The sequence below is a fragment of the Arthrobacter yangruifuii genome (assembly GCF_009192775.1).
GTDB classification, from domain to species: Bacteria; Actinomycetota; Actinomycetes; order Actinomycetales; family Micrococcaceae; genus Arthrobacter_B; species Arthrobacter_B yangruifuii.
Window position 1 is genome coordinate 1 of the sequence record NZ_VTFX01000004.1, and the last position, 115,343, is coordinate 115,343.

The 115,343-nt window shown below is 66.4% G+C and carries 102 protein-coding genes and 1 tRNA gene (1 of these 103 running past the window's edge); 33 read left to right on the plus strand and 70 right to left on the minus strand.

Annotated features, from left to right (window positions below; all coding sequences use genetic code 11):
• Positions 1–86: 86 nt before the first annotated feature.
• The 18 genes from GD627_RS07970 to GD627_RS08055 all read right to left on the minus strand — a co-directional run bounded on the left by GD627_RS07970 (position 87) and on the right by GD627_RS08055 (position 20,682).
• The gene (locus tag GD627_RS07970; RefSeq protein ID WP_152272077.1) at positions 87–815 is read right to left on the minus strand and encodes a polyprenol monophosphomannose synthase; all 729 of its coding nucleotides are present in this window, start codon (positions 813–815) and stop codon (positions 87–89) included.
• A gap of 494 nt (positions 816–1,309) precedes the next feature.
• Complete coding sequence (locus GD627_RS07975) at positions 1,310–2,956, minus strand: amidohydrolase (RefSeq protein WP_246165391.1); 1,647 nt, start codon at positions 2,954–2,956, stop codon at positions 1,310–1,312.
• A gap of 47 nt (positions 2,957–3,003) precedes the next feature.
• Positions 3,004–5,865 carry a DEAD/DEAH box helicase gene (locus tag GD627_RS07980; RefSeq protein ID WP_152272078.1) on the minus strand — a complete coding sequence of 954 codons (2,862 nt, stop codon included), beginning with the start codon at positions 5,863–5,865 and terminating at the stop codon, positions 3,004–3,006.
• Between the two features lie 73 nt (positions 5,866–5,938).
• A complete protein-coding gene (tatC, locus tag GD627_RS07985) occupies positions 5,939–6,766 on the minus strand; it encodes a twin-arginine translocase subunit TatC (protein ID WP_146361948.1) in 828 nt (275 codons plus the stop codon).
• 5 nt (positions 6,767–6,771) lie between these two features.
• On the minus strand, positions 6,772–7,080 hold the full coding sequence (tatA, locus tag GD627_RS07990; RefSeq protein ID WP_152272079.1) for a Sec-independent protein translocase subunit TatA: 309 nt from the start codon (positions 7,078–7,080) through the stop codon (positions 6,772–6,774).
• 32 nt (positions 7,081–7,112) lie between these two features.
• Positions 7,113–7,448: a hypothetical protein gene (locus GD627_RS07995; RefSeq protein ID WP_146361950.1), complete on the minus strand. Its 336-nt coding sequence runs from the start codon at positions 7,446–7,448 to the stop codon at positions 7,113–7,115.
• Positions 7,449–7,503: 55 nt separating this feature from the next.
• Positions 7,504–9,477, minus strand: a complete 1,974-nt coding sequence (locus tag GD627_RS08000; protein WP_152272080.1) for a helix-turn-helix transcriptional regulator — start codon at positions 9,475–9,477, stop codon at positions 7,504–7,506.
• A gap of 96 nt (positions 9,478–9,573) precedes the next feature.
• Positions 9,574–9,969: an FKBP-type peptidyl-prolyl cis-trans isomerase gene (locus GD627_RS08005; RefSeq protein ID WP_146361952.1), complete on the minus strand. Its 396-nt coding sequence runs from the start codon at positions 9,967–9,969 to the stop codon at positions 9,574–9,576.
• Positions 9,970–10,009: 40 nt separating this feature from the next.
• Entirely contained in the window at positions 10,010–10,900 is an 891-nt protein-coding gene (locus GD627_RS08010) for an FKBP-type peptidyl-prolyl cis-trans isomerase (protein WP_152272081.1), read from the minus strand.
• 145 nt (positions 10,901–11,045) lie between these two features.
• A complete protein-coding gene (pafA, locus tag GD627_RS08015) occupies positions 11,046–12,407 on the minus strand; it encodes a Pup--protein ligase (RefSeq protein ID WP_152272082.1) in 1,362 nt (453 codons plus the stop codon).
• The gene (gene prcA / locus GD627_RS08020; protein ID WP_146361955.1) at positions 12,407–13,141 is read right to left on the minus strand and encodes a proteasome subunit alpha; all 735 of its coding nucleotides are present in this window, start codon (positions 13,139–13,141) and stop codon (positions 12,407–12,409) included. Before prcA ends, pafA begins: the two co-directional genes overlap by 1 nt.
• 2 nt (positions 13,142–13,143) lie before the next feature.
• A complete protein-coding gene (gene prcB, locus GD627_RS08025; protein ID WP_152272083.1) occupies positions 13,144–13,968 on the minus strand; it encodes a proteasome subunit beta in 825 nt (274 codons plus the stop codon).
• A gap of 3 nt (positions 13,969–13,971) precedes the next feature.
• On the minus strand, positions 13,972–14,172 hold the full coding sequence (locus GD627_RS08030) for a ubiquitin-like protein Pup (RefSeq protein ID WP_152272084.1): 201 nt from the start codon (positions 14,170–14,172) through the stop codon (positions 13,972–13,974).
• A 40-nt stretch (positions 14,173–14,212) separates the two neighbouring features.
• The gene (gene dop / locus GD627_RS08035) at positions 14,213–15,808 is read right to left on the minus strand and encodes a depupylase/deamidase Dop (RefSeq protein ID WP_152272495.1); all 1,596 of its coding nucleotides are present in this window, start codon (positions 15,806–15,808) and stop codon (positions 14,213–14,215) included.
• Positions 15,809–15,822: 14 nt separating this feature from the next.
• The gene (gene arc / locus GD627_RS08040) at positions 15,823–17,571 is read right to left on the minus strand and encodes a proteasome ATPase (RefSeq protein ID WP_146361958.1); all 1,749 of its coding nucleotides are present in this window, start codon (positions 17,569–17,571) and stop codon (positions 15,823–15,825) included.
• A 103-nt stretch (positions 17,572–17,674) separates the two neighbouring features.
• Positions 17,675–18,730 (minus strand): tRNA (adenine-N1)-methyltransferase, encoded by a 1,056-nt coding sequence (locus GD627_RS08045; protein ID WP_146361959.1) that lies wholly within the window; start codon positions 18,728–18,730, stop codon positions 17,675–17,677.
• Between the two features lie 75 nt (positions 18,731–18,805).
• A complete protein-coding gene (locus GD627_RS08050) occupies positions 18,806–19,957 on the minus strand; it encodes a site-2 protease family protein (RefSeq protein WP_152272085.1) in 1,152 nt (383 codons plus the stop codon).
• On the minus strand, positions 19,954–20,682 hold the full coding sequence (locus GD627_RS08055) for an HAD family hydrolase (RefSeq protein ID WP_152272086.1): 729 nt from the start codon (positions 20,680–20,682) through the stop codon (positions 19,954–19,956). Before GD627_RS08055 ends, GD627_RS08050 begins: the two co-directional genes overlap by 4 nt.
• A gap of 104 nt (positions 20,683–20,786) precedes the next feature.
• Here GD627_RS08055 and GD627_RS08060 point away from each other — a divergent pair, with 104 nt between their 5' ends.
• Positions 20,787–21,671 (plus strand): PAC2 family protein, encoded by an 885-nt coding sequence (locus tag GD627_RS08060; RefSeq protein WP_246165392.1) that lies wholly within the window; start codon positions 20,787–20,789, stop codon positions 21,669–21,671.
• Positions 21,672–21,675: 4 nt separating this feature from the next.
• Here the strand turns inward: GD627_RS08060 and mshC are convergent, their stop codons facing one another.
• The 3 genes from mshC to GD627_RS08075 form a co-directional block, all read right to left on the minus strand.
• A complete protein-coding gene (mshC, locus tag GD627_RS08065) occupies positions 21,676–22,956 on the minus strand; it encodes a cysteine--1-D-myo-inosityl 2-amino-2-deoxy-alpha-D-glucopyranoside ligase (protein WP_152272087.1) in 1,281 nt (426 codons plus the stop codon).
• Positions 22,957–22,978: 22 nt separating this feature from the next.
• Entirely contained in the window at positions 22,979–23,803 is an 825-nt protein-coding gene (locus tag GD627_RS08070) for an undecaprenyl-diphosphate phosphatase (protein ID WP_152272088.1), read from the minus strand.
• A gap of 94 nt (positions 23,804–23,897) precedes the next feature.
• Complete coding sequence (locus tag GD627_RS08075) at positions 23,898–24,218, minus strand: hypothetical protein (RefSeq protein ID WP_246165393.1); 321 nt, start codon at positions 24,216–24,218, stop codon at positions 23,898–23,900.
• Positions 24,219–24,259: 41 nt separating this feature from the next.
• On the opposite strand from GD627_RS08075, the gene GD627_RS08080 reads away from it, so the two are divergent.
• The gene (locus GD627_RS08080; protein ID WP_146361964.1) at positions 24,260–24,493 is read left to right on the plus strand and encodes a DUF5703 family protein; all 234 of its coding nucleotides are present in this window, start codon (positions 24,260–24,262) and stop codon (positions 24,491–24,493) included.
• Here GD627_RS08080 and GD627_RS08085 read toward each other — a convergent pair.
• Both GD627_RS08085 and GD627_RS08090 read right to left on the minus strand, forming a co-directional pair.
• On the minus strand, positions 24,490–25,656 hold the full coding sequence (locus tag GD627_RS08085) for an acyl-CoA dehydrogenase family protein (protein ID WP_246165394.1): 1,167 nt from the start codon (positions 25,654–25,656) through the stop codon (positions 24,490–24,492). The genes GD627_RS08080 and GD627_RS08085 overlap by 4 nt on opposite strands.
• Before the next feature lie 37 nt (positions 25,657–25,693).
• Entirely contained in the window at positions 25,694–27,016 is a 1,323-nt protein-coding gene (locus tag GD627_RS08090) for a M20/M25/M40 family metallo-hydrolase (RefSeq protein WP_146361965.1), read from the minus strand.
• Positions 27,017–27,208: 192 nt separating this feature from the next.
• Here GD627_RS08090 and GD627_RS08095 point away from each other — a divergent pair.
• From GD627_RS08095 to GD627_RS08110, 4 genes are all read left to right on the plus strand, one after another.
• Positions 27,209–27,291 (plus strand) — tRNA-Leu (locus GD627_RS08095).
• Between the two features lie 112 nt (positions 27,292–27,403).
• A complete protein-coding gene (locus GD627_RS08100; RefSeq protein WP_152272089.1) occupies positions 27,404–28,702 on the plus strand; it encodes a hemolysin family protein in 1,299 nt (432 codons plus the stop codon).
• An 80-nt stretch (positions 28,703–28,782) separates the two neighbouring features.
• The gene (locus GD627_RS08105) at positions 28,783–30,180 is read left to right on the plus strand and encodes an APC family permease (protein WP_246165395.1); all 1,398 of its coding nucleotides are present in this window, start codon (positions 28,783–28,785) and stop codon (positions 30,178–30,180) included.
• Between the two features lie 37 nt (positions 30,181–30,217).
• Entirely contained in the window at positions 30,218–30,610 is a 393-nt protein-coding gene (locus GD627_RS08110) for a universal stress protein (RefSeq protein ID WP_152272090.1), read from the plus strand.
• A 3-nt stretch (positions 30,611–30,613) separates the two neighbouring features.
• On the opposite strand, the gene GD627_RS08115 is transcribed toward GD627_RS08110, so the two are convergent.
• The 5 genes from GD627_RS08115 to GD627_RS08135 all read right to left on the minus strand — a co-directional run bounded on the left by GD627_RS08115 (position 30,614) and on the right by GD627_RS08135 (position 35,934).
• Positions 30,614–30,952 (minus strand): YciI family protein, encoded by a 339-nt coding sequence (locus GD627_RS08115; protein ID WP_152272091.1) that lies wholly within the window; start codon positions 30,950–30,952, stop codon positions 30,614–30,616.
• Between the two features lie 51 nt (positions 30,953–31,003).
• The gene (locus GD627_RS08120; protein ID WP_152272092.1) at positions 31,004–32,221 is read right to left on the minus strand and encodes a kynureninase; all 1,218 of its coding nucleotides are present in this window, start codon (positions 32,219–32,221) and stop codon (positions 31,004–31,006) included.
• Positions 32,222–32,303: 82 nt separating this feature from the next.
• Positions 32,304–33,257 carry a MaoC/PaaZ C-terminal domain-containing protein gene (locus tag GD627_RS08125; RefSeq protein ID WP_152272093.1) on the minus strand — a complete coding sequence of 318 codons (954 nt, stop codon included), beginning with the start codon at positions 33,255–33,257 and terminating at the stop codon, positions 32,304–32,306.
• Positions 33,254–34,594, minus strand: coding sequence for a 3-oxoacyl-ACP reductase (locus GD627_RS08130; RefSeq protein ID WP_152272094.1), 1,341 nt, complete (start codon positions 34,592–34,594; stop codon positions 33,254–33,256). Before GD627_RS08130 ends, GD627_RS08125 begins: the two co-directional genes overlap by 4 nt.
• Before the next feature lie 2 nt (positions 34,595–34,596).
• A complete protein-coding gene (locus GD627_RS08135; RefSeq protein ID WP_152272095.1) occupies positions 34,597–35,934 on the minus strand; it encodes an acetyl-CoA C-acetyltransferase in 1,338 nt (445 codons plus the stop codon).
• An 80-nt stretch (positions 35,935–36,014) separates the two neighbouring features.
• Between GD627_RS08135 and GD627_RS08140 the strand changes: the two genes are divergently transcribed.
• Both GD627_RS08140 and GD627_RS08145 read left to right on the plus strand, forming a co-directional pair.
• Positions 36,015–36,749, plus strand: a complete 735-nt coding sequence (locus GD627_RS08140; protein ID WP_246165396.1) for a TetR/AcrR family transcriptional regulator — start codon at positions 36,015–36,017, stop codon at positions 36,747–36,749.
• Positions 36,746–38,857 (plus strand): acyl-CoA dehydrogenase family protein, encoded by a 2,112-nt coding sequence (locus tag GD627_RS08145; RefSeq protein WP_152272096.1) that lies wholly within the window; start codon positions 36,746–36,748, stop codon positions 38,855–38,857. Before GD627_RS08140 ends, GD627_RS08145 begins: the two co-directional genes overlap by 4 nt.
• Before the next feature lie 85 nt (positions 38,858–38,942).
• On the opposite strand, the gene glgA is transcribed toward GD627_RS08145, so the two are convergent.
• Entirely contained in the window at positions 38,943–40,136 is a 1,194-nt protein-coding gene (gene glgA, locus GD627_RS08150; RefSeq protein ID WP_152272097.1) for a glycogen synthase, read from the minus strand.
• 79 nt (positions 40,137–40,215) lie between these two features.
• On the opposite strand from glgA, the gene glgC reads away from it, so the two are divergent.
• On the plus strand, positions 40,216–41,460 hold the full coding sequence (glgC, locus tag GD627_RS08155; RefSeq protein ID WP_152272098.1) for a glucose-1-phosphate adenylyltransferase: 1,245 nt from the start codon (positions 40,216–40,218) through the stop codon (positions 41,458–41,460).
• A gap of 159 nt (positions 41,461–41,619) precedes the next feature.
• A complete protein-coding gene (locus GD627_RS08160; RefSeq protein ID WP_152272099.1) occupies positions 41,620–43,056 on the plus strand; it encodes an SDR family oxidoreductase in 1,437 nt (478 codons plus the stop codon).
• On the opposite strand, the gene GD627_RS08165 is transcribed toward GD627_RS08160, so the two are convergent.
• A complete protein-coding gene (locus GD627_RS08165; protein ID WP_152272100.1) occupies positions 43,035–45,866 on the minus strand; it encodes a cation-translocating P-type ATPase in 2,832 nt (943 codons plus the stop codon). The genes GD627_RS08160 and GD627_RS08165 overlap by 22 nt on opposite strands.
• 264 nt (positions 45,867–46,130) lie before the next feature.
• On the opposite strand from GD627_RS08165, the gene GD627_RS08170 reads away from it, so the two are divergent.
• Entirely contained in the window at positions 46,131–47,279 is a 1,149-nt protein-coding gene (locus GD627_RS08170) for a YeiH family protein (RefSeq protein ID WP_343032387.1), read from the plus strand.
• A gap of 71 nt (positions 47,280–47,350) precedes the next feature.
• Positions 47,351–49,960, plus strand: a complete 2,610-nt coding sequence (gene pepN / locus GD627_RS08175) for an aminopeptidase N (RefSeq protein ID WP_152272101.1) — start codon at positions 47,351–47,353, stop codon at positions 49,958–49,960.
• Between the two features lie 72 nt (positions 49,961–50,032).
• Here pepN and GD627_RS08180 read toward each other — a convergent pair whose 3' ends face one another.
• From GD627_RS08180 to GD627_RS08205, 6 genes are all read right to left on the minus strand, one after another.
• Positions 50,033–50,371 carry a cupin domain-containing protein gene (locus GD627_RS08180; RefSeq protein ID WP_146361980.1) on the minus strand — a complete coding sequence of 113 codons (339 nt, stop codon included), beginning with the start codon at positions 50,369–50,371 and terminating at the stop codon, positions 50,033–50,035.
• Between the two features lie 60 nt (positions 50,372–50,431).
• Positions 50,432–51,508 (minus strand): lipoate-protein ligase LplAB, encoded by a 1,077-nt coding sequence (gene lplAB / locus GD627_RS08185; protein WP_152272102.1) that lies wholly within the window; start codon positions 51,506–51,508, stop codon positions 50,432–50,434.
• A gap of 116 nt (positions 51,509–51,624) precedes the next feature.
• On the minus strand, positions 51,625–51,882 hold the full coding sequence (locus GD627_RS08190; RefSeq protein WP_146361982.1) for a type B 50S ribosomal protein L31: 258 nt from the start codon (positions 51,880–51,882) through the stop codon (positions 51,625–51,627).
• A gap of 153 nt (positions 51,883–52,035) precedes the next feature.
• Complete coding sequence (locus GD627_RS08195) at positions 52,036–52,686, minus strand: hypothetical protein (RefSeq protein WP_152272103.1); 651 nt, start codon at positions 52,684–52,686, stop codon at positions 52,036–52,038.
• Positions 52,687–53,073: 387 nt separating this feature from the next.
• Entirely contained in the window at positions 53,074–53,877 is an 804-nt protein-coding gene (locus GD627_RS08200) for a TrmH family RNA methyltransferase (protein WP_152272104.1), read from the minus strand.
• A gap of 15 nt (positions 53,878–53,892) precedes the next feature.
• Entirely contained in the window at positions 53,893–54,681 is a 789-nt protein-coding gene (locus GD627_RS08205; protein WP_146361985.1) for an ABC transporter ATP-binding protein, read from the minus strand.
• A gap of 140 nt (positions 54,682–54,821) precedes the next feature.
• Between GD627_RS08205 and serB the strand changes: the two genes are divergently transcribed.
• Complete coding sequence (serB, locus tag GD627_RS08210) at positions 54,822–55,727, plus strand: phosphoserine phosphatase SerB (RefSeq protein WP_152272105.1); 906 nt, start codon at positions 54,822–54,824, stop codon at positions 55,725–55,727.
• Here serB and GD627_RS08215 read toward each other — a convergent pair.
• Both GD627_RS08215 and GD627_RS08220 read right to left on the minus strand, forming a co-directional pair.
• Positions 55,724–56,500: an SDR family oxidoreductase gene (locus tag GD627_RS08215; RefSeq protein WP_152272106.1), complete on the minus strand. Its 777-nt coding sequence runs from the start codon at positions 56,498–56,500 to the stop codon at positions 55,724–55,726. The two genes, serB and GD627_RS08215, sit on opposite strands and share 4 nt — an antisense overlap.
• Positions 56,501–56,620: 120 nt before the next feature.
• A complete protein-coding gene (locus GD627_RS08220; RefSeq protein ID WP_146361988.1) occupies positions 56,621–57,349 on the minus strand; it encodes a beta-ketoacyl-ACP reductase in 729 nt (242 codons plus the stop codon).
• Positions 57,350–57,485: 136 nt separating this feature from the next.
• Here GD627_RS08220 and GD627_RS08225 point away from each other — a divergent pair, with 136 nt between their 5' ends.
• From GD627_RS08225 to GD627_RS08235, 3 genes are read left to right on the plus strand one after another with little or no spacing between them, the layout of a single operon-like run.
• Positions 57,486–57,911, plus strand: a complete 426-nt coding sequence (locus GD627_RS08225; RefSeq protein ID WP_152272107.1) for a DUF3099 domain-containing protein — start codon at positions 57,486–57,488, stop codon at positions 57,909–57,911.
• 9 nt (positions 57,912–57,920) lie between these two features.
• Positions 57,921–58,175 carry a hypothetical protein gene (locus GD627_RS08230; protein WP_152272108.1) on the plus strand — a complete coding sequence of 85 codons (255 nt, stop codon included), beginning with the start codon at positions 57,921–57,923 and terminating at the stop codon, positions 58,173–58,175.
• Positions 58,176–59,048 carry an SURF1 family cytochrome oxidase biogenesis protein gene (locus GD627_RS08235; protein WP_152272109.1) on the plus strand — a complete coding sequence of 291 codons (873 nt, stop codon included), beginning with the start codon at positions 58,176–58,178 and terminating at the stop codon, positions 59,046–59,048.
• 111 nt (positions 59,049–59,159) lie between these two features.
• Here the strand turns inward: GD627_RS08235 and GD627_RS08240 are convergent, their stop codons facing one another.
• Positions 59,160–60,758 (minus strand): ABC-F family ATP-binding cassette domain-containing protein, encoded by a 1,599-nt coding sequence (locus GD627_RS08240; RefSeq protein WP_152272110.1) that lies wholly within the window; start codon positions 60,756–60,758, stop codon positions 59,160–59,162.
• Between the two features lie 251 nt (positions 60,759–61,009).
• Here GD627_RS08240 and GD627_RS08245 point away from each other — a divergent pair, with 251 nt between their 5' ends.
• From GD627_RS08245 to ypfJ, 4 genes are read left to right on the plus strand one after another with little or no spacing between them, the layout of a single operon-like run.
• A complete protein-coding gene (locus GD627_RS08245; RefSeq protein ID WP_152272111.1) occupies positions 61,010–61,741 on the plus strand; it encodes a biotin transporter BioY in 732 nt (243 codons plus the stop codon).
• Positions 61,741–62,442: an energy-coupling factor ABC transporter ATP-binding protein gene (locus GD627_RS08250; RefSeq protein ID WP_152272112.1), complete on the plus strand. Its 702-nt coding sequence runs from the start codon at positions 61,741–61,743 to the stop codon at positions 62,440–62,442. The genes GD627_RS08245 and GD627_RS08250 overlap by 1 nt, the downstream gene beginning before the upstream one ends.
• Positions 62,439–63,092, plus strand: a complete 654-nt coding sequence (locus tag GD627_RS08255) for an energy-coupling factor transporter transmembrane component T family protein (protein WP_194266006.1) — start codon at positions 62,439–62,441, stop codon at positions 63,090–63,092. Before GD627_RS08250 ends, GD627_RS08255 begins: the two co-directional genes overlap by 4 nt.
• A gap of 46 nt (positions 63,093–63,138) precedes the next feature.
• Positions 63,139–64,041, plus strand: a complete 903-nt coding sequence (ypfJ, locus tag GD627_RS08260) for a KPN_02809 family neutral zinc metallopeptidase (RefSeq protein ID WP_152272113.1) — start codon at positions 63,139–63,141, stop codon at positions 64,039–64,041.
• A gap of 303 nt (positions 64,042–64,344) precedes the next feature.
• Here ypfJ and GD627_RS08265 read toward each other — a convergent pair whose 3' ends face one another.
• The 9 genes from GD627_RS08265 to GD627_RS08305 form a co-directional block, all read right to left on the minus strand.
• A complete protein-coding gene (locus GD627_RS08265; RefSeq protein WP_152272114.1) occupies positions 64,345–66,219 on the minus strand; it encodes an HNH endonuclease signature motif containing protein in 1,875 nt (624 codons plus the stop codon).
• 149 nt (positions 66,220–66,368) lie between these two features.
• The gene (locus tag GD627_RS08270) at positions 66,369–66,935 is read right to left on the minus strand and encodes an RNA 2'-phosphotransferase (protein WP_194266007.1); all 567 of its coding nucleotides are present in this window, start codon (positions 66,933–66,935) and stop codon (positions 66,369–66,371) included.
• Positions 66,936–67,037: 102 nt separating this feature from the next.
• A complete protein-coding gene (locus GD627_RS08275; protein ID WP_246165397.1) occupies positions 67,038–67,628 on the minus strand; it encodes an HAD family hydrolase in 591 nt (196 codons plus the stop codon).
• Between the two features lie 22 nt (positions 67,629–67,650).
• Positions 67,651–68,058: a hypothetical protein gene (locus tag GD627_RS08280; RefSeq protein WP_152272117.1), complete on the minus strand. Its 408-nt coding sequence runs from the start codon at positions 68,056–68,058 to the stop codon at positions 67,651–67,653.
• Positions 68,059–68,150: 92 nt separating this feature from the next.
• Positions 68,151–68,480, minus strand: a complete 330-nt coding sequence (locus tag GD627_RS08285; RefSeq protein WP_146362000.1) for a metal-sulfur cluster assembly factor — start codon at positions 68,478–68,480, stop codon at positions 68,151–68,153.
• A gap of 23 nt (positions 68,481–68,503) precedes the next feature.
• A complete protein-coding gene (sufC, locus tag GD627_RS08290) occupies positions 68,504–69,274 on the minus strand; it encodes a Fe-S cluster assembly ATPase SufC (protein WP_146362001.1) in 771 nt (256 codons plus the stop codon).
• A 108-nt stretch (positions 69,275–69,382) separates the two neighbouring features.
• Entirely contained in the window at positions 69,383–70,717 is a 1,335-nt protein-coding gene (gene sufD, locus GD627_RS08295) for a Fe-S cluster assembly protein SufD (protein ID WP_152272118.1), read from the minus strand.
• A complete protein-coding gene (gene sufB / locus GD627_RS08300; RefSeq protein WP_146362003.1) occupies positions 70,717–72,192 on the minus strand; it encodes a Fe-S cluster assembly protein SufB in 1,476 nt (491 codons plus the stop codon). Before sufB ends, sufD begins: the two co-directional genes overlap by 1 nt.
• Positions 72,192–72,983, minus strand: coding sequence for a helix-turn-helix transcriptional regulator (locus GD627_RS08305; protein ID WP_425481903.1), 792 nt, complete (start codon positions 72,981–72,983; stop codon positions 72,192–72,194). Before GD627_RS08305 ends, sufB begins: the two co-directional genes overlap by 1 nt.
• A gap of 107 nt (positions 72,984–73,090) precedes the next feature.
• Here GD627_RS08305 and GD627_RS08310 point away from each other — a divergent pair, with 107 nt between their 5' ends.
• The 3 genes from GD627_RS08310 to GD627_RS08320 are packed head-to-tail and all read left to right on the plus strand — an operon-like array spanning position 73,091 to position 75,821.
• Positions 73,091–74,059, plus strand: a complete 969-nt coding sequence (locus tag GD627_RS08310) for an ABC transporter ATP-binding protein (RefSeq protein ID WP_152272119.1) — start codon at positions 73,091–73,093, stop codon at positions 74,057–74,059.
• Positions 74,056–74,799 (plus strand): ABC transporter permease, encoded by a 744-nt coding sequence (locus GD627_RS08315; RefSeq protein WP_425481904.1) that lies wholly within the window; start codon positions 74,056–74,058, stop codon positions 74,797–74,799. Before GD627_RS08310 ends, GD627_RS08315 begins: the two co-directional genes overlap by 4 nt.
• 5 nt (positions 74,800–74,804) lie before the next feature.
• Positions 74,805–75,821, plus strand: coding sequence for a COX15/CtaA family protein (locus GD627_RS08320; protein ID WP_246165398.1), 1,017 nt, complete (start codon positions 74,805–74,807; stop codon positions 75,819–75,821).
• 544 nt (positions 75,822–76,365) lie between these two features.
• Here GD627_RS08320 and GD627_RS08325 read toward each other — a convergent pair.
• Positions 76,366–77,262 (minus strand): heme o synthase, encoded by an 897-nt coding sequence (locus GD627_RS08325; protein ID WP_146362412.1) that lies wholly within the window; start codon positions 77,260–77,262, stop codon positions 76,366–76,368.
• A 476-nt stretch (positions 77,263–77,738) separates the two neighbouring features.
• Between GD627_RS08325 and tkt the strand changes: the two genes are divergently transcribed.
• From tkt to pgl, 6 genes are read left to right on the plus strand one after another with little or no spacing between them, the layout of a single operon-like run.
• Positions 77,739–79,928, plus strand: coding sequence for a transketolase (tkt, locus tag GD627_RS08330; protein WP_152272121.1), 2,190 nt, complete (start codon positions 77,739–77,741; stop codon positions 79,926–79,928).
• Between the two features lie 26 nt (positions 79,929–79,954).
• The gene (tal, locus tag GD627_RS08335; RefSeq protein WP_146362008.1) at positions 79,955–81,070 is read left to right on the plus strand and encodes a transaldolase; all 1,116 of its coding nucleotides are present in this window, start codon (positions 79,955–79,957) and stop codon (positions 81,068–81,070) included.
• A 5-nt stretch (positions 81,071–81,075) separates the two neighbouring features.
• Positions 81,076–82,704, plus strand: coding sequence for a glucose-6-phosphate isomerase (locus GD627_RS08340; RefSeq protein ID WP_152272122.1), 1,629 nt, complete (start codon positions 81,076–81,078; stop codon positions 82,702–82,704).
• Positions 82,705–84,249 (plus strand): glucose-6-phosphate dehydrogenase, encoded by a 1,545-nt coding sequence (gene zwf, locus GD627_RS08345; RefSeq protein WP_152272123.1) that lies wholly within the window; start codon positions 82,705–82,707, stop codon positions 84,247–84,249.
• The gene (locus GD627_RS08350; RefSeq protein ID WP_152272124.1) at positions 84,246–85,181 is read left to right on the plus strand and encodes a glucose-6-phosphate dehydrogenase assembly protein OpcA; all 936 of its coding nucleotides are present in this window, start codon (positions 84,246–84,248) and stop codon (positions 85,179–85,181) included. The genes zwf and GD627_RS08350 overlap by 4 nt, the downstream gene beginning before the upstream one ends.
• On the plus strand, positions 85,178–85,999 hold the full coding sequence (gene pgl, locus GD627_RS08355) for a 6-phosphogluconolactonase (protein WP_152272125.1): 822 nt from the start codon (positions 85,178–85,180) through the stop codon (positions 85,997–85,999). Before GD627_RS08350 ends, pgl begins: the two co-directional genes overlap by 4 nt.
• 86 nt (positions 86,000–86,085) lie before the next feature.
• Here the strand turns inward: pgl and secG are convergent, their stop codons facing one another.
• From secG to GD627_RS08435, 16 genes are all read right to left on the minus strand, one after another.
• Positions 86,086–86,337, minus strand: coding sequence for a preprotein translocase subunit SecG (gene secG / locus GD627_RS08360; RefSeq protein WP_146362013.1), 252 nt, complete (start codon positions 86,335–86,337; stop codon positions 86,086–86,088).
• A 60-nt stretch (positions 86,338–86,397) separates the two neighbouring features.
• Positions 86,398–87,213, minus strand: coding sequence for a triose-phosphate isomerase (tpiA, locus tag GD627_RS08365; protein ID WP_152272126.1), 816 nt, complete (start codon positions 87,211–87,213; stop codon positions 86,398–86,400).
• 102 nt (positions 87,214–87,315) lie between these two features.
• On the minus strand, positions 87,316–88,542 hold the full coding sequence (locus tag GD627_RS08370; RefSeq protein WP_152272127.1) for a phosphoglycerate kinase: 1,227 nt from the start codon (positions 88,540–88,542) through the stop codon (positions 87,316–87,318).
• Positions 88,543–88,566: 24 nt separating this feature from the next.
• Positions 88,567–89,571, minus strand: coding sequence for a type I glyceraldehyde-3-phosphate dehydrogenase (gene gap / locus GD627_RS08375; RefSeq protein WP_146362016.1), 1,005 nt, complete (start codon positions 89,569–89,571; stop codon positions 88,567–88,569).
• Between the two features lie 239 nt (positions 89,572–89,810).
• Positions 89,811–90,437, minus strand: a complete 627-nt coding sequence (locus GD627_RS08380) for a superoxide dismutase (protein WP_146362017.1) — start codon at positions 90,435–90,437, stop codon at positions 89,811–89,813.
• 105 nt (positions 90,438–90,542) lie between these two features.
• Positions 90,543–91,523, minus strand: a complete 981-nt coding sequence (whiA, locus tag GD627_RS08385) for a DNA-binding protein WhiA (RefSeq protein ID WP_146362018.1) — start codon at positions 91,521–91,523, stop codon at positions 90,543–90,545.
• 10 nt (positions 91,524–91,533) lie between these two features.
• Positions 91,534–92,553, minus strand: coding sequence for a gluconeogenesis factor YvcK family protein (locus GD627_RS08390; RefSeq protein WP_152272128.1), 1,020 nt, complete (start codon positions 92,551–92,553; stop codon positions 91,534–91,536).
• On the minus strand, positions 92,553–93,452 hold the full coding sequence (gene rapZ, locus GD627_RS08395; protein ID WP_152272129.1) for an RNase adapter RapZ: 900 nt from the start codon (positions 93,450–93,452) through the stop codon (positions 92,553–92,555). The genes GD627_RS08390 and rapZ overlap by 1 nt, the downstream gene beginning before the upstream one ends.
• An 80-nt stretch (positions 93,453–93,532) precedes the next feature.
• The gene (gene uvrC, locus GD627_RS08400) at positions 93,533–95,539 is read right to left on the minus strand and encodes an excinuclease ABC subunit UvrC (protein WP_152272130.1); all 2,007 of its coding nucleotides are present in this window, start codon (positions 95,537–95,539) and stop codon (positions 93,533–93,535) included.
• Positions 95,540–95,657: 118 nt separating this feature from the next.
• A complete protein-coding gene (locus GD627_RS08405) occupies positions 95,658–96,326 on the minus strand; it encodes a lysophospholipid acyltransferase family protein (protein ID WP_152272131.1) in 669 nt (222 codons plus the stop codon).
• Positions 96,313–97,011, minus strand: a complete 699-nt coding sequence (locus GD627_RS08410; RefSeq protein ID WP_246165399.1) for an HAD hydrolase-like protein — start codon at positions 97,009–97,011, stop codon at positions 96,313–96,315. The genes GD627_RS08405 and GD627_RS08410 overlap by 14 nt, the downstream gene beginning before the upstream one ends.
• Positions 97,012–97,213: 202 nt before the next feature.
• Positions 97,214–100,117 carry an excinuclease ABC subunit UvrA gene (gene uvrA, locus GD627_RS08415; RefSeq protein ID WP_246165400.1) on the minus strand — a complete coding sequence of 968 codons (2,904 nt, stop codon included), beginning with the start codon at positions 100,115–100,117 and terminating at the stop codon, positions 97,214–97,216.
• Between the two features lie 97 nt (positions 100,118–100,214).
• Complete coding sequence (locus GD627_RS08420) at positions 100,215–100,964, minus strand: hypothetical protein (RefSeq protein ID WP_152272132.1); 750 nt, start codon at positions 100,962–100,964, stop codon at positions 100,215–100,217.
• Between the two features lie 130 nt (positions 100,965–101,094).
• Complete coding sequence (locus tag GD627_RS08425) at positions 101,095–101,511, minus strand: GntR family transcriptional regulator (RefSeq protein ID WP_152272133.1); 417 nt, start codon at positions 101,509–101,511, stop codon at positions 101,095–101,097.
• Between the two features lie 9 nt (positions 101,512–101,520).
• Positions 101,521–103,485: an ABC transporter ATP-binding protein gene (locus GD627_RS08430; protein WP_152272134.1), complete on the minus strand. Its 1,965-nt coding sequence runs from the start codon at positions 103,483–103,485 to the stop codon at positions 101,521–101,523.
• Entirely contained in the window at positions 103,482–105,215 is a 1,734-nt protein-coding gene (locus GD627_RS08435) for an ABC transporter ATP-binding protein (RefSeq protein WP_146362026.1), read from the minus strand. Before GD627_RS08435 ends, GD627_RS08430 begins: the two co-directional genes overlap by 4 nt.
• Positions 105,216–105,288: 73 nt before the next feature.
• Between GD627_RS08435 and GD627_RS08440 the strand changes: the two genes are divergently transcribed.
• Positions 105,289–105,927 carry an MBL fold metallo-hydrolase gene (locus GD627_RS08440; protein WP_152272135.1) on the plus strand — a complete coding sequence of 213 codons (639 nt, stop codon included), beginning with the start codon at positions 105,289–105,291 and terminating at the stop codon, positions 105,925–105,927.
• A 58-nt stretch (positions 105,928–105,985) separates the two neighbouring features.
• On the opposite strand, the gene GD627_RS08445 is transcribed toward GD627_RS08440, so the two are convergent.
• Positions 105,986–106,765: a trans-aconitate 2-methyltransferase gene (locus tag GD627_RS08445; protein ID WP_152272136.1), complete on the minus strand. Its 780-nt coding sequence runs from the start codon at positions 106,763–106,765 to the stop codon at positions 105,986–105,988.
• Positions 106,766–106,833: 68 nt separating this feature from the next.
• On the opposite strand from GD627_RS08445, the gene GD627_RS08450 reads away from it, so the two are divergent.
• From GD627_RS08450 to GD627_RS08460, 3 genes are read left to right on the plus strand one after another with little or no spacing between them, the layout of a single operon-like run.
• The gene (locus GD627_RS08450) at positions 106,834–109,374 is read left to right on the plus strand and encodes a DEAD/DEAH box helicase (RefSeq protein WP_152272137.1); all 2,541 of its coding nucleotides are present in this window, start codon (positions 106,834–106,836) and stop codon (positions 109,372–109,374) included.
• Between the two features lie 10 nt (positions 109,375–109,384).
• A complete protein-coding gene (locus tag GD627_RS08455; protein WP_152272138.1) occupies positions 109,385–109,876 on the plus strand; it encodes a GNAT family N-acetyltransferase in 492 nt (163 codons plus the stop codon).
• Positions 109,877–109,926: 50 nt separating this feature from the next.
• Entirely contained in the window at positions 109,927–111,192 is a 1,266-nt protein-coding gene (locus GD627_RS08460) for an alpha/beta fold hydrolase (protein WP_152272500.1), read from the plus strand.
• 121 nt (positions 111,193–111,313) lie between these two features.
• Here the strand turns inward: GD627_RS08460 and GD627_RS08465 are convergent, their stop codons facing one another.
• The 4 genes from GD627_RS08465 to uvrB all read right to left on the minus strand — a co-directional run.
• Positions 111,314–111,499 (minus strand): hypothetical protein, encoded by a 186-nt coding sequence (locus tag GD627_RS08465; protein WP_146362032.1) that lies wholly within the window; start codon positions 111,497–111,499, stop codon positions 111,314–111,316.
• Entirely contained in the window at positions 111,462–111,932 is a 471-nt protein-coding gene (locus tag GD627_RS08470) for a hypothetical protein (RefSeq protein ID WP_152272139.1), read from the minus strand. Before GD627_RS08470 ends, GD627_RS08465 begins: the two co-directional genes overlap by 38 nt.
• A gap of 139 nt (positions 111,933–112,071) precedes the next feature.
• On the minus strand, positions 112,072–113,193 hold the full coding sequence (locus tag GD627_RS08475; RefSeq protein WP_146362034.1) for an NDMA-dependent alcohol dehydrogenase: 1,122 nt from the start codon (positions 113,191–113,193) through the stop codon (positions 112,072–112,074).
• Positions 113,194–113,309: 116 nt separating this feature from the next.
• Positions 113,310–115,343, minus strand: the 3' portion of a protein-coding gene (gene uvrB / locus GD627_RS08480) for an excinuclease ABC subunit UvrB (protein WP_146362035.1). The gene runs 45 nt beyond the window's last position; the window shows 2,034 of its 2,079 coding nt (coding positions 46–2,079); the start codon falls outside the window, past its right edge — the gene reads right to left on this strand; the stop codon is at positions 113,310–113,312.

A 115,343-nucleotide genomic window follows, 5' to 3' on the forward strand; every position in this document is an offset into this window, starting at 1 on the left:
CCCCCCCCCCCCCCCCCCCCCCACTGATCCATCCACGGGGGGGGGCCGGCCCCACCCCCCCCCCCCCCCGCTCTTTTGCTTTTAACTCAGCCGCGTCCGGTGAGCTTCTGCCAGCGGGCGGTCAGCCCCCAGCGGGTCACATTGGCCATGGCCTCGACCACAATGTTGCCGCTCATCTTCGAGTCACCCAGCTCGCGCTCCACGAAGGTAATCGGGACCTCCGTGATGGACAGGCCCATGCGTGCCACACGGAACGTCATGTCCACCTGGAAGCCGTAGCCCACGGATTCGACCGCGGAGAGGTCCAGCCGTTCCAGGGTGCCGCGGCGGAAGGCCCGGTAGCCGGCGGTGATGTCGCGGACCGGGATGCCCAGCATGAACCGCGAGTACGTGCTTCCTCCGCGGGACAGCAGCTTGCGGTGAAGCGGCCAGTTGACCACCGATCCGCCCTTTACCCAGCGGGAACCGATGACGAGGTCCGCGCCGGCCTTAGAGGCCTCCAGAAGGCGCGGCAGTTCCTCCGGCCGGTGCGAGCCGTCGGCATCCATTTCGACCAGGATGTCGTAGCCGCGTTCCAGGCCCCACCGGAAGCCGGCGATGTAGGCTGCGCCGAGCCCTTCCTTGCCCTTGCGGTGCAGCACATGCACCTGCGGGTCCTTGGCAGCGATTTCATCCGCGTAGGCGCCGGTGCCGTCCGGGCTGTTATCGTCCGCAATCAATACATCCGAATCGGGAACTGCGTTCCGCAGCCGCTTCAGCGTAATGGGGAGCGACTCGATCTCGTTGTATGTGGGGATGATGGTCAGGACACGCACTGGGTAAGCCTTTCAGCGGACGCACGCCGCGGTGTTCGGAGCCGGTAAGGGTTACTCCTCCGGCAGACTATCCAGTATATGGGAGTATGCGGCGCGTCAGGTCGGGTGCTGGAGCCCCGGACAGCACAACCGGGCGGATGCAGCCGTCTTCGGGCCAGTTCCGGCGGATGCCGGCCCTGTTTTCTACTGACGGTTGAACCCACCCGGTTGGGTGATGCTGGACCCGGTCACCGGCTCGGCGGAGCATTTTCCTCCGGTGCGCGCGGTGCGGGCCATGGCAGTAAGGATCCGGCGGAAAGGCGTCCGGGGCGCCGCTCCGAAAAAGATCCAGAACGGTGCCCGGCACGCCTCAGGAAGCCGGTCCCGACCACGATCCTCATAGCCTACGTGCTGGCAAGCACATGTCAATAAGGCCGCTGACTAGGACCTTTGCACGTTCCTGCAGGTCAGACGCCGTGCCCGCAAACGCCGGAACGGGCAGGTAGTTCCACGGTTCACACCAGGTCCGGAGCACGGTAGAGCTCCCGGCCGTTGTGGACCGTCTGCAGGCAGCGCGGCTCGTCCCCGTTGTCCAGTGCAGGCAGCAGCGGGGTTCCCGCGCGCGGATCCGTGCTCCACGCGGATACATTGGCATCCGGTGTCTGAACCATCAGCTCCTGTACCTCCCAGAGGGCGAAGGACGCAGGAGCGCCGGCCGCCAGCTGGCCGAGCATGAAGTTGCCCTCTCCCGCGGCACGCCAGCCTGCCCGGGTGTGGCCGATAAACGCAGCCCGGGCCGAGACCCGCTCCTTCGGGTTGGAATGGGACACGGCGGCCCGGACCCCGGCCCACGGGTCAAGCGGCAGGACGGGAGTATCGGAACCCAGCGCGACGGGCACACCGGCGGAGAGCAGCGAGGCCATACGGTTCATGGTCTGCCGCCGGTCCCCGAGACGCTGTTCGTAAAGCCCGCCGGGATGGCCCCAGGCAGCATCGAACCCGGGCTGCAGGCTGACGGTGACGCCAAAACGCAGCAGCTCAGCGATGGCGGCGTCATCGATCATCTCCGCATGCTCCAACCGGTGATGCGCAGCCCGGACAGCTGCCTCCCCCACGGCGTCCGCAGCCAGACGGAGCCCGGCCAGTGCGGTGTCCATCCCGGCGTCACCGATAACGTGGAAGCCGCCTTGGAGTCCGGCCCTGGTCATCAGTTCGAGATGGCGGCCGACCTGTTCGGCGCTCAGGTACGCGGTGCCTGCAGTGTCGGGACGGTCGGTGTACGCCTCGCGCAGCGCAGCCGTCCGTGCCCCGATGGAACCGTCGATGTTCAGGTCGCCGGCCAGACCCAGCAGCCGGCCTTCGAACAGTTCCAGGAGGCCGGTGACTTCGGCCTCGGTTTCCACCAGTTGGCCCCAGTACGGCAGGACCTGCGGCAGCGGACCGTCACTCAGTGGTCCGTCCAGTCCCAGCAGCCGGCGAAGGTCCTCGGGCGGGGCGATGTGGGGTGCGGCCATCTCGGCCACAGCCACCACGCCGCGGGAAGCGGCATGCTTCAGGGCTGCCAGCTGGAATGCTCCGCGTTGGTCCGGGTCCGCGTCCCGCGCTACGGTGCGGGCGGCGTCGTGTGCGGCCCGGACAACGAAGCCGTTGTCCCAGCCGTCATATTCCTGCAGCCGCAGTTCAGCCGCCAGCGTGCCGGATACGGCGGCGCAGTGCACATCGGAGCGGGATAGGTAGACGGGCCGGTTGCCGGACGCAGCGTCGAGCTCGGCAGCGGTGGGGACACGCCGTTCCGGCCAGCGCGACTCGTCCCAGTTGGTACCCAGGATCAGGCCCGAGGTCTCCGCGGCATAGTCCGAGACCTGGTCCAGGAGGTCGGCCAGGGAGGTGCAGCCGCTCAGGTCCAGGGTGACCAGGGACATGCCCAGTTCGGTGGTGTGGACGTGGGAGTCCACGAAGCCGGGCGCAACCAGCGCTCCGTGCAGGTCCACTACGTCCATCCTGCTGTCCTGGATGGACGTGGCGGCCTGCTCGGAGCCGACCCAGGCGACGGTGTCGCCGTCGACCAGCATGGCCGTTGCAAAGGGATCGCCGGCGCTGTATACCGAACCGTTGCGGTAGAGCGTCAGGGTGCTGGCGCTCTGGATGGGACTGCCGTTCAAGGACTCACCTGTTTTCTGTAGCACGTTGATGATGGCGGCGGCCGGGGTCAGTCGCCGACGTTGGAGTAGGCGACGACGCCGCGCCGCACCAGGGAAATAGCGTCCAGGAAGCGGCGGCGCATACCCGCCGGCAGATCCGGAACCTTGGCCAGCTGGTCCAGCAGGTCGATCACCTGTTTGGCCCACCGGACAAAGTCCCCGGCCGCCAGTTCGGTGCCGTTCAGGGCCACCTGCAGATGCTTGCCCTTGACCCACTTGTACATGGGCCAGACCAGTCCCAGCTCAGGTTCACCGGTCAGCGGCAGCCGGGACGTCTCTTCCAGATCCGTGAGTTCGGACCATTGGCGGATGACGGTATCCACGGCGGATTCCAGCGAAATACTGGGCATCTTGGGCCGCAGCCCCCGCTCCTCACGCTTGGCCTGGTAGACCAGGGCTGTGGCCAGGCAGGCCAGTTCGGCGGGGTCAAGGTCATCGAAGGCGCCGTGTTCCAGCGAGAGGGCCACGAGCAGGTCCTTTTCACCGTAAATGCGCCGCAGTTTCTGTCCGGCGGGGGTCACGCTGTGGATACCGGGATCCTCCGGGTCGATGTAGCCGTACCTGGCCAGCACGTCGCAGACCCGGTCGAAGGTCTTGGCGATGGTGTTGGTGCGGCCCCGGATCTGGCCCACCAGGTTGTCGGTTTCCCGGCGCAGCTTCCACCAGCGCTCGGCCCAGCGTGCATGGTCTTCCCGGTCGCTGCACCCGTGGCACGGGTGGGCACGCATTTTCCGGCGCAGTTCGGCGATGGCCTTCTCCTGCCGCTCCGTACCCGCGGTATGCATGGCATTGGCGCGGGCCGCCGCCGGCCGGGGCGGGCGGTGCTCATGCAGCGCGTTCCGGAGCGAGGAGGACAGATCCCGCCGGTCCTTGGGTGAGCGGGAGTTGAAGGACTTCGGGATGCGGATGTGTGAGACCGGTTCCAGGGCATCGTCGAGGTCGGCGGCACTGAGACGGCGGATCTGTTTATCCTCCGTCAGGATTGCAGGCCGCACCTCGCGGGCTGACGCATCCACGTCCAGCACAACGGCGTGGCCGGCATTCCGGCCGCCGGGAAGGTACACGATGTCGCCGGGACGCAGGTTCTCCAGCGACGCGGCCGCAGCGCTGCGCCGGTTCCGCGCCTTGGTCTTGGACGCGGTGTTTTCCAGGTCCGAAAGCTGCCGGCGGAGGGCAGCGTACTCGTTGAAATCCCCCAAATGGCAGGTCATGGCTTTTTCGTAGCCGGCCAGCGACTCTTCGCGGGACCGCACCTGCTTGGCCAGGCCCACGACGGACCGGTCCGCCTGGAACTGCGCGAAGGAAGACTCAAGGATTCCGCGGGCCCGTTCCCGGCCGAACTGGGCCATCAGGTTGATGCTCATGTTGTAGGTGGGCCGGAAGCTGGAGTTCAGCGGATAGGTCCGGCGCGAGGCCAGGCCGGCCACGGCCGCCGGATCGGTGCCGGGCTGCCAGAGGACGACGGCGTGGCCTTCGACGTCGATCCCGCGGCGTCCGGCGCGGCCGGTCAGCTGGGTGTACTCCCCGGCGGTGATGTCCACATGGGCTTCACCGTTGAACTTGTCCAGTTTCTCCAGCACCACCGAGCGGGCCGGCATATTGATGCCGAGGGCCAGGGTTTCGGTGGCAAAAACGGCACGGACGAGCCCGGCGGCAAACAGGCGTTCCACTACTTCCTTGAAGGTGGGGAGCATGCCGGCGTGGTGTGCGGCGAAACCCCGGACCAGGCCCTCCCGCCACGTCCAGAAACCGAGTACCTCCAGGTCATCCTCCGGGATGTCCTGGGTGGCTTCGTCAACGACGCGGGCAATTTCCCGGCGTTCATCTTCATCCGTAAGCCATATCCCGGACTCGACACACTGGCGTACGGCTCCTTCACAGCCGTTCCGGGAGAAGATGAACGTGATGGCGGGCAGCAGGCCGTTGCGGTCCAGCTGGGCGATGACCTGCGGGCGGGAGGCCCGCTGGATGCGGGTGATCGGCGGTCCGCCGTGTCCGCTGCCGTGTCCCCCGCCGGAACGTCCGCCGCGGGAATCCCGTCGTCCGCCGCGGGAGGAGCCGCGCGGCCCGCCCCAGTGGCTGCGCTGATTGACGCGGGACTCGGCGCGTGCCAGTTCCATCAGTTCGGGGTTGACCCGGTAGCGCTCCTTGATGCCCGGCTGCTCGCCGGCGGCCTCGTCGAAGGACACATCGGATTCAAACAGGTCAAAGATGTCCCGCCCCACCATGACGTGCTGCCAGAGCGGGACGGGCCGGTGCTCGGAAACCACCACGTCGGTGTCGCCGCGCACGGTATCCAGCCAGGCTCCGAATTCCTCGGCATTGGAGACCGTGGCGCTGAGCGAAACCACCAGCACGTCGGAAGGCAGGTGGATGATCACTTCCTCCCATACGGCCCCGCGGAACCTGTCCGCCAGGTAGTGCACCTCGTCCATGACCACGTAGCCGAGGTCAATGAGGGTCTCCGAGTTGGAGTACAGCATGTTCCGCAGCACCTCGGTGGTCATCACGACGACGTCGGCGTCCGGGTTGATGCTGGTATCACCGGTCAGCAGGCCCACCCGGTCGCTGCCGTAGGTTGCTGCCAGTTCGCTGTACTTCTGGTTGCTCAGGGCCTTGATGGGTGTGGTGTAGAACGCCTTCAGACCCCGCTGCAGGGCCAGGTACACGGCAAACTCCCCCACCACCGTTTTACCGGCCCCCGTGGGGGCGGCGACGAGGACGCCGCGGCCGGACTCGAGGGAGCGGCAGGCTTCGGACTGGAACGGGTCCAGGTCAAATCCCAGCGACTGCTCGAAAACGCCCAGGCGGGTCCTGGCATGTTCGGAACGTTGTTTGGCGGCAAGGTACCGCTCCGAAGGAGAAGTCATAAACCCAGCCTATGCGCTGCGCCGGGCCCCGCATGCCACAATCACCGGTGGGCGAACGGCGTGCAGGGGCACCCTAGAGCTTGTCGACGGGGGTGGCCGTGTCGGCGTCGGCCTCCACGGCGGCTTCACGGGCAGCCTGCCTCCGGACGCGGCGCCGGTCATTGATCAGGCAGATGCCCACCGCGAGGGCGAACAGCGCCAGCAGCGGTGCCGCCAGGTAGAACATGCTCAGGGCGTCTGCGCCGGGAGCGGCCATGGCGGCAAAGAGGCAGATCAGGAACACCGTGATGCGCCAGTACTTGATGATGGTCCGGCCGCTCAGCAGCCCGGCCAGGTTCAGCCCGACCAGGAAGACGGGGATGAGGAAGGCAACACCGAAGGCCAGCATCAGCCGCAGCACAAAGGCAAGGTAGACCGAGGCGGTGATGACGTTGGAGCCGCCTTCGGGCGTGAACTCGGTCAGGACCCGGACAGCGTTGGGCAGGATCAGCCAGGCCAGGTAGACACCGCCGATGAACAGCGGTACCGCGGCGGACAGGAAGCCCAGTGCGGCCCGCCGCTCCTTGCGCTTCAGGCCGGGCGTGACGAACGCCCACGCCTGGTAAAGCCAGACCGGGCTGGAGACCAGCAGTCCGATGAAGAGCGAGACCTGGATCATCTGGTCGAAGGGAGTTGCTACTCCCTCGAAGTTGATGGTGGTGAACCGGCCGTCGCTGTTGCCCGCGTCGATCAGCGGCTTGGTGAGCGCGTCAAAGACGGGCAGGTACAGGAAGAACCCGCCAACGGTGCCCAGGACAACGGCGATTCCGGATTTGAAGAGCCGGTTGCGGAACTCCCGCAGGTGCTCTTTAAGGGCCATCCGCCCTTCGGGGTTGGATTTGCGCCCTTTACTCAGCGCCACGGCTGCTAGCGGCGTGTTGGCGGGTTACCCGCAGAATCCGACGGTCCGCTCGGGGTGCCGGACGGCGGGTTCTGCCCGGGGAAGAAGGTCTGCTCTGCCGCCGCGGGACGCGGTTCGGGATTCACGACGCGTCCTTCCACCGGATCACCTGCGGCGGGTTTGGAAGGGTCTTCGTCCTTCATCTGGCGTACCTCGGACTTGAAGATCCGAAGGGACTGTCCCAGGCTCCTTGCCAGCCCCGGGAGCTTGGGAGCGCCGAAGAGCAGAACAGCCAGTACAACAATGACGATAATCTGCCAGCCTTCAAGCCTCATGGCGGTGTCCTTTCGTTGGAGAATATTCTATGTCAGAGTTCCGGGAAATCCCGCCACGCGCGCGGCTGGCCTTTGGCCATGCGGCGTTCGACACGACGGTGCCGACGGGCTTCGCTGCGGGCCGCCTTACCGGCGTCGTAGGCCTTCCGGGCCTCGGCCGGCTCCGTGAAGATGTCCGCGGGGACGTCCTCGACGATGCTGGACGGAACGGTGTCCGGAGTGCGGAGGGACAGCTTGGCCGAAGCAGCTTCGAATTCCCGGAGGATACCGAGGAACCGCTTAAACAGCCGGTAGCCGATCAGGGCGTAGAAACCCGCGGCGCCTGCCGCGAGGGCAAGCCAAATCAGTATCCAGGACCACCAAGGCATACTCCCAGCATAGTGGAGACTGCCTGCCCGCTCGGACCGGCGGTGCCGGAGGCGCTTATGCGGACGGGTAGTTGGCGGCCGCCTCCTGCAGCCACGCCAGGGTGGCCCGGCGCAGCTCCGCGGGCTCGGCGACGGCGGCCGTTCCGCCGAGCCGGGCCGTGAACGCAGGAATCCAGCCGGCATCGGAGGTGCGCAGTTCCACCGCTGTGCGTCCGTCCGGCAGCGCCGCCCGCCGCTCGGCGTCGTACGCCTCGGCAACCCAGAGTGCGGCCGGCGCCAGGACCAGCGTCACCCGCTGGTCCAGCGGACCGGGCGTGAACAGGCTGGCCGGGAACGCTGCCCCGGGCTCCGGAGCGTGGGTGAGTGCAGGCCCGGCGTCCCGCACGCCGTGGATGCGGTCAACGCGGAAATTCCGGGGTGCTTCCGCCCGGTGGCACCACGCTTCCAGGTACCAGGTGTTGTCCACGGAGAAGAGCCTTCGCGGGTCCACGGTGCGGCGGGTGACCTCGTCGCGGCGCGGCACCAGGTAGCGCAGCTCAAGCTGGCGTGCACCGCTGATCGCCTGCTGCAGTTCGGCCAGGACGGTGCCGCCGGCGGTATCGTCCAGCCGTGCCGCGACGGCGGTTCCGACGCCGCCGGCCTCCCCTGCGGCCTCGGTCAGCTTCTCCAGGGCACTGGCTACGGCAGCGGTGGCGCCGATGCCCGGAAGCGCTGCCAACGTGTCCAATCCCACGATCAGGGCGGCCGCTTCATCCATGCCGAACCGCACCGGTTCGGAGAGGTCCTCGGCGTTGTCGATATAGATCCGGTCGTCGTCAAAACTGACGTCCATCAGTCCGTTGGGGTAATGCCGCGGCCCGCTGACGAACAGCAGGTCCAGATCCTTGGCGAGCTGTTCCTTGCTCACGCCGAACGCGGCGGCCGTTTCGTTCATATCCGCACCCTGGTCCGCCAGCACATACGGCACCAAGTCCAGCAGGCGCGTGAGGTGGTCCTGGGCGCCTGCGGACGCCGGCCGGCGTGCCGGAGCCGCGGCGTCCGCCAGTTCGAAGTCCGGCAGCGGCAGGCTCTGCGCTGCCAGGGCGCGGGTAAGGGCCGTGTGGACGGCCGTCACGTAGTCGGGCGGCGAGACAGCCACAGCGGCGGCGCCCAGTGCAGCCGTGTCGGCGGCCAGGGCGTCCAGGTCACGGACCCGCAGATGCAGCCGGTCCCGGAATGCATCAAGGGCCTCAACGGACTCCGCCTGCAGGCGCAGGGCCGCCCCGGCATCCGTGTGCACATCCACCACTGCCGGCTGCGGGGCGTAGACGTCATCCAGGGACGCCAATGAGGTATCAATGTCAAAATCCGCCGGCACGGTGTAGGTGCCCGGGCGCAGCCGGACCGGGGGCTCCATGCGGGAAAGCCGGAAAATCCGCTCTGCTGCGCGGTCCAGGTCATAGCCCACCAGGTACCAGTGGCCGAAACGGCTGCCCATCCCCCAGGGCTGGACCCGGCGGACCGACGGTGCGGCCGCGCCCGGCGGCCGGTAACCGAAGGTCAGCGGCGTGCGGGTGGTGGCGGCGCGCCAGACCTCGTCGAAATGCGGATCATTGGTGCGGATGCTGGGCTGCAGGGGCATGGCGCCGGCGTCCCCGGGCAGCACGCCCCGGGCGTGGAGTTTGCGCAGGGCCCGGGCCGCGGCGGATCCCAGCGAGGCCTGGTCCCACATCCGGGCCGCCAGGGTCAGGACGGCGGATTCCTCCGGCGTGAACCGCACCCCCGGGAGCCGGTAGGCGTCCTGCCGGATGCGGTAGCGCTGGGTGGTGCTGTCCTCGAACATCGCCTCTTCGGTGTAGGACTCCACCGGAATCCCCTGCTCGCGCAGGAACGCCTTGTCCCGGTCGAAGAGTTTCTCCCGGGCATCGGCGGTGGCGGCTTCCCCGTACAGTTCAATCTCATCGAACAGCTCGTGCTTGGTGAAGCCCCGGCGTGTGGAGAGCAGCGCAATGACCAGATTCAGCAGGCGTTCGGTTCTCTTGGCGGACACGGGAGCTAATCTACCTTCCTTCCGGGCGGCTGCATGCGAAAGGGGCGGGGCCGCCGTCGTTATGACAGCGGCCCCGCCCCTTTCAGGCGGTGCGGATCAGCGGACGCCCAGCAGGTCCACGACGAAGATCAGGGACTCTCCCGGAGCCACGGCGGAACCGGCGCCGCGGTCGCCGTAGGCCATGGCGGAGGGGATTTCCAGCCGGCGGCGGCCGCCGACCTTCATGCCCAGCAGGCCCTGGTCCCAGCCCTGGATGACCTGGCCGACGCCGACGCGGAAGTCCAGCGGGGTGCCGCGGTTCCAGGACGCGTCGAACTCCTCGCCGGTGGAGAAGGCTACGCCCACGTAGTGGGTGGACACGGTGTCTCCGGCCTTGACCTCCTGGCCGTCACCGACCACGAGGTCCTCAATAACGAGCTCGGTGGGGGCATCGTGGGCCGGGAAATCGATTTCCGGCTTCTGGCGGTCGTATTCGCGCTTTCCGAATGACATGGGACTCCTTTGTTTTGGGACTGCGTGCAATCCTATCGGGTTACTTGGCCTCAAGGATGTCGACCACGAACACCAGGGTTTCGTTCTGGAGTTCGTTGCCTTCGCTCGCACCGTAGGCAGTGGCGGGCGGGGCCACGATCAGGACCTGCGAACCGACCTTCTTGCCTGCCAGTCCGTCGGTCCAGGCGGAAATGACCTGGTCCAGACCGAAGGTGGAGGGAGCGTTGCGCTCCCAGCTGGAGTCAAACACGGTCCCGTCGGACCACTTGACGCCGTGGTACTGCACCGTGACAGTGTCATCGGCCTCCACAACGGCGCCGTCACCGGTCTTGAGCTCCTGCGACACGAGTTCGGTAGGTGCATCCGTCTTCGGAACCGTGATGGTCGGCTTTCCGTTGTCGTCCAGTTCCACGGTGGGCAGACCGTCGACCGGCGCCACATCCGAGCCCCAGGCACGCTTTGGAATGTCACGGGCATCGGTGAGCGTGAAGATGACGAACTGCGCCTCGGTGCCTGCCTCCTCGTCGCCGGGGATGTAGTAGGCGAAGTCGGAGCCGACCGGCGCGCCCTTCAGGGCGCTGTACATCTGCTCGTTGCCCTGCTTGAGGGCGTCATCGAGGGCAATGTCTTCCGCTGCTTCAGCCGTGTAGGATTCCTGGCCGGCCTCTCCGCTCTCGGGATCAACCATCATGAGTCGGATCGACGCCGTCTGGCCTTCGGCCAGTTCGTTGCCGTCGCCGTCGTTGACCCGGGTCAGGGTGGGTTCATCGGCGCTGAGCGGCTCGTCGAATTCGACCTTCGGGGCGGTGCCGTCCTCTCCGCGTTCAATCTTCACGGAGGAGAGCGGACCGCCGCCCTCCGTGCTGTCGCCGCCGGAACAGGCGGTCAAAAACAGCAGGAAAGGCAGGAGAATGGCTAGTACTTTACGCACAGTACTTCTTTCAGTGGTGGACAGGTGAGCACAGCGGCCAATGGGCGGATGCCCGTATACCGGGCAGCTCAACGCCGCACGGCCGCAACCGCCCTAGAATAGCCGGTCCGGCTGAACGAAACCTAGGTGAGGGGTGCGGCAGGGCTCAAAGGGTGGACAGCAGCGCCTCCACGCGCTCGTCGACGGACGCGAAGGGATCTTTGCACAGCACCGTCTGCTGGGCCCGGTCATTGAGCTTCAAATGCACCCAGTCCACGGTGAAGTCACGATTGGCAGCCTTGGCGCGGCGGACAAAGTCTCCGCGCAGTTTGGCCCGGGTGGTCTGCGGCGGCTGGTCGACGGCTTCCTTGATGTCGCGGTCCTCCACCACGCGGGCCGTTTCCCCGCGGGCCTGCAGCAGGTAGAACAGGCCGCGCTGCCGGGAAATGTCGTGGTAGGTCAGGTCCACCTGGGCCAGCTTCGGCGCGGACATTTCCAGGCCGTGCCGCTCACCGACGCGGTCCACCAGTTTCTTTTTGATCGCCCAGTCGATCTCCGTGTCGATGCCCGAGTGGTCGCCGGACTCAATGGCGTCCAGGGTCCGTGTCCACAGGTCGAGGACCCGCCCGACGTGCCGGTTATGCTCGCCGTTCGCGGCAACGAAATCCTGCACGCGGTCCAGGTAGATCCGCTGCAGGTCCAGCGGAGTCATGGTGGACCCGTTGGCCAGCTTCAGCGGCTGCCGTCCCGAGAGGTCGTGGGAGGTTTCCCGGATACTCCGGATCGGGTTCTCGAGGCGCAGGTCCCGCATCAGGACGCCGGCCTCGATCATCCGCAGCATGAGGTCCACGGACCCGGCCTTCAGGAGCATGGTGGTCTCGGACATGTTTGAATCGCCGGCAATGACGTGCAGCCGGCGGTAATGTTCGGCGTCGGCGTGCGGCTCATCGCGGGTGTTGATGATGGGACGGGACCGTGTGGTGGCCGAGGACACCCCTTCCCAGATGTGGTCCGCCCGCTGCGAGAACGCGAAGAGGGAACCGGACTGGGTCTTGAGCACCTTGCCCGCTCCGACCAGCAGCTGGCGCGTGACGAGGAAAGGAATCAGGATGTCCGCCAGACGGGAGAATTCGAGCCGCCGCGGGATGAGGTAGTTTTCGTGGCTGCCGTAGGAGTTTCCGGCGGAATCGGTGTTGTTCTTGAACAGATAGACGCTGCCGTTGAAGCCCTCCGCCTTGAGCCGGTCCTCCGCCTCCTCCACCAGGTCCTGGAGGATCAGTTCGCCGGCGCGGTCATGCGCCACCAGCTGTGCCAGATCGTCACACTCGGCGGTGGCGTATTCGGGGTGGGAGCCCACATCGAGGTACAGGCGCGAGCCGTTGGTGAGGAAAACATTGGATGACCGGCCCCAGCTGACCACTTTGCGGAACAGGTAGCGGGCTACCTCCTCCGGGGAAAGGGGACGTGAGTCGGGTCCGGAGTAGGCGATGCCGAATTCGGTCTCCACTCCGTAGATCCTGCGGTCCATCAGTCTCCTTCCGCGCCGGACAACAGACGGTCCAGCTCTACGGTGTTTATCCTGCGGAACGCGCGCACGGTGCCGCGTGTGGACAACGGATCCCGGTCGAGGACGGCGACCTCCAGCAGACCGGCGCCCAGTGCTTCCCGCGCATTGCCGGAGCCATCGGCTGACCGGGTGGCGGACAGTGCCTTCACGGCAGTCCTGATGGCTGAAGCGAAATCCGCGTCCTGGTTCCAGGTCCGGCTGAGGGCTTCATTGACCGTTTCGGCCTGCCCGCCCATCACCGTGTAGTTGCTTTCATCCGCGATGGAGCCGTCAAAGTTCAGCCGGTACAGATGGTCCGAGTAGGGTTCCTCCCCCACCTCGGCCACGGCCAGCTCGACCTCGAACGGTTTGCCTTCGGTGGTGAACACCGAGCCGAGGCTCTGTGCATAGACGCTGGCCAGTCCCCGCGCGGAAACGTCCTCGCGCGAATACGAGTAGCCGCGCACGTCGGCAAACCGGATACCCGCCTGGCGCAGGGACTCGAACTCGTTGTACTTCCCGACGGCGGCGAAACCGATCCGGTCGTAGATTTCGCTGAGCTTGTGGAGGGACGGCGAGGGATTCTCCGCCACCAGGGCAATGCCTTCGCGGCAGGTCAGGACCACCACCGAACGTCCCCTGGCAATGCCTTTCCGGGCGAAGTCCGCCCGGTCCTTCATCAGCTGTTCGGGCGAGACGTAGAACTGCTGTGTCACGGCTACGCCTCCAGTCCGGCGGCGGTGCGCCTTGAGATGAGGTCACGGGACAGCTGCTGCAGCTCCCGCTCGGGGATCTCCCGGTTGCCTGCGCTGTTGACGACGTAGACCACCGGCCAGAGCCGGCGCACCATGTCCGGACCGCCGGTGGCGGAGTCGTCGTCGGCGGCGTCATAGAGGGCCTCCACGGCCACCCGGACCGCGTCCTCCTCATCCAGGTTCGGCTGCCAGAGTTTTTTCAGGGCGCCGCGCGCAAAGACCGAACCGGAGCCGACGCTGTGGTGCTCGTACTCCTCGTACCGGCCGCCGGTGACGTCGTAGGAAAAGAGCCGCCCTGCCCTGTGCTGGGTATCAAACCCGGCGAACAGCGGCACCACGGCCAGCCCCTGGAGTGCGAGGGGCAGGTTCGAGCGCACCATGGCCGCGAGCCGGTTGGACTTCCCGTCCAGGCTCATGGGCGTTCCTTCGATTTTCTCGTAGTGCTCCAGTTCCACCTGGAACAGCCGGATCATATCCAGCGCGAGCCCGGCCGTCCCGGCGATTCCCAGCACGGAGTAGTTATCCGCCGGGAAGACCTTCTTGATGTGCCGGCTGGCAATCATGTTGCCCATGGTTGCCCGCCGGTCCCCCGCCATCAGCACTCCACCGGCGTAGGTGAGGGAAACAATGGTGGTGGCCTGAGGCGCCAGCTCCGCCGCGGAACCGTGCGACGACGGCCCCAGGGAGCGGGAGGAGGGAAGCAGTTCCGGGCGGTGCCGGGTCAAATGGTCGGTAAAGGAGGAAGTCGGAGCTTGGTGAACGGAGTCGGCGGGGTCCCGGGGGGCCATCCGTTACTGTCCGCCCTTTTGGATGAAGCCGCGGACGAACTCTTCGGCGTTGCTCTCCAGCACGCCGTCGATCTCGTCCAGCAGATCGTCCACGCCTTCGGTTTCGGCGGAGGCCTCCGCTTCGGCTGCGGGGGACTGGACGGCCCCGGTTTCCTCTTCTTCAACTGGTTGTGTTCCGGTGGTTTTGCGGTCCTGGGTTGCCATGATGCCTAGCCCTTTCTTGCCCGGGGGTTGAATCCTAGTCCTATGGTGCCACGGAGGCATCGGAACCGGTCAGGAGCCTGGTGACAAAATCCTCCGCATCGGCCGATGCATTGAAAAGTTCCTCAGTCAGGGCCCGGGTTCCCCGAAGCGGTTCCCGGGTGGGGATCCGCTGGAGCCGCCGCCGGGAGGGAAGTTCGAAGATGATCGAATCCCAGCTCGCACCGATGACTTCCTTCGGGAACCGGGTGAGGCAGTTTCCGCGAAAGTAGGCCCGGGTGTCGTCGGGAGGAGAGGAAACGGCACGGGCAATCTCCTCGTCGGCCAGCACCCGTTCCATCTGCCCCCGGGCCGCCAGCCGGTAATACAGGCCCTTCTCCGGCCGCATGTCCGAGTACTGCAGGTCCACCAGATGCAGCCGTGCGTCGGACCAGGCCAGCCCGTCGCGTTCGCGGTAGGCCTGCAGCAGTTTCAGCTTCGCCACCCAGTCCACGGAAGCGGCTGCCTCCAGCGGATCCCGCTTCAGGGTGCCCAGCAGGGAGGACCAGCGGGCAAGGATGTCTTCGGTGTCGGCATCCGTTCCTCCGCCGGCCCGGGAGTACGCCGCAGCGGCCTCGCAGTACATCTCCTGGAGATCCAGGCCCGTGACCATCCTGCCGTCCGTCAGTTCCACCAGCTGTCCCAGGGAGGGGTCATGGCTGATGGCCTGCAGTGCGCCCACCGGGTCCCGGAGTTCGAGGGCGGGGGCGCGGCCGGCTTCAATCATGGACAGCACCAGCGACGTGGTGCCCACCTTCAACAGGGCGGAGACCTCACTGAGGTTGGCGTCGCCGATGATCACGTGCAGGCGCCGGTATTTTTCCGCCACTGCATGCGGTTCATCCCGGGTGTTAATGATCGGCCGGCGGATGGTGGTTTCCAGGCCCACCTCCGTTTCGAAGAAGTCCGCCCGCTGGCTGAGCTGGAAGCCCTGGCGCTGGTTGCTGGTGCCGATACCCACCCTGCCGGACCCGACGATGACCTGCCTGGACACAAAGAACGGCACGAGACCGGATGCCAGCGCCCCGAACGGAACGCTGCGGGGCACGAGGTAATTCTCATGGGACCCGTAGGAGGCACCCTTGTTGTCGGTGTTGTTTTTGTACAGGTTCACCGGCGCGAACCCGGGCATCCGGGCAATGTGCCGCATGGCGGCCAGCACCACGGCATCCCCCGCCTTGTCCCACAGCACCGCGTCCCGCGGACGCGTCACCTCCGGCGAGGAATACTCGGGATGCGCGTGGTCAACATACAGGCGCGCGCCGTTGCCCAGGACCATGTTCATGAGCACCGGGTTTTCCTGCAGCTGCTCCCCGTAGAGGGCGGCGGGGCCGCCGCCCTCCATGGCGATCTGCTCGGCATCCAGCACCGGCGGTTCGTCCGTGAGGGAGGTGGGGTCCGCCGCGGCGCGGGGCACCGCAAAACCGCGGGCATCGTTCAGCGGAGCCTCGTCGGTGTAATCCCAGCGGGTCCCCGTCAGGTTGCCCGCCCCCGCCCGCAGGGTGGCCGCATAGGCGTTGACGATCTGGCTGGACAGGACGGTGGCGTTGGCGGACGGCAGGGACGGAGCCAGCACGCCGTACTCGGTTTCCGTCCCCATGACACGGCGGACGGTCACAGATACTGTCCCGGGTTGGCAGCGGTTTCGATGGTCCGGCCCGGTTCCTGGCCGGCCTTGCCCTGGACGATGGTGCGGATGTAGGTGATCCGCTCGCCCTTCTTCCCCGAGATCCGGGCCCAGTCATCCGGGTTGGTGGTGTTGGGCATGTCCTCGTGCTCACGGAACTCGTCCACCACGGCGCGCATCAGGTGTTCAATGCGCAGGCCGCGCTGGTGCAGCTGCAGCAGGTCCTTGATGGCGTACTTCTTGGCCCGGTCCACCACGTTCTGGATGACCGCACCGGAGTTGAAATCCTTGAAGTACAGCATCTCGGTGTCGCCGTTGGCGTAGGTAACCTCGAGGTATTCGTTGGCCTTGTCCTCGGCGTACATCTTTTCCACCGTGCGGCGGACCATGTCATTGACGGTTTCCGCCGGGTCGTAGCCGTGTTCGGCCAGGTCTTCCCGGTGCAGCGGCAGGTCCGGGGTGAGGTACTTGGCGAAGATTTCCGCCGCCCCTTCGGCGTCCGGCCGCTGGATCTTGATCTTCACGTCCAGGCGTCCGGGCCGCAGGATGGCCGGATCGATCATGTCCTCGCGGTTGGAGGCGCCGATGACAATCACGTTCTCCAGCTTCTCCACGCCGTCTATCTCGCTGAGCAGCTGGGGAACAATGGTGGTTTCGACGTCGGAGGACACCCCGGTGCCGCGGGTGCGGAACAATGAGTCCATTTCGTCGAAGAACACCACCACCGGGCTGCCGTCGGAGGCCTTCTCTCGGGCGCGGCCGAAGATCAGCCGGATGTGGCGTTCGGTCTCTCCCACGTACTTGTCCAGCAGCTCCGGGCCTTTGATGTTCAGGAAGTAGCTGCGTGCACCCAGGGTGCCGGTCTGCTCCATGACGCGTGCCGCCAGCGCGTGTGCCACGGCCTTGGCAATCAGCGTCTTGCCGCAGCCGGGAGGGCCGTACAGGAGGATTCCCTTGGGCGGCTTCAGCCCGTGTTCGCGGTACAGGTCAGGATGCATAAACGGGAGTTCGACGGCGTCGCGGATCTGTTCGATCTGGGGGCCGAGTCCGCCGATGTCCGCGTAGGAAATGTCCGGGACCTCTTCGAGGACCAGGTTCTCCACTTCGCTGCGCGGTATTTTCTCCAGCGCGTACCCGATGCGGGTGTCCACGGTGAGGGCGTCCCCCACCCGGACCTTGTCCAGGCTCAGCGGGCCGTTGAGCCGGACCACGCGCTCGTCGTCTGCCCGGCCGATCACCAGCACCCGGTCCGGGTCCAGGAGTTCCTTCACCGTGAACAGCTCCCCGGCGCGTTCGAAGCCGAGGGCGGCGATGACGGTGAGGGATTCATTCAGCAGCACCTCCTGGCCGGGGACGATCTGTCCCAGGTCCAGGAGGGGCGACACCGCCACGCGGAGCTTGCGGCCGGACTGGATGATGTCCAGGCTTTCCTGCACGGCTGCGATGGTGGTGACGCCCGGCTCGGCCTCGCGGCGCTGGTTCACACCGATGACGGTGCCGAAGCTGAACGGAGTGGCGCCCTCGTTCTCCAAGGCGTCCTTCAACCGGATGATTTCGGCTTTCGCCGTTTCCAGCATGGTGACGAGCCGGGCGTTGTGGTGCGTCAGGGCAGCAAGCTGCCGGTCCAGATTCCGAAGTTTGTCCCGCAGGACGTTGAGTTGGCGTGCCTCGGTTGCTGCTGCGGACGCGGGACGGGACCCTCCGGTCCCGGTTCCGACGTTTTCAGGTTCAGCCATGATACCGACCGCCTTCACGTAGGTCTGGGTCTGTCCAATGACAGTACCCCGGGCCTGCGGAAGATACACCGGCTATGGCGTCTTGTGTTTCAGCAGTTACCCGTTATGGGGTGTCGGTCTCCTGCTGGAATTTTTCGGCGTTCTCGAGGGCTCCGCGCTGGACGGTGGAACTGGCATCGCGGGCTGCCCGGCGCAGTTTGTGGGCGGAGACTTCCCGTTCCCCCACTGCTGCCGGGGTCCACGCGTTGAGGTCCTCTTCGCTGAAGTTGGTCTTCGAGGCACGGCGCTTGGCTACCAGTCCGGTGGCCCCCTCCGCCAGCCGCCGGGCGGTCAGGAGGAAGCCTGTGTGCGCCACCATGCGGTGGTCCGGACGGACGGCCAGGCCCTCGAGATGCCACCCCCGGACGAGGGACTCCCAGCCGTCGGGCTCGGTGAAACGCCCGTCGGCGCGGATGGCTTCCGCGGTACGGGAGAGCTGGGTGACGGTGGCCACGTAGGAAATCCAGACGCCGCCCGGGGCCAGCACGGTGGCTACGGCGTCGGTGCACTCCCACGGTGCAAGCATGTCCAGGACTACGCGGTCCACGCTGCCCGGCTCCTGGTTCTTCACCACTTCATCCTGGAAATCCCCGAGGGTGATGTCCCAGGCGGGGTGCGGTCCGCCGAAGAAGGTCTCCACGTTGCCGCGGGCGATCTGCGCGAATTCCTCACGGCGTTCGTAGGAGTGCAGGCTGCCGGAATCGCCGACGGCGCGCAGCAGCGAAATACTCAGGGCGCCGGAGCCGACGCCGGCCTCCACCACGCGGGCGCCCGGGTAGATGTCCGCCATGGTCACGATCTGGGCCGCGTCCTTGGGATAGACGACGGCGGCGCCGCGCGGCATCGAGAGGACAAAATCGGAGAGCAGCGGGCGCAGGATCTGGTATTGGTGACCGGCGGTGTTGGAAACCACGGAGCCTTCGGGCAGCCCGATGACGGAGTCATGCTGCAGGTATCCGCGGTGGGTGTGGAAGGCGCCGCCCTCCGTGAGCGTGATGGTGTTGCGCCGGCCCTTCTCATCGGTCAGCTGGACCCGTTCCCCGGGGCGCAGCGGTCCCCTGCGGATCTCGGCGCCGTGGGGTGCAGCAGTGGCAGGCTGCGCCTGGTTTTCGGAGTTCATGGTGTTCCTTTGGTTCTCTTACGGGGTCATGGTGGCCGGCGTGTGGATACCGGCGGGCAGTAAAAAGACGGGGTGTCAGCGCCGCGGGCGGACGGGTTTCCCGGTGACGGCGGCGACGACGGCGGCCTGGCGCAGCAGGCCGGTCACCGTTCCGTCACTGTTGATCACGGCGTATTCGCTGCCCTGCAGTTTCGCCAGGTAGGAAACCAGTTCCTGGCCGGCGGCGACTTCGGGGACGTACGCCCCGGGTGCCAGCGGGCGGGCCACCGCGCTGACGGGGACCTGGTCGGCCTGCTCCGGCGGGACGGAGGCCAGGGCGCTGCGGTCCACGACGGCTTCCGGCTGGCCGGTGGGTGCGGTGAGGATCAGGGCGGCGTTTGGATGCTCGCGGACCAACCGGAGCGCCTGGCCGACGGGTGCGCCGGCGGGCAGGGACAGGGCCGGTTCCATCAGGGTGCCGGCACTGACCTGGGGCAGCCGCAGGCGAACCCGTGCGTTCGTGACGGCAGCCCCCGCCCCCATCCAGAGGAAACCGCACACCAGGGCGGTCAGCAGGACCAGGCTCAGGGAGGGCGCGCCGCCCCGCAGGTAGGGCGGGATAAAGACGGCGGCCAGGATCAGGACCGCAATGAGGCGTCCGGCCCAGCCGGCAGCGACGGTGCCGCGTTCCTGCGATCCGGTGACTTTCCAGACCGCGCTTTCCACAATGCGTCCGCCGTCCAGGGGAAGCCCGGGCAGGACGTTGAAAATGCCGATCAGCAGATTGGCGGACACGAAGATGAAAGTGACCAGCCAGGCCACGCCGTCCCGGGAGAGAAGCTGCAGGACGCCGAATCCGGCTGCAGCGAGCAGGAAGTTGGCTGCCGGGCCGGCCAGGGCCACCAGCAGGGACCGTCCCGGCGTGGAGCGCAGGTCACCGAACTGGGTGTGCCCGCCCCACAGGGTGAGGACGATCTTCGAGGTAGGCCAGCGGTACGCCCTGGCAGTCAGTGCGTGAGCTGCCTCGTGCGCCAGGACCGAGAGCAGCAGCAGGATTGCGTATCCCAGGGCTACGGCATAGGCGCCGGCACCGAGGCGGGGGAAAGCATCGCGCACCTGCGGTCCGAAGACCGCCACGATCAGCGCCGCGATGAGGAACCACGAGTAGGCCAGGATGACGGGTACGCCGGCAATGCTGCCCAGCGGAATGCCTTCCCGGCGTTGCGTACCGGGCCCGGTGCTGCTCACCTGGCGGACTCCAGGACGGAGCCGGGCAGCAGCCCGCACAGGTGGTCCACCCCGCGTCCGGCCAGGGAATCCCATTCGTGCCGGAAGACTCCCGGGGGAAGCGCCACAAAGTTCGGTACCGTCAGGGTTACCAGGCCGGCTGCCTGGGCGGAGGTGGCACCGGGCAGGGAATCTTCAATGGCGACCACCCGGGCCTTGTCCAGCCCCGGAACGGTACCTTTCAAGGTGTCGAAGGCCAGCTGATAGGGCTCGGGGTCCGGCTTTCCCCTGCCGACCATATCTCCGGTCACTACTACCCCGAAGGTTCCGGCGGGCAGGGCGCGGAGGATTTCCTGTGCCAGTACCTGCTCGGACATGGTGACCAGGGCGCAGGGGATGCCGGCGGACTGCAGCTCGGTCAGGAGTTCCCGTGCCCCCGGCCGCCAGGGCACCTCGCGGCGCACCTGCGCTGCCACCTGCCCGATCAGCCGGTCGATGATCTCCCGGATGCCCAGGGGGACGCCGGCCTGCTGGAGCATCCCGGCACTGACTTCCAGCGCCTGGCCGACCATGGCTTCGGCCTGGGCATCCGACCAGTCGACGCCGAAAGCCGCGGTGAGTTCCTTCTCAGCGGCAATCCAGTACGGCTCGGTGTCCACGATAGTGCCGTCCATATCCCAGAAAACCGCCTGCAGTGCTGCGTCGGGTTGGCTGCGGGCGGAATCGTCTGTGGTGAGGAGGGGCATGTCCCCAGTCTACGTGGCGGTACGGAGCCGGTGTTTCTTTTGCTCTCCGCGAAGGTCCGTGGCACGGTCCTGACACGCGGGCGGACGGGGCATAGTGTGAAGTGGTGAGCAATACCGACGGCTTTGAAGCCACAGGCCTCCAGGATTTTTTCGGCGACGAGACGTCCTCCGAACGCGTCACGGTGATGCTGGCCGCGTTCGAAGGGTGGAACGATGCGGGCGAAGCCGCCTCCGACGCCCTGAAATTTCTCAGCAGGCACTGGGATACCGAAAGATACGCCAGTATCGACGCCGATGAGTACTACGACTTCCAGTTCACCCGGCCGACCATCAGGCGCACGGCCACCGGCGGACACCGGATCAAGTGGCCCACCACGCGGATCTCCCGTGCCGAGGTGCCGGACAGTAACCTGGACGTCATCCTGGTGACGGGGGTCGAGCCCTCGTACAAGTGGCGCGCCTATACGGCTGAACTGATTGCCCTGGCCAAGGAACTGGACGTGGACTGCATTGTCCTGGCCGGCGCCCTGCTAGCCGACGTTCCGCACTCGCGCCCCATTCCCGTGAGCGCGTCCTGTGAGGAAGCCGACCTGCAGAACAGCCTGGCCCTCGAGCCGTCCTCCTATGAGGGGCCGATCGGCATTGTGGGCGTGGTGTCCGAAATGGCTGCCCTGGCCGACATTCCGTCCATCTCGCTCTGGGCTGCCGTGCCGCACTATGTGGGGCAGGCGCCGTCGCCCAAGGCGCAGCTTGCCCTCTTGAACCGCATCGAGGAACTGCTGCAGGCTCCCCTGGATACGCACCCGGTGACCGAAGAGGCCGAAGCCTGGGAACGGGGCGTGGATGAGCTGGCCACGGAGGATCCGGAGGTGGCCGCCTACGTCCGCCAGCTCGAAGAGGCGAAGGACACGGCCGAGCTGCCCGAGGCCAGCGGGGAATCCATTGCCCGCGAGTTTGAACGCTATCTGAAGCGGCGCCGCAGGGACTGAGTTCCTAGAGCTGGACTCCGAGCAGCGCATTCAGCGCGGAACAGACGAGTTCGGCTCCGGCCTGGGTGCCCGGCTGCCCGCCGGCCGCTGCGGCGTCCGCCCAGGCATCAACAGCCCGCAGCGCGGCGGGTGCATCCAGATCATCAGCCAGCGCGGCACGGATGGAGCGCAGGAGAGCTTCGGCGGCGTCGTCACCGGTGAACTGCAGGGCCTTCCGCCACGCCACGAGGCGTGCTTCGGCTCCCCGCAGCTGGTCAGTGGTCCAGAACCAGTCGGTGCGGTAGTGGTGGGAGAGCAGCACCAGGCGGATGGCTGCCGGTTCCACTCCCTCGCTGCGGAGCCGGGACACCAGGACCAGGTTCCCCAGCGACTTGCTCATTTTCTCTCCGTCGAGCCCCACCATGCCGGCATGGGCGTAATGCGAGGCCAGGGGCGTGCCCTCGCAGGCGAAGGCATGTCCGGCACTCATTTCGTGGTGCGGGAAGACCAGGTCCGAGCCGCCGGCCTGCACGGTAAACGGGCGGGGCAGGAAACGCTGGGCAATGACTGAACACTCAATATGCCAGCCGGGGCGTCCGGTGCCGAGCCGGCCGCCGTCCCAGGACGGTTCGCCGGTACGGGCCACCCGCCACAGCAGCGGGTCCAGCGCATTCCGCTTGCCGGGGCGCTGCGGGTCTCCCCCGCGTTCGGCGAAGACCGGCAGCATCTGCTCACGGGTCAGGTGCGAGACCTGCCCCAGCCACCAGGCGCCGGGATCGCCGTCCGCCAGCCGGGAGGCGGCGTCCACGTCGAAGTAGAGGTCGCCGTCGGGCTCACCCGCGGTACCCGGGACCCGGTAGGCCAGTCCGCGGTCCAGGAGCTCCTCAACGGCCGGGACGATCCACTCCACGGCCTCAACAGCACCGATGTAGTGGTCCGGGGCGAGGACGTTCAGGGCTTCCATATCCTCACGGAAAAGCTGGGTCTGCTCGGAGGCGAGTTCGCGCCAGTCGGCGCCGGTGGCATTGGCGCGCTCCAGCAGCGGATCATCGACGTCGGTGACGTTCTGGACGTACCGCACCGTGTGTCCGGCGTCGCGCCACTGGCGGTTGAGCAGGTCGAAGGCCACGTACGTGGCGGCATGCCCCATGTGCGTGGCGTCGTAGGGGGTGATCCCGCAGACGTACATGCTCGCTTCGCCGGCGGGCCGGATGGCAACCTGCGCCTGCGCGGCGGTGTCATAGAGCCGGACATCGTCCGACGTGCCGGGCAGGGAGGGCAGGGATGAGGATTTCCAGGCAATCACTCTTCCACTCTAACGGGCACGGCTAGGCGGTGAGGACGCCGAAGCCCAGCAGGAGGTAGATGCACAGGCCCAGGAGGATGCGGTACCAGACAAAGAGGCTGTAGCTGCGGGTCGAAACGTAGCGCAGGAACCAGCCGATGATGACGAAGCCCACAACGAAGGCAACCACCGTAGCGGCGCCGGTCTGCAGGCCGGTGTACGGCATCGGCTCGTCCAGTGACTTCACCAGCTGGAACAGGCCGCTGCCGAAGACGGCGGGAATGGCGAGCAGGAAGGCGTAGCGCGCGGCTGCCTCGCGGGTGTAGCCCATCAGCAGCCCGGCGGTGATGGTGCCGCCGGAGCGGGAGACGCCGGGGATCAGTGCCAGGGCCTGGGCGAAGCCGTACAGGATGCCGTGCTTATAGGTGAGCTGGTCCAGGCTGCGCTGCTGGCGGCCGAAGGCGTCGGCCACCGCGAGGATGATGCCGAAGACGATCAGCATGGTGGCGACGATCCACAGGCTGCGGAAGGTGCTTTCGATCTGGTCCTGGAACAGGAGGCCAAGCACCACGATGGGAAGGCTGCCGATGATGATCAGCCAGCCCATGCGGGCATCCGGATCGCTGCGCGGTACGCGGCCGAAGAGGGAGCCGAACCAGGACCGGATGATCCGGACAATGTCCTTCCGGAAATACACCGCGACAGCGGTTTCCGTGCCCAGCTGGGTGATGGCCGTAAAAGCCGCCCCCGGATCCTGGGCGCCGGGCAGCAGTTCCCCCACAATGCGCAGGTGGGCGCTGGAGGAGATGGGCAGGAACTCTGTCAGGCCCTGGATCAGGCCAAGGAAGATCGCTTCAAACCAATTCACACCTAAGACTCTAATTGACAGCAGGGACACAGCCGTCCACCGGCGGGTCCGGCCGCCGGCCGCGGGCTTCCGCCCGGAGATGCGTCAATAGGTGCTACCGGTTGGCCGAACGGCCCAGCGGGCTGCCGCCGTCCTGGTCCGGGATGGCATCCGGACCGTCCGCCGGGATGCCGTCAGCGTCATCCGCGCCCTCGTAATCCTCGTCGTCCTCATCGTCCTCGTAGATTTCCAGCGGCGTTACCTCGCCGTAGGCGTCGTAGAGGACTTCCTCATAGACTTCGAAGGCATCCGCGATGGCAAGATACGCACTTTCCACCACCGGATCCTTCTCGCCGCGGCGGGCGGCCGCAGCCGCCAGATGCTCTTCAAGGGCGGCGACGAGGGACTGGAGCGCGATGCGCGGATCTATGCTCATGCCCTAGACGTTATCGGTAAAGTAGGGAAAATTGGAGGGAAATGCGCGAACAAATTCTTGCACCTGATGTCTCCCGCCGGCGCGAAAACTCCCGGGACTATGAGTACCTGGTGGTGTCGGTGGATCCCCACGAATCCCTGCCGGACGCCAGGCGGCGCCTGGTGGAGCACGCCGAATACGGCAAATGGGAACTGCACCGCAGCCGGATCTACAGCGGCGGCGGCCGGCGGTTCTGGCTGCGCCGCAGGGTCCTGCGCGTGCAGCGCACCACCTAGCCCTGCTCCACCGGTCCCAGGACCGCGTTGGCCACGGACCCGTGCACCGAATCCTCGCTTGAGGGGTGGAACATGCCGGCGAGGACGTCGCGGTAGAGCCGTTCCAATTCCGATCCCCGGAAGTAGCTGCGGCCGCCGGCAACCCGGACCGCGGTTTCCACCACACCGCGGGCCGTTTCGGTGCTGCGGTATTTGAGGCCGGAAAGCAGCGGGAACCAGTAACTGCCGTGGTCCGCGCCCTCTTCCAGGTCCCGCGCCACGGCTTCCAGCTGAAGGTGGACGCCGTCCACGCGCAGCGCGGCATCGGCTATCTTCCAGCGGGTGGCGGGGTCCGAGGATGCCCGAACCCCGTCGGTCGACGTCCGTCCCCGTGCGGCCTCCGCCGCCAGTTCCACGGCCCGGTCCGCCAGGCCCGTATAGACCGCGGACAGCAGGGTCTCGAACAGGGCGAAAATCCCGAAGACAAAGGGATCCTGATGCGGTCCCACCGGCGTCGCCCGGACCATCCGGGATGCCGGCACCTCTGCCTTGTCCAGGCGTGTGGTGCAGGACTGGCTGGCACGCATGCCCATGGTGTTCCAGTCGTCGGCGATGGTGATGCCGCCGGTTCCCCGGTCGGCGAACCCGAAGACCAGCCGCGGCTCCGAAGGATCGGAGGAGTCCTTGCCGAAGATGCCCAGCCGGGTCCACGCCGGGGACAGGCTGGTGAAGATCTTGGTGCCGGTGAAGGCATAGCCCCCTCCGCCCGTCGGCTGCGCCGCGGTGTGCGAATCGAACAGCACGGCCGGGTTCCCGGGTTCGGAGATCCCGAAGGCAAACAGCTCCCCCGCCGCTGCCTCGCGCAGGACGAAGTCCAGCGAGTTATCCCCGCGCAGGGCCAGCAGATGGGCCACACCGCACCAGACCAGGTGCATGTTGACGGCGAGGGCCGTTGCCGGAGCGGCGGAGGCCAGCCGCCGCTGGCAGACGACGACGCCGGGAATGTCCAGCCCTGCGCCGCCCTCGGCCGCGGGAGTGAACAAGGCCAGGTAGCCGGCTGCGCGCAGGTCTTCCAGATCTTCGGTGAAGAAGCTGTTGGACTCGTCGTAGCCGGCAGCGCGGGAGCGCAGCCGCTCCAGCAGGTCCGGACTCAGGATGTCGCTGGGGATGTCAGTGGCAGGCACGGCGGGTTCCCTTCGGCGGGGCTGCAGGGGCAGTCGGTCAGTAGTCGGTCAGGAGGCGGGACAGCACCCGGGTGCCGAACTTCAGGGAGTCCACCGGCACGCGCTCGTCCACACCGTGGAACATGCCGGTGAAGTCCAGGTCCTCGGGCAGGCGCAGCGGGGCGAAACCGTAGCCGGTGATGCCCAGCCGGCTCAGGGACTTATTGTCGGTGCCGCCGGAGAGCGTGTACGGCAGTACCGGCGCCCCCGGGTCCTCCGCCTGCAGTGCGGAGATCATGGAATCAACGAGATTGCCCTTGAACGGCACCTCGAGGGACACGTCCCGGTGTTCGTAGCTGATGTCGATGCCTTCACCCGCCAGTTCCCGGATCGTGGCCAGCACCTGCTCTTCCTGGCCCGGCAGGGTCCGGGCATCGATCAGGGCCTCGGCGGTGCCGGGGATAACGTTGTGCTTATAGCCGGCCTTCAGCACCGTGGGGTTGGCGGTGTTCTGCAGGGTGGCACCCACAAAACGGGCCACAGTGCCCAGTTCGGCGAGGATCCGGTCCGGGTTGTCCGGATCGAACTCGACGCCGGTCAGCTCGGTGACACCGTCCAGGAAGGCGCGTGTGGTGTCCGTCAGCTCAATGGGCCAGGGGTGCGCGCCGATAGTGGCGACGGCGCGGGCCAGGCGGGTGACGGCGTTGTCGGTGTTGATCTGCGAGCCGTGCCCGGCCCGGCCGTGTGCCACCAGGCGCAGCCAGGAGATGCCCTTCTCCGCCGTCTGCAGAAGGTACGTTCGTTTCCCGCCGATGGTTGCCGAGAAGCCGCCCACCTCCGAGATGGCCTCCGTGGCGCCGTCGAAGAGCTCGGGGCGGTTCTCCACGGCCCAGCGGGCACCATAGTCGCCGCCGGCTTCTTCATCTGCGAAGAACGCAAAAACAATGTCCCGGCGCGGCCGGGTTCCGGTGGCCGCCATGGAGCGCATCACGGAAAGGATCATGGCGTCCATGTCCTTCATGTCCACGGCTCCGCGGCCCCAGATCAGCCCGTCCCGCTCCTCGGCGCTGAACGGGTCCACCGTCCAGTCCTCTTTCTGGGCCGGCACCACATCCAGGTGCCCGTGGACCACGAGGGCGGGAAGGGAGGAATCGGTGCCCTCCATCCGGGTCACCACGGAGGCGCGTCCGGGAGCGGACTCGAAGAGATCGGCGGTCAGGCCGGCCTCCTCGATCAGTCCGGCGGTGTATTCGGCGGCCGCCCGCTCCCCCGGCCCGGAGTTGTCACCGAAGTTGGAGGTGTCGAAGCGGATGAGCTCCCGGCAGATCCGGGCGACCTCGTCTTCGGCGCGGGGCTGCTCGGCAGGGACGTCTGTAGGCATGGTTTCTCCTTCGGTGAACTGTGCAGCCAGCTTAGCCAGCGCGGTGCCATGATGGGCCGCATTTCGGCGCCGGGGCGGGGCAACCCGGCCCCGGCTTGGGCCGATTCGTGCTTCGCGCCTAAACCGTGTTAGAGTTTTTCCCGTTGCTTCCACAGGTTTTGAACAACAGGAAAGCCTGTGGAGATCACCCAAGCGCGGGTGGCGGAATGGCAGACGCGCTAGCTTGAGGTGCTAGTCCTCTAACGAGGGTGGGGGTTCAAGTCCCCCTCCGCGCACAGCGAAGTCCTCCTGGAATCACCGGATTCCGGGAGGACTTTTTTGTTATCTCAGACAGCCCGGTGTGATCTTTACCTCACATGGCGTGCAGGGCTTCGGTACTCTCGCACCATGGACGGCAGCGGCGTCTTCAATCTCCTGCTCGTGGTGTTCTTCATCCTGCTCGGCGGACTCTTCGCCGGAGCGGAAATGGCGCTGGTGTCCCTGCGCGAGAGCCAGATCACCGCCCTGGAGCGCAGTGGGAAGCAGGGCAGGCGCACGGCCCGCCTGGCACGCAACCCGAACCTGTTCCTGGCGGCGATCCAGATCGGCGTCACCCTCACCGGTTTCTTCTCGGCCGCCTACGGCGCCTCGGCCCTGGCTCCGGCGGTTGTGCCGCTGCTGCGGCAGTGGGGGCTGTCCGTATCCGCCGCGGACGCGGCAGCGTTTATTCTGCTGACCCTTGCCATCGCCTATCTGTCCCTGGTGTTTTCGGAACTGGTGCCCAAACGCCTGGCCATGCAGAATGCGGTGCTCTACGCCCGGCTCCTCTCCCCCGCCCTGAACCTTTTTGCGGTGGTGATGCGCCCCGTCATCGCGCTCCTGTCCTTCTCGACGGACACGGTGGTGCGTCTGCTGGGCGGCAATCCGGGGGTAAAGACCGTGCCGGTGAGCAGCCAGGAGCTCCGGGACATGGTTGCTGCCAGCCCCATGCTGGCGGAGGACAGCCGGCGCATCCTCTCCGATGTCTTCGGGGCAGGCACGAGGCTGGTGCAGGAGGTCATGCGGCCCCGCACCGAGGTGGTGTTCCTCCGGGCGGAGCTTCCGCTGGAAGAAGCCCGGCGCCGGGTACGGCATCAGCCCTATTCCCGGTATCCGGTGACCGGTGCCTCCGTGGATGACATTGTCGGGTTCATCCATGTGCGGGATCTGATGCCGGACCCGGACGCCCCGGACCCGGATTCCCGCAGGGTGGCCGACATCCTGCGCCCGATCCTGTTCCTGCCGGGGACCGCCGCCGTCCTGCCGGCACTGGGCCGCATGCGCGGCGGACACAGCCACATCGCGGTGGTGGCGGATGAATACGGGGGCACTGACGGCATCGTGACACTGGAAGACCTGGTGGAGGAGCTTGTCGGTGAAATCTACGACGAGTATGACACCGGGCGGGATCCGGAAGACCGCTACCGCAGGGAAAAAGGGCAGCTGGTGGTGGACGGCGCACTGATCCTGCAGGAATTCCACCGGCTGACCGGTTTCGCCCTCCCCGAGGGCCAGTATGAAACGGTTGCCGGGTACATCCTGGACCGGCTGGGGCGGATGGCCCGGCCCGGCGACACGGTGCAGGCCCCGGGGTGCAGGCTGGAGGTCCTGGGCGTGCGCCGCCGGCGGATCGGAGCGGTTCGGGTGATTCCGGAGATACCTGTGTAAGGCCCCCATTGCCAGATCCGCCGCATACCGCGCAGAATACCGTCCAATGCGGCATCCCCTGAACGGCCGGAAGGACAGCGATGGCTGATACCAAGACGGGCCAGACCGAACTCAAGCGGGTCATGGGCACCAAGCTGCTTTTGCTGTTTATCGTCGGCGACATCCTGGGCACGGGCGTGTACGCCCTGACCGGTCAGGTGGCCGGAGAAATCGGAGGCGCCGCCTGGGCGCCCATCCTGCTGGCCTTCGCGGTGGCAACCATCACCGCGCTTTCGTATCTGGAACTGGTGACCAAGTATCCGCAGGCCGCCGGTGCCGCGCTCTACACGCACAAGGCCTTCGGAATCCACTTCCTGACCTTTCTGGTGACCTTCGCGGTGCTCTGCTCGGGAATCACGTCTGCCTCGACCGCCTCCAAATTCCTTGCCGAGAACTTCATTGTCGGGTTCCACCTCGAGTGGGGACAGACCGGCGTCACCTGGATCGCGGTGATCTTCATGCTGCTGCTGGCAGCAGTCAATCTCCGGGGTGCGGCCGAAAGCGTCAAGTTCAATATTGTGCTGACCGCCATCGAACTGACGGGCCTGTTGATCGTGATCCTCATCGGGTTCTGGGCCATGGGCCAGGGCAACGCTGACTTCTCCCGGGTGGTGGTCTTTGAAACCGAAACCGGCAAAAGCGTGTTCCTCGCCCTGACCGGAGCCACGTCCCTGGCGTTCTTTTCCATGGTCGGCTTCGAGGACTCGGTGAACATGGCGGAGGAAACCCACGACCCGGTCCGGATTTTCCCGAAGGTGATGCTCACGGGGCTGAGCATTACGGTTACGGTCTATCTGCTGGTGTCCATTGCCGCGGTTGCCGTGGTGCCGGTGGGACAGCTGTCTGAATCCAGCACCCCGCTGCTCGAGGTGGTCCGTGCAGGTGCCCCCAACCTGCCGGTGGACACGATTTATCCGTTCCTGTCCATCTTTGCCGTCGCCAACACTGCCTTGATCAACATGCTGATGGCCAGCCGGCTGCTTTACGGCATGGCGAAGCAGGATGTCCTGCCCCGCGGGCTGTCGGCGGTCCTGCCTGGACGCCGCACCCCCTGGGCGTCCATCGCCTTTACGACGCTGATCGCGGTGGGGCTGATCATTGTGGTCACCAATTTCATGGGCAAGGGCACGGTGACCGCCCTGGGCGGGACCACCGCATTGCTGCTGCTTGCCGTCTTCACCGTGGTCAATATTGCCTGTATTGTCCTGCGCCGGACCCCGTCCGAGCGTGCACATTTCCACTCCCCCAAGGTGATGCCTTTCATCGGCGCCCTCACCTGCGCCTTCCTGCTCGGTCCGTGGGCGCAGGATCCGGTTGAGTACCGGATTGCCGGGCTGCTGCTGCTGCTCGGGCTGGCCCTCTGGGTGCTGACCTGGATATGGAACCGGGCAGTGAAGGCACGCAGGACCCGTTTCACCGATCCCACCCAGCTGAGCTGAGCGAGCCAGCGGTCAAGCAGCCAGGAAGAAGGCAACCATGAGCGTCGTCGTCGGATACGTGCCCACTCCGGAGGGGGAAGCAGCGCTCCGCGCCGGAGTCCGCGCAGCCGGGGACCTGTCCGCCGAACTGGTGGTGGTCAACGTGGAGAGCACCCGCAAACAGCGCCCGGCGGAGGAGAGCGGTACCCTCCCCGCACTGAACCGCATCCTGGAGGAGAGCAGGGTGTCCCATCTCCTGGTGCATCCGGTCGGTGATTTCGATGCGTCCGAGGAAATCCTGAAGGCGGTGGAAGAACACAGCGCCCGGCTGGTGGTCCTGGGACTCCGGCACCGGACACCGGTGGGGAAGCTTTTTTTGGGCAGTACCGCCCAGCGCGTGCTGCTGGAGGCTGCGTGCCCCGTCCTGGCGGTCAAAGCCGGCCAGGCCTGAGGCCTAGCTCTCCGGATCAAACATGAACTCGCGGAGCTCCTGCGCACAACGGCAGGACACCGCGATCTTCCGGGCCCACTCCACTGCCTCCTCACGGGTCGGGAGGTCCAGCACAGTGAAGCCGCCCTTGAGGTGGCTGCCGGGATAGAGCCCGGGGTTCACGGATCCATCGGCGGAGACAAGCACGGGATCCACCTTTTCCTCGATCCCACCGCCGAAGATATACACACCGGCAGCCTTTGCCTCCCTGATGACGGCGCGCGAATCGGCTGCCACAACGGGAAACTCCTCGTCGGTGAGCACCATGGCTTCGCTGGGAAAGGAGATGAGGTATTTGGTCATGCCCAAGGGTGGCCCGCAGCCGGCCGGACGGCAACGGGTAACCGTGTGCCTCTAGAGCTCGCCCAGGATTGCTTCGATCCCGGTGAAGGTTTCCACGAAGGACGTGGACAGCGGCGACAGGCCCAGCCGGATGCCGTCCGGGTTCCGGTAGTCCGGGATGATGCCCCGTTCCCAGAGCGCGGCCGTGGCGGCCTGGAACTTCGGGTGGTCGATGGTGATGTGGCTGCCGCGGCGGTCCGGATCGCGCGGCGAGGCCAGCACGACGCCGTGCGGCGCCAGCAGTGCGTCGACGGCAGTGACGGCATAGTCCGTGAGTGCCTGCGACTTTGTGCGGACGGCATCCATGCCTGCCTCACGGATCAGGGCAATCATGTCCCGCATGGCGAGCATGCCCAGGATGGGAGGGGTGCCTGAGACCAGGCGCCGGATGCCTTCGGCCGGAACATAGCCCTGTTCCATGCCGAACGGATTGCGGGAGCCGAGCCAGCCCTGGATGGGCTGGGAAAAGTCCGCCTGGTGGCGGGCGGCCACATAGGCCCAGGCCGGGGCGCCCGGGCCGCCGTTGAGGTACTTGTAGCTGCAGCCCACGGCGTAGTCCGTTCCCTCCGCATCCAGCTGCGCGGGTACGGCCCCCGCGGAGTGGCACAGGTCCCACAGGACCAGGCCGCCGGCGTCATGCACCACTGTGTTGATAGCCGCGGCATCGGCGAGGTAGCCGGAGCGGTAGGCTACGTGGCTGAACACGGCCAGAGCCGTCTGCGGCCCGACGGCGTCCGCCACCGCCTCGGCGGTCACTCCGCCGGCGTAATCGGCGGCTACCCAGCGCAGGGTCAGCCCGCATTCGCGGGCCACACCTTCCAGGACGTACCGGTCGGTGGGGAAATTGTCCGCGTCGAGCAGGATCTCGCTGCGGCCCGGGCGGGCGGCCACAGCTGCCCGTGCCAGCTTGTACAGCAGCACGGTGGTGGAATCCGCCACGATGCACTGCCCGGCGGCGGCACCGAGGGCCACCTCGCCGAGTTCGTCGCCGATGCGGCCGGGCAGGTCGAGCCACTCTTCATCCCAGCCGCGGATCAGTCGTCCGCCCCACTGGCCGGCGACAAAATCCTGCAGGTTTTCGGCAGTGGCCCGGAGCGGGCGGCCCAGCGAATTTCCGTCCAGATACGCCCTCACTCCCTCCGCCGGCAGGAACCTGTCCCGATAGCCGGCGAGGGAATCGGCGGCGTCCAGTTCCTTGGCGGCCACGAGCAGGCCGGGAGCATCAATCATGAGGGAACTTTAGCAGCAGGCACGCAGAAGCCCGTCCGCTTCCGGTGCTGCCGGAGGCGGGCGGGCTGCGGCGAGGATGTGCTCAAGCCTGCGCTGCGGCGCTGAAACCGGAAGAGCCTGCCGCGGAATCCAGCGGCGTCACCGAACCGGTGAAGTGCCGGCGGTGGGAGCGGGGGTTCCAGCCCGTGAAGGTGGCACCGGCCCAGCCGCCCGATGCCTCATTGTCGTCCGTGATTGCCACGGCAACGGTGGCCGGGAGGAACACCGGTGACTCGAAGTCGATGCTCCACCGGAACGGCCCCTCGTGGGACTGCACCGCATCGGCAACCACCCGCGAGGCAAGGTACATGCCGTGGGCCAGCGACTGCTTCATGCCCAGCGCCTTCGCCGACAAGCGGCTGAGGTGGATGGGGTTGAAGTCACCGGAGACCCGGGCGTAGCTGCGTCCGGCGTCTGACCCCAGGCGCCAGAGCGCCGTCGGCAGCGGCGGAACGAACTCCGCCCGCACCGCTGACTTCTCCGGGCGGTCGATCTTCGGCAGGAAAACACCCTTGGCCAGATAGGTGGAGCGGCCGCGCCAGACAGTCTCCGGCCCGCCGTCCGCCTCGACCGTGACTTCGGCGACCAGCTCCACCTGGGTGCCCGCACGGTGGCCTCCGAGGTTCTCCGCCCAGGCGGTCACCGTCAGGGGTTCCCCGTAATGAATGGGCCGCAGATGCTGCACTTCGTTGCGCAGGTGCACCATCCCCAGCAGCGGCAGCGGGAAGTCCTCGCGGGCCATCAGGCTCATGGCCACCGGGAACGCAAAGGTATGCACGTATCCGGTGGGCAGGTAATCCGTGGCGCTGTGCAGGACCAGGTGCTGGAACTCGGTGAGCCGGGCCAGGTCCACCGAGGCTCCGCGCACCACGTGCCGGTCCGCGGGAAGCGCGCCGGTGGTCTTCGACGGCGACAGGCGCGACTTCGCCGCGCTGCCGAGCGCGCCCGCGTAGAGCCGGCCGAGGGCCGGGATCTCGCTCAGCTGGGTATCTGTCATGCGCCGACCATGTTCTGCCCGCAGACGCGCACTACCTGGCCGTTGACGCCGGCAGCGGCGTCGGAGGCCAGGAAGGAAATGGTCTCCGCGACGTCGATAGGCAGTCCGCCCTGCTGCAGGCTGGACAGCCGGCGTGCCACCTGACGGGTAAGCGCGGGGATCGCGGCCGTCATGTCGGTTTCGATGAAACCGGGTGCAACGGCGTTGATGGAGCCGCCGCGCGGTGCCAGCAGCGGCGCGGTGGCGCGGACCATGCCGATCACGCCGCCCTTGGAGGCTGCGTAGTTGGTCTGGCCGCGGTTGCCGGCAATGCCGCTGGTGGAGGCCAGCGAGACAATCCGCCCTTCGGGGCTGAAGCCGCCGGAGGCCAGGAAGGTTTCGTTCATCCGCAGCTGCGAGGCAATGTTCACGGCAATGACCGAGCCCCAGCGGGCCTCATCCATGTTGGCCAGCAGCTTGTCCCGGGTGATGCCGGCGTTGTGGATCACGATGTCCAGGTGCCCGTAGCGTTCAACGGCGTGGGTAAGGATGCGGTCCGCTGCGTCTTCGCGGGTGATGTCGACCTGCAGTGCGGTCCCGGAGATTTCGTTGGCCACCTTCGCCAGCTGCTCGCCGGCGGCGGGGACGTCCACCACAATGACGGACGCGCCGTCGCGGTGCAGCACGCGGGCAATAGCGGCGCCGATGCCGCGGGCGGCACCGGTCACCACGGCAACCTTGCCGGCCAGCGGCGCGTTCCAGTCGGCCGGAAGCTCGCCGGCGTCGGAACCCACGGTGATGAACTGGCCGCTGACATAGGCGCTCTTGCCCGAGAGGAGGAACCGCAGGGCGGCGGCCACCGAGGGGGCTGAGGCCTTCACACCGTTGGCCAGCACAATGCCGTTGGCGGTGGCCCCGCCGCGCAGTTCGTGTGCAATGGAACGCAGTGTGCCGTCAATGCCCTGGCGGGCCGCCGCGGCGGCCGGATCCTGTGCCTCGGCCGCGGGCCGGGACACGGTGATCACCCGTCCGCCGGGGGCAAGGTCCCGCAGCGCTGCACCGGCGGCCAGGGTCGGTTCGCCGAGGTCCCCGGGTGCCGCAGCGTCGTCGAGCACAATCAGGATGGCACCGAGCTTCTCCTTCGGGGTGGCGTGCCGGCGTACGTCCTGGTCCCAAGAGAGCAGCAGCTGCGACAGGTCATCAGCGGTTTCGCCCTTGCCCAGGACCAGCACCGGTCCCGGCACGAGCGGCTTGGCGGGGTCGAAGCGGCGCAGGATGGCCGGCCGGGGCAGGCCGAGCTTCTTGGACAGCTCCTTGGTGAAGCCGCTGTTGACGAGGTTCAAATAGGTATCACTCATGGTTAGCGCGCCTCCAGGATCGCGACGAGGCCCTGTCCGCCGGCAGCGCAGATGGAGATCAGGCCGCGGCCCGACCCCTTTTCATGCAGCATCTTGGCCAGTGAGGCGACGATGCGTCCGCCGGTGGCCGCGAACGGGTGCCCGGCGGCCAGCGAGGAGCCGTTGACGTTGAGCTTGCTGCGGTCAATGCTGCCCAGCGGTGCCTCCAGCCCCAGCCGGGTGCGGCAGAATTCTTCGTCCTCCCAGGCAGCCAGGGTGGAGAGGACGGTTCCGGCAAAGGCCTCGTGGATTTCGAAGAAGTCGAAGTCGTCGAAGGTCAGGTTGTGACGGGCCAGCAGGCGCGGTACGGCGAAGGCCGGGGCCATGAGCAGGCCGTCCTTGCCGTGCACGAAGTCGACGGCGCCGGCTTCGGCGTCCACGATGTTGGCCAGCATCGGCAGGTCGTGTTCGCGGGCGTAGTCCTCCGAACCGAGCAGGACCACGGAGGCACCGTCGGTCAGCGGCGTGGAATTGCCGGCGGTCATGGTGGCGGCATCGCCCAGGGACTTACCGAAGGCAGGCTTGAGCTTAGCCAGCTTTTCCATGGTGGTGTCCGGGCGCAGGTTGGCGTCCCGGGCCAGGCCGCGGTAGGGGGTGACCAGGTCATCGAAGAAGCCGCGGTCATAGGCGGCGGCCATGTTGCGGTGGCTGTTGAAGGCCAGCTCGTCCTGGGCTTCGCGGGTGATCTTCCACTGTGCGGTGGTCAGGGCCTGGTGCTCACCCATGGAAAGCCCGGTGCGCGGCTCGCCGGTGGACGGTGCGTTCGGGGAAAGGTCCTTGGGGCGGATCTTCGCGACGGCGGCCAGTTTCTGCTTGGTGGTGCGGGCGCGGGAGAGGTCCAGCAGTGCACGCCGGAGGCCTTCGCTGACGGCGATGGGAGCGTCCGACGCGGAGTCGACACCGCCGGCAATGGCGGATTCCAGCTGTCCCAGCTTGATCTTGTTGGCCAGGCCGACCACGGTCTCAAGCCCGGTGGCGCAGGCCTGCTGAACGTCGTAGGCCGGGGTTTCCGGCGACAGTGCCGATCCCAGGACAGCCTCGCGGGTCAGGTTGAAGTCCCGGGAGTGCTTCAGGACGGCGCCGCCGGCCACTTCGCCGATACGCTCGCCCTGCAGGCCGAAGCGGGCAATCAGCCCGTCAAGGGCGGCCGTGAGCATGTCCTGGTTGGAGCTGTAGGTGTATTTGCCGCCCGAGCGGGCGAAGGGAATGCGGTTTCCGCCGATCACCACCGCCTTGCGCACGGAAGAGCCGGCGACGTTGTTCGTGGGGGTAGCTCGTGCTGATTCAGGCTGTGCAGCCATTCGTCGTTCTCCTTGGGAGTCCGTGGGGTTTGGTGTGACGTCAGTTACTGTTACCCAGCGTACCTGATACGCTCAGTATCGTGAACATCGCACTTGAGGATCCTTCCGGGCCGCCACCGGCTGCCGACGGCCGAGCGCTTCGCTGGGAAGCGCACCGCGCCGAGCGCCGTCGCACCCTGATCAAGACCGCGCGCCGGGCCGTCCATACTTTGGGCTGCGCAGCGTCGATGGAGGAGATAGCGGCCGCCTCCGGCACCTCCAAGTCCGTGTTCTACCGCTACTTCGGGGACAAGGCGGGCCTGCAGAAGGCCATGGGGGAAATGGCCGTGGCCCGGATGCAGGAAAAGATCATCGAGGCGGGACGCACTGCCGCCTCCGCCCGGTCCGGTCTGCGGGCCATGGTCTCGGCCTACCTGCAGATGGCCGAGACCTCCCCCAACGTCTACCTGTTCGTGACCGGCCAGCTTGGCGACGGCGGGCCGGGACAGATCGATACGGCCCTGTCCTCGTTCTTCGAAACGATCACGGCAATGATGGACGCCGCCATCGGGGAGTATCTGGCCGGCCGGGAGATGCCTCCGGAGGCCAGCGCCACCGCACACTACTGGCCTACGGCTGCCCTGGGAATGATCCGGGCCGCCGGAGAGCGCTGGATCGCCGCTCCCGGCGGACCCGGGAAACCAACCGAAGAACAAATGACCGACCAGCTGACCGCCTGGCTTTTTGACGGCATCGGCTATGACCGGGGCCCCGGCCCCGACTCCACGGATTTTCCATCTGCTCCCTCCACCGACCACGAGAAGGAAACGCAATGACGCAAACGCTTTCAACCACCGAACGCCAGCTTCCGGCGAGCACCACCATCCGCGACAACGACGCCGCCGTAGTGGACGTCGAGGCGCTGGGCCGCGTCCTGCTTGGCAAATGGGCCGAGAAGCGGCTGGCGGCGCGCAGAATCGCGGGCATGGAAGCCATGCAGACCCCCGCGGGCCTGACGCACACCGAGCACCGCGAACGGGTCATGGACCAGCTGAAAATCCTGGTGGAGAGCAAATCCGTCCACGGCGCCTTCCCCAAGTACGTGGGCGGCGAGGACAACCACGGCGGCAACGTCGCGGGCTTCACGGAGCTGGTAGTGGCCGATCCGTCCCTGCAGATCAAGGCCGGCGTCCAGTGGGGCCTCTTCGGCTCCGCAGTGATGCACCTGGGCAACCGGGAACACCATGAAAAATGGCTGCCGGGCATCATGAGCCTCGAGGTGCCGGGCTGCTTCGCGATGACCGAAACCGGACACGGATCCGACGTCGCCAGCATCGCCACCACTGCCGAGTATGACGCGGCCACCGAAGAGTTCATCATCAACACCCCCTTCCGGGCCGCCTGGAAGGACTACATCGGCAACGGTGCCGTCAACGGCAAGGCCGCTGTCGTCTTCGCCCACCTCATCACCCGCGGGGTGGATCACGGTGTCCACGCGTTCTACGTTGAACTGCGCGACGACAACGGGTTCCTACCGGGCATCGGCGGCGAGGACGACGGCGTCAAGGGCGGTCTGAACGGCATCGACAACGGGCGCCTGCACTTCTCCGGCGTGCGTATCCCCCGCACCAACCTGCTGAACAAGTACGGCGACGTGGCCGCGGACGGCACCTACACCTCGGAGATCAGCAGCCCCGGCCGCCGCTTCTTCACCATGATCGGCACCCTGGTGCAGGGCCGCGTCTCGCTCGACGGCGCGGCCGTGGCTGCGAGCAAGCTCGCGCTGAAGACGGCCATCCAGTACGGCACCGAACGCCGCCAGTTCAACGGGGCCTCGGACATCAAGGAAGAGGTGCTGATGGACTACCAGCAGCACCAGCGCCGCCTGCTGCCCCTGCTGGCCACCACCTTTGCCGCCTCCTTTGCCCACGAGGAACTGCTGCAGAAGTTCGACGACGTCTTCTCCGGTGCGCATGACACCGATGCGGACCGCCAGGACCTGGAAACCCTCGCCGCAGGCCTGAAGTCCCTGTCCACCTGGCACGCCCTGGACACGCTGCAGGAATGCCGCGAAGCCACCGGCGGCGCCGGGTTCCTGGCCGAGAACCGGCTCACCGCCCTGCGTGCGGACCTGGATGTGTACGCCACCTTCGAGGGTGACAACACGGTGCTGCTGCAGCTCGTGGCCAAGCGGCTGTTGGCTGACTACGCCAAGGAATTCGCCGGTGCGGACTTCGGCGTCCTCGCCCGCTACGTGGTGGGGCAGGCCACGGATGTGACGCTGCACCGCACCGGCCTGCGCCGGATTGCACAGTCCGTCCGTGACTCCGGATCCGAAAAGAAGTCCGCCATTGCCCTGCGCGATCCCCGGACCCAGCATGACCTGCTGGCGGACCGGGTTGCCACCATGGTGGCCGAGGTGGCAACAGCGCTGAAGGAAGCCCGCGGACTGCCCAAGGACAAGGGTGCCGCGGTGTTCAACGACAACCAGCACGCCCTGATCGAAGCCGCCCGGGCGCATGCCGAACTGCTGCAGTGGGAGGCCTTCACGCGGGGCCTGGACCGGATGGAGGACGCCGGCACCCGCCAGGTGATGACCTGGGTCCGCGACCTGTTCGGCCTGTGCCTGATCGAGAAGAACCTCGGCTGGTACCTCATGAACGGCCGTCTCTCGGCCCAGCGCGCCCGCACCCTGGGGCCGTACATCAACCGCCTGCTGGCCAAGCTGCGCCCGCACGCCCTGGACCTGGTGGACTCGTTCGGCTACGGCCAGGAACACCTGCGCGCGAAGATCGCCTCCGGTGCGGAGAAGGCGCGCCAGGACGAGGCCATGGAGTACCAGCGGCTGCTGCGCGCCAGCGGGGCCGCTCCCGTGGACGAGAAGATCCTCATCGCCCGTGAGAAGGCCGCCAAGAAGACGGCTAAGAAGTCCGGCCGGAAGTAGGCCCCAAAGCCATACGCGCGAAGAAGGCGCTGCCGCGTCACCGCGGCAGCGCCTTCTTCCATGTCCGGTCCGGTGTGGTGTGGTCCTAGAGCACCGACCGGTAGACGTCCAGGGTTGCGCCGGCAATGGATTCCCAGGAGAACTGCTCGGTAACCCGGATGCGGCCGGCCTCGCCCATCTGCCGGGCCAGGACCGGATCCGTGACCACCGTGGTCAGGGCCGCGGCGAAGTCCTGGACGAACTTCTCCGGGTCCAGCGGGGTGCCGGTGCCGTCAGTGACCTGCTCGATGGGCACCAGCAGGCCGGTGACGCCGGTGTCCACCACTTCCGGGATACCGCCGGTGGCACTGGCGACGACGGCGGTGCCGCAGGCCATAGCCTCAAGGTTCACGATGCCCAACGGTTCGTAGACCGACGGGCAGGCGAAGACGGTCGCGATGGAAAGGATCTTGATCAGCTCGGCGCGCGGCAGCATGCGTTCGATGACGACGACGCCGGTGCGGGTACGCCGCAGCTCCTCGATCAGGACGGCGGTTTCGGCCGCCAGCTCGGGCGTGTCCGCCGCGCCCAGGCACAGGACCAACTGGACCTCCGGCGGCAGCAGGGCCGCGGCCCGGAGCAGGTACGGCACTCCCTTCTGGCGGGTGTTCCGGCCGACGAAGACCACGCTGGGACGGTCCGGGTCTATGCCGAAGGCACGGACACCCTCGGCATCGGCATCGGGCTGCCACTGCTGCACATCGATGCCGTTGTGGACCACCTTGACCTTGGCCGGGTCCACTTCCGGGTAGCTGCGCAGGATATCCCGGCGCATGCCCTCGGAGACAGCGATGATTGCGGCGGCCGCCTCGTAGGCGGTTTTCTCCACCCAGGAGGAGACGGCGTATCCGCCGCCCAGCTGCTCCGCCTTCCACGGGCGCAGCGGCTCCAGGCTGTGGGCGCTGAGCACGTGCGGAACCCCGTGCAGCAGCGAGCCCAGGTGACCGGCCATGTTGGCGTACCAGGTATGCGAATGGATCAGGTCCGCTCCCGCCAGTCCACCCAGGATTTCCAGGTCGGTTCCGAGGGTCTGCACCGCGGGATTCGCGGATTCCAGTTCCGCCGGCACCGCATAGGCCTTGACTTTGGCTCCGTGGAAATCTTCGGGGCGCGGGGCTCCGAAGCAATGCACATGGAGATCAACTTCTCCGGCCAGAACACGGCTGAGCTCGGCTACGTGAACGCCTGCTCCTCCGTAGATTTCCGGCGGGAATTCCTTCGACACAATATCTACTCTCACTAAACCAACGTAGTGCACCGGGCAACCTGTGATCTAGTGTGAAGTCAGCAGTCTTATTTTTTGGAAGAGGTTCAAGACAATGGCGCCTAAGAAGGTCCTGGCAGTAGTTCTCGCAGGCGGCGAGGGAAAACGGCTAATGCCACTCACAGCAGATCGGGCTAAACCGGCTGTTCCGTTCGCAGGGCGTTACCGCCTCATCGACTTCGCACTATCCAACCTGGTGAACTCCGGGTACCTGCAGATTGTGGTCCTGACGCAGTACAAGTCCCACAGCCTGGATCGGCATATCTCGGAGACCTGGCGGCTTTCCACCCAGCTCCAGAACTACGTGGCCTCGGTGCCCGCCCAGCAGCGAGTGGGCAAGAGCTGGTTCCTCGGCAGCGCGAACGCCATCTACCAGTCCATGAACCTGATCGACGACGCCCAGCCGGACATCGTGGTTGTCATCGGTGCGGATCACGTGTACCGCATGGACTTCTCCCAGATGGTCGAGGCGCACATCGCCTCCGGCGCGTCGGTGAGCGTAGCCGCAGTGCGGCAGCCGCTGCACCTGGCGGACCAGTTCGGCGTGATCGAAACCGATCCCCAGAACCCGGAGCGCATTGCTGCGTTTGTGGAAAAGCCGGAAACCACCCCGGGCCTGGCCGATGATCCGCACAGCTTCCTGGCCTCCATGGGCAACTACGTCTTCAACACCGATGCCCTGGTCTCGGCGCTGCAGGCGGACGCTGAACGCCTGATCACCAAGCACGACATGGGCGGGGACATCATCCCGTACTTCGTGGAACGCGGCGATGCGGCCGTCTACGACTTCACCCGGAACATCATTCCCGGCGCCACCGGCAGCGACCACCAGTACTGGCGCGACGTCGGCACCCTGGATTCCTATTACGACGCCAACATGGACCTGATCTCCCCCCTGCCGGCGTTCAATCTCTACAACCTGCAGTGGCCCATCTACACGCGGCAGAGCATCTCCCCGCCCGCCAAGTTTGTCCGCAGCGCCTCCGAGCAGGCCGGCACCGCGTTCGACTCGATCGTCTCCGACGGCACCGTCATCTCCGGCGGCAAGGTGACCCGCTCCGTGCTGGCACAGGACGTTTTCGTGGCGTCCAACGCGGAGGTGACCGATTCGGTGCTCATGGACAAGGTGCACGTGGGTGAGGGTGCAGTGGTCCGCCGGGCCATCATCGACAAGAACGTGCGCATCCCCGCCGGCGCCACCGTGGGCGTGGACCGGGAGCTGGACCGCAGCCGCGGCTTCACCATCACCGAGTCCGGGCTGACCGTGCTCAGCAAGGGCCAGCGCATCCCGGAGAACTAGACCGGGACTAAACGTTCAGCGGCAGGGGCACGGGTGTGAGATATCCCGGTGCCCCTGCCTCTGGTACCGGCGCGGGCTGGCTTCTCCGGTATCCTCGTAGAGCGCACACGGTGCGCCTGCACTGTGGATCCTCCGGTGCCGATGAGCGTAAAGGCCCACATGAGCACCCCTGAACTAAGCACGGAAGAAATCCAGACCGCCCTGAAGGTCCTGGCTTCCATCCATGTCCTGGATGAAGAAAACCCCGACTACGTCGCGGTCCGGCGGGCCACCGCCAAGATGTTCAAGTCCGTGAAGAAGCACCGGAAGAACGAAAAACGCTCGGCAGTCGCCGAGGCGGACCGCGCCGTCGTCGCCCTCACCGCCACCGGCGCCTCGGACCGTATTGACGATGAAACCCGCGGCGCGCAGCTCACCAGCGCCGCCCACGGCCCTTCCGCCGGAACCCTGCTGAAGCCCCGCAACTGCTACATCTGCAAGCAGCCCTACACCGTGGTGGATGCCTTCTACCACCAGCTCTGCCCGGAATGCGCTGCCTTCAGCCACACCAAGCGCGACGCCCGGACGGACCTGACCGGCAAGCGGGCACTGCTGACCGGCGGCCGGGCGAAGATCGGGATGTACATTGCCCTGCGGCTGCTGCGCGACGGCGCGCACACCACCATCACCACCCGGTTCCCCAAGGATGCCGCCCGCCGTTTCGCCGCCATGGAGGATTCCGGCGACTGGTTGCACCGCCTGCGCATTGTCGGCATCGACCTGCGTGATCCTGCCCAGGTGATTTCCCTGGCCGATTCCGTTGCCGAGGCCGGTCCGCTGGACATCCTGATCAACAATGCGGCGCAGACCGTGCGGCGGTCCAAAAACGCCTACCGGCCGCTGACCGACGCCGAGCTGGCGCCGCTGCCCGATGGTCCCATGCCGGAGCTGGTCACCTTCGGCCACACCTATGACGCGCACCCCACCGCGCTGGCCGGCTCGGTTGCCGCGCATCCGGTCCTGGCGGCCGACGCCGTGACCTCCCTGGCACTGACCGCCGGATCCTCGTCGCTGGCCCGGATGGAAGCCGGCACCGCGATCGACGCCGGCGGGCTGGTGCCGGACACGGCTCCGATCAACAGCTGGACGCAGGTGGTGGACCAGGTGGATCCGCTGGAAATGCTGGAAGTGCAGCTGTGCAACGTCACGGCACCGTTCCTGCTGGTCAACCGGCTCCGGCCCGCCATGGCGGCCTCTTCGGCGCGGCGGAAGTACATCGTGAATGTCTCCGCCATGGAGGGCCAGTTCTCCCGCCGCTACAAGGGGCCGGGCCATCCACACACCAACATGGCGAAGGCGTCCCTGAACATGCTCACCCGCACCAGCGCCGAGGAAATGCTGGAAACGGACGGGATCCTGATGACGGCCGTGGACACCGGCTGGATCACGGACGAGCGTCCGCATCCCACCAAGGTGCGCCTGGCGGAGGAAGGATTCCACGCCCCGCTGGACCTGGTGGACGGCGCGGCGCGTGTCTATGACCCGATTGTGATGGGCGAAACGGGTGAGGACCAGTACGGCGTCTTCCTCAAGGACTACAAGCCCTCCCCCTGGTGAGCTGCTGAGGCCCGGCTGACGCGGGCCTCACCCGTGGCGGCTGCGTTGCCCGTGTCTGCGCGGCGGCGGCGTGCGGCAAGCCGCTGCACGGCCTTGCCGAGCTCGGAAGCCACCACCACCGTGGCGCCCACCGCAATACAGAGGAACCACTGCGGGGAGGTCAGCGGCACGGTGTCGAAAATGTCCCCGAAGATGCTCAGCTGCACCACCAGGACCTGCAGCACCACCACCGCGATCAGCGACACCCAGATGGCACGGTTGGTGAAGGTCAGCAGCGTGAAGACGCTGCCGGTCTCCGAACGGACATTGAGCAGGTTGAACACCTGGTAGAACACAAACGTCGTAAACGCCATGGTGGTGGCAAACTCCGTGCTGCCGGCGCTTTCGGGGAACCACCGCGGCGCATTCACCAGCACCGTGCAGGTGCCGACCGCCATCACGATCCCCAGCACGGCCAGCACCGCAATCCGCCGCCCCGTGAGCAGGGGCTCGCCGACCGGCCGGGGCGGCCGCTTCATCACTTCCGGGTCCGTCCGGTCCACGCCGAGGGCCAGGGCCGGCGGGCCGTCCATAATGATGTTCACCCACAGAATCTGCAGTGCGGTGAAGGGTGCCCCGCCTGCAAAACCGAAGGCCGCCGCCGCCAGGAAGATCAGCACGAATCCCCAGGCCGTGGTCAGCTGGAACCGGACGAACTTCAGGATGTTGTCATAAATGCCGCGGCCCTCCCGGACGGCGGCCACGATGGTGGCGAAGTTGTCATCCGTGAGGATCATCTTCGCCGCACCCTTGGAGACGTCGGTGCCGGTGATGCCCATGGCAATGCCGATGTCCGCACGTTTCAGCGCCGGAGCGTCATTCACGCCGTCGCCGGTCATGGCCACAACATAACCGTCCGCCTGCAGTGCCTTAACGAACCGGATCTTATGCTCAGGGGAAACCCGGGCCAGCACCCCCAGATGCGGTGCTTCGTTCCGCAGCTCGCGGTCATCCATGGCATCCAGGGCCGTGCCCGCCGCCGCCCGCCCCTCGATCCCCAGGTCCCGGGCAATCGCGGACGCGGTGACCAGATGGTCACCGGTAATCATGTGCACGCTGATCCCGGCGGCCCGTGCGGAGGCGACGGCCTCGCCGGCCTCCTGCCGGGGCGGGTCCAGAATCCCGACGACGGCGTACAGCACGAGGTTCGAGGCCTCGGCGAAGAGCGCTTCCGGGCTGGAGGGCAGCTGCGCATCCAGGAGCCGCCCCGCCACCGCCATGGTCCGGAGGCCGGCGTTGGCCAGGGACTCCACATCACGGGAAATGCGGGCGCGCTCCTCCGCGTCCAGCGGCACCGGGCCGTCCGGAGTCTGCAGGAACGCGCTCCGGTCCAGGACGACGCCGGGCGCGCCCTTGACGTTGCAGGTGACGGAGGTGCCGGCGTCGTCCGAACGGTTGAAGGTGGCCATGAATTTGTAGTCGGAATCGAACGGCACTTCCGCGAGGCGCCGGTGCGTGGACCGGGCGCCGGCCACATCGATGCCGCCCTTTTCGGCCAACACCACCAGGGCCCCTTCGGTCGGATCGCCGGTGAGCCGGCCGTCCTCTACGGAGGCGTCGTTGCACAGCGCCATGGCCAGGAACGCTTCGGAGGGCATCGGGGCGGACTGTCCGTCCGGGCTGAGGATCTTCCCGTCGGTGGAATAGCCGTTCCCGGTCACCCGGAAGCGGCGGCCCGACGGCGAATACAGCCGGCGCACCGTCATTTGGTTGAGCGTGAGCGTGCCGGTCTTGTCCGTGCAGATCTGCGACGTGCTGCCCAGGGTTTCCACGGCGGCCAGCTGCTTGATGATCGCGCCGCGGGCGGCGAGCCGGGACGCACCCATGGCCAGGGTAAAGGCAACCACGGCGGTCAGGCCCTCCGGGATGGTGGCCACGGCCAGGGACACTGCGGTGAGGAACAGGTCCTCCCAGCTGTCCCCGCGCAGCAGCCCCAGCACGAAGACGACGGCGACGACGGCGAAGGCGATATAGGTCAGGACCCGGGCCAGCTGGTCGATGCTGCGCTGGAGGGTGGTTTTTTCCTCCATGGTGCTGCCCAGCAGGTGGGCGATGGTGCCGATCTGCGTGTTCATGCCGGTACCGGTCACCAGCAGGACGGCGCGGCCCCGGGTGACGTCGGTGTCCATAAACAGCAGGTTGGTACGGTCAGCGACCGGCAGCTGCGGATCGGACAGCGGGGCAAGGACCTTGTTGGTGGGCTTGGACTCGCCGGTGAGTGCCGCCTCGGCCACCTGCAGGCGCACGGCTTCAACCAGCCGCCCGTCCGCCGGCACGCTGTCCCCTGCCTCCAGGAGGACGACGTCGCCGGGCACCAGCTCAGCCCGCTCCACCGTGGCGGTGCTGCCGGAGCGCAGCACCCTGCAGTTAGCCGCCGAAGCGCTGCGCAGGGCCTCCAGGCTGTTCTCGGCCCGCTGCTCCTGCACATAGTTCAGTGCAGTGTTAAGGATGATGACCAGCAGGATCACCACCGGGGTCTCCCATTCCCGGGACACGACGGCGCTCACCACTGCGGCAATAATCAGGACAATGGTCAGCCGGTCCGAGAGCAGCCGGAGGATACGGCGCCAGGCCGGTATTTTCGGAGCTTCGGCAAGCAGATTAGGGCCGTAGCGTTCCCGGCGAGCCCGGACCTCGCCGGCGTCAAGTCCGGCGGCGGGATCGGTTCCCAGTGCCGCGGCAACCTCGGCGGCGGGGAATAACCAGGGGGATTCGATGATCTGCTGCGCCGGGGCGCCGTCAATGCCCTGGCCGTTGTTGTGCGAACTCATGTCGCTTCCCCCGGGTGGCTTGAGGATGGTGTCCCCATCGTAGCAACGCAGGGACGGCGGCCAGTATGGCGCGCACCGTTTGGCGGCACCGAACGGTGCAGCTGCCTCTGTGGAGGTGTGTCGAACAGCGCGCCGGCGGGGTGCGTCGAACATTGCGCCGGTGGGGTGCGTCGAACAGTGCGCCGGCGGGTGGTGCACGGGGCAGGCACCGCCGGTATTCCGGGGTGCTTTGGAGAAGCGTGCGGACTACGGCAGGCTGGAGACGTGCCCGCCTCCCCCGCTTCGCCCGACCCTTCTTCCTCCTCCAACACTTCATCCCCTGCGACGGCCTCCTCCGCGTCTTCCTCCACCGCCCCCTCATTCCCTGCTCCCTCCTCCACCGCGTCTTCCTCCCCCGCGCCGGCCTTTGGGGCCCGCATACGCGCTGCTGTTCCGGGTCTGCTGGCCGCCGCGGCCGCCGTCGCCTTGTCCTACCTGCTGCATCGGCTCCTGCCGGCGGTCCCCGTCCTGACCGCGGCGGTGGTCCTGGGCCTCCTGGCCGCCAACCTGCCCGGTGCTGCGGCCCGGGCAGCGGGTTCCTGGAAACCCGGGCTCGCCCTGGCCGCACGAAAGCTCCTGCGCCTCGGAATTGTCCTGCTGGGGCTGAAGGTTTCCCTGGTGGACATCGCTGACCTGGGATGGTCCGCACTGGTGCTGATTGTGGCCCTGGTGCTGGCGGCCTTCGCCGGCACCTACGGCATCTGCCGGCTGTTCCGCCTGCCCGGCGACGAGCCGGTGCTGATTGCGGCGGGGTTCTCCATCTGCGGGGTGTCCGCCATCGGGGCGATGGCAGCCGTCCGCAGGACGCGCACCGAAGACACGGTGGTACCGATTGCCCTGGTGACGCTCTGCGGCACCCTGGCCATTGCCGCGCTTCCGGCGGCCGGTGGGCTCCTGAACCTGCCGCCCGGGGTTTTCGGTTCCTGGGCCGGAGCTTCGGTACACGACGTCGGGCAGGTGGTGGCCACGGCGCAGACCGCAGGCACCGCGGCGCTGGCCGCCGCCGTCGTCGTCAAGCTGGCCCGCGTGGTGCTCCTGGCACCGATGACCGCGGCAGCCGGGCTGCTCGCCCGCCGCGCCGATGCGGCACAGGGTCCGGGAGCAGGCAAGCGGCCGCCCCTGGTTCCCCTGTTTGTCCTGGGTTTCCTTGCCCTGATCCTGGTGCGCACCTGGGGCGTGCTGCCCGAGGCAGTGCTGGACGCCGCAGCGGTACTGCAGGAGCTGCTCTTCGCGGCCGCACTGTTCGCGCTGGGTGCGGGGGTCCGGGTCCGTGCGCTCTTTGCCTCCGGCGTCCGCGCCGTCGCGGCCGCGTTGGCCTCATGGGTGCTCATCTCCGGGCTGGGGCTCGCCGTGGCTGTGCTGCTGGCCGGATAACGGCAGTGGCCCGGCGGGCCTGCTTGCGTCACGGGCAACGCCGGCTCCCGAAGAAGTGATTGAATGAACAGGTGCCTAACCAGAACCTGAGCCGTGACGAAGCCGCTCTGCGGTCCCACCTGCTGTCCGTAACCTCCTACGATGTCCAACTGGACCTGGGGAACGCCGAGGATCCCGAGGCCGCCGGCTTCCGGTCCCGCAGCACCATTACCTTCAGCTGCTCGGAGCCCGGCGCGGCAACGTTCCTGGACTTCATTCATGGCGGGGTGTCCTCCGTAGTCCTGAACGGCACCGAGCTGGATCCGGCGGAGGCCGTCGATTCCTCCCGGATCCACCTGTCAGGCCTGCAGGCGCAGAACACGGTGACCGTGGACGGTATTGCCCTGTACAGCCGCAGCGGTGAAGGCCTGCACCGGTTCCTGGATCCCGCGGACGGCCGCACCTACCTGTACACGCAGTACGAGCCCGCCGATGCGCGCCGTGTTTTCGCGGACTTTGAACAGCCGGACCTGAAAGCTGCCTTCCGCTTCACCGCGACGGCACCGAGTGGCTGGGAAGTTGCTTCCAACGGCGTTGAAACGCAGCGGACCCCGCTGGGCGACGGGACGCTCAGCCGGTGGGAATTCGCCCCCACGCAGCGCATTTCCACCTATATCACCACCGTGCTGGCCGGCCCCTACCACCGGGCCGACGACGAGTGGTCCCGCCGGCTCGCGGACGGTACGGACCTGCGGGTCCCCCTGGCCGCCTACTGCCGCACTTCGCTGGCCGAGTACTTCGACCCGGAAAACATCTTCGCTGTGACCAAGCGCGGACTGGACTACTTCCATGAGCTCTTCGACTACCCGTACCCCTTCGGGAAATACGACTCCGCCTTTGTACCCGAGTACAACCTGGGTGCCATGGAGAACCCCGGGCTGGTGACGTTCACGGAGGCATACGTCTTCCGGTCGCGGGCCACCGAGGCACAGTACGAGGCCCGGGCAAACACCATCCTGCACGAAATGGCGCACATGTGGTTCGGGGACCTGGTCACCATGAAGTGGTGGGATGACCTGTGGCTGAAGGAATCCTTCGCGGATTACATGGGCGCCCTGGCAGTGGACCGTGCCACGGAGTTCACCAATTCCTGGGTCAGCTTCGCCAACCGGCGCAAGGCCTGGGCCTACGTCCAGGACCAGCTGCCCACCACGCACCCGATTGTTGCCGATATTCCGAACCTGGAGGCGGCGAAGCAGAACTTCGACGGCATCACCTACGCCAAGGGTGCCTCCGTCCTCAAGCAGCTCGTGGCCTATGTCGGGTTTGATACCTTCATCGAAGCGGCCCGGGGATACTTCCGCGAGCATGCCTTCGGCAATACCACCCTCGCGGATCTTCTTACCGCCCTTGAGACGGCGTCCGGCCGGGACATGGCATTGTGGTCCGGCCGGTGGCTGCAGACCGCCGGCGTTCCGGTCCTGGTTCCGGAGACGGAAACCGACGACGCCGGTGCCTACACCTCCGTGGTCATCCGGCAGAACGCCCCGGATCCGGTCAGCGGAGAACAGGTTCCCCGGCCGCACCGGCTCCGCATCGGGCTCTATGATTTCGATGCCGCCGGCGCCCTGTCCCGCATCGACAGCGTGGAACTGGATGTTGCCGGTTCCCGCACCGAGGTGCCCGAACTGATCGGCAGGCAGCGTCCGACCCTGCTGCTGCTGAACGACGAGGACCTGACCTACGCCAAGATACGTTTCGACGACGTGTCGCTGGCGACGCTGCTCGAGTCGCTTCACCTTGTGGCCGATCCCCTCGCCCGGGCCATCGCCCTGTCCGCTCTGTGGAACAGCGTCCGCGACGGCATCCTGAGTGCCAAGGACTACGTGCGGCTGGTCCAGCGGGTCGCGCCGGCCGAAAGCGGTGCCGGGGTGCTGCAGGTGCTGCTGGACAATGCCCTCAGCGCCATCGAGTACTACGCCCCGGCTTCGCGGCGGGATGCCCTGCGCGAGGAGTTCTACGCCGGTATCACCGAGCAGCTGAAGGCAGCAGCCCCGGGCAGCGACCGGCAGGTCATCTGGGCACGCGCGGCAGCCGGCGCAGGGCGCCGCAGCAGCACCCATAACGAGCTGCTCCGCGGACTGCTTGACGGCAGCGCCGGCATCCAGGGCCTAACCGTGGATTCGGACCTGCGCTGGCGCCTGTGGGTGGCGTTGGCGGCCAGAGGATCCGCTACCCGTGCCGAGCTGGATGCCGAGCTGGAACGGGACACCACGGCGTCGGGACGGGTGGGCCACACCACCGCTGCCGCAGCGTTCCCCAATCCGGAGGTCAAGGCAGCAGCCTGGCAGGCAGCAGTCCATTCGGACGGCCTTTCCAACGAGCTGCTTTCGGCCACCATCCACGGTTTCAACCTGGGCAGCCACGAGCTGCTGGACGGATATGTGGAGGACTACTTTACGTCCCTCACCGAGGTCTGGGCCGGGCGCAGCATCGAGCTGGCCTCACGGGTGGTCGGCGGTCTCTATCCGGGACACCAGGATGCAGCCGAGCACCTGGCTCCGGCGGATCATCCCGTGGTGCAGAAGTCGGTGGAATGGCTGGAGCTGCACCCCGATGCTCCGGCTGCGCTGCGGCGGATCATCATTGAGCAGCAGGACCAGCTGCTTCGGTCCCTGCGCGTGCAGGCAGCGGCACTGTAAAACCCGGGCAGGCACCCGGTGCGTGGCGCCGGCTGCCTGCCGGGGTCAGTTCCGGCTCAGGCCAGGTTCTGCTCAGGCCAGCTGCGGCTTGGCCACGGTGAGGAGGATGGCCGAGTCTTCCAGCGCTTCCACGGAGTGGCGGGCCTGCGGAACAATCAGGAGATCCCCTGCGGAGCCGTCCCAGGTGTTGCCTTCCGCGGACAGGGCGACTCTGCCCTTCAGGACGAAGACGGTGGCTTCCCCCGGGTTCTCATGCTCATCCAGAACAAACCCGGCGCGGAGGGCGATCACGGTCTGCCGCAGGATGTGTTCGTGTCCGCCGTAGACGGTGGAGGCGCTGCGTCCGCTGGCGGCCTTCCGTGAGGTTTCCAGGTGTTGGCGGGCAAGGGCGGTCAGCGACTTTTTCTCCATCTGCGCAGTCTAGGCCTACGGACCGCCGCCGGGGTAGCGCGGCGGTCCCCCGCCGCGGGACTACGGTACGCGGTTAAGCCATTCCGCCGTATCGAACTTTTCGGCGACCTTCTCCTCCGCGCGGGCCAGCTCCTCGTCGCTGATTCCGGCCGTTACGGCGCCGTACCGCGTGGCGAAGGTATCCATCATGGTGGCGATGATGTCCTCGCGCGAGAGCCCGGTCTGCCGCTTGAGCGGGTCCACCCGCTTCTTGGCACTGGTGGTGCCCTTATCCGAGAGCTTCTCCTTGCCGATCCGCAGCACCTCCACCATCTTGTCCGCGTCGATGTCATAGGACATGGTCACGTGATGGAGCATCCCGCCGCTGCTGAACCGCTTCTGGGCGGCGCCGCCGATCTTGCCCTGGTCGGTGGCCATGTCATTGAGCGGGACGTACCAGGCGGAAATGCCGAGTTTCTTCAGGGACTCCATCACCCAGGCATCCAGGAAGGGATAGGAATCCGCGAAGCTCAAACCGTCCACGAGGGACTGGGGCAGGTACAGCGAGTAGGTGATGGCATTGCCGTGTTCCATGAACATGGCTCCGCCCCCGGTGATGCGCCGGACCACGGTCACTCCGTGCCGTTCGGCTCCGTCCGGGTCCACTTCGTTCTTCAGCGACTGGAAGCTGCCGATCACCACGGACGGCGTCTCCCATTCCCAGAACCGCAGCGTCGGATTGCGCTGGCCGGTGCCGACTTCCTCGGCCAGGACCTCGTCCATCGCCACGTGCATGTGCGTGGAAAGCGGGGTGGGAGGGATGATCTCCCACTGGTGGTCCCCCCAGCCGGTGGCCTTGCCCAGGGCACGGCGCACGGCGGTGGCTACAGCCTCGGGCGAGAAGCCGAAGAGCACGGCGTCGGGGGCCAGCCCGGAACGCACCGCAGCAGCGATGTCACCGAACGTCGTCTCGGAGGGCAGTCCTTCGAGGGCGGCATTGATGTCCCCGAGCGCTTCATCCGGCTCCAGGAAGAAGTCGCCGCCGAGGGAAACGCCGGCCAGCCGGCCGTCACGGACCTCCAGATCCACAACCACCAGTTTGCCGCCGGGAACTTTGTATTCACCGTGCCGGCGTCCGCCGTGTTCTGCGCTTGTCATCAAGACTCCTCTGCTGGATCCGGTGCCGGGACCGTACGGCCCCCCTTATAGGGAAAGGCCCGCCGGGCTGATGCCGGCGGACCTTTCTCCAAATACTGCTGTGTATGCCGAACTGGCTACTTCTTGGCGCCGAAGCCCTTGAAGCGGGCGTTGAAGCGCTCCACGCGGCCGGCGGAGTCCATGATGCGCTGCTTGCCCGTGTAGAACGGGTGCGATGCGGAGGAGATTTCCACCTCGATGAGCGGGTAGGTGTTTCCGTCTTCCCACTCGATCGTCTTGGAGGACGTGGCGGTGGAGGCCGTCAGGAAAGCGGTGTCGGACGCGAGATCGCGGAAGACAACCGGAGCATACTTGGGGTGGATATCAGACTTCACAGTTTTACCTTCTTTTGGTGCCTGGATTTTGCCAGGCACAGTGTGGTTGAAAGCTTTATCGGCCGTAGATTCGGCCAGCAACCAATACTAGCGCATTTAGCCATCCGGCGGGAAACAGCCCGGCGCGCGTTTTGCGGGCCGGGACAACGGGTTTCACGGCAGGGCCCGGGCACCCCACTGCGCGTTGACCGCGGTGATGGTCGAAACGATCCCCTGGTTCAACCCGGAGATTTCGATCCGGACGGGCCGGTAGTAGTCATCAAGCCAGAGCGAGAATGACCCGGCCGGAAGCACGGCGGAGGAGTCTGTTTCCTGCGGGCCTTCGGACCCGTCTGCCGTGGTGTCGAAGTTTCCGCTGATCTGCGTGCAGGCCGCCCCCTCCAGAGGCACCCCGTACCGCACGGCCACCTCCGGCGCCGGGGAGAGCAGGGCGGCGACTTTATCCGGCCGCACGGTCAACTCAGCCGCATCGGCGAGGACTGCGGCATAGGCCTCTTCGGCCGAGCCCCGCGGGTCGGCGGTGATGTCCTTGTCATTTTTCCGCAGTACGCGCTGTCCGTCACGGATATTCACCGCGATTTTCCCATCCGTGCCCCGAAGGGTCATGGCGAACCCGGGACCGGTGGCAAAGCGGATGGTGTAGGTGTCCGCGGGGAGCCAGCTGGTGTCGGTCTGCAGGGTTTGAATGCCGCCCTCCCCCGCAGCCATGGCTGCGGCCACGCAGGTCCCCGCTTCGGCACCGGACATGGGCTCCGGATCGCGGCGAAGCAGCCATTGGCAGGCGTCCTGGACGGGCTGCGGCATCCCGGTCTGTGTCCCGGTAACCCCCACGTGCGGTATTGCGGCGGCGGGGTCTGAGGCAGCCGGGGCGGAGGCAGCGGCTTCCTGGCCAGGGGATTCCAACGCCGTCGGTGTCGGCGACCCGGTGCCGGACGGTGCTGCCGGAACGGATCCGGTTCCGAGCGGTGACGCCGACGCGGAAGCCTCACGTTCCTGCACCTGTTGCGCCGTTGGCCCGCAGGCCGACACCGTCAGCAGCAGCCCGGTGCACACCGCCAGGACACTTCCTGGCCGGGTCCTTGCACGGGATTGCATGGCAGCTCCGCTGGCGTCCTCAGAGGGGTGGGGTAACGGCCATAGTCTCGCACCCGACGCGCCGCGGGGTAAGGGCAGCGGGCTTTCCTGCACCCGTTAGGGGCGACACTCCCAGAAAGCCACGGCGCTGGCGGCGGCCACGTTCAGCGAATCGACGCCGCCGCTCATCGGGATGCGCACCGCCAAGTCGACGCCGGCCAGCGTGGTGTCGGCCAATCCGTCACCCTCGGTGCCAAGGATCAGGGCCAGGCGTTCGTCGCGGCGGGCGCTGAGTTCATCCAGGGTCAGGGAATCTTCGCGCAGGGCCAGGGCAGCAGTGACGAACCCGGCGTCCCGCAGCTGCTCCAGCTGGCCGGGCCAGTCTGTCAGCCGCACCCAGGGAACCTGGAAGACGGCGCCCATGCTGACCCGGATGGCCCGGCGGTACAGGGGATCCGCACAGCGCGGGGTCACGAGGACGGCATCCACCTGCAGGGCGGCGGCCGAACGGAAAATCGCACCGATATTGGTGTGGTCGACTATGTCTTCCAGCACGGCCACGCGGCGCGAGGATGCCAGCAGCGCAGACAGCTCCAGCGGAGCGGGCCGCTCCATGGCCGCCAGGGCACCGCGGTGCAGGTGGAAACCGGTGATCTCCTCGAGCACCTCGGACGTGCCGACGAAAGCGGGCACGTCCGGGAACCTGTCCAGGATGTCCCGCAGATCATCAAGCCACTTCTCGGCCAGGAAGAAGGACCGCGGACGGTGGCCGGCGTCCACGGCGCGGCGCAGCACCTTGGAGGATTCTGCAATGTACATGCCCTCCTCCGGCTCCCGGCGCTTCCGGAGGGAGGTGTCCGTGAGGGAGGTGTAGTCCCGCACGCGCGGATCGTCGGCGGACTGCAGGTACTGGAGGTTCACCCGGGGACCTGCTGCCTAGCTGCGCCGGGCGGTGGCCGAGTACCGGCCGCCCTCGCGGCGCAGTTCCACCGGCAGGTCAAAGGCGGTGCTCAGGTGTTCTTCGGTGAAGACCTCGTCGATGGGGCCGGACGCCACCACGCCGCCGTCGCGCAGCAGCAGGGCGTGCGTAAAGCCGGTGGGGACCTCTTCGAGGTGGTGGGTCACCAGGACCATGGCCGGTGCTTCCTCGTCACGGGCCAGCTCGCCCAGACGGAAAAGCAGATCCTCGCGGCCGGAGAGGTCCAGGCCCGCGGCCGGCTCATCAAGAAGCAGCAGTTCCGGGTCCGTCATCAGGGCACGCGCAATCTGCACCCGTTTGCGCTCACCCTCGCTGAGCGAGGAGAAGCGGCGGTTCATGAAGGTGGACATGCCCCACTCGTGCAGGAGATTGAAGGCGCGGCGCTCATCAAGCTTTTCGTACTTCTCACGCCAGCGGCCCGTCATCCCGTAGGAGGCAGTGACCACCACGTTGAGGACCGTTTCGTCGTCGGGGATCTGCCCGGCGAGGGCAGCGGAGGCCAGGCCGATGCGGGGGCGGAGCTCGAAAACGTCCACGGCTCCGAGGACTTCCTCCAGGATGCCCGCTACGCCCCGGGTGGGGTGCATCCGGCCGCCGGCAATCTGCAGCAACGTGGTCTTGCCGGCGCCGTTGGGGCCCATGACCACCCAGCGCTCCCCCTCCTTGACCTGCCAGTCAACGCCGTCCAAAAGGGTTTTCCCGCCACGTACAACGCTGACACCGGCAAATTCAAGAACATCACTCATAGCACTAGACATTAGGCTAAGGAAAGGGGCATTGGCGAAACGATACGCTTTCCCGGCCACGCAGCCGCGGCTGCGAAACCCCCGTACCGAACAGGTACCCCCGCCCCGAACCGAGCCCCGAAGCGAGCAGAACGGAAGCCATGCCGAACTCCCCCGAATACAGTGTCGTCAGCTACGGGAAGGACCTGTCCGACGCCTATCTTGGCGCGGTGCAGGCCGCCGTGTCCGGGCTGGGGGCGCGGATCCTGGAACTGGAGAACGCCGCGGGGAACGGTTACACGGTGTCCAAGCTTTATGTGGAGTACGACGGCGGCCTTTCCCGGCTGCGGCGCACCGTCGCCGCGGCGTCCGCAGCCGTACCGGCAAAGCCGGGAGGGGAGCACAGCGCCGTGGTTCCGCCGTCGCTGCTGGTCCAGGCACGGAAGCTGTTGGTGCTGGACGTGGACTCGACCCTGATCCGGCAGGAGGTTATCGAACTGCTGGCGGCCCATGCGGGACGTGAAGCGGAGGTGGCCGCCGTGACCGAGGCGGCCATGCGCGGTGAACTGGATTTCGCTGCGAGCCTGCATGCCCGCGTCAAGACGCTTGCCGGGCTGCCGGCATCCGTCATTGACGAAGTAGGCGCCCGGATTGAGTTGTCCGACGGAGCCGAGCTGCTGGTGAAGGAGTTCCTCGCTGCCGGGCACGGCGTTGCGGTGGTTTCCGGCGGGTTCAGCCAGGTGCTGGATCCTTTGGCCGACCGACTGCAGCTCACTTTCCGGCGGGCGAACCTGCTGGAAATCGAGGACGGGGTGCTGACCGGTGCCGTGTCCGGGGAGGTGGTGGACCGCGCGGTCAAGGCCCGCTCACTGGCCGAATGGGCCCGGGAGCTGGAGGTGGCACCGGAGCACACCGTTGCGGTGGGCGACGGCGCCAATGATCTGGACATGCTTGCGGCGGCCGCACTGGGAGTGGCGTTCAACGCCAAACCGGCAGTGCAGGCCGCCGCGGATGCCGTGCTGAACCTGCCCGCTTTGGACGTGGTGCAGCACTTCGTGAAGCTCTAGGCGGGGTCGCCCGCCGTCTCAGCTGCCGCACCGGCGGAGAGGTAATCCGCCCCGCCCACATATTCGGTGTGCCCGGACGGCACGTCGGCTGTGGCCATGCGGGCCACCTCGGCGCCGAACTCGGCCACGGAGTACAGCCGGCCGGCTTCCTCCCGGCGGGCTTCGATGGCGCCCGGGTTTGCCCGGTCCAGCAGAGTCGCCGTCACGGTGCCTTCGATCATGTCTCCGGAGACCACCACCAGGGTGATGCCCTTCTCCTCGAGCTGCGGGAGCATGCTGCGGAGCGCATCTTCGCCGGCCCGCTTGCTGAGGGCCACCGCTTCGTATTCGGGCATGGTGGGAACGGACTTGATGAAGTGCGCCTGGTGGCTGGTGACGAAGACCACCCGCGAACCGGCCGGCATTACTTCCACGGCGGCACTGAGCATGTTGACCTGCGCGTCGCGGTTCAGCTTCAGCGCGTAGTCCTCGCCCATGCCCGTCTCCATGCCGCCGGAGGCGTTGAGCACCAGGACGTCCAGGCCGCCGAAGTTCTCCCGGGCTGCGGCGATCAGCGCTGCCGGCCCTTCGGGCACGGTCAGGTCGGCACCTATGGCGACCGCGCGGCCGCCGTCGGCCTCGATAGCCGCCACGACCTTATTGGCGCGAGGTGCCTTCTGCCGGTAGTTGACCACTACGCCGGCACCTTCGGCGGCCAGGTACTTCGCCACCTCGGCACCGATACCGCGTGATGATCCGGTGACAATCGCGGCTTTGCCGTCCAGCAGGCCCATGGGAACTCCTTTTGTAGAAAGTGTCTAAGCGTCTTGCTCTCCGAACCCATCCTGCCAGCCGGCGGCCCGCCCGGCATTTGAGGAAACCTCCAAGGAATGCCGGGCGGGCCGTTGGCGGGGCTAGTGTCCCATGCCCAGGCCGCCGTCGACCGGGATGACCGCACCGGAAATGTAGCCGGCTTCCTCTCCGGCGATCCAGCGCACCACGTTCGCCACTTCCTCGGGTTCGGCGAACCGGCCGGCAGGAATGGAAGAGAGGTAGTTCTTCTGGGTGTCCTCGGGCAGGGCGCGGGTCATGTCGGTGTTGATGAATCCGGGTGCCACAACGTTGGCCGTGATGTTGCGGGAACCGAGTTCGCGCGTGAGGGAACGGGCAATGCCGATCAGCCCCGACTTGGAGGCGGCGTAGTTGATCTGCCCGGGAGAACCGTAGAGGCCGACCACCGAGGAGATCAGCACCACGCGGCCCTTCTTCATCCGCAGCATGCCCTTGGATGCGCGCTTGACCACCCGGAAGGCTCCGGTGAGGTTGGTGTCGATCACGTCGGAAAAGTCATCTTCGCTCATCCGCAGCAGCAGCGTGTCCCGGGTGATCCCTGCGTTGGCCACGAGGACCTCGACCGGGCCGTGGGCGGCCTCCACCTCGGTGAATGCGGCGTCGACCGATGCCATATCCGTCACATCCGCCTTCACGCCCAGCATGCCGGCGGGCACCTCGCCGCTGCGGTAGGTGATGGCCACGCGGTCCCCTGCGGCCAGGAACGACTTGGCGATTGCCAGCCCGATTCCGCGGTTTCCTCCGGTGATCAGGACGCTGCGGCCGGATTCGTTCTCTGGGGTGTTCTGCATGGATGGTCCTTCTTTCAGCCAGCTGTTGGGGTTGCCTTGATCCTACGTGCGCCGGATTCAACTTCTACAACGCGGCCGCTAGTGAGAGAATGAACAAACCTGTTTGGAGGGTGATGAGGACTACCAATGGCTACTGATGGCTAAGGACACGAACCGCGGGGAGAGCATCCCTCGAATCACGGACGCGCCCAGCCCGCACACAGACGAAATGCACGGCCGCATGCTCAAATACGGGGTGTCCATGGGCATCCGCGTGGTCTGCCTGTTCCTGATGTTCTTCGTTCACGGCTGGCTGTTATGGGTGGTGATCGCCGGTGCCGTGGTGATCCCCTACTTTGCCGTCATCATCGCCAACGGCGGCTCGGATACACGCCTCATGACCGCTACCGACGCGATGATTGACCGTCCGCCGGTTACCGAGCTGGAAGCTCCGCGGGTGGCCGACGAACCGGGAGAAACCCCCGAGACCACTGTGTTGGCGGGTGAAATCGTAGACAACGACGACGACGAAACCACCGGCACCACTATGAACACCGGCACCAACAACGAAGACAAGGCCTGATTCTCCAGCATGAACCTTCTCGATTCACTCTCCGGCAACTCCGGCAACTCCGCCGACGACGCCGGCACCCCGGTGTGCTCCCGAAAGGCCTGCCGGCTCGACGCGGCCTGGCGTCTGCTGTGGAACAACCCCCGGATCCACACCCCGGAGCGGCGCAAGACCTGGTTGTCCTGCGATGAACACCGCGAGTGGCTGGAGGACTATCTGCGTACCCGAGGCCTCTGGAAGGAAACCCTTCCCTTGGGCGAAGGCGGGGCCCAGTAGATGTACCGCTTCCTGCTTTCGCCGCGCTGGGTTGGCTGGCTGGTCCTCGTCTGCATCCTGGCAGCAGCCTGCGTTGGTCTGGGCAGGTGGCAGATGGACCGCCGCGAGGCATCCCTGGCCGACAGCGCCCGGATTGAGTCCAACTACGACGCCGCACCCGTGCCCTACGACGAGGCTCAAAAGTACTTCGACGAGTACGACGAAAACGCTGAATGGCTGCCGGTGACGCTGGAGGGTACGTACGACTCCGCCGAGCAGCGCATTATCCGCAACCGCCCGCTCAAGGGACGGCCCGGCTACGAGGTCCTGTTGCCGCTGAAGCTCGACGACGGGACCAGCGTGGCGGTCAACCGCGGCTGGCTGCCCATCGGTGATGACAAAGCCGGCAGGCCGGACAGCATCCCTGCCGCGCCCGAGGGACGGGTCAGCGTGGTGGCACGGATCAAGCCGTCAGAGCCCACCCTGTCCCGCGGGGCGCCCGAAGGACAGCTGGCCTCCATCGATCTGGGCGCCTTCGCCGAACAGCTGGACTATCCGCTGCACCGGGGTTCCTATGCCCTGATGGCCAGCGAGGACCCGGGAGCCGCCGTCGTACCCGAAAGCGCACCCCGGCCGGAGGTGGACGAGGGGCTGCACCTTTCCTACGGACTGCAGTGGTACGGATTCGCGCTGATGATGTTCATTGGCCTGGGCTATGCGGCCCGGCAGGAAGCCCTTAACCGTTACTACGACGGCATTGACGATGACGACGAGGATGAGGACGACATCATTGCCGCCCACCCCGCCCCGTCCCGGCGTCGGCCGCCGCGGAAGAAGCGCGGCCCGACGGGCGAAGAGGAAGAGGACGCGATTCTGGACGCCCAGGGCTTCTAGGACCGCGTGCCCAGGACGCACTAAACGGCCCTGCTCCGATGGGAGCAGGGCCGTTTAGTTTTGAAGCAGATTCAGTTGTGACGCGGCATTCAGTTGTGCCGGCGGCTCCGGCTAGGCCAGGGTCACCAGGTCAAGGTAGTTCTCGTTCCAGTGGTCCTCGTCGCCGTCGGGCAGCAGAACCACGCGTTCCGGGTTCAGGGCTGCAACGGCGCCTTCATCGTGGCTGACCATCACCACGGCTCCCGTGTAGTTGCTCAGGGCACCCAGGATTTCCGCACGCGAGGCGGGGTCCAGGTTGTTGGTGGGTTCGTCCAGCAGCAGGACGTTGGCGGAGGAGGCCACGATGGTGGCCAGCGCCAGCCGGGTCTTCTCACCGCCGGACAGGACGCCGGCCTTCTTCTCGACGTCGTCGCCGCTGAACATGAACGAGCCCAGCACGCTGCGGACCTCGGCGTCGTCCATATCCGGAGCGGACGAGCGCATGTTTTCCAGCACCGTCCGGTTCGTGTCCAGGGTCTCGTGCTCCTGGGCATAGTAGCCCACCTTGAGGCCGTGTCCGGCAATGACCTTTCCGGTGTCCGGCTTGTCCACGCCGGCCAGCATCCGCAGCAGGGTGGTCTTACCGGCACCGTTGAGGCCCAGGATCACCACCTTCGAGCCGCGGTCGATGGCCAGGTCCACATCGGTGAAGATCTCCAGCGAGCCGTAGCTTTTGCTCAGACCCTCGGCCATCATCGGGGTCTTGCCGCAGGGGGCCGGATCCGGGAAGCGCAGGGCCGCAACGCGGTCGGTGGCGCGGACGGCGTCGAGGCCGCCCATCAGGCGGTCTACGCGCTTGAGCATGCTCTGAGCTGCGGAGGCACCGGAGGCACGCGCCTTCATCTTGTTGGCCTGGGCCAGCAGGATGCCGGCCTTCTTCTCGGTGTTGGCACGTTCGCGTTTGCGGGCGCGCTCGTCGGTCTCACGCTGGATCTTGTAGCGCTTCCAGTCCATGTTGTAGATGTCGATGGTGGCGCGGTTGGCATCCAGGCTGAAGACCTTGTTGACCGTAGCTTCGAGCAGCTCGGTATCGTGGCTGATCACGATCAGGCCGCCGGTGTGGTTCTTCAGGAACTCGCGCAGCCAGGCGATGGAATCGGCGTCGAGGTGGTTGGTGGGCTCATCGAGGAGCATGGTGTCCGCATCCGAGTACAGGATCCGGGCCAGTTCCACACGGCGGCGCTGGCCGCCGGAAAGCGTGCTCAGCGGCTGGTTCAGCAGCCGGTCCGGCAGGGCCAGGTTGGCGCAGATGGTTGCTGCCTCGGACTCCGCTGCGTAGCCGCCGGCCGAGAGGAACTCGGACTCCAGCCGGTCATAACGGTTCATGGCCTTCTGCGAGATTTTCGGATCATCGCTGGCCATTTCATCCTGGCACTTCTTGAGCTGGGCGGAGACCTTGTCCAGTCCGCGCGCGGAGAGGATGCGGTCGCGGCCGAGCTGCTCCATGTCCGGAGTGCGCGGATCCTGCGGCAGGTAGCCGATTTCACCGACGCGCTTGACCGTACCTGCGGCGGGAAGCGTTTCCCCGGCGAGGACCTTGGTCAGGGTGGTCTTGCCGGCGCCGTTGCGGCCGACCAGCCCGATTTTGTCTCCCTTGTCAACACGGAATGAAACCGCTTCCATGAGCAGCCGTGCGCCTGCACGCAGCTCGAGACCAGATACGGAAATCACTCAGTGGACCTTTCGAAGGTTTTGTCTTGCAGAAACGCTGCGCGGTGCGCGGGCCTTGAACGGTGGGAGTCCACCGAGGCGGGAAGGGTCACAATGACCGGTCATGCAGGCCTGGTTGGCCGTAACAGCCTTTCCAGTCTAGCCGCCATAGCCCATTTGTAGAAAACCTCCAATGGAATCCCGCCGCAGCGCAGCTACTGTTCGAAACGTAATCGGGTCCGGTTTTCTTCCCCCTAAGGAAAAGTGCAGCCATGAACAACACTTCGGCCGACGCGCCGCGCTCCGCCGCAGGGCCCGGCGGCACAGGCTCTCCCGATCCCCGGGTGCACTCCCGCGAGAACCTCCGGGCAGCTTCAGGGCCGGCTTCCGGGCGATCTTCGGGGCGACCTTCCCGGGGATCTTCCGGGCGCCGGCGGTGGACGTCGGCGGACCTGTCCCTGATTGCCGTGTTCGCGGCCCTGACGGCGGTTTTCTCCGTCCTTCCCGGCGTGCCGCTGGGGGCCGGCGTCCCGATCACCCTGCAGACCCTTGCGGTGATGCTCACGGGCATGCTCCTGGGGCCGTGGCGGGGAGCCGCCGCGGTGGGGCTCTTCCTCCTCGCCGGCCTGGCCGGTCTGCCGGTCTTCAGCGGGTTCAGCGGCGGCCTCGGCGTCCTTGCTGGTCCGTCGGTCGGCTATCTGCTGTCCTTCCCCGTGGCTGCCGCCGTCGCCGGGCTGCTGTCCGGACTGGTGCTGCGGCGTCCCCGGCGTGCCCGCGCCGTCCTGCTCTTTGCAGCGGCACTGGCCACGAGTTTCATTGTGGTGCATCCGGCCGGAATAGCCGGGCTGATGCTCAATGCCCATCTGTCCTTCCCCGCAGCGCTGGCTGCGGACATGGCCTTCTGGCCCGGGGATGTCATCAAGAACGTGTTCGCCTCGGTGGTGGCGGTCAGCGTGTTCAAAGCCTTCCCGTCCATGGCAACCCCGGGGCGCGGTTCCCGCTGATGCCCGCCATCCTGCTGCAGAATGTCTCCGTGCTGCCCGCCGGCGGCGCGGCCGGCGAACCGATCCTGCACCCGCTGTCGCTGGAGCTGCGTAACGCCCGCACCGCCGTCGTCGGCGCCAACGGCTCCGGCAAATCAACGCTTCTGAAACTGCTGAACGGCCTGGTCCTGCCGGACACCGGCAGCGTCAGCATCGACGGACTGGACACCGCCACGCAGGGGGCGGCCGTGCGAAGGCGCGTGGGGTTTGTCTTTACCGATCCAATCTCGCAGCTGGTCATGCCCACCGGGCGGGACGACGTCGAGCTGTCCCTGCGGGCCTCCATCCGCAACCGCGGCCAGCGCCGCGCTGCCGCCGAGGCCCGGCTCGAGGCTCTTGGGCTGCTCGCGCTGGCGGACCGCAGCATCTACGACCTTTCCGGCGGGGAACGGCAGCTGATGGCACTGGCCTCCGTACTGGCCGTTGACCCTGCCGTACTCGTAGCGGACGAGCCCAGCACCCTGCTGGATCTGCGCAACACGGCACGGCTGCGGCGGGTCTTCGCCTCGCTCCCCCAGCAGGTCATCTACACCACCCATGACCTCGATTTCGCTGCCGATGCGGACCGCGTCCTGGTGATGGACAACGGTGCGGTGGTGTTCGACGGCGGCCCCCGGGAGGGCATAGCCGCCTACCGTGCGCTGGCGCTGGGGGTGCGGTGAGACGGGCGGCCGGCTCCGCGGATCTCCTGGGTGCCTACCGTCCGGGGAACTCGTGGCTCCACGCGGCACCGCTTGGGCTGAAGGCCGGCGCACTGGTGGTCCTGTCTGCGGCCGTGCTGGTGCTGCGGTCCCCCGCGGTGGTGGCGGCCGCAGCGGTCCTCGTGCTTACTGCTTATGCAACCGCGCACCTGCTGCGCGAATCCTGGCGGCCGCTGCGGTCCATGTGGCCTGTCCTGCTGCTTCTAGGGGCGTTCCAATGGTGGGCGTCCGGGTGGGAGGCAGCATTGCTGGTTCCCGGCAACATTGCGCTCTGCGTAGCGGCTGCCCGGCTGCTGACACTGACCACTGCTCCGCAGGTGCTCATGGACGGGCTGGTGTCCCTGGCACGGCCGCTGCGGCAGCTGGGTGCGGATCCGGAGAGGTTCGGGCTGACCCTGGCGCTGATGCTGCGCAGCATTCCGTTCCTGCTGGGCTCGGCCAGGGATGTCCGGGAGTCGGCCATGGCACGCGGACTGGAGCGCAATCCCCGGGCGCTCACCGTTCCGGTGGCCATCCGGGCGCTCACCGTTCCGGTGGCCATCCGGGCGGTTGCCTATGCCCGGCAGACCGGCGATGCGCTGGCGGCGCGCGGAATCGGCGAAAGGATCTGATCCCGGCGGAACTAAGGTTGCTGACGGCAACCGATAACCTAAGGGAATGAGTTTCAATAACAACGCCCGCCTGGATTCCTCCCGGGTCAGCGACCGGCGCGGCAAAGGAAAAGGTATTGCCGTAGGCGGAGGACTGGGCGGCGGCCTGCTGCTGATCCTGTCCCTGTTCTTCGGATCGGATGTGATTGACGGGCTTGGCCTCAGCGAGGGTTCCGGCACAGCTGCAGGCCAGGCGCAATCCGAGAGTATTGACACGTGCCTGAACGGCCAGGACGCCAATGAACGGCTGGATTGCCGCATTCTGGGGACCGCCGAAAGCCTCGACAGCTTCTGGGAGCCGTATCTGGCCGATTCCGGCTTGACCTACACAGAACCTGGCGTGGTGCTCTTTACCGACCAGACCAGCACCGGCTGCGGCTCCGCCACCAGCGCCGTCGGCCCGTTCTACTGCCCTGCCGACGAGCAGACCTACTACGACACGGCGTTCTTCTCCGATCTGGTCACGAGCTACGGGTCCTCCGGAGGTCCGCTGGCGCAGGAATACGTGGTTGCGCATGAGTTTGGCCACCATATCCAGCAGATCACCGGCTCCAGTGCCGGCCGGAATGCGGATCCGCAGGGCGCCGACTCCGCTTCCGTCCGTACAGAGCTGCAGGCCGACTGCTACGCAGGCCTGTGGGCCCGCCATGCGGCCTCGCAGCCTGCTCCGGGATCGGACGAGCCTTTCCTGGCGCCGTTTACGGAAACAGACATCAGCGATGCACTTTCGGCCGCCTCTGCAGTGGGAGACGACCGGATCCAGGCGTCAGCTACGGGACAGGTGAATCCGGAAAGCTGGACCCACGGCTCCAGCGCCCAGCGCCAGTCCTGGTTCCTGGCCGGGTACAACGACGGCGGCAGCCTGGAAACGTGCGATACCTTCAGGGCTGCGGACCTGTCCCGTCCGTAGCGTGGTCCGGACGGGCCGGTCCGGCTTGTCGAATAGCCCGGATGAGCGTCCTCTGCGTCCACCCCGGGGGCTGTCCGGGTGAGGGTCCAGCAAGGACCGGCCCCTGCACCCCTTCACCTCTGGGCCCCTGGGCCCCTGGGGCAGTGTGAAGGGTGTCCGACCGGTTGAAAGGGTCTGGTCGACGATCCAAACCATTGGGCCGTCTGAGTAACTGGCAAGGTTGGGCCGGGGCCGCCGCTGAACGACTGTGTACTCCTCCAGTGGGCTGGCTGGGCCACGGGTCTTCGACTGAGCCAGCGCGACTCAGAACGGCGGCGGGTCCTCGTCCCGGGGATCTGTCTCCGCATCGTGGCTTCCCAGTTCGAGGAACGGTTCGGTCCGGTAGACCCGTCCCGTCGGGGACGTCCACTCCATCACTCCCGGTGTCGGTTGGGTGGCTTTCCAGAATCCCAGGGTCTTGAACCGGTGATGCCGGCGGCAGAGGTGTTCCAGGTTGCCGTGTTCGGTGTTCCCGCCATTCACCCAGTCGGTGGTGTGGTCGATTTCCGTGACCGCAGTACCGACCCGGCATCCCGGGAACCGGCACGTTCCGTCGCGGGCCCGTAGCCAGCGGGCGAGTCCGGCGGGGACTTTCCGGCGTCGTCCGACCCCGAGGATCTCCCCGGTGGCTGGGTCCTGGGCCAACCCGGTCCAGTGCACGGCGTTGCGTGCGAGTCGGCGGGCTGCGTCGGCGCTGATCGGTCCGTAGCCGTGCAGTTCGGCAGGCTGCTCGTCGGCACCGAACAATGTTTCGGCGTTGATCAAGACCATGATCTCGGCCCGCGGCAAAACACCCATGGGTTCGGACGGCTCGTCAGGTTCGGTGCCACCGGCTTCGCGAGACTTGCGAGCATTCCCAGTCCCGCGACCGGTTCCATCTGTGCGGTTGACCCCACCACTGGAACCACCACGGGGTGAACCAAGCCCGCCCATCAGCAGTTGGGTCAGGATGTCGGCACGCAGCTGGTCCGCTGTCCGCAGGTCCCCGTCCGCCTGCTCACCACGGGCTGACGTACACAACGCTGTGTAGATCTGCTGGGCATGCTCGGCCCGCAGATGGGCGGAGAGCCAGGACATGCCGTCCTCGTCCCGTTCCAGGATCACCTTGCGTTTCTCGAACGCTGTCCGGTGCCGTTCGGCAATGGTCTCGGGATAGGTTTTCTCCCGCAGCCGGCGTGCCTTGGCACAGAACTGTGGCCGGGTTATGCCTTCGGCTTTGGCGAGCAGCTCCGCCTCAAACTCCGGGAGTTTGGAAGCGGGAATGTCCTGGCACTGGTCCAGGACCACCTGCGCGTGCGCATAGGAGAAGCGTCCTTCTTCCAGTCCGGTCAGGGTGGCGGTGTGGGTGCTGCAGAGTCTGCCGGCTTCGACCATCATGCCCTGCGCGGTGGTCTGCGGAACATTCAAAATCGCAGCGCACTCGGAGGCAGCGAGGCTGAACGCGAGCCCCGGACCTTCACTGCCGAAGTGCTTGCACACATCCTTGCGGAACAGTTCCTCCATATGGTTGAGCGCGCGGGCCTGCTGGGCCTGCGTCCACCGAACCAAATGCGACAGACGGGCCAATACCTCACCGGTGGCGTGTTCGTCGAAGGACTCCAGATTCGCCATCGCCAGCACCCCGGTAAAACCGTCCGGAAAGCCATCACCATCAGCACCGGTGGCACCTGTGGCGGGTTCTGCAGGTTCAGCGGGCTCCGCAGGTTCAGCGGCCGGCGAGTCTGTGGTGTCCTCTGGGACGGGTCCGGGTTCTGCGGGTTCAACCGTTGGGTCGGGGTCGGCGGATGCGGATCCTACTTCCGGCCCCGCAGCGGAATCCGATGTGGAGTCTGCCGCCGGTCTTGCGGTGAAGTCGGGATCCGGCGCGGAACTGGGTGCGTCGAAGAGGGTGGCAGCAGGCGTATCGGCGGGATTGGTAGAGGCATCGCCGGTGTTGGTGTTGGTATATGCGGACGCGGCAGTGTCGCCCTCAGCGCCGGCCTGAGCGCCGCCGTCACCACTGACATCCGGAACCGCCCGATACACCGCCACCGTGCAGGGCGTGCGCGAAGCATCCTCGTTGCCAGCCGGGCCTGTTGGCTGCTGGTCGTACCTGCCTGATTCTTCGGTTGTCCGGTCGGTGTCCCCGAGCTGATCCATACCCTCAGGATTTCACCCGGCACTGACATTTCCGCCCGAAAACAGGCCAAAAACGGGCCTCCCGAAAAAGCGAAAATACCCGTCTTTCTCAGACGACTACCTAGTCCGCACCACCCCGACAGGTCATCTCCGAGGAACGGTTTTACCCCTCAATGTCCCGAATCAAGGACCTCAACTGCGGAAGCTGGAATGGCGCCGGACAGCCAAACCCCCGACGCCGATCGATAGAAGCTGACCCCTGCCGAAGCCGCAATGTCCGTGGCGATCCGGAGAATCACGGGGTCGGCGTCCTTGCGCTGTCCCACCTGATGTGCCTGCTCGACCGTTTCCGCCAGATGGACGTACTGCCGCTTCATGGGCAGGAGCCCGGACCTGCGGATGGCGGGCAGGGAGGCCCGGGCTGTGCCGTGGAAAAGCACGACCGGCGGCGTACAGGGCTCCTCAGCCGGCAGGACCGGTACGGAGTGTCCATGCACGGCCCGGATCCGACCATTGCTCATCTGATGCCGCTTCTTCTCCGATGCTTCGAGCACCTCCCGAAGCACTGCCTCGTCGACGTATGCCCACCCCGGACCCAGCCGGTGAAGGGCGTCCAGCACGTCGCTGATCGGTGCCCATCCCTCAGGATCCAGCTCCAGCAGGTACTCCCCCGGTGCGTGACGGAGTGCATGGGACAGGACCCTGCTGATCTCGGTTCGGCTTGGCTGCTCACCCATAGGTCTTCTCCCTCTTCCCGAGTCTCTTTCCCCGTTGAAAAGTCCACCTGAACTCTCCACAGTCCCCGCAGCCATCAACCCCCGCTTGGCGGAACGGGTACCCTACCGCCGCAGGTCCGCCAGCTCGCGCCTAAGATCCGTGCCGGCACCGAAAAGTACGGTCCGGAAGCCCAGCGCCTGTGCTGCCGAGATGTTCCGGGTGTTGTCGTCTATGAACACCACGTCTCCAGGCGCCGCCGGCAGGTCCCGCAGCACATGCTCGAAGATCCGACGGTCAGGTTTAGTCATCCGGAGCGGCCCGCTGAAATAGGTTTTCTCGAAGTACTGAGCCCAGGACGACTCCCGCAGGTACCGCTCAGACATCCCCTCCGGCATGTTGGAGAGCAGGGCCAGGCGTGCGCCCTCGTCCGCAAGGCTTTGCAGCACGCCTACCGTCGCCGGATTCAGGCGGGACCACTGCGCGGCATCCAGGTCTTCCAGAACCGCCAGGCGTTCCTCCTCCACGGTCCTGCCAAGCACCGCTGCCCAGTAGTCGGCAGGTGTCAGCGTGCCGGCGTCGAAGGCTTCCCGGTGCGTCCAGTACCGGCTGTCAGCGTGAGCAAGGTCCCTGCCGGCCTGCGCCTGAAGGGCATCCCAGTCGGCCGGCTCAGGAGCTGTCGAAATCACCATGCCGTAGTCGAACAGATACCACATTCCGGGAGAGGACAACGGCACCTCAGACGCCCGGCTGCCCGACATTTACTTCGGTAACGTCCCGGCAGAGCAGCCAGCGGCTGTCCTCCAGCCGCCAGGATTCCATCAGCAGCGCCCGTGCGGTGATTTCACCTTTGTTGCGGTAGGTCATCTCGTAAAACACCACGGCTTCCTCCCGGCCGCGCGGGGCGACGGTACGGAATCCCGCATGCACGGTGCTGCCCTGAAGCGCCTGGACCGTGTCGCGGAAACCCTTTCTGGCGCCTTCGCCGTCAAACGGCTCCGCGGCATCGGCCGAGGAGCCCAGCCAGCCGTGATACCCGGACGCCAGGCAGGCCTCAATGGGGGTGCTGTCCCCCGTCGCCATGGCCTGGTTCCAGGCCGCCAGATACTGGTCGTGGAAGTGAACGGTGCTCGCGGTATTCCCCATGCCGCGAACGCTAGCAGCGGCCGGGAGGAAAAGAGTGCAGACACGCAAAGGCCGCCCCCGGCAAATCCGGGAGCGGCCAATAGGCGCAAACGCTAGATGTTGAAGCCGAGGGCCCGCATCTGGTCGCGGCCGTCGTCGGTGATCTTGTCAGGTCCCCACGGCGGCATCCATACCCAGTTCAGGCGCCATTCGTCGACGACGCCGTCCAGTGCCTGGGCGGTCTGCTCTTCGATCACGTCGGTCAGCGGGCAGGCTGCCGTCGTCAGGGTCATGTCGATCAGCAGTGCGCCGTCTTCGGCGTACTTCAGTCCGTAGAGCAGGCCCAGATCGACAACATTCACCCCCAGTTCGGGGTCAATGACGTCCTTGAGGGCCTCTTCAACGTCCTCCAGGGACGTGGAGGCCAGGTCGGAGTCGCTCATTTTTGCTCCTTCAGCTGTCTTTGCTACGCGCCGGCTGCGGCGTTGGCGCCGGTGAAGCGGTCGTAACCTTCTTCTTCAAGCCGGTCCGCCAGTTCGGGCCCGCCCTGCTCGGCGATGTGTCCGTCAACGAAAACGTGGACGTAGTCGGGCTTGATGTAACGAAGGATACGCGTGTAGTGCGTGATGAGCAGGGTGCCCATGCCGCCCTTGGAGTGCTCGCGGTTCACGCCTTCGGAAACAATCTTCAGGGCATCGACGTCGAGACCGGAGTCGGTCTCATCGAGGATGGCGAACTTCGGGTGGAAGAGTTCAAGCTGCAGGATTTCCACGCGCTTCTTCTCGCCGCCGGAGAAGCCCTCGTTGACATTGCGCTGGGCAAAGTCGGCGTCGATACGCAGGTCGGCCATGGCCGCCTTGACGTCCTTGGTCCAGTGACGCAGCGAGGGGGCCTCGCCGTCGAGCGCGGTCTTTGCGGTGCGCAGGAAGTTGGTCATGGTGACGCCGGGAACCTCAACCGGGTACTGCATGGCCAGGAAGAGGCCGGCGCGGGCACGCTCGTCCACGCTCATGGCGAGGACATCTTCGCCGTCGAGGGTGATGGAGCCGCTGTCTACGCTGTAGCGCGGGTGCCCGGCGATGGTGGAGGCCAGGGTGGACTTGCCGGAGCCGTTGGGGCCCATGATGGCGTGCGTCTCACCGGTGTTGATGGTCAGGCTGACACCCTTCAGGATCGGCTTGCGGCCCTGTTCGGTCTCAATGCTGACGTGAAGATCCTTGATCTCAAGAGTAGACATGCGAGTTGGCTTTCTCCTTTGCACCCGCGGGTGCGTTACTAAGCTTTGGGGATGGAAGGCGGCGCTGGCCGAAGGTGCCGGGGTGAGCCGGCACCTTCGACGCGTGGCCTAGTAGGCTCCGGAGGCTTCGAGCTCACGCTCGACGGCGTCGGTGAGACGCTCTTCCAGGGCAGGAACCTTGATCTGCTGGATGATCTCGGTAAGGAAGCCGCGGACCACCAGACGGCGGGCAGCGTCCTCGGGGATACCGCGTGCCATCAGGTAGAACAGGTGCTCGTCATCAAACCGGCCGGTGGCGCTGGCGTGGCCGGCACCCTCGATCAGTCCGGTCTCGATCTCCAGGTTCGGTACGGAGTCGGCACGGCCGCCTTCGGTCAGCAGCAGGTTGCGGTTGACCTCGTACGTGTCGGTGCCTTCGGCTTCCTTGCGGATCAGAACGTCGCCAACCCACACGGTGTGTGCGTCGCGGCCCTGCAGGGCGCCCTTGTACATGACGCGGGACTTGCAGTTGGCCTCGGCGTGGTCCACGAAGAGACGCTGTTCCAGGTGCTGGCCGGCGTCGGCGTAGTACAGGCCGAACATCTCCACGTCGCCGCCGGTGGCGGTGAACTTGGAGGACGGGGTGACGCGCACCAGGTCGCCGCCGAGGCTGACGACAACGTGCTTGAACTTCGCGTCGCGGCCGATCTTCGCGTACTGCGCGGAGGCATGCACGGCGTCGTCGTCCCAGTCCTGGACGGAAACAACGGTCAGTTCCGCACCGTCGCCCACCACAATCTCCACGTTCTGGGACAGCACTGCCGAGCCCTTGTGGTCCAGGACCACAACACCCTTGGAGAACTTCTCCGCAGTGATGACAATGTGCTGCGCGGCCGGATCCTTGCTGACACCGTTGATGGTCAGCGTGACGCTGCCCTCAATGACGGTGTCGGCGGGAATGGTCACGGACGTGGCCTCGCGGAAGTCCTCCCATGCGGCAGCGGCAACCCGGTCTTCAGGGATGCCGGCAGAGCCGATGCGGGCGTCCGTGCGGGCAATGCTTTCCACCCGCACACCGTCCGGGGCGACGACGGCGAGCTCGGGAGCCGTGCCGTCGAGGTCCGCGGTGTGCAGTCCGCGCAGGCGCTTGAGCGGGGTGAACCGCCAGTCTTCTTCCCGGCCCGTCAGTTTGCCGAAGTCAGCCCGGTGGAAGGAGGTGGTACGGCCGGCGCGTGAGCTGTCCGGGATACCCTCTCCGCCGCCGTGGCTGTGGGACTTGCTGCTGTCGCCGCCCAGCGGTGAGGAGTCCTCGTTCAGCGGGGAGAGGTTTTCGCCCTCCTCGGTGAAGCCGTCAATGCGCACACGGCTGGTTTCCGTGGGGGAACCAACCTTCGCCTTGACCTCCTCCACTACGTTGCTGACCTTTTCGGTCACGGTTTCGACGACGTCGTTAAGCTTCGACATTAACCGACGGCTCCTTCCATCTGGAGTTCGATGAGGCGGTTGAGTTCAAGGGCGTATTCCATCGGCAGTTCACGCGCGATCGGCTCGATGAAGCCGCGCACGATCATGGCCATTGCCTCGTCCTCGGGAAGGCCGCGGGACATGAGGTAGAACAGCTGCTCCTCGCTGACGCGGGAAACAGTGGCTTCGTGGCCCATGGTGACGTCATCTTCACGGATGTCCACGTACGGGTACGTGTCCGAGCGGGAGATGGTGTCCACCAGCAGGGCGTCGCAGCGCACGGTGTTGGCCGAGTGCGTGGCGCCTTCGCGGACCTGGACCAGGCCGCGGTAGGCGGCACGGCCGCCGCCGCGGGCCACGGACTTGGAAATGATGGAGCTCTTGGTGTTCGGGGCAATGTGGACCATCTTGGATCCGGTGTCCTGGTGCTGGCCCTCGCCCGCGAAGGCGATGGACAGGGTCTCGCCCTTGGCGTGTTCGCCCACCAGGTAGACCGCCGGGTACTTCATGGTGACCTTGGAACCGATGTTGCCGTCGATCCATTCCATGGTGGCGCCCTCGTGCGCAATGGCGCGCTTGGTCACCAGGTTGTACACGTTGTTGGACCAGTTCTGGATGGTCGTGTAGCGGACGCGGGCGCCCTTCTTCACGATGATTTCGACGACGGCGGAGTGCAGCGAATCCGACGTGTAGATCGGTGCGGTGCAGCCTTCGATGTAGTGGACGTAGGAATCCTCGTCCGCAATGATCAGCGTGCGCTCGAACTGGCCCATGTTTTCCGTGTTGATGCGGAAGTAGGCCTGCAGCGGAATCTCGACGTGGACGCCCTTGGGGACGTAGACGAAGGAGCCGCCGGACCACACTGCGGTGTTCAGGGAGCCGAACTTGTTGTCACCGACCGGGATGACGGTGCCGAAGTACTCCTGGAACATTTCCGGGTGTTCCTTCAGCGCGGTGTCGGTGTCCAGGAAGATGACGCCCTGGCGTTCCAGGTCCTCGCGGAGCTGGTGGTAGACAACCTCGGACTCGTACTGCGCCGCGACGCCGGACACCAGGCGGCCGCGCTCGGCCTCGGGGATGCCGAGCTTCTCGTACGTGTTGCGGATGTCCTCGGGGAGGTCTTCCCAGGTGTTGGCCTGCTTCTCCGTGGAACGCACAAAGTACTTGATGTTGTCGAAGTCGATGCCGGAGAGGTCTGCACCCCAGGTCGGCATGGGCTTGCGGTCGAAGTACTTCAGGCCCTTGAGGCGAAGGTCCAGCATCCACTGCGGCTCATTCTTCTTAGCCGAAATGTCACGGACAACTTCCTCGCTCAGGCCGCGGCGGGCGGTTGCACCGGCAACGTCCGAGTCGGCCCATCCGTACTCGTATGTACCGATGCCCTCGAGCTCAGGGTTCTTTTCCAGGATGTCTGAAATCACAGACTCCGGCACCAATGAAGGTGCCGTTGGCTTCTGGGTTACTTGATCCGTCATCACGGCCTTTCTTGCTGATGAATGGATGTGGACTGGGTGGTCTCGGCGCGCAGTGGAACCTGCGGCGCGGATCGGGTCCGACCCACGGGAATGTGGGTCGTACAAACGTGGCCGCCCCTCGAAAGCGTGGACAGTCGGCGGACGTCCACGTCCAAAAGGCGGGCAAAAACTTCGGTCTCCTTGTCGCAGAAGACCGGGTAGGCCGTGGCGAGACCCTGGATGGGGCAGTGTGCCTGGCACAGCTGGACGCTCAACAGCGTACTTTTCTTCGCGCCGGCGCCGATCATGGTGGTCGACGCCACGAAGCCGTCCTTGCTCAGTTCCGCTGCCAGCGCCTGGGCGCGGTCACCGACGTCGGGACCCGCTGCGTCGACAATCGGACGGTACCGCTCCTCCATCTTCCCGAAACGCGCCGCGGCGAAGGCCTCGATCGCCTGGGGGCCGAGCGCGGCACCAAGCTGGCGCAGCGCCTCGGTGGCAATGTCCAGGTAGTCGTTGCCCAGATGCGCCTGGCCCTGGGGGCTCAGGACGTAGCGCCGGGCGGGCCTTCCGGCGCCCGAAGAGGAGTTGCGGACGAGCTTGACCTGAATCAGGCCCTTGCCGGACAGGGCGTCAAGGTGGCGGCGCACGGCGGCAGGCGTGAAGCCCAGCCGTTCGCCCAGCTCGGCGGCACTGACAGGACCGTGTTCCAGGACGGCTCCCAGGACCTTGTCCCGGGTGCGCTCCTCTGCCTCGCGGGCAGCACTGGGTACGGCCGCTGCCTTCGGTTCTGAGTTGCTCACAGAATACACAACACAAGCATGTCCTAATCTGTTCCCCGATGCCACTAAGGCAAGGCTTGCTCTTTTCACAGCTGCGCCCCGGCCGTTCCCGCCACCGGTACTACCTAACGTAGAATATGCAGGTGCCTATCGATGAACCCTGCCTGACCATTAAAGGTCTGATCAAGGACTGCGGCCCGGTTGCAGGTCTCGACGGCAAGATGATCCGCGTCCTCGCCGGAGTCGACTTCACAGCCCGCCGCGGCTCCGTGACTGCCCTGCTCGGCGCCAACGGTGCCGGCAAGACCACCACGCTCGAATGCGCGCAGGGCCTGCAGCCCATCAACGGCGGGGAAATACGCCTGCTCGGACAGGACCCGTACCGTGCCGACGCCCACCTGCGCAGCCGTGTCGGGGTGATGCTGCAGGACGGCGGCCTCCCGCCGTCGGCCCGCCCTGTTGCCCTGCTGGAACACGTGGCGCGCATGTACGAGTCGCCGCGGCCCGTGGCGGAGCTGGTGGAGCGCCTGGGTATCCGCAGTTTTGCCAATACCGGGATCCGGCGGCTCTCCGGCGGCCAGAAGCAGCGCCTGGCTATGGCCGCGGCGCTGATCGGCCGGCCTGAGGTGCTGTTCCTGGATGAACCCAGTGCCGGCCTGGATCCGCAGTCCCGCCAGATTGTCTTCGAACTGATCGAGGAGCTGCGGGCCGAAGGCCTCGGCATCATCCTCACCACCCATCTCATGGACGACGCGCAGAAACTCGCGGACTACGTCTACATCATCGACGCGGGCAAGACCGTCGCCTCCGGCACCGTCGCCGAACTGACGTCCGCCACGGGGCAGCAGGCCGAACAGCGGCTGCTGACGTTCGACGCCGCGCCCGGCCTCGACGTCGCCGGCCTGGCTTACGGGACGCTGCAGCACCTTGAGGTGACCGAGGCGGCCACCGGCCACTATGCCGTCCGCGGCGCGCTGACCCCCCGGGACCTTGCCGCGCTGGCCGGCTGGTGGGCCGAGATGGACATCCTCCCATCGTCGGTCCACATGGCCTCACGCACCCTGGAGGACGTTTTCCTCGATCTTTCCGGAAGGACCATCCGTTGAGTGCTCCCGCTTCCCTTCCGGTACGCATCCTGAACCAGGGCCGCTATGAGGCCGTCATGATGCTGCGCAACGGAGAGCAGTTGATCCTCGCCGTGGTCCTGCCGCTGCTGGCCATGGTTGCCCTCGTGGTCACTCCCCTGTTGGACGGTTACGGCACCAGCCGCATCAACATGGCCACTCCGGGGATCTTCGCCCTGTGTGCCATGTCCACTGCCTTCACCGGGCAGGGCATCGCCACCGGATTCGACCGCCGCTACGGCGTCCTGCGCTACCTCTCCACCACGCCGCTGGGCCGGGCCGGGCTGATTGCCGGGAAGGTCATCGCGGTCCTCGCCGTCCTGCTCATCCAGGTGGTGCTTGTGTCCGTGGTGGCCCTGTTGATCGGATGGCGGCCGGAGCTCAGCGGACTGGTGCCGGCGCTGCTGCAGCTGTTCCTGGGGGCCATCGCCTTTACGGCGCTGGGGCTGCTGGTGGCAGGGACCGTGCGACCCGAGGCCACGCTGGCCATTACCAACCTTCTCTGGATCCTTCTGGCAGCCGCCGGCGGTATCATCATCCCGGTGGGCCACCTGCCCTCGTTGCTGCAGCCGTTCATCGAAGTCCTGCCCTCAGCGGCCCTGGGCGATGCCCTGCGTTCGGCCCTGATCGATTCGCAGTTCAATATTTCCGCCACGCTGATTCTTCTGGCGTGGACAATACTGGGCGGCCTCGGTGCTGTCCGCTGGTTCAAATGGAGTTAGAGACCGTGTCACAGACCTCGGCCGGAGTCCCCGCCCGGCAAGCGAACAGCCCGCAGCCGGCAGCGGCCGGACGGCTTATCCGCAACCTTGCCGTCGCCTCCCTGGTGGCCAACATCGTCATTGTGGTGACCGGCGGAGCGGTGCGCCTGACCGCATCCGGCCTCGGCTGCCCTGAGTGGCCGCTGTGCACGGCGGACTCCCTGGTCACGACGCCGGAGATGGGGCTTCACGGCATCATCGAGTTCGGCAACCGGATGCTGACCTTCGTGCTGACGGCCATTGCCTTTGCCACGGTGTTCTCCGTCTGGCGCGTCCGGGCCGAGCGCCGCGACCTCTGGTGGCTGTCCATCGCACTCCTGGCCGGCGTCCCGGCGCAGGCCGTGATCGGCGGAATTACCGTCCTGACCGATCTGAACCCGTGGGTGGTGGGCCTGCACTTCCTCGCCTCGACGGTCATGATCAGCGTGGCCGTGGTGATGGTCAACCGGTCCCGCCTGTCTGCGCTGGACCTGCAGGCACGCCATGCACCGCTGGCGGACGGGAGCCTGCGGCCCGTGCTGGGAGCCATCGGCGTGCTGGCCGCGCTGACGGTGGTGCTGGGTGTGGTGGTCACCGGTTCCGGCCCGCACGCCGGCGATCATGGTGCAGCCCGCAACGGCCTGAATCCGGACCTGATCACCCGTATCCATGTGGTGCCCGTGTACCTGCTGGTGTTTGCGCTGGCGGTCGCGCTGTACCTGGTCTTCCGCCGGGGCGCTGATGCCCGGGTCCGCAAAGCCGTGCTGCTGCTCGGCGTCGTCGTCCTGGCCCAGGCGGCCATCGGCTACGTCCAGCACTTCCTGCACCTGCCCATCGCCCTGGTGGCGCTGCACATGCTCGGTGCCTGCCTGCTGACGGCTGCCGCGGCGCAGACGGTGTACATCGGTTTCAACAAGCAGGTCCCCGGCGGTGCTGCTGTTGCCGTGGAGCAGGCACGGGCCGCCCGGAACACCCGGTCCGGCCGCCGCGCTGCCCGGAAGTAGTAACCGGCTGCGGAAGTAGCGCTGCGGTTCCCGACGAAAGGGCCGGACTCCCCCGCGGGGTCCGGCCCTTTTTGTGTCCTAGGGCTGTGCCGGGCCGTCGGTCGCAGGGAGGCCTCCCCGCCGCAGAGGCTCCCACACTCTGGTACTGCTGTTCCGGGTGTGACCCCTGAAGCAACACCTGTCCCAAAGCGTGGGAAGCTGTGCGCTCCGGGGCGGCTGGCCCTCGCCCGAAGCCACACCATTCCCGGCTTCCGCCCGTCGACTGAGCAGATAACGCGGTTATCCGGTGTCCCATAGCCCGTTATCTGCTCAGTAGATGAACTGTTGCAGCCCGATGAGGGACCTTCCTCCACAGACGTGCAGGACGTTCCGGGTTAGGCGGCTTTAATACTCCCGGCGAGCTCTGCGAGCCGGGAGTTTCGTTGCCGCCGTTCCGGAACACCCGGAACGCCCGTCGCCCCAGGCGCGAGGCCACCAGCGAACCCCGGAAACAGCAGCGGCCGGACCCCCGAAGGGATCCGGCCGCCGGAAGCGGAGCAGGAGGCTACACCAGCGCGGAACCCACGAACGGGTCCACGGCCAGAGCCAGGAAGAGGATGGTGAGGTAGCTGATCGACAGGTGGAAGACCTTCATGGCGGACTTATCGTTGAGCTCTTCACGCTGGGCCCGGGAGTGCAGCTTGTGTGCCTCGGCCACGAACCAGCCGCCGGACAGCAGCGCGGCGATGGTGTAAACCCAGCCGGCACCGCCGACGGGAACCAGGAGCAGCGAGCAGGCCACGGTGGCGTAGGCGTACAGCACCACCTGGACGGAAACCAGCTTGGCACCGGCCACGGCCCCGAGCATCGGCACGCTGGCATTGCGGTAATCCTCGCCGTACTTCATGGACAGCGGCCAGTAGTGCGGCGGCGTCCACAGGAAGATGATCATGAACAGAATGATGGCCGGCCATTCCACCTTGTTGGTGACGGCAGCCCACGCGATCAGCACGGGCATGCAGCCGGCGGCGCCGCCCCAGACAATATTCTGGGTGGTGCGGCGCTTGAGGATCAGGGTGTAGAACACCACGTACAGGAAAATGGCGCCGACGCCGAGCAGGCCCGTGAGCGGGTTGGCTCCGAACCAGAGCAGGGCAATGGCCACAATGCCCAGCACCCAGGCAAAAACCATCGCCTCACGCGGGGAGACTTCGCCGGTGACCAGCGGACGGTTCTTTGTCCGCTTCATCAGCTTGTCCATATCGCGGTCGATATAGCAGTTGAAGGCACCGGCGCTGCCTGCTGCAAGGGCACCGCCCACCATGGTGGCCAGGATCAGGCCCAGGGACGGCAGTCCCCGTTCGGCGAAGATCATGGTCGGCAGGGTGGTCACGAGCAGAAGTTCGATGACGCGCGGTTTGGTGAGCGCCACGTAAGCCCGGGCCTTGCGGCCCACCGTCATCTTCCCCGTGTAGACAGGGGATTCGGCATGCTGGGTAGTCACGAAGCGATCACTTTATCCAATCTGGAACGAAAAAGTCCGTCCCCATCATAACCTCTATCGGTTGTAGAAAACGAAGCCCTTCAGGCGTGCTGGCCCACCTACCCGCAGGCATGCCAAAGTTCGCGCCCCGCACCGCGCGGCACGGCCCGCCGGGGCAGGCAGGAAGCAGCCTTAGACGATAAGGTTGGAACGGACCTTTCCCGCGGCCGGCAACGGTGCGGGAGGGGTAAAGCAACACACACTATTAAGCAGTATCCGCAGTCTCGGCTGCGGGACGCGGAACAAGTTATGCCGTGCGCGGTATCGATTTGCGTCTGTCGTTGGTTGTAGTGGTAAAGGAACCGGACGCACCCGTTCACGGGGCATCCGGGCATGTCCGGTGCTGTACAGCACCGGTTGTCTGCAGAGAGAGGGGCCCGGTAAACGTGCCACATATGGAAGAGCAAGAACTGATCTGGACCGATACGGACCGCAGGGCAGTTGATACCGCCCGTGTGCTGGCCGCCGATGCCGTGGAGAAGGTCGGCAACGGCCACCCCGGTACGGCCATGAGCCTTGCCCCGGCCGCGTACCTTTTGTTCCAGAAGGTCATGCGCCACGACCCGTCGGATCCGCACTGGATCGGACGCGACCGGTTCGTCCTCTCCCCCGGGCACACCTCCCTGACCCTCTACATTGAGCTCTTCCTCTCCGGCTACGGCCTGGAACTGGAGGACCTGCAGTCCCTGCGTACCTGGGGTTCCAAGACCCCGGGCCACCCCGAGTACCGCCACACCGACGGCGTCGAAATCACCACGGGCCCGCTCGGCCAGGGCCTCGCCTCCTCCGTCGGCTTCGCCTTCGCCCAGCGCCGCCTGCGCGGTCTGCTCGACGCCGACGCCGCCGACGGCACCAGCCCGTTCGACCACACCATCTGGGTCATCGCCTCCGACGGCGACATGCAGGAAGGCGTCACGGCCGAAGCGTCCTCGCTGGCCGGGCACCAGGAACTGGGCAACCTCGTAGTGATCTACGACGAGAACCACATCTCCATCGAAGACGACACCGACATTGCCTTCACCGAAGACGTGCTCAAGCGCTACGAAGCCTATGGCTGGCACACCCAGCGGGTGGACTGGACCAAGACCGGTGAATACGTCGAAGACGTCAACGAGCTGTACAACGCACTGATGGCAGCCAAGGCCGAAACCGGCCGCCCCTCCATCATTTCCCTGCGCACCATCATCGGCTGGCCTGCACCGAACAAGCAGAACACCGGCAAGATCCACGGTTCCGCCCTGGGCGCCGACGAAGTAGCGGCACTGAAGGAGACGCTGGGCTTCGACCCGGCGAAGAACTTCGACGTGGACCCCGAGGTCCTCGAGCACGCACGCCAGGCAGTGGCCCGCGGAGCGAAGGCCCACGAAGAGTGGAACGAAGGCTTCAAGGCCTGGGAAGAAGCCAACGCCGAAGGCTCCGCCCTGCTTGCCCGCCTCGAAAAGGGCGAGCTCCCCGAAGGCTGGGAAGCATCGCTGCCCGTCTTCGAAGCCGGCAAGGACATGTCCACCCGTGCCGCTTCCGGCAAGGTCCTCTCCGCCATTGGCCCGGCCCTGCCGGAACTGTGGGGCGGCTCTGCCGACCTTGCGGAGTCCAACAACACCACGATTGAAGGCTCCCCCTCCTTCATCCCCGCGGGCAAGCAGACCAACGCCTGGTCCGGCAACCCGTACGGCCGCGTGCTGCACTTCGGCATCCGCGAACACGCCGCGGCGTCGATCGTCAACGGCATCACGATGCACAGCAACACCCGGGCCTTCTCCGGTACCTTCCTGATCTTCAGCGACTACCAGCGTCCGGCCATCCGCCTCGGCGCACTGATGGGCGTGCCTGCCATCTACGTCTGGACCCACGATTCCATCGGGCTCGGCGAAGACGGACCCACCCACCAGCCGGTGGAGCAGCTCGCCTCCCTGCGCGCCATCCCGGGGCTCGACGTCGTCCGCCCGGGTGATGCAAACGAGGTGGCCGTCGCCTGGCGGACCATTCTGGAAAACACCGAAAACCCGGCCGGCATTGTGCTGACCCGCCAGAACATCCCCACCTACTCCCGCGACGAAGGTGCTGCCACGGCCACCGAATTCGGCTCCGCCGAGGGTGCCTCCCGCGGCGGATACGTGCTTGCCGAAGCCGTCCGTGACGGCAGCGTCGTCACGCCCGACGTCATCCTGGTCGGCACCGGTTCCGAGGTCCAGCTGGCCGTCGAGGCCCGCGAAGCCCTCGCCGCGGAAGGCGTAGCCGCCCGCGTGGTGTCGATGCCGAGCATCGAGTGGTTCAACAAGCAGGACCAGGATTACCGCGAGTCCGTCCTGCCCAAGGACATCCGTGCCCGCGTTTCCGTGGAAGCGGGCGTTGCCCTCGGCTGGCGCGAAATTGTCGGCGATGCCGGCCGCAGCGTCTCACTGGAGCACTTCGGGGCTTCCGCCGACTACAAGACACTGTTCCGCGAATTCGGCATCACCGCCGACGCCGTGGCGCAGGCTGCCCGAGACTCCCTTGCGGCCGTCGGCGGCAGCGGATCGGCACCCGACGGCACCACCGGTGCCGCTTCCGGAGCGCAGTCCACCGAGACCGGCGACCAGCAGTAACCCCCTGATCTAAAGGAGCATCACCCATGACTTCAACTCCCACGGCCCGGCTTTCCGAAGCCGGCGTCTCCATCTGGCTGGACGACCTCTCCCGCGAACGGATTGTTTCCGGTTCCCTGAAGAAGCTCGTTGACGAATGGAACGTGGTCGGCGTGACCACGAACCCGAGCATCTTCGCCGCAGCCCTGGCCAACGGCGAGTCCTACGCCGCCCAGGTGCAGCAGCTCGCCCGTTCAGGCGCCACCGTCGACAAGTCGGTCTTCGAGATCACCACCGACGACGTCATCCAGGCCTGCGATGTTTTCGCCCCCGTAGCCGAGGCCACGCACGGCGTGGACGGCCGTGTGTCCATTGAGGTTGATCCGCGCCTGTCGCGTGACACCCAGGGCACCATCAACGAGGCGAAGGAACTTTTCGACAAGGTCGGCCGCTACAACGTGCTGATCAAGATCCCCGCCACCAAGGAAGGCCTGCCGGCAATCACTGCCACGCTGGCCGCCGGCATCAGCGTGAACGTAACCCTGATCTTCTCGCTCGAGCGTTACCGCGAGGTCATCAACGCGTACATGCTCGGCATCGAACAGGCGAAGGAAAACGGGCACGACCTGTCCACCATCCACTCCGTCGCATCCTTCTTCGTTTCCCGGGTCGACGCCGAGATTGACAAGCGTCTTGACGCCCTCGGCACCGAGGAAGCCACGGCATTGAAGGGCAAGGCCGGCCTGGCCAACGCCCGCCTGGCCTACCAGGTCTTCGAAGAGCAGTTCGCCACGGAACGCTGGCAGGTGCTGGCAGCAGCCGGCGCCAACGCCCAGCGCCCGCTGTGGGCCTCCACCGGCGTGAAGGACCCGGCCCTGCCGGACACCCTGTACGTCACGGGCCTGGTGGCACCGAACACCGTGAACACCATGCCGGAAAAGACGCTGGCAGCCACCGCGGACCACGGCGAGGTTACCGGGGACACGATCACCGGCACCTACGCTGAATCCAACGGCGTGCTGGATTCACTTGACGGCCTGGGCATCTCCTACAACGACGTTGTGGAGCAGCTCGAAACCGAAGGCCTCGACAAGTTCGTGGTCAGCTGGGGCGAGCTCCTGCAGACCGTTCAGACCGCACTGGATACCGCGAAAGAGGCATAGGAAACATGACCACACTGTCCTTTGAAGCAGCCGGGGCGGCAAGCATCGCCGTCGACGCCAAGGTGCCCGAACTCGTGGGGGATGAAGTAGCGTCCCGTCTTGTGGCCCAGGATCCCACCCTGTGGGGACCCGACGCCGAAGCCGAGGCATCCATCCGCCTTGGGTGGCTGAATCCCGGAGAAAGCTCCCGGCCGCTCGTGGGACAGATTGCGGCGCTGAGGGAAGAGCTCGCCGCCGAGTCGGTGACCCGCGTGGTCCTGGCCGGCATGGGCGGCTCTTCCCTGGCGCCCGAGGTCATTACCCGCACGGCGGGCGTGGACCTGACCGTGCTGGATTCAACCGACCCCGACGTCGTCGCGGCGGCCCTGGAGGACCGCCTCGCCGAAACCGTGATCGTCGTGAGCTCGAAGTCGGGCTCCACGGTGGAGACCGACTCGCAGCGCCGGGTCTTCGAACAGGCCTTCACGGACGCCGGCATCGATGCGAAGTCCCGCATCGTGGTTGTCACCGACCCGGGATCCCCGCTCGATTCGGCGGCCCGCGAAGCCGGATACCGCGCCGTGTTCAACGCCGACCCCAACGTGGGCGGGCGCTACTCCGCCCTGACCGCGTTCGGCCTGGTGCCCTCCGGCCTGGCCGGAGCGGACATTGAAACCCTGCTCGACGACGCCGAGCTGACCGCGGAAATGCTGCGGGACGACGCCCCGGACAACATCGGACTGCAGCTCGGGGCTGCCCTCGGCGGAACCGAGCCGCTGCGCAACAAGATCGTTATTGTTGATGAGGGTTCGGGACTGGCCGGTTTCCCCGACTGGGCCGAACAGCTGATTGCCGAATCTACCGGCAAGCTCGGCACCGGCCTGCTGCCCGTCGCCGTCGAACCCGGTGCACCGGAGATGGTTTCCGGCGCCGGCGACGTGCTCACGGTCCGCCTTGTCCCCGTCGACTCGGAGGCCCTTCCCGAAGGGGACCAGGTGATGGTCTCCGGCAGCCTGGGCAGCTCCATGATGCTGTGGGAATTCGCCACCGCGGTGGCCGGACGGCTGCTGAACATCAACCCGTTCGACCAGCCGGATGTCGAAGCTGCCAAGAAGGCGGCCCGCGGACTGCTGGACTCCACCCCCGAACCCACGGAACCGTCCTTCATTGACGGTTCCGTCGAAGTACGGGGTTCCGCTGACCTGCTCGGCACCGCCCACACCCTCCGCGGTGCGGTATCGGCCCTGCTGCGGCAGCTCGGTACGGACGGCTACCTGAGCGTGCAGGCCTACCTTGACCGCAACCGCCAGGCTGAGCTCGCCGGCATCCGCCCCGAGCTGGCGGCGGCCACCGGCCGGCCCGTGACCTTTGGCTGGGGCCCGCGCTTCCTGCACTCCACGGGCCAGTTCCACAAGGGCGGGCCGGCGCAGGGTGTGTTCCTGCAGATCACCGGCAAACCCGCCCGTGACGTTGCCATTCCCGACCGCCCCTTCACCTTCGGGGAGCTCATCAGCGCGCAGGCCGCCGGCGATGCGCAGGTCCTCTCGGACCAGGGCCGCCCGGTCCTTCGGTTGCACCTGCTGAACCGGGCCGAAGGGGTCCGCGAGATCGAGAACGTTGTGCGCGCCCTGGCCGCAGATGAAAGCCGCAGCTAAATGCCCGCCGAGGAGAAGGCGGGGACGCGCAACCCCCTGCGGGACCGCCGCGACCTCCGGCTGAGCCGGATCGCGGGTCCTTCCTCGCTGGTGATCTTCGGCGTGACCGGAGACCTCGCGCGGAAGAAGCTCATTCCGGCCGTCTATGATCTGGCCAACCGGGGCCTGCTTCCCCCGAGCTTTTCGCTGGTGGGCTTCGGCCGCCGTCCATGGAGCCACGAGGACTTCGCCGCGCAGGTGCTGGAGTCCGTCAAGGCCTACGCCCGGACCGACTTCAACGAAGGCGTGTGGAAGCAGCTCGCCCAGGGCATCCGGTTTGTCGAGGGCGGTTTTGACAGCGACGAAGCCTTCGAAAAGCTCAAGGCAACCCTTGAGGACCTCGATGAACAGCGCGGAACCCGGGGTAACCACGCGTTCTACCTCTCCGTGCCGCCCAAGTCCTTTGAACAGGTCTGCCAGCAGCTGTCCAAACACGGACTCGCCAAAACCTCCCAGGGCAAGTGGCGGCGCGTGGTCATCGAAAAGCCGTTTGGGCACGACCTCGCCTCGGCGCGGGAACTGAACAACGTGGTGGAATCGGTGTTCCCGGCGGATTCGGTGTTCCGGATTGACCATTACCTGGGCAAGGAAACCGTCCAGAACATCCTGGCCCTCCGGTTCGCGAACCAGCTCTTTGAACCGATCTGGAACGCCAACTACGTGGACCACGTGCAGATCACCATGGCCGAGGACATCGGCATCGGCGGCCGTGCCGGATATTACGACGGCGTCGGGGCGGCCCGCGACGTCATCCAGAACCACCTGCTCCAGCTCCTCGCGCTGACCGCCATGGAGGAACCCATCTCCTTCAATGCGGACCACCTGCGCGCCGAGAAGGAAAAGGTGCTTGCCGCTGTCCGGCTGCCGGAGGACCTGTCCCGCAGTTCTGCGCGGGGGCAATACACCGGCGGCTGGCAGGGCGGTGAGAAGGTGACCGGTTTCCTGGATGAAGAGGGCTTCAACCCGGAGTCCAAGACTGAGACCTTCGCCGCCATCCGGCTGGACATCAATACCCGCCGATGGGCCGGAGTCCCGTTCTACCTGCGCGCCGGCAAACGGCTGGGCAGACGCGTCACGGAAATTGCCGTGGTCTTCAAGCGCTCCCCCAACCTGCTGTTCCGGCCGCACAACGGGGACGACTTCGGCCAGAACGCCGTAGTTATCCGCGTGCAGCCCGACGAAGGCGCCACCATCCGCTTCGGCTCGAAGGTGCCGGGCACACAGATGGAGGTCCGCGATGTCTCCATGGACTTTGGCTACGGACATTCCTTTACCGAGTCCAGTCCGGAGGCCTATGAGCGGCTCATCCTGGACGTGCTGCTGGGTGAGCCTCCGTTGTTCCCGCGGCACCAGGAAGTGGAGCTTTCCTGGAAGATCGTGGATCCGTTTGAAGAATACTGGGCGTCTCTGGACACCCAGCCTGAGCCTTATGCCCCTGGAAGCTGGGGGCCGGACTCCGCCAACGAGCTGCTTGCCCAAGACGGAAGGACCTGGAGAAGGCCGTGATAGTGGAACTGCCGGACACCACCACATCCAAGGTGTCCAAGGAAATTGTTGCCATGCGGGAACGGGGCGGCGTGGTGACCCTCGGCCGCGTGCTGACCCTGGTGGTGGATACGCAGCCGGACTTCGTTGAGGAGGCCATCGCTGCCGCCAACGAAGCCAGCCGTGAACACCCCTGCCGCATTATTGTGCTGGCCGAGGGCAGCGCGGAGGAGAAAACCCGCCTGGACGCACAGATCCGGGTGGGCGGCGACGCCGGTGCCTCCGAGGTGATTGTGCTGTCCGGGTACGGCGAACTTGCAGGTGAAAGTGAATCCCTGGTGTCTGCCCTGCTGCTGCCGGACGCACCGATCGTGGCCTGGTGGCCGCATGGAGTTCCGCAGGATCCGGCACGGACACCGCTGGGAGCCATCGCGCACCGCCGTATTACCGACGCCGCCACCGAGGAGGATCCCAAGAAGGCACTGCTGGGACTGGCCGGCAGCTATGCGGCCGGCGATACCGATCTCAGCTGGACCCGCCTCACCAACTGGCGTATTCAACTGGCTGCGGTCCTGGACGGAGTCGGAGCCGCAAAGGTCCGGTCCATTGTGGTCGAAGGCGCCTCGGACTCGGCCAGCACCTTCCTGCTGGCGGCCTGGCTCAAGAAGGCGCTGCGTGTGCCGTTGGAGATCATCGAGGGGAAAGCCGGGACCGGTATTCACCGGGTGGTGTTCACCTGCGAGGGCGGGAACGTGGAACTGGCCCGCCCGGACCAGGTCACGGCCCACCTGACGCAGCCAGGACAGCCCGAACAGCAGATCTCCCTTCCCCGGCGTTCCCTGCGGGACTGCCTCGCGGAGGAACTGCGCCGGCTGGACCCGGATGAGGTCTACGGAGAAGTACTTACTGAGGGACTGGCGGCCTGCCTGTCCCCGGAAAGGGCGCAGGCATGAGGCCCTCCCCCAAAGGCGTAAGCATCCATCCCACTCCGCAGGCGCTCGTGGCGACCAACGCCGGGCGGCTGATCACCAAGCTCGTGGATGTCCAGAGCCGGCGCGGTGAGGCCACCGTGGTGCTGACCGGCGGCTCTGTGGGCATAGCAACACTTGAGGCGGTGACGGCCAACCCGGCGCGGACGGCAGTGGATTGGACCCGCGTGAACTTCTGGTGGGGTGATGAAAGGTTCCTTCCGGCCGGAAACCGGGAACTGAACTCGGTACAGGCCCGGCAGGCGATGCTGGACCCGCTTGGGGTTCCCGCCGGCCGGATCCACGCCGTCGCCACGGCCGACGAGGTGGGAACGGTGGAAGAGGCCGCCGCGGACTATGCGCGCCAGCTGGCCGATGCGGCCGCCGGTGAGCAGCTCGAAGCCGGGTTGGAGCCGGTGGATGCACGGCTTCCGCGTTTCGATGTCCTGTTGCTGGGCGTGGGACCGGATGCCCACATTGCTTCCCTGTTCCCGGAGACCCCCGGCATCCGCACCGTCGGACAGACAACCGTTGCTGTCCGGGACGCCCCGAAGCCCCCGCCGGAACGGGTTTCCCTGACCCTGGAAAGCATCAACACTGCCTCCGAAATCTGGCTGGGCGTTGCCGGCAACGACAAGGCCGGCGCGGTCGGCCTCGCCCTGGCCGGAGCCGGGCCCATCCAGGTACCCGCCGCCGGAGCCCGCGGGCGTACCAAGACCCGCTGGCTGATTGACGAGGCCGCGGCGTCGCAGCTGTCCAAGCGGCTGCTGGCCTCGGATGAGTCCGAGGAGGACGAGGACTAGGACCTGCACCCCGGCATACCAAGAGGAATGGCCCCCGGAAATATCCGGGGGCCATTCCTCTAAATGCTGCTTTCGGGGACTGCTGCCTATGCCTCGCCGGCGAAGCGCTGGATCAGTCCGAGAGCCACAATAACCAGGCCCCATGAAACGGCCAGGGCCACAGTGAATCGGTTCAGGTTCTTTTCGGCAACGCCGGAGGAGCCGAGGCTGCTGGTCATGCCGCCGCCGAACATATCCGACATACCGCCGCCGCGGCCCTTGTGCAGCAGGATGAGCAGCGTCAGCAGCAGGCTCGTGATCGCAAGGAGCACCAGCAGGACGATCTTCAGAATTTCCACTTACGGCCTTTCGGGTGACTCATGGATTGGAGACGCCGCTGCGGCGCCTTCAGCTGCAGTTCAGTCAGTCACCAGATGTTGTTCGAACCTGACAATATTAGCAAATTCGCCTACATCCAAACTGGCACCGCCAACCAGCACGCCGTCCACGTCGCGTTCACCCAGAATGCTTGCCGCATTGGCGGCCTTGACCGAGCCGCCGTAAAGCAGGCGGGTCTTGGCGGCGACGGTATCGTCGTAGAGATCCGCGATTTCGGCGCGGATGGCCGCGCACATTTCCTGTGCGTCATCGGGACCGGCCACTTCGCCCGTGCCGATGGCCCAGATGGGCTCGTACGCAATAACCAGGCTGGACACCTGTTCCGCATCGAGGCCGGCAATGTCGCTGCGGACCTGCTCCAGGGTGTGCGGGACGTGGTCCCCTGCCTGACGGACCTCCAGGCCCTCACCCACACAAAGGATCGGCACCAGGTTATGGCGGTAGGCAGCCTTGAGCTTCTCATTCAGCAGTTCATCGCTCTCGCCGTGGACCGACCGGCGTTCGCTGTGGCCCACCAGGACATAGGTGCAGCCGAGCTTGGCGAGGAACTGGCCCGAAATGTCGCCGGTGAAGGCACCGGAATCATTCGGTGAAAGGTCCTGCGCGCCGTATTCCACCTTCAGCTTGTCGCCGGCCACCAGCGTCTGCGTGCTGCGCAGATCGGTGAACGGAGGGAACACCACAACCTCCACCCGGCCGTAGTCGTGGCGTGCGTCGCTCAGCGTCCATGCCAGTTTCTGCAGCAGGGTAATGCCCTGCACATGGTCCATGTTCATTTTCCAGTTGCCGGCGATCAGGGGTGTGCGGTCGAACTTGCCGTTCGTGGAGGTGGTCATGGTGACTCCGGTTTCTTACTCGCGGTGCACCGGCCGCAGGGGCCGGGCGGGATGGGACATGCAGGTGCGGGCCCGCTGACGCAGCGGACCCGCACCTTCGTTCTACTTGTCGAGGACGGTCAGGCCCGGGAGGGCCTTGCCTTCCAGGTATTCGAGGCTGGCGCCGCCGCCGGTGGAGATATGCCCGAAGTCGGCTTCCGAGAAGCCGAGCTTCCGGACGGCGGCCGCGGAATCACCGCCGCCGACGACGCTGAAGCCCGAGGAGTCCTTCAGCGCCTGCGCTACCGCACGGGTGCCGTTGGCAAAGGCCTCGAACTCGAATACACCCATGGGCCCGTTCCAGAAGATGGTCCTGCCCTTGCCGATATGCTGGGCAAACGCGTCGGCTGATTCGGGTCCGATGTCCAGGCCGATGCCGGAGGCGCCGAAGCGGCTGTCCTCCATCGCGTTGGCGGGGACGGTGTCGACATCGGCGTCGGCGGCGAATTTATCCGCCACCACAATGTCGGTGGGCAGTACGAATTCGCAGCCGACCTCCTTGGCCCGGCTCAGGTAGCCCTTCACATTTTCAATCTGGTCTGCCTCCAGCAGGGACGCGCCCACCTTGTAGCCCTGGGCAGCCAGGAAGGTGAAGACCATGCCGCCGCCCACCAGGAGATAATCGGCCCGGGCCATCAGGTTTTCGATCACGGCCAGCTTGTCGGAAACCTTGGATCCGCCCAGCACCACCACATAGGGCTTCTCCGGGTTTTCGGTGAGGCGCTTGAGCACCTGGACCTCGGTATGGACCAGGTCGCCCTCATAAGCCGGCAGGACCTCGGCGATGTCATAGACGCTGGCGTGTTTGCGGTGCACTGCACCGAACGCATCGTCCACATACGCGCCGTTGCCGCCGGTCAGGGAAGCCAGTTCCGCGGCCAGCGCCTGGCGTTCGGCGTCATCCTTCGACGTTTCGCGCGGATCGAACCGGATGTTCTGCAGCACCAGCACGGATCCGGAGGCCAGTGCACCCGCCCGCTCGCGCGCACTGTCCCCCACGACGTCGTCGGCGAACTCGACAGCGAAGGGAGCGAGTTCGTCGAGGCGGTCGACGGCGGGACGTAGGGAGTACTTCTCGTCCGGCTTGCCCTTGGGGCGGCCGAGGTGGGCCATCACAATGACCTTTGCCCCGTGCTCCACGAGGGTCTGCAGGGTGGGGATGGACGCCCGGATGCGTCCGTCGTCGGTAACCCGGCCGTAATCCAGCGGTACATTCAGGTCCGAGCGGACCAGGACGTACCTGCCGTCGACGCCGTCGCTGATCAGGTCGGAGAGGGTTTGAACAGTCATGTCTACCTTTGCGTACTTGGTTGGTTAAAGCTTCGAGGCAACAAGCGAGGTGAGGTCCACCAGACGGCAGGAGTAACCCCACTCGTTGTCGTACCATCCCACAACCTTCACCTGGTTCCCCATCACGCGGGTCAGGCCGGAATCGAAGATGCACGAGGCAGGATCGGTGACGATGTCCGAGGACACAATCGGCTCGTCGGTGTAGCGCAGGATGCCTGCCAGCGGTCCGCTGCCTGCAGCCTTGTAGACATCATTGATCTGCTCCGCCGTGGCTTCCTTGGAAACCGTAACCGTCAGGTCGGTCACCGAACCGGTGGGCACCGGAACGCGCAGCGCGAAACCGTCCAGCTTGCCGTCAAGCTCCGGCAGGACCAGACCGATGGCCTTGGCCGCGCCGGTGGTGGTGGGGACAATGTTAAGGGCTGCGGCGCGGGCCCGGCGGAGGTCCCGGTGCGGGCCGTCCTGCAGGTTCTGGTCAGCCGTGTAGGCGTGCACGGTGGTCATCAAGCCGCGCTCGATGCCGAAGGCCTCGTGGAGCACCTTGGCCAGCGGCCCGAGGCAGTTGGTGGTGCAGGAGGCGTTCGAGATGATGTTGTGCGAGGCGGGATTGTAGTCACCGTCGTTGACACCCATCACGATGGTGATGTCGGCGCCCTTGCCGGGAGCGGAGATCAGGACCTTCTTGGCCCCTGCGTCCATGTGCTTCTTCGCGTCCTCCGCCTTGGTGAAGAACCCGGTGGACTCGATCACGATGTCCACGCCAAGGTCACTCCACGGCAGGTTCGAGGGGTCCCGCTCGGCGAGGACGCGGATGGTCTTGCCGCCGACGACAATGTTGCCCTCCCGCACCTCGACGTCGGCTCCCAGCCGGCCGGTCACGGAATCGTACTTCAGGAGGTGGGCGAGGGTCTCGGGGCTGGTGAGGTCATTGACGGCCACAATCTCGAGGTCGGCGTTCTGCTCCATCGCCGCCCGGAAGTAGTTGCGGCCAATACGTCCGAATCCGTTGATTCCAACACGAGTAGTCACTGGTCTGTCTCCTTGAGTAGGGGTTCAATCGAGAGCTGCGTGACCTCAGGGTAAGAAGCCACCGGACTAACTGCGGCCTGACACTTCCGCTTCGGAAAACCTTCCGGCCGCGGCGCCTGACCCCGTCCCGACCGGTGCCGGAAAGCACCGGACGGGACCGGGCCTACGGAATTTATCTTACGCGTCACAGTCTCCGTAGGGACCGGGGCACCCGCACAATTGTGCGGCTGGGGTGCTGACTAGGCGGGGACGATCAGGGACTTGGCGCCGGTGCGGGCGGCATCGAACCGTGCCGCGACGTCGGCCCAGTTGACGATGTTCCACCAAGCCTTGACGTAGTCGCCCTTCACGTTGGCGTAGTCGAGGTAGTAGGAGTGCTCCCACATGTCGAGCATCAGCAGCGGAATGGTTCCCACGGGAACGTTGCCCTGCTGATCGTAGAGCTGCTCGATGACAAGGTTCTTGCCCAGCGGTTCGTAGGCAAGGATGGACCAGCCGGAGCCCTGGATGGAGTTGGCCACGGCAGTGAACTGACCGCGGAATCCGTCGAAGGAGCCGAAGAACTCGTCGATGGCTGCAGCCAGCTCGCCTTCGGGCTTGTCGCCGCCGTCCGGGGACATGTTGTTCCAGAAGACGCTGTGGTTGGTGTGGCCGCCCAGGTGGAAGGCCAGATCCTTGGACAGCTTGCCGATGGTGCCGAACTCGCCCTTTTCGCGCGCTTCGGCCATCTGCGCCAGGGCCGTGTTGGCGCCGGCAACGTACGTGGCATGGTGCTTGTCGTGGTGCAGTTCCATGATGCGTGCGGAAATGTGCGGTTCAAGTGCCGCGTAGTCGTACGGCAGTTCCGGCAGTGTGTATTCGTTCATGAAATCCTCCGTTGGTGTCGGATCAATGCTCCGGACGGAATTTCCCTCCGGAAACTCATCGTGCCGCCAAAAGGCAGCAGGCTTAGTCCATCCTATGCAATAACGCTATTCATCCAACATCTCAGGAGTGACACTGGACTCGGTTCCGGGGACGCCGAGCTCGACGGCGCGCTTGTCCGCCATGGCGAGCAGCCGCCGGATCCGCCCTGCAATGGCGTCTTTGGTCATGGGCGGGTCAGCCAGGTGTCCCAGCTCGTCCAGGCTGGCCTGCTTGTGTGCCACGCGCAGTTCGCCGGCGTAGCGCAGGTGCTCCGGAACGTCCTCGCCGAGGATCTCCAGCGCACGCTCCACGCGGGCGCCGGCTGCGACCGCGGCCTGGGCGGAACGGCGCAGGTTCGCATCGTCGAAGTTGGCCAGCCGGTTGGCGGTGGCCCGCACCTCTTTGCGCATGCGGCGCTCTTCCCAGACCATCAGGGCGTCATGGGCACCCATCCGGGTAAGCAGGGCCGCAATGGTGTCCCCGTCGCGGATGACGACCCGGTCCACGCCGCGGACCTCGCGTGCCTTGGCGGCAATGCCGATCCGGCGGGCGGAACCGACCAGGGCCAGGGCCGCCTCCGGTCCGGGGCAGGTGACTTCTAGGGAGGAGGAACGTCCGGGTTCGGTGAGTGAACCGTGGGCCAGGAACGCTCCCCGCCAGACTGCCTCGGCGTCGGCGGCTGAACCGTTGACCACCACGGAGGGCAGGCCCCGCACGGGACGCCCGCGGGCATCGAGCAGTCCGGTCTGCCGGGCCAGGGACTCCCCGTCCTTCACCACGCGGACAACGTAGCGGTTGCCGCGGCGCAGTCCGCCGCCGGAGACCACGATGATGTCGCTGGCATGCCCGTAGACCTCGGCGATGGCTGCCCGCAGCCTGCGGGCCGTCGAGGCCAGGTCCACCTCGGCTTCGATGACTATGCGCCCGGAAATGATGTGCAGCCCGCCGGCAAAACGCAGCATTGCCGACACCTCGGCCTTGCGGACTGAGGATTTCTTCACGTCCAGACGTGACAATTCCTCTTTTACTGCTGCGGTTAACGCCACAAAAACACTCCTAATTCTCCCCAAATATATCGTGGAAGGCGGTCGCGAGGCGGAGCGGATCATGGATCGGACGCCCCGACGCTGCCCCCACCTTACCGAAGACCGGACGCCCGCCGAGTTCTGCTACCGCGTCCTCAAAGGCCGCCCGGTCCGCGACGACGGACGGATCCACCAGCACCGCATCCACTTTAAACTCCGGGGCGTAGCGTCGGATGACCGCCAGATGGTCCACGGCGGTCATTCCCGAGGTTTCGGTGGTCTCGTTGGTGAGATTCATGGTCAGGCAACGTTTGGCGGATGTGGCACACAGCGCGTCCCGCAGCTGCGGAAGCATCAGGTGCGGAAGCACGGAGGTGTACCAGGAGCCCGGCCCCAGGACCACCCAGTCGGCCAGCTCAATGGCCTCCAGCGCTGCCGGACAGCCCGGTGCATCTACGGGCAGCAGCCGCACGTCGTGGACGTCGCTGCCCACTGCGGCGAGGCTGGCCTGGCCGCTGATGGTCTCCAGCACGTCCCCGGCGGCTGTCCGGCGCAGGACATCGCCTTCGATGGTCAGCGGCAGGGTGGACATGGGCAGCACCTGGCCGCGGGCACCCAGCAGTGCGCCGGCCCACTGCAGGCCGGCGACCGGGTCCCCCAGCAGCTCCCAGAGCGTCACGATCAGCAGGTTGCCCAGGGCATGGTCATCCAGGGAGCCCTCGATGCCGGGCTGGGAACGGAAGCGGTGCTGCATCACGTCCCGCCAGGTCCGCCCCCAGTCGGTGTCATCGCAGAGCGCTGCGAGGGCCATCCGCAGGTCTCCGGGCGGAAGGACGCCCAGTTCGCGGCGGAGGCGGCCGGAGGAGCCGCCGTCGTCGGCCACCGTCACCACGGCGGTGAGGTCACTGGTGAGGAGACGGAGGGCCGAGAGGGAGGCAGACAGGCCGTGGCCGCCGCCGAGGGCGACGATGGATCCAACCGTCTGGCCTTCGGTCTCCCGTTCGCCCTGCCGCTGCGGAATCAGGGGCAGGGGTCCGGTAAGGAAGGTCATTACTCACGCCCCAGATCGCGGTGGTGCGAACTGACGGTGACATGGGGAAGCTGGGCCAGCCGCTTTGCCAGCTCCTCGGTGACCGCGACGGAGCGGTGCTTGCCGCCCGTGCAGCCGACGGCGATGGTGGCGTAGTGCTTGTTTTCCCGGCGGTAACCGTCAATAACGGGCTCCAGGGAGTGGACATAGCGGTCCAGGAAGTCTGCAGTCCCCTCCGCCTTCAGCACATAGTCGCGGACATCCTCATCCAGCCCCGTGTGCGGCCGCAGCTGCGGAACCCAGTGCGGGTTCGGGATGAACCGGACGTCGGCGACGTAGTTCGCGTCCACGGGCAGGCCGTACTTGAAGCCGAAGCTCATCACATTCAGGCGCAGCACAATGGGGCCGGATTCCGTAAAGAGCTCCGTCACGGTGGTGGCCAGGGCGTGAACGTTCAGTTTGGAGGTGTCCACCACGACGTCGGAGGCGTCCCGCAGCTCCGTCAGGACCTCACGTTCGGCGGCAATTCCGTCCAGGATGCTGCCGTCTGCCTGCAGCGGATGGGGGCGGCGGCCCTGTTCAAAGCGGCGGACCAGGGTGGCATCGTCTGCGTCGAGGAAGAGCAGCCGGTAGGTGACGCCGGCGGTCCGCAGGTTCCGCAGGGCTTCGCGGATGTCCTGGAAGAGTTCCTTGCTGCGGACGTCGATCACGACGGCGAGCCTCGGAATGGACTGCGGCATCCGGGAAACCAGTTCGGTGAGGGTGCCCAGCATCAGCGGAGGAAGGTTCTCGACGACGTACCAGCCGTGGTCTTCCAGGGCATTGGCCGCCGTACTGCGTCCGGCACCGGACATACCCGTGACAACGAGCAGTTCCGATTCTTCCGGTTTCACTACGGTCAACCCGTCCTCTTGCGTCATTGCTGTGATCCCATTCTGATTGCCCTGCCTTGGTGGAAACGCCGAACGGTTCGAGCCGACACGCCGGTTTCCAAGAGTAACTAAGTTTCCAGGATTTCGCCGGTGGTCATGTTGACCGCCGGAGCGCCCGCGGTCTCCCGGTCAGCCAGCCGGCTGCGCAGGGTCGCGGCCATGGCGGGGCCGATTCCGGGAACCTCCTGAAGCTCGTCCTCGGTGGCGGCACGCAGTTTCTTTACCGACCCGAAGTGTTTGAGCAGCGCCTGCCGTTTGGATGGACCCAGGCCGGGAACCTCGTCCAGCAGGGACGCGGTCATGGATTTGCCCCGTTTCTGCCGGTGGAAGGTGATGGCGAAGCGGTGCGCCTCATCCCGGACCCGCTGCAGCAGGAACAGCGCCTCGGACGCACGGGGCAGGATCACCGGGAACTCGCTGTCCGGAACCCAGACCTCCTCCAGCCGCTTGGCCAGTCCCACCACCTGCACATCGGTGATGCCCAGGTCAGCCAGGGCCTTGGACGCCGCTGCGACCTGCGGCTGGCCGCCGTCCACCACCACCAGGTTGGGCGGGTAGGCGAACTTTGCCTTGGCCGCCGGGGTCAGCGTGTCCGTCAGGGGCTGGACGTCGCCGTCGCCGTCGCGCTCGTCCGGCAGTTCCGAAGGCGCATCGGGATCCGCGGCGGGGTCCGCGTTTTCAGCCAGATAGTTCCGGAAGCGGCGGGAAATAACGTTGTACATGGAGGACGTATCGTCGCGGGCTGCATCTCCGGTGATGGAGAACTTGCGGTAGTCCGATTTCTTCGGCAGGCCGTCCTCAGCCACCACCATGGAAGCCACCACGTTGGTGCCCTGCACATGGGAGATGTCATAGCACTCGATGCGCAGCGGCGGCGAGGGCAGGTCCAGGGCTTCCTGCAGTTCCTGGAGTGCCGCCGATCGGGTGGTGATGTCCCCGGCGCGGCGGCTTTTGTGCAGCCGCAGGGCGTCCGCGGCATTGCGGGCCACGGTCTCCATCAGCGCCTTCTTGTCACCGCGCATGGGCACCCGGATGTCGACCTTGGCGCCGCGCAGCCCGCCCAGCCATTCAGCGAGTTCGCCGGCGTCCGGCGGCAGCACCGGGACCAGGACCTGGCGCGGAATGCGGTCCGTGGAATTGGCCTCCCCGTACACCTGCTGGATCAGGTGCTCCACCAGATCGGCGGTGTCGTTGTCCTCGACCTTTTCCACCACCCAGCCGCGCTGGCCGCGGATGCGCCCGCCGCGGACGTGGAACACCTGGGCGGAGGCCTCCAGTTCGTCTTCCTCCAGGGCGAAAATGTCAGCGTCGGTATCTTCGCTGAGCACCACGTTGTTGCGTTCAAAGACCTTCCGCAGGGCGGAGATGTCATCCCGGAGCCGGGCGGCGGTTTCATAGTCCAGTTCCGCGACGGCGGCCTGCATCTCCTTTTCAAGGCTGGAGATGAAGCGCTTGCCTTCGCCGGCCATGAAGTCGCACAGTTCGGCGGCGAGCTCGCGGTGGTCCTCGGGGCTGATGCGTCCCACGCAGGGGGCCGAGCACTTGTCGATGTACCCCAGCAGGCACGGCCTGCCGGTGCGTTCGGCACGCTTGAAGACGCCGCTGCTGCAGGTGCGTACCGGGAAGACGCGCAGCAGTGTGTGCAGGGTTTCCCGGATGGCCTTGGCCGGATAGAACGGCCCGAAGTAGCGGGTGTCCTTGCGCCGGTCTCCGCGCATGACCTGCGCGCGGGGGTACTTCTCCCCCATGGTGACGGCGAGGTAGGGATAGGACTTGTCATCCCGGAACATGATGTTGAACCGGGGATTGAATTCCTTGATCCACGTGTATTCGAGCTGCAGCGCTTCAAGTTCGGTGCCGACCACCGTCCACTCGACGCCTGCCGCAGTGTGCACCATGGCCCGCGTCTTGGGCATCAAACCGCGCGGGTTGGCGAAATAGGAGTTCAGGCGGGAGCGGAGGTTCTTGGCCTTGCCCACGTAGATAACCCGGCCGTGTTCGTCCCGGAACCGGTAAACGCCCGGTGCCGTAGGGATCTCCCCTGTTTTCGGCCGGTAGGTTGCTGGATCTGCCACTTCTCCATCCTACGTTCGCCTGCGGGCCGCCCCCGACGGCGGCGCGGGGTTTCGCGCGGCGCTGAACGGGGCGCCTGACCGGGGCTCCTGGCCGGGGACGGGGCCCGCTGCGATTTTTCTACCCCTCGGGGCGGTTGCGGTTATAGCTCTCCGAGCGCTCCTGGCCGCTGAGCTCCGCAATCGCTTCCATGACCCGGTCGGTGGCCTGGCGGCGGGCCGGCAGGGCATGGTCCGGCCCGGTTTTCTGGAAGTACAGCGGGGACCCCACCTTGAGGCTGAAGTGTCCGGGCTTGACTGTTTTCCTGCCGGCAGGCTGGAGTTTGTCGGTGTCGATCAGCCCCACCGGCACCACGGGTGCCCCGGAGGTCAGTGCCAGCCAGCCCACCCCGGTGCGGCCGCGGTAGAGCAGGCCGTCGCGTGAGCGGGTGCCCTCGGGATAGATCCCTACGCCTCCGCCTTCCTCCAGGATGTCCAGCAGGGTCTTCAGGGCTGCAACGCTGGCTGCCTGCTGGTCCCGCTGCACCGGAATGGACCCGACTCCTTCGAAGAAGCTCTTCATGGCGTAGCCCTTGAGCCCGGTGCCGGTGAAGTATTCCGCTTTGGCGAAGAAGCCCACCCGCCGGGGAAGCAGAGCCTGCACAAGGACGCTGTCCAGGAAGGACTGGTGGTTGCAGGCAACAATGAACGGCCCGGAGCTCGGCACGTTCTCCAGACCGGTGATGGTGGGCCGGCACAGCCCGGCGACCAATCCGCGGATGCCGGTCCGGGTGAGGTTATAAAGCGCCATGAAGGGCCGGTCCGTTCTCCGCAACACGCAGCACTGCGTCCACCAGTTCAGCAGCGGTGTCCACAACGACGGCGGCCCCCGCCTCTTCCAGTTCCCCGGCTGCGGCAAAGCCCCAGGAGACGCCGATGCAGTCCAGCCCGTTGGCCGCGGCCCCTTCGACGTCGTGCCGGCGGTCCCCCACCATCACGGCCCGGTCATAGGTGCCGGCGTGCCGTTCCAGGGCAGCACGGATAATGCCGGCCTTTCCATTGAGTGCGGCGGCAGCCTGCTCATCCGAAGGGGCACCGTGCACGGAGGAAAAGAGCTGCTCCAGGCCCTGCACCGCCAGCAGTTCCAGTGCCAACGGCTCGGGTTTCTGGGTGGCGACGGCAACCGTCGCTTCCCTGCGCAGCCGTTCCACGGCTTCGGGCATTCCCGGGTACGGTCGGCTCTGTGCCATGCCGGAGCGGCGGTAACCCTGCCGGTAGTTCCTGATGACGGCGTCCAACCGGTCTTCCGGCACGCCGGCAATGTCCCGCAGCGAGGTTCCCAGGGACGGGCCCACCATGCGGTGCAGATCCGCTTCGGACGGCACGGGAAGACCGCACGCCGCCAATGCGGAGCCGATCCCGCCAGTGATGGCACCCGCGGGGTCCACCAGCGTTCCATCAAGATCGAAAAGCACCAAAAGCCGGGGAGAAGTCACGGGCCCAAGTTTCGCATATCCGGGCGGGCTAAGGGAAAAAGGCATACCGGCAGCGGGGCGGCGCCGGCCGCGTAGTCAGCCCGGATAATGCCTGGGAAAGCACCATACAGCCGGTGCGGGCGGGAAGCCCCGCAGGCCGCACCGGCTGGACGGAAGATGGCCGACGACGGCGCCAAGGCGCGCAGCGGCCGGAACGCACCGGCTACGGGTTGAGGATCTCCGCCAGGAACGTTGCGGTATGGCTGCCCTCAACCTTGGCAACCTTCTCCGGGGTGCCCGAGGCCACCACCCTGCCGCCGCCGTTGCCGCCGTCGGGCCCGAGGTCGATGATCCAGTCGGCACTCTTGATCACGTCGAGGTTGTGCTCGATGGTGATCACGGTGTTGCCCTTGTCCACCAGCCCCTGCAGCACCTCCAGGAGTTTGCGGACGTCCTCGAAGTGCAGGCCCGTGGTGGGCTCGTCCAGGACATAGATGCTGCGCCCGTTGGAGCGCTTCTGCAGCTCACTGGCCAGCTTCACGCGCTGCGCTTCACCGCCGGAGAGCGTGGTGGCCGGCTGGCCCAGCCGTACGTAGCCCAGGCCCACGTCGACCAGGGTGTTCAGGTGCCGCGAGATCGGTCCGAACGCGGCAAAGAACTCCGCCGCTTCCTCGATCGGCATGTCCAGCACCTCGGCAATGTTCTTGCCCTTGTAGTGCACTTCCATGGTTTCCCGGTTGAACCGGGCGCCGTGGCACACCTCGCAGGGAACGTACACGTCGGGCAGGAAGTTCATCTCGATCTTCAGCGTGCCGTCACCGTGGCAGGCCTCGCAGCGCCCGCCCTTGACGTTGAAGGAGAACCGGCCCGGCAGGTAGCCGCGCACCTTCGCCTCGTTGGTCTCGGCGAAGAGCTTGCGGATGTGGTCCCACACGCCGGTGTAGGTCGCCGGGTTGGACCGCGGGGTCCGGCCGATGGGGCTCTGGTCCACGTGGATGACCTTGTCCAGCTGCTCCAGGCCTTCCACCCGGGTGTGCCGGCCGGCCACATGCTTGGCGCCGTTGAGCTTGTTCGCCATCGTCTTGTACAGGATGTCGTTGATCAGCGTGGACTTGCCGGAGCCGCTGACGCCGGTGACGGCGGTGAACACGCCCAGGGGAATGTCCACGTTCAGGTTCTGCAGGTTGTTCTCCCGTGCCCCGACGATTTTCAGCTGCCGGGACTTGTCCACCTTGCGCCGCTTGGCCGGAATCTCGATTTTCTTCCGGCCGGAGAGGTACGCACCGGTGATGGACCGCTCGTTGGTGAGCAGGTCCTCCAACGAGCCGGAATGCACAATCTCGCCGCCGCGCTCACCGGCGCCGGGGCCGACGTCGACAATCCAGTCCGCTTCCTGGATGGTGTCTTCGTCGTGTTCCACCACAATCAGGGTGTTGCCCAGGCTCCGCAGCCGGGTGAGGGTTTCGATCAGCCGGCGGTTGTCCTTCTGGTGCAGGCCGATGGACGGTTCATCGAGCACGTACAGCACGCCCACCAGACCGGATCCGATCTGCGTGGCCAGGCGGATGCGCTGGGCCTCGCCGCCGGACAGCGTGGCGGCCGGGCGGTTCAGGCTCAGGTATTCCAGTCCGACGTCGAGCAGGAAGGTCAGGCGGGCCTGGATTTCCTTCAGCACGTTGGTGGCAATCTGTGCTTCACGGCCGGTGAGGGTGAGGGTGTTCAGGAAGTCGGCGGCCTCGCGCAGCGGCAGGGCGCTGATTTCGGCAATGTTGCGGCCGTTGATCAGCACGGACAGCGAGGCGGGGTTCAACCGGGCACCGCCGCACTCGGGGCAGGCGATTTCGCGCATGTACTCCTCGTACCGGTCCCGGGCATGGTCCGATTCGGTTTCCAGGTGCTTGCGGTGGATGTACTGGATGACGCCCTCAAAGCCGGTGCTGTATTTGCGTTCCCGGCCGAAGCGGTTCCGGTACTGGACCACCACCTTGTGGTCCTTGCCGTTAAGGACGGCCTCGCGGGCCTTTGCCGGCAGCTTCTTCCAGGGGGTGACCATGGAGAAGCCCATGTCCTTGGCCAGGCCGTCGAGCAGCCGGTTCCAGTACTCGGTGGTGGCGGTGCCCAGGGACCAGGGGGCGATGGCGCCTTCCGCCAGGGACTTGGACGGGTCCGGGATGATCAGGTCCTCATCCACCTCCAACTTGGAGCCGATGCCGGTGCAGACCGGGCAGGCACCGAAGGGATTGTTGAAGGAGAAGGACCGCGGCTCAATCTCGTCGATGGCCAGCGGGTGCTCATTGGGGCAGGCCAGGTTTTCCGAGAAGGCGCGGGTGCGGTCCTCACTGTCCTCCGGCAGGTCCACGAAGTCGACCACTATCCGGCCATCGGCCAGGGCCAGCCCGGTTTCCACCGAGTCGGTCAGGCGCTGCCGGATGCCGTCCTTGGCCACCAGCCGGTCCACAACCACTTCGATGTTGTGCTTGATCTGCTTGCCCAGCTTGGGCGGGTCGGAGAGCTGGATCTGCTTGCCGTCCACCCGGGCACGGGAATAGCCCTTGGCTGCCAGTTCCTTGAACAGATCCACGAATTCGCCCTTGCGGCCGCGGACCACGGGAGCCAGGATCTGGAAACGGGTGCCCTCCTCCAGTTCCAGGAGCTGGTCCACGATGGCCTGCGGGGTCTGCCGGCTGACGGGCTCGCCGCAGACGGGGCAGAACGGACGGCCAACGCGTGCCCAGAGCAGGCGCATATAGTCGTGGATCTCGGTGATGGTGCCCACCGTGGAGCGCGGGTTCTTGCTGGTGGACTTCTGGTCAATGGAGACCGCAGGGGACAGCCCCTCGATGAAATCGACGTCCGGCTTGTCCACCTGGCCCAGGAACATGCGCGCATAGGCGGACAGGGACTCCACGTAGCGGCGCTGGCCTTCGGCGAAGATGGTGTCGAATGCCAGCGAGGACTTACCCGAGCCGGAGAGCCCGGTGAAGACGATCATGGCGTCCCGCGGCAGGTCCAGGTCAACGTTTTGGAGGTTGTGCTCGCGAGCCCCCTTCACTACCAGTCGGGAAAGGTCATTGGCAGTATGCGGCGCAAACGTGGTGTCCGCCGTCGTAAGAGTCGATTTAGGCACGTTTTCCACTGTAGTTCACACGCTGATTCGAACGAGTATTCGACCCCCCGGTTTTCGCCGCAGGCGAAGCAGATACGGTTCCGGCCCTCGGCTCGGATCATACGCAGTGGCGTACGTAAAGGTAGATGGCGCCGCCGTTCGACCAGGCTGCGGCATCCATGAGGTTCTGCAGTTTGCCCACGTAGCCCTGCGAGGCGGTCAGGATGCCGCTGGAAAGACCGGAGAGATCCACATACCGATTCATCTCGCCCACTGAGGTGCCGGCCTGGTCAAGGGCCGTGGCCAACCAATCCCCCACGCCGTCCCTGCCGGCTGTTCCGTACGGAGATGCTGCCAGCAGTTTTCGTGCCTGGGCCCGATCAGTGGCGTCACGGTTCATTACCGCGGAAAACACCGAACAGGCGGTATGTCGCAGGACCCGCTCCGCTGCTCCGTCAATGATCGTTTGGAAGGCCGGGGAGTGTGGAGCGTTTGTCCGGAAACTCTGCACCAGCATGACGGCGTCCCGGCTGAGCAGGAAGGTGAAGGAATCCGATTCGGGGATGCCCTTCACAATCTGCTGCAGGGCGGCGGAACGCTGCGCGGCAGCGTCCACAATGGCACGCTCCTGCACACTCAGTCCGGACCGGTCCGTCTGCCTCAGGAGATTGTCCAGCGAAGACCTGGCCCCGTTGAGTTCGGCAGGTTCGGCGGCCGCATAAATGGCCCTTGCAGCTTCGTCGGCGCTGTTCCTCACGGCACCAAGCGTCGAGGTCCCGCCGCAGCCGGCACCTACGCCGCCGAACAGGATGAGAGCAGCCAGAACACCGGTCTGGGCGCGGGTGGAACTCTTCGGCGACGGACCCATGATGCATCACCCCTCAACGGTGCTTTTGGTCTACACCCCGCCGACTCGCTTGTCGATACAGATGAAGGCACCAGCGAAGGTTTGGCGCGTCATTTCCGGCCGGCACGGCCGGGCGCACCCCTCCCCGGACCTAGCGCAGCGCTGCCCGCAGGAGAGACACGGCGTCGTCATCCGAGACGCCGTTGGCCCGCACCGTCTCGGCGTACGCGGCGGCGGCTTCGGCCACCCGTCCGCGGCTGCTGTCACCGTTCGCAGCGATGACGGTTCCCTGCCGGGACCTGGTGGCGACCACTTTGGCCTGCTCCAGCTCACGGTAGGCTTTCGCCACGGTGTTCACCGCCAGCCCCAGGTGGCCGGCCAGCGCGCGGACCGTGGGCAGCCGCGTGCCGATGGCGAGGCGGCCGTCATTCGCGGCGTCCAGGATCTGCCGGCGGAGCTGTTCATACGGGGGAAGCGGGTTGGCGGCGTCGATGCCGACCCAGGCCAGCGCTCCGGCGTCGTGGCCGGCAGGGGTCGGTACGGATCCGGGGCTCGTCTCGGCAGTCATGCTGCAATGCTAATGCCCGGCGGGATCCGCCGGCGCCGCGGCTCCGGACTCCCCGCTCTCCGCGCCCTCCGCGGGACCGGCGAACTGGGAGCGGTACAGCCGGGTGTAAAAGCCCTCCGCCTCCAGCAGGGCCTCGTGCGTGCCCTGCTCCACGATCTGTCCGTCCCGCACCACCAGGATGATATCCGCGTCCCGAATGGTGGACAGGCGGTGGGCGATCACGAAGCTGGTGCGGTCCTGCCGCAGCGCGTTCATGGCGAGCCGGATGGCAATCTCGGTCCGGGTATCCACCGAGCTGGTGGCTTCATCCAGCACCAGGATGGACGGGTTCGAAAGCCAGGCGCGGGCGATCGTGAGCAGCTGGCGCTGGCCCTGGCTCAGGGCGCCGCCGTCATAGCCGAGCACGGTGTCGTAGCCGTCGGGCAGCGACCGGACGAAGTGGTCCACATGTGTTGCCTGCGCCGCCGACACGATATCGTCCTCGGTGGCGCCGGGCGCCCCATAGGCCAGGTTCTCCCGCATCGTGCCTTCGAACAGCCAGGCGTCCTGGAGCACCATCCCGATATGGCTGCGCAGCTCCTCGCGGCCGAGCCGGGAAATATCGACGCCGTCGATGGTGATCCGGCCGGCATCCACCTCATAGAAGCGCATGAGGAGGTTGACCAGCGTGGTCTTGCCGGCGCCGGTGGGCCCCACGATGGCCACCGTCTGTCCGGGTTCAGCCGTGAAGGACAGGTTCCGGATCAGCGGGGCGTCCGGGCTGTAGCTGAAGGACACATTCTCGAACGCCACCCGTCCGCGGACATTTTCCAGGTGTTCCGGATGTTCGGGATCCGGCTCCTGCTCCCTGGCATCCAGCAGCGCGAACACCCGTTCGGCCGAGGCGACCCCGGACTGCAGCATGTTGATCAGCCCGCCCAGCTGGCCGAGCGGCTGGCTGAACTGCCGGCTGTACTGGACAAAGGCCTGCACTCCCCCGATGGACAGCTGCCCGCCGGCCACCTGCAGGCCGCCGACCACGGCCACGGCCACGTAATTGAGGTTCGAAATGAACGTCATGGCCGGCATGATGATGCCGGAAACAAACTGGGCCCGGAACGCAGACCGGAAGAGCCGGTTGTTCGCCGGGGCGAAGCCCTCAATCACCCGTTCCTGCTGGCCGAAGGCCTTCACCACGTCCTGGCCGGTGAACATTTCCTCGATGTAGCCGTTCACCTCGCCGGTGGATTTCCACTGGGTCTTGAACTCCGCCTGCGAGCGCCGGGCGATGAGCACGGTCACCAGGGCGGAGACCGGCACCGTGATCACGGCAATCAGCGCCAGCAGCGGGGAGATGGAGATCATCATGGCCAGGACGCCGATGATGGTCAGGACCGAGGTGATGATCTGGGTCAGACTCTGCGACAGGGTCTGGGCCAGGTTGTCGATGTCATTGGTGACGCGGCTCAGGACGTCGCCGCGTGACTGCTGCTGGAAGTGGGACATGGGCAGGCGGAACAGTTTGCCGTCAACATCGCGGCGCAGCCGGTACATGGCGTTCTGCACAATGCGCGCAGTCACCCGTGCCTGGAACCAGCCGAAGACGAACGCCGCCAGGTAGATGCACAGCACGCCGAGCAGGATCCCGCCGAGCCGCGCGAAGTCCAGTCCCTGCCCGGGGACCACGTCCATGGCGGCGAGCATGTCCGCCATGGTCCCGTCCCCCGCAGCGCGCAGAGCCTGGACCTGGGCATCCTTGGACATCCCCGCCGGCAGCGACTGCCCGATGAACCCGTTGAAGATGACGTTGGTGGCCTCGCCCAGGATCCGCGGTGCGCTGACCGCGAGCGCCACGGAGACGACGGCGGAGACCACCACCGCAGCCACGCGCAGCCGGTCCGGAGCCATCAGCCCCAGGATCCGGCGGACACTGCCGGCGAAGTTCTCCGGTTTGGCCGAGGCCCCCGGGCGTCCCCGTCCCCCGTGCATACTCATGCGACTTCCTCCGCGGTCAGCTGCGACGCGACGATTTCCCGGTACGTGTCGGAGGACGCCATCAGCTCCGCATGGGTTCCCTGCCCCACGATCCGTCCCTCCTCCAGGACAAGGATCCGGGCGGCGTCGGTAATCGTGTTCACCCGCTGGGCCACGACTATCACCGTGGCTTCCCGGGTCTGCGGCTTCAGCGCAGCCCGCAGCCGGGCGTCGGTGGCGAAGTCCAGCGCCGAAAAGCTGTCGTCAAAGAGGTAGATGGAGGGCCGGACCACCAGGGCACGGGCAATGGCCAGGCGCTGGCGCTGTCCCCCGGAGAAGTTGGCCCCGCCCTGCTCCACCTGGTGTGCCAGTCCCCCTTCGGCCGCCCGCACGAAATCTGCCGCCTGCGCGGTCTCCAAGGCCTCCCAGAGTTCGGCGTCCGTAGCCTCCGGTTTACCGAAGCGCAGGTTCGAGGCGATGGTGCCGCTGAACAGGTACGCCCGCTGGGGCACCAGGCCGATGCCGCGGCGCAGCGAGGAAAGGGTGACCCCGGCAATGTCCTGTCCGTCCACGGTGATGCGTCCGGACGTGGAGTCGAGCAGCCGCGGGACCAGGCTGAGCAGCGTGGTCTTTCCCGACCCCGTTGACCCGATGATGGCCGTGGTCTCCCCGGGCAGGGCTTCAAAGCTGAGGTTGAACAGCACCGGGTCCTCAGCCCCCGGATAGCTGTACCCGACATCCGTGAAGGTGAGCCTGCCGCCGTCGTAAGCCAGTTCCGCTGCCCCGGGGGCGTCGGCGACGGTGGTACGCGTATCCAGTACTTCGAAGATACGTTCGGCACACACGGCGGCCCGGGGCAGCATCATGATCATGAACATGGACATCATCACGGCCATAAGGATCTGCATGATGTACGCAATGAAGGCGGTGAGCGCACCGATCTGCATCTGACCGGCATCAATCCGGAAGGCACCGAACCAGACCACGGCGACCGTGGCCAGGTTGGCCACCAGCATGGCGGCGGGAAACAGCAGTGCCAGCAGCTGGCTGATCCGCAGCTGCGTGGAGGTGAGGTCCCGGTTCGCCCCGGCGAAACGGTCCTGCTCGGAGTGCTCCCGGATAAAGGCCCGGATCACGCTGATCCCCATGATCTGTTCCCGCAGAACCGAGTTGACGCGGTCAATCTGACGCTGGGCGCGCCGGAACAGGGGAATCAGCCGCCGCAGGACCAGGCCGATCACCAGGAACAGGGCCGGCAGGATCAGCAGCAGGATTCCGGAGAGCGGAATGTCCTGGTTCAGGGCCAGCAGTACTCCGCCGATGCCCATGATGGGCGCCGAGACCATCATGGTGAACGTCATCAGGAGCGTCATCTGCACCTGCTGCACGTCATTGGTGGTCCGGGTGATCAGCGACGGCGGGCCGAAGAGCCCCACCTCCCGGGAGGAAAACGTCTCCACGTTGGTGAACAGGGCGGCTCGGATATTCCGGCCGGCGCTCATGGCCACCCGGGATGCGAGATAGGTGGCGGAGATGGAACACAGGACCTGGACGGCCGTGACGGCAAGCATCCACCCGCCCACCTGCATAATCACACCCGTGTCCCCGGTAACCACGCCGCGGTCAATGATGTCCGCGTTCAGGGTCGGCAGATACAGCGTGGCGACGGTCTGCAGCAGCTGCAGGAGAACGACGGCGGCCACCGCGCCTTTATAGGGGGCCAGGTTTTCCCGAACCAGCCTCAGAAGCATCCTTGCAACGTACGCCCCTCGGCGAGCGCAGACAATAGGTCCCCTGCGCCAAGTGCCTCGCTAGACTGGCCCCATGGAGGATCTGGAGAACATTACTGTCCGCAGCGTGTCCGTCAGCGAGATGGACAACAACGTCTATCTGCTTACCGGGAAGGCCTCCGGTGCACAGGTGCTTATCGACGCCGCCGCCGACTTCCCGGCCATTGAGCGGCTCCTGGCCGAGGGGGCACGGGATGCGGAGGTTCCGGCGACGCTGGAACTGGTCATCACCACGCACAGCCATTGGGACCATGTGCGGGCGCTCGCCGATACGGTGGCGGCCACCGGGGCACGAACCGCAGCCGGCACACCGGACGTCCCGGACATTGAGGTTCCCACCGTGCTGGAACTAAACCACGGGGACGTGCAGGCCTTCCCGGACTTTGAGCTGGAGGTCATCTCCCTGCGCGGGCATACGCCGGGCTCCGTGGCCCTGCTTTACCGTGATCCGCACGGGCCGGCCCATCTGTTCACCGGGGATTCGCTCTTTCCCGGCGGGCTGGGCAACACCCAGAAGGATCCCGAACGGTTTGCCCTGCTGTACCAGGATGTATTCGAACGTGTGTTCGATTATCTGCCGGATGACACGGTGGTGCATCCCGGCCACGGGGCCGGCACCACTCTGGGCGCCGAGCGTCCGCACCTGACGGAGTGGAAAGAGCGCGGCTGGTAGGCCAGTCTCAATACCCCGGGCCACGGAAGAGCCGCCGCCTGCCGCCCGGGGCCTGACCCTAACCCTGCTTCCGGCCCACCATGAACAGCCGGCGGAACGGAAAGACGGTTCCCCAGTCGTGCTGCGGGTAGGCCGTCCGCAGCAGGGCCGCGTATTCGGCCTCGAAGACGGCGAAGTCCTCGGCGGACAGGGCATCGATGACCGGACGCAAAGCGGTGCCGCGCACCCACTCCAGGACCGGATCAGCGCCGGGCAGGACCTGCGCGTAGCTGGTCTCCCAGACATCCGCGTCGAATCCGGCCTCGGAGAAGAGTGCCAGGTAGTCCACGGGCTCGTCCACGGCGTCGGCCTGGCGCAGCACGCCCGCCAGCTTCGGGGCCCAGGCGGCGCTCGCCGCCAGTTCCCGCATCAGCACATGGGAAGGTGCAGTGAAGTTGCCGGGGACCTGTACGGCCAGCCAGGCGCCGTCGTCGAGCTGCTTGGCCCAGCGGCGCAGGAGCTCCTGGTGACCCGGCACCCACTGAAGGGCCGCATTGGACACCACCACGTCCGTGCCGGCCTCCGGTTCCCAGTCCTCGATATTCCCGTGCACGAACTCCAGGTTCGACGGCGCGCCCTCCAGGGCCTGTGCCTGCGCGATCATGTCCTCCGAGGAATCCACCCCGGTCACCTGTGCCTGCGGCCAGCGGGCGGCGAGCGCCGCGGTCAGGACGCCCGTGCCGCAGCCCAGGTCGACCACCCTTCGGGGCGAGTCCGCGGCTATCCGGGCGGTGAGGTCGAAGAACGGACGGTCGCGGTGCGAGGAGAACTGTGTGTACTTTTCCGGATCCCATTTCATGCCGCCAAGCCTACTGACGGAACGGAAGGGAAAACGGGATCGGCGCGGCCCGATAGTCTGGTAAGGACATGAAACTTCTTGAGCAGCTGCCCTCCGGTCCCTCCGCCACCCGCACCATCGACCCCGATGAGACCTACACGTCTTTCCTCGAATGGGTCGAGAGCCGCGGAATGTCCCTGTACCCGGCACAGGACGAGGCCGTGATGGAACTGGTGACGGGCAACAACGTCATCCTGGCCACCCCCACCGGGTCCGGTAAGTCCATGGTGGCGATCGCGGCGCACTTCTACGCCATGGCCCAGGATGAGCGCAGCTATTACACCGCGCCTATCAAGGCCCTGGTGTCGGAGAAGTTCTTCGCGCTGTGTGAAATCTTCGGCGCGGAGAACGTCGGGATGGTCACCGGCGATTCCTCGGTGAACAAGGACGCCCCGATTATCTGCTGCACGGCGGAGATCCTGGCGAACATTGCCCTGCGCGAAGGGCCGGACGCGGATCTGGGCACCGTCATCATGGACGAGTTCCACTTCTACTCCGATCCGCAGCGCGGCTGGGCCTGGCAGGTGCCCCTGCTGGAGCTGCCGCAGGCCCAGTTCCTGCTGATGTCCGCCACCCTGGGCGACATGACCCGGATCGCCAATGAACTCAGCGAGCTCACCAACCGGGACACCGTCACGGTCTCCTCCGTGCAGCGGCCCATCCCCCTGCACTACTACTACGTGGAAACCCCGGTCCAGGAATCCCTCGAGGAACTGCTGGCCACCAAGCAGGTGCCGGTCTACGTGGTGCACTTCTCCCAGATTGAGGCCATTGACCGCGCCCAGGCGCTGATGAGCATCAACGTGTGCACCCGGGAGGAAAAGGACCGGATTGCCGAGCTGATTGCCGGCTTCCGCTTCGCCCCCGGGTTCGGCAAGACACTGAACCGGTTGGTCCGCCACGGCATCGGCGTGCACCATGCCGGCATGCTGCCCAAGTACCGCCGCCTGGTGGAGCAGCTGGCGCAGGCCGGGCTGCTGAAGGTCATCTGCGGCACCGACACCCTGGGCGTCGGCATCAACGTGCCCATCCGCACCGTGCTGATCACCGCCCTGTCCAAGTACGACGGCACCCGCACCCGCCCGCTGAAGGTCCGGGAATTCCACCAGATCGCGGGCCGCGCGGGCCGGGCCGGCTACGACACGGCCGGCACCGTCGTCGTGCAGGCGCCCGAACACGTGATTGAAAACGTCAAGGCCATGGCCAAGGCGCACGCGAAGTTCGGCGATGACCAGAAGAAGCTGCGCCAGGTGGTGAAGAAGAAACCGCAGGCCGGTTTTGTGTCCTGGGGCAAGCCCACCTTCGAGAAGCTCGTGGACGGCACCCCCGAGCCTCTGACCTCCAGCTTCAACATCACCCACTCCATGCTGCTGAACCTGCTGGAACGCCCCGGGGATCCGTTCACCGCGGCCAAGCGGCTGCTCACGCACAACCACGAGACCAGGGCGTCGCAGCTGGCGCTGATGAAGAAGGCCCTGAGCATCTACCGGGAGCTGAAGACCGCCGGCATTGTCGAGGTGCTGCCGGAGCCCGACGCCGACGGCCGTACCGTCCGCCTGAAGGTGCACCTGCAGCCGAACTTCGCCCTGAACCAGCCGCTGTCCCCGTTTGCCATGGCCTCCCTGGAGATCCTGGACCCGGACAGCCCCTCCTACGCCCTGGATGTGGTGTCCGTGATCGAGGCGATCATGGAAAAGCCGCGTCAGGTCCTCTCCGCCCAGGAGAAGAAGGCCCGGGGTGAGGCCATTGCGGCCATGAAGTCCCAGGGCATCGAATACGACGAGCGGATGGCCCTGCTGGAGGAAGTCACCTACCAGCAGCCGCTGGCCGAGCTGCTCGAGCAGTCCTTCGAGGTGTACCGCTCCGGCGCCCCCTGGCTGGGCGAGTTCGAACTCAGCCCCAAGTCGATTGTCCGGGACATGTACGAGCGCGCCATGAGCTTCGGTGAGTACGTGCAGTTCTACTCCCTGGCCCGTTCCGAGGGTGTGCTGCTGCGCTACCTCTCGGACACGTATAAGGCGCTGCTGCACACGGTTCCCCCGGAGCGGCTGCGCGAGGACCTGGAGGACATCATCGAGTGGCTGGGCGAACTGGTCCGCCAGACGGACTCCTCGCTGCTGGACGAATGGGAAGAGCTGACCAGCGGCGTCAACCCCGACGCGTCCACGGAGCCCGTGCTGCCGCCGGTGCCGGACCGGCTGACCGCCAACGTCCGGGCCTTCCGGGTCATGGTCCGCAACGAGATGTTCTCCCGGGTGAAGCTGTTCGCCGACGAGGACGACCGCGCCCTGGGCGAGCTCGACGGCGACGCCGGCTGGGACGCCGACCGGTGGGCAGACGTACTGGACGCCTACTTCGAAGAACACGAAGACATCGACGACGGACCGGACGGCCGCGGCCCCAACCTCCTGATCATCAAGGAACTTCCCGGCAAATGGGAGGTCCGGCAGATCTTCAAGGACCCCGCCAATCACCTGGATTGGGGCATCACCGCGGAGGTGGACCTCGCGGCGTCGGATGAGGCCGGCAGCCCCGTCATCAAGGTGATCTCCGCCGGACGGCTGGACTAGGCTGGGCAGCATGCAGATCCGTCCCGCACGCCGGGAAGACGTCCCCGTCATCCTCGAGCTGATCCATGACCTGGCCATCTACGAAAAAGAGCCCCATGCCGTCAAGAACACGGTGGAGGCGCTGGAAAAGAATCTCTTCGGCGAGCATCCCGCCGTCTTCGCCCACGTGGCGGAGGACCGTGGGCAGGTGCAGGGTTTCGCCCTGTGGTTCCTGAACTACTCCACCTGGGAGGGCGTGCACGGAATCTACCTGGAGGATCTCTACGTCCGGCCCGGGGCCCGGGGCCGGGGCATCGGGAAGGCGCTGCTGCGCACCCTGGCCGAAACCGCCGTCGACCGCGGCTACGCCAGGGTGGAGTGGTGCGTGCTGAACTGGAATGAACCCTCCATCGGCTTCTACCGGTCCCTGGGCGCCGTCGCGCAGGACGACTGGACCACCTTCCGGCTTACCGGGGACGCCCTCGCCTCCTTCGGCGCGTCCTCCCTGGAGGAAGCACGGTGACCGCGGCCACCGTTCCGCACACGGCGTCGCAGCCCTACCCGGTGCGCGGAATGACCGTCACCGACCACCGGTTCACGGTACCCCTGGACCACGCGGCGCCTGACGGGGAAACGATCACCGTTTTTGCCCGCGAATATTCCGACGCCGAGCTCCCCGCCGCTGAAGTGCAGGACCTTCCGTGGCTGCTCTATCTGCAGGGCGGCCCGGGTGGCAAGGGCAGCCGGCTGCTGCAGTTCGGCGGCTGGACGAAGGCCGCGGCGAAGCATTTCCGCATCCTGATGCTGGACCAGCGCGGTACCGGGCTCTCCACGCCTGCGGAGCGGTTGACCCTGCCGCTTCGCGGAGACGCCGCAGCACAGGCGGAGTACCTGACACATTTCCGGGCGGACTCCATTGTCGCGGACGCGGAGTTGATCCGGCAGGCGCTGGGCTCCGGACCGTGGACCACCTACGGGCAGAGCTACGGCGGTTTCTGCACCCTGACCTACCTTTCCTTCGCCCCCGGGGGTTTGAAGGAATGCCTGGTGACCGGCGGCCTGGCCCCGCTGACGGGTCCCGCGGACCGCGTCTACGAGGCCACGTTCCAGCGGGTCGCCGCCCGCAACGCCGAGTACTTCCGGCGTTATCCCCAGGACCGGGAGACCACTACGCGGATTGCCCGGCACCTCGCGGACGTGCCGGAGTACCTGCCCTCCGGTGAGCGACTGACCGTGCGCCGCTTCCAGATGGCCGGGTCCTTCCTGGGCGGCAACACCCGGGTGGACGGGCTGCATTACCTGCTGCAGGAGGCGTTTGTCCCCACCCCGGACGGGGAACGCCTTTCCGACACATTCCTTGAAACAGTCCACGGGCTGGTCAGCCGTGCAGCCAATCCGCTGTACGCAGTGATGCACGAGTCCATTTACGGCCAGGGCGAAGCCACCAACTGGGCGGCCGAGCGCGTGCTGGCATCCTTCCCCGAGTTCGAACCGACAGCACCCGAGCCGCTGTACACCGGCGAGATGGTCTACCCCTGGTACTTCGAGGAGGACCCGGCCCTGGTGCCGCTGAAGGACACCGCCGAGCTCCTGGCCCGGAAGCAGGACTGGGGGCCGCTGTATGACACCGGTCAGCTGGCACGGAACACCGTGCCGGTGGCGGCAGCGGTGTACACGGAGGACATCTACGTGGACCGGAACCTGTCTCTGGAAACGGCTGCCGCCGTGCAGGGGCTGCAGGTCTGGGAAAGTGCAGACTTCCACCACGACGGCATTGCCGACGACGGCGAAGCGATATTCAACCGGCTGCTGGGCATGATCCGCAGCGGCCACCGCTAGGCCAACCGGCAGGCGGCAGGCGGCAGGCGGCAGGAAAAAAGCAGGTCCCCGGCGGTTCGCCGGGGACCTGCTGTGTCGCTGGGGGGCTGTCGCTTTGGAATGCCGTGGGGATTCGAGACCGCTACAGCGGGCGGTCGGCCAGTTTCCGTACCCAGTCCGGGGTGGGCTTGCCGAGCTTGCGGTCGGTGGTGAGGCGGAGCCGTGCGGCCCGGATCTGCACCCGTTCGCGGTCGCGGTCCCGTTCCGGCTGATCGGCGGGGCGCGGGGCCTTACCTCCGTGTGCCAGCGGCAGTGCTGCTGTTGTCATCGTCGGCCTCCTCCGTTTCGGGTGCGCTCGTGATGGTTTCATTCTGGCTCATCTCGCCGTTCGAGTCCACTAGCGCCGTCAGCGGGCGCGCCCACGCAATGCTGATGATGGCTGCTTCCTCGGCACCGGCCAGATCGCTTTGGGCCAGCAGGTCCAAAACACCCAGGCCGGTCTCCTGCCGCCGGGGATCATCCGACAGGGAGGCCTCGATGGCCCACTGGGCACGGGCCCACCACTCCGAGCGCTGATCCGCCTTCCGGCGCTGCTCCAGGGTCTTCCAGCCCACGTAAAAGGTCAGGGCACCGGCCAGGAGCACCGCCAGCGGCCCGAGAGCGGCGAGGATTTCCCACCAGGGGGTATCCAGTACCGCCGCCGGCTCCGGCACAACCGGGCCGGGTGTCGCGGTGGCCGTAGCGGCGTGTAGCAAGGGCATCCACCCAGCCTACGGCCACCGCGGCAGGTCAACCGGTCGACATGCCCGGCCGGGCACCGGCGGTCTGCGGAGCGGCCCGCCGGTTTCCCCGCCGCACCGGTGCCGCGTCCCCGCATGTGCAGGGACGCGGCCGCCGTCGTCAGGACCTGTTGAACTCGATGATTCCGCGGATGTTGATGCCTTCGCGCATGTCGTCGTAGGCCTCGTTGATCTCATCGAGGGAATACCGTTTGGTGATCAGCTCGTCCAGCTTCAGCCGGCCCGCCTGGTAGAGGCGCAGCAGCATCGGCATGGCTTCGCGCGGGGAGGCCATGCCGTAGAGCGCACCCTGGATGCGCTTCTGGAACATGGCCAGCGTGAAGGCATTGATTCCCGGAATGCCGTCGTCGGTGTCCTTGCCGACGCCGGTGACCACCACGGTGCCGCCCTTGCGGATGGCTCCGTACGCCCGGCCGATGTCTGCACCTCCCACGACGCCGATGCAGATGATCGCCGAATCCGCGCCCTGCCCGTTGGTGATGGACTTGACGAAAGCATCCGCCTCATCGAAATCCGCGTAGACCTCGGTGGCACCGAACTGCGGTGCGAAGTCCTTCTTGGCGGGTGCCGGATCAACCACCACCACATGCGCGGCACCGGACAGTGCGGCACCTTGGACGGCGTTCATGCCGATGCCGCCGGCGCCGATCACCAGGACTACATCCCCGCTCCGGACCTGGGCTGCATTGGTGGCCGAACCGAACCCGGTGGCCACCCCGCAGGCGACGAGGCAGGCCACATCCAACGGCACCTCCGGATCGATTTTCACTACGGACATCTGGTCATACACCTGCCACTGGGCAAAGGTGCCCAGCGTGCTGGCCGTGCCGACATCGGTGCCGCCGGCGTGCATCCGAAAGCCACCCGAGGGCTGCGTTCCCTCGAGGATGATGGAGCCGGAGTCGCAGAGGTTCTGCATTCCCATGGCACACCACCGGCATTTCCCGCAGCCGGGAATAAAGGCGGTGACAATATGGTCGCCCTCGGCCAGATCATGCACCTCCGCCCCTACCCTGCGGACAATGCCGGCGCCTTCGTGGCCGCCGACCATCGGTGTTGTACCTACCTGGATATCGCCGGTGACAAAATGGTCATCGGAATGGCACAGGCCGGTGGCGACCATTTCCACCAGGACTTCGGTGGGTCCCGGTTCGTCCAGGTCAACTTCCTGAACGGTCCATTTTCCGGGTGCTTCCCAGATAACTGCTGCACGTGTTTTCATTGCTGCCCTCTCCACATCATTGTTGGAATTGGAGTCGCAGGCTACAACAAAGCAAGGGCCGCGCCAGCAGGTAATCCTGCCGGCCCGGCCCTTGCCTTTTCGCCGTTCTGCGGGGACTACGCGTGCCCGGCGGACTGCATCTGGCGCAGTTCCTTCTTGAGGTCCCCCACCTCGTCGCGGAGCCGTGCGGCAAGCTCGAACTGCAGCTCCGCGGCAGCGGCGTGCATCTGTTCGGTCATGGAGGCGATCAGTTCGGTCAGGTCCTCGGCGGGTGCAGCAGCGAGACCGTCCTTCCGGACACCCTTGCCCTTGCCCGTCTTCTTTTTCTTCGCGGCCTCTTCCAGGAGTGCCTTGGTGTCGGCGTCCTCGCGGGCCAGCTGGTCCGTGATGTCCGCGATCTTCTTACGCAGCGGCTGCGGATCCACGCCGTGCTTCTTGTTGTAGGCCACCTGGATCTCGCGGCGTCGGTTGGTTTCGTCAATGGCCTTCGCCATGGAATCGGTGATCCGGTCCGCGTACATGTGCACCTCGCCGGAGACGTTACGGGCTGCACGGCCGATCGTCTGGATCAGTGAGGTGGAGGAACGCAGGAAGCCTTCCTTATCAGCGTCGAGGATGGACACCAGCGACACCTCGGGCAGGTCAAGTCCCTCACGCAGCAGGTTAATGCCGACGAGCACGTCGAACGTACCCATCCGCAGTTCGCGGAGGAGCTCCACGCGCCGCAGCGTATCGACGTCGGAGTGCAGGTACTCCACCTTGATGCCGTGCTCAAGCAGGTACCCGGTGAGGTCCTCGGCCATCCGCTTGGTCAGGGTGGTGACCAATACGCGCTCATCCCGTTCCGTACGGGTGCGGATCTCCCCCAGCAGGTCATCGATCTGGCCCTTGCTCGGTTTGACCACAATCTGCGGATCCACCAGCCCCGTGGGGCGGATGATCTGCTCCACGAAGCCGTCCGCCTTGGACAGCTCGTACTTGCCCGGGGTGGCGGACATGTAGACGGTCTGCCCGATCCGTTCCAGGAACTCGTCCCATTTCAGCGGGCGGTTGTCCATGGCCGAGGGCAGCCGGAAGCCGTGGTCCACCAAGGTGCGCTTACGGGACATGTCGCCTTCATACATGGCGCCGATCTGCGGGATGGTGACGTGGGATTCGTCCACCACCAGCAGGAAGTCATCCGGGAAATAGTCCAGCAGGCAGTGCGGAGCGGTGCCGGGCCCGCGGCCGTCAATGTGCCGCGAATAGTTCTCGATGCCGTTGCAGAACCCCATCTGCTGCATCATTTCCAGGTCATACGTGGTGCGCATCCGCAGCCGCTGGGCTTCGACCAGCTTGTTCTGCGACTCCAGTTCCTTCAGCCGCACCTGCAGCTCATCCTCGATCTGCCGGATGGCCCGCTGCATGCGGTCCTCGCCGGCCACGTAGTGCGACGCCGGGAAGACGTACATTTCCTGCTCTTCGTGGATCACATCGCCGGTCAACGGATGCAGGGTGTAGATGTTCTCGATCTCGTCGCCGAAGAACTCGACGCGGATCGCGTTCTCCTCATACATCGGAATGATTTCCACGGTGTCGCCGCGCACGCGGAACGTGCCGCGGTGGAAGTCCATGTCGTTGCGGACGTACTGCATGGCCACGAACCGGCGCAGCAGGTCGTCACGGTTCATCTGCTGGCCCCGGCGGAGGGTCACCATGGCTTCGATGTACTCTTCCGGGGTGCCCAGGCCGTAGATGCAGGACACGGTGGCCACCACAATGACGTCGCGGCGGGTCAGCAGGGCGTTGGTGGCCGAGTGCCGGAGGCGTTCGACTTCCTCATTGATGGAGGAGTCCTTCTCAATGAAGGTATCCGTCTGCGGCACGTAGGCTTCGGGCTGGTAGTAGTCGTAATACGAGACGAAGTATTCCACCGCGTTGTTGGGCAGCAGTTCCCGGAACTCGTTGGCCAGCTGGGCGGCCAGGGTTTTGTTCTGCACCATCACCAGCGTGGGCCGCTGCACCTGCTCCACCAGCCAGGCCGCCGTCGCACTCTTACCGGTACCGGTGGCACCGAGGAGCACGACGTCCTTCTCGCCCGCGTTGATCCGCTCGGCAAGTTCCTTGATGGCGGTGGGCTGGTCACCGGCGGGTTTGTATTCACTGACGAC

Bases quoted from the DNA above. Each gene is read 5' to 3' on its own strand.
- pafA (WP_152272082.1), bottom strand. From the start codon at position 12,407: ATGGACCGCAGGATCTACGGAGTGGAGACCGAATTCGGCATCGCCTAC.
- GD627_RS08180 (WP_146361980.1), bottom strand. From the start codon at position 50,371: ATGGAGAAAAAGTCGCTGACCGCCCTTGCCCGCCAACACCTGGAAACC.
- GD627_RS08440 (WP_152272135.1), top strand. From the start codon at position 105,289: ATGGAGGATCTGGAGAACATTACTGTCCGCAGCGTGTCCGTCAGCGAG.
- GD627_RS08420 (WP_152272132.1), bottom strand. From the start codon at position 100,964: ATGGGTCCGTCGCCGAAGAGTTCCACCCGCGCCCAGACCGGTGTTCTG.
- GD627_RS08405 (WP_152272131.1), bottom strand. From the start codon at position 96,326: ATGGCGCTTTATAACCTCACCCGGACCGGCATCCGCGGATTGGTCGCC.
- serB (WP_152272105.1), top strand. From the start codon at position 54,822: ATGCCGAACTCCCCCGAATACAGTGTCGTCAGCTACGGGAAGGACCTG.
- GD627_RS08380 (WP_146362017.1), bottom strand. From the start codon at position 90,437: ATGAACGAATACACACTGCCGGAACTGCCGTACGACTACGCGGCACTT.
- ypfJ (WP_152272113.1), top strand. From the start codon at position 63,139: ATGAGTTTCAATAACAACGCCCGCCTGGATTCCTCCCGGGTCAGCGAC.
- GD627_RS08165 (WP_152272100.1), bottom strand. From the start codon at position 45,866: ATGAGTTCGCACAACAACGGCCAGGGCATTGACGGCGCCCCGGCGCAG.
- lplAB (WP_152272102.1), bottom strand. From the start codon at position 51,508: ATGACAAGCGCAGAACACGGCGGACGCCGGCACGGTGAATACAAAGTT.
- GD627_RS07980 (WP_152272078.1), bottom strand. From the start codon at position 5,865: ATGACTTCTCCTTCGGAGCGGTACCTTGCCGCCAAACAACGTTCCGAA.
- GD627_RS08325 (WP_146362412.1), bottom strand. From the start codon at position 77,262: ATGACGGTGGGCCGCAAGGCCCGGGCTTACGTGGCGCTCACCAAACCG.
- GD627_RS08250 (WP_152272112.1), top strand. From the start codon at position 61,741: ATGCCCGCCATCCTGCTGCAGAATGTCTCCGTGCTGCCCGCCGGCGGC.
- GD627_RS08160 (WP_152272099.1), top strand. From the start codon at position 41,620: ATGAGCACCCCTGAACTAAGCACGGAAGAAATCCAGACCGCCCTGAAG.
- GD627_RS08100 (WP_152272089.1), top strand. From the start codon at position 27,404: ATGGACGGCAGCGGCGTCTTCAATCTCCTGCTCGTGGTGTTCTTCATC.
- sufB (WP_146362003.1), bottom strand. From the start codon at position 72,192: ATGACGGATCAAGTAACCCAGAAGCCAACGGCACCTTCATTGGTGCCG.
- GD627_RS08045 (WP_146361959.1), bottom strand. From the start codon at position 18,730: ATGAACTCCGAAAACCAGGCGCAGCCTGCCACTGCTGCACCCCACGGC.
- tal (WP_146362008.1), top strand. From the start codon at position 79,955: ATGACTTCAACTCCCACGGCCCGGCTTTCCGAAGCCGGCGTCTCCATC.
- GD627_RS08280 (WP_152272117.1), bottom strand. From the start codon at position 68,058: ATGGGGAATACCGCGAGCACCGTTCACTTCCACGACCAGTATCTGGCG.
- GD627_RS08135 (WP_152272095.1), bottom strand. From the start codon at position 35,934: ATGGCTGCACAGCCTGAATCAGCACGAGCTACCCCCACGAACAACGTC.
- GD627_RS08470 (WP_152272139.1), bottom strand. From the start codon at position 111,932: ATGCCCTTGCTACACGCCGCTACGGCCACCGCGACACCCGGCCCGGTT.
- tatA (WP_152272079.1), bottom strand. From the start codon at position 7,080: ATGAGGCTTGAAGGCTGGCAGATTATCGTCATTGTTGTACTGGCTGTT.
- GD627_RS08465 (WP_146362032.1), bottom strand. From the start codon at position 111,499: ATGACAACAGCAGCACTGCCGCTGGCACACGGAGGTAAGGCCCCGCGC.
- GD627_RS08225 (WP_152272107.1), top strand. From the start codon at position 57,486: ATGGCTAAGGACACGAACCGCGGGGAGAGCATCCCTCGAATCACGGAC.
- zwf (WP_152272123.1), top strand. From the start codon at position 82,705: ATGCCCGCCGAGGAGAAGGCGGGGACGCGCAACCCCCTGCGGGACCGC.
- GD627_RS08270 (WP_194266007.1), bottom strand. From the start codon at position 66,935: ATGGGTGAGCAGCCAAGCCGAACCGAGATCAGCAGGGTCCTGTCCCAT.
- GD627_RS08115 (WP_152272091.1), bottom strand. From the start codon at position 30,952: ATGACCAAATACCTCATCTCCTTTCCCAGCGAAGCCATGGTGCTCACC.
- GD627_RS08120 (WP_152272092.1), bottom strand. From the start codon at position 32,221: ATGATTGATGCTCCCGGCCTGCTCGTGGCCGCCAAGGAACTGGACGCC.
- GD627_RS08275 (WP_246165397.1), bottom strand. From the start codon at position 67,628: ATGTGGTATCTGTTCGACTACGGCATGGTGATTTCGACAGCTCCTGAG.
- GD627_RS08055 (WP_152272086.1), bottom strand. From the start codon at position 20,682: ATGCCCCTCCTCACCACAGACGATTCCGCCCGCAGCCAACCCGACGCA.
- tkt (WP_152272121.1), top strand. From the start codon at position 77,739: ATGGAAGAGCAAGAACTGATCTGGACCGATACGGACCGCAGGGCAGTT.
- GD627_RS07995 (WP_146361950.1), bottom strand. From the start codon at position 7,448: ATGCCTTGGTGGTCCTGGATACTGATTTGGCTTGCCCTCGCGGCAGGC.
- GD627_RS08310 (WP_152272119.1), top strand. From the start codon at position 73,091: ATGCAGGTGCCTATCGATGAACCCTGCCTGACCATTAAAGGTCTGATC.
- arc (WP_146361958.1), bottom strand. From the start codon at position 17,571: ATGGCTGAACCTGAAAACGTCGGAACCGGGACCGGAGGGTCCCGTCCC.
- pgl (WP_152272125.1), top strand. From the start codon at position 85,178: ATGAGGCCCTCCCCCAAAGGCGTAAGCATCCATCCCACTCCGCAGGCG.
- GD627_RS08005 (WP_146361952.1), bottom strand. From the start codon at position 9,969: ATGTCATTCGGAAAGCGCGAATACGACCGCCAGAAGCCGGAAATCGAT.
- dop (WP_152272495.1), bottom strand. From the start codon at position 15,808: ATGGGGACGGAAACCGAGTACGGCGTGCTGGCTCCGTCCCTGCCGTCC.
- GD627_RS08075 (WP_246165393.1), bottom strand. From the start codon at position 24,218: ATGAGCATAGATCCGCGCATCGCGCTCCAGTCCCTCGTCGCCGCCCTT.
- GD627_RS08340 (WP_152272122.1), top strand. From the start codon at position 81,076: ATGACCACACTGTCCTTTGAAGCAGCCGGGGCGGCAAGCATCGCCGTC.
- GD627_RS08285 (WP_146362000.1), bottom strand. From the start codon at position 68,480: ATGAGCGACTCCGACCTGGCCTCCACGTCCCTGGAGGACGTTGAAGAG.
- GD627_RS08450 (WP_152272137.1), top strand. From the start codon at position 106,834: ATGAAACTTCTTGAGCAGCTGCCCTCCGGTCCCTCCGCCACCCGCACC.
- GD627_RS08205 (WP_146361985.1), bottom strand. From the start codon at position 54,681: ATGAGTGATGTTCTTGAATTTGCCGGTGTCAGCGTTGTACGTGGCGGG.
- GD627_RS08090 (WP_146361965.1), bottom strand. From the start codon at position 27,016: ATGCCTACAGACGTCCCTGCCGAGCAGCCCCGCGCCGAAGACGAGGTC.
- rapZ (WP_152272129.1), bottom strand. From the start codon at position 93,452: ATGACGCAAGAGGACGGGTTGACCGTAGTGAAACCGGAAGAATCGGAA.
- GD627_RS08430 (WP_152272134.1), bottom strand. From the start codon at position 103,485: ATGAGTATGCACGGGGGACGGGGACGCCCGGGGGCCTCGGCCAAACCG.
- GD627_RS08215 (WP_152272106.1), bottom strand. From the start codon at position 56,500: ATGGGCCTGCTGGACGGCAAAGCCGCGATTGTCACCGGATCATCACGC.
- GD627_RS08130 (WP_152272094.1), bottom strand. From the start codon at position 34,594: ATGAGTGATACCTATTTGAACCTCGTCAACAGCGGCTTCACCAAGGAG.
- GD627_RS08105 (WP_246165395.1), top strand. From the start codon at position 28,783: ATGGCTGATACCAAGACGGGCCAGACCGAACTCAAGCGGGTCATGGGC.
- GD627_RS08195 (WP_152272103.1), bottom strand. From the start codon at position 52,686: ATGCCGCAGCCCGTCCAGGACGCCTGCCAATGGCTGCTTCGCCGCGAT.
- GD627_RS08455 (WP_152272138.1), top strand. From the start codon at position 109,385: ATGCAGATCCGTCCCGCACGCCGGGAAGACGTCCCCGTCATCCTCGAG.
- GD627_RS08235 (WP_152272109.1), top strand. From the start codon at position 58,176: ATGTACCGCTTCCTGCTTTCGCCGCGCTGGGTTGGCTGGCTGGTCCTC.
- glgC (WP_152272098.1), top strand. From the start codon at position 40,216: ATGGCGCCTAAGAAGGTCCTGGCAGTAGTTCTCGCAGGCGGCGAGGGA.
- prcB (WP_152272083.1), bottom strand. From the start codon at position 13,968: ATGGCCCCCCGGGACCCCGCCGACTCCGTTCACCAAGCTCCGACTTCC.
- GD627_RS08220 (WP_146361988.1), bottom strand. From the start codon at position 57,349: ATGCAGAACACCCCAGAGAACGAATCCGGCCGCAGCGTCCTGATCACC.
- GD627_RS08230 (WP_152272108.1), top strand. From the start codon at position 57,921: ATGAACCTTCTCGATTCACTCTCCGGCAACTCCGGCAACTCCGCCGAC.
- GD627_RS08080 (WP_146361964.1), top strand. From the start codon at position 24,260: ATGCGCGAACAAATTCTTGCACCTGATGTCTCCCGCCGGCGCGAAAAC.
- sufD (WP_152272118.1), bottom strand. From the start codon at position 70,717: ATGTCGAAGCTTAACGACGTCGTCGAAACCGTGACCGAAAAGGTCAGC.
- GD627_RS08245 (WP_152272111.1), top strand. From the start codon at position 61,010: ATGAACAACACTTCGGCCGACGCGCCGCGCTCCGCCGCAGGGCCCGGC.
- GD627_RS08425 (WP_152272133.1), bottom strand. From the start codon at position 101,511: ATGACTGCCGAGACGAGCCCCGGATCCGTACCGACCCCTGCCGGCCAC.
- GD627_RS08265 (WP_152272114.1), bottom strand. From the start codon at position 66,219: ATGGATCAGCTCGGGGACACCGACCGGACAACCGAAGAATCAGGCAGG.
- GD627_RS08145 (WP_152272096.1), top strand. From the start codon at position 36,746: ATGACGCAAACGCTTTCAACCACCGAACGCCAGCTTCCGGCGAGCACC.
- GD627_RS08475 (WP_146362034.1), bottom strand. From the start codon at position 113,193: ATGAAAACACGTGCAGCAGTTATCTGGGAAGCACCCGGAAAATGGACC.
- GD627_RS08110 (WP_152272090.1), top strand. From the start codon at position 30,218: ATGAGCGTCGTCGTCGGATACGTGCCCACTCCGGAGGGGGAAGCAGCG.
- GD627_RS08030 (WP_152272084.1), bottom strand. From the start codon at position 14,172: ATGGCAACCCAGGACCGCAAAACCACCGGAACACAACCAGTTGAAGAA.
- GD627_RS08445 (WP_152272136.1), bottom strand. From the start codon at position 106,765: ATGAAATGGGATCCGGAAAAGTACACACAGTTCTCCTCGCACCGCGAC.
- GD627_RS08125 (WP_152272093.1), bottom strand. From the start codon at position 33,257: ATGACAGATACCCAGCTGAGCGAGATCCCGGCCCTCGGCCGGCTCTAC.
- GD627_RS08435 (WP_146362026.1), bottom strand. From the start codon at position 105,215: ATGCTTCTGAGGCTGGTTCGGGAAAACCTGGCCCCCTATAAAGGCGCG.
- GD627_RS08370 (WP_152272127.1), bottom strand. From the start codon at position 88,542: ATGACTGTTCAAACCCTCTCCGACCTGATCAGCGACGGCGTCGACGGC.
- tpiA (WP_152272126.1), bottom strand. From the start codon at position 87,213: ATGACCACCTCCACGAACGGCAAGTTCGACCGCACACCCCTGATCGCC.
- GD627_RS08390 (WP_152272128.1), bottom strand. From the start codon at position 92,553: ATGACCTTCCTTACCGGACCCCTGCCCCTGATTCCGCAGCGGCAGGGC.
- sufC (WP_146362001.1), bottom strand. From the start codon at position 69,274: ATGTCTACTCTTGAGATCAAGGATCTTCACGTCAGCATTGAGACCGAA.
- GD627_RS08460 (WP_152272500.1), top strand. From the start codon at position 109,927: ATGACCGTCACCGACCACCGGTTCACGGTACCCCTGGACCACGCGGCG.